This is a genomic window from Burkholderia sp. JP2-270 (assembly GCF_003233675.1).
GTDB lineage: Bacteria > Pseudomonadota > Gammaproteobacteria > Burkholderiales > Burkholderiaceae > Burkholderia > Burkholderia pyrrocinia_C.
Map to the genome: position 1 here is coordinate 692,844 of NZ_CP029826.1, position 114,545 is coordinate 807,388.

At 60.1% G+C, this 114,545-nt stretch carries 106 protein-coding genes and 11 pseudogenes (2 of these 117 cut by a window edge); 77 read left to right on the plus strand and 40 right to left on the minus strand.

The features are described 5' to 3' along the window. Window positions 1-841, minus strand: partial view of a chaperonin GroEL gene (groL, locus tag DM992_RS35840; protein WP_111020950.1) — the 5' portion only. 794 nt of this gene lie to the left of the window's left edge; the window shows 841 of its 1,635 coding nt (coding positions 1-841); its start codon is at window positions 839-841; the stop codon falls past the left edge of the window. 242 nt (window positions 842-1,083) lie between these two features. Between groL and DM992_RS35845 the strand changes: the two genes are divergently transcribed. Together DM992_RS35845 and DM992_RS35850 are read left to right on the plus strand one after the other, a co-directional pair. Then, a complete protein-coding gene (locus tag DM992_RS35845) occupies window positions 1,084-1,626 on the plus strand; it encodes an Hsp20/alpha crystallin family protein (protein ID WP_111020951.1) in 543 nt (180 codons plus the stop codon). A gap of 58 nt (window positions 1,627-1,684) precedes the next feature. After that, window positions 1,685-2,200 (plus strand): NAD(P)H-dependent oxidoreductase, encoded by a 516-nt coding sequence (locus DM992_RS35850; RefSeq protein ID WP_111020952.1) that lies wholly within the window; start codon window positions 1,685-1,687, stop codon window positions 2,198-2,200. Between the two features lie 45 nt (window positions 2,201-2,245). On the opposite strand, the gene DM992_RS35855 is transcribed toward DM992_RS35850, so the two are convergent. From DM992_RS35855 to DM992_RS35865, 3 genes and pseudogenes are all read right to left on the minus strand, one after another. Continuing rightward, window positions 2,246-2,506, minus strand: coding sequence for a phosphopantetheine-binding protein (locus DM992_RS35855; protein ID WP_111020953.1), 261 nt, complete (start codon window positions 2,504-2,506; stop codon window positions 2,246-2,248). Continuing rightward, entirely contained in the window at window positions 2,503-2,982 is a 480-nt protein-coding gene (locus DM992_RS35860; RefSeq protein ID WP_343212490.1) for a 2-oxo acid dehydrogenase subunit E2, read from the minus strand. Before DM992_RS35860 ends, DM992_RS35855 begins: the two co-directional genes overlap by 4 nt. 98 nt (window positions 2,983-3,080) lie before the next feature. Further along, window positions 3,081-3,236, minus strand: a pseudogene (locus DM992_RS35865) (IS3 family transposase); the annotation flags it as partial. Here DM992_RS35865 and DM992_RS35870 point away from each other — a divergent pair. The 9 genes and pseudogenes from DM992_RS35870 to DM992_RS35910 form a co-directional block, all read left to right on the plus strand. Next, window positions 3,236-3,463 (plus strand): annotated as a pseudogene (locus tag DM992_RS35870) (transposase); the annotation flags it as partial. The pseudogenes DM992_RS35865 and DM992_RS35870 overlap by 1 nt on opposite strands. A 21-nt stretch (window positions 3,464-3,484) precedes the next feature. Further along, window positions 3,485-3,607: pseudogene (locus DM992_RS35875) on the plus strand (IS3 family transposase); the annotation flags it as partial. Window position 3,608: 1 nt separating this feature from the next. Then, window positions 3,609-4,088 (plus strand): Mu transposase C-terminal domain-containing protein, encoded by a 480-nt coding sequence (locus DM992_RS35880; protein ID WP_239511533.1) that lies wholly within the window; start codon window positions 3,609-3,611, stop codon window positions 4,086-4,088. Window positions 4,089-4,098: 10 nt separating this feature from the next. Beyond that, the gene (locus DM992_RS35885) at window positions 4,099-4,968 is read left to right on the plus strand and encodes a TniB family NTP-binding protein (protein ID WP_111020954.1); all 870 of its coding nucleotides are present in this window, start codon (window positions 4,099-4,101) and stop codon (window positions 4,966-4,968) included. Further along, on the plus strand, window positions 4,961-5,473 hold the full coding sequence (locus DM992_RS43140) for a TniQ family protein (RefSeq protein ID WP_057929677.1): 513 nt from the start codon (window positions 4,961-4,963) through the stop codon (window positions 5,471-5,473). The genes DM992_RS35885 and DM992_RS43140 overlap by 8 nt, the downstream gene beginning before the upstream one ends. Window positions 5,474-5,556: 83 nt before the next feature. After that, window positions 5,557-7,272, plus strand: coding sequence for a sensor histidine kinase (locus DM992_RS35895; protein WP_111020955.1), 1,716 nt, complete (start codon window positions 5,557-5,559; stop codon window positions 7,270-7,272). Between the two features lie 166 nt (window positions 7,273-7,438). Then, window positions 7,439-8,137, plus strand: a pseudogene (locus tag DM992_RS35900) (transposase); the annotation flags it as partial. A gap of 582 nt (window positions 8,138-8,719) precedes the next feature. Then, window positions 8,720-9,610 carry a transporter substrate-binding domain-containing protein gene (locus tag DM992_RS35905; RefSeq protein ID WP_105393597.1) on the plus strand — a complete coding sequence of 297 codons (891 nt, stop codon included), beginning with the start codon at window positions 8,720-8,722 and terminating at the stop codon, window positions 9,608-9,610. A gap of 740 nt (window positions 9,611-10,350) precedes the next feature. Next, window positions 10,351-11,016, plus strand: a complete 666-nt coding sequence (locus DM992_RS35910; RefSeq protein WP_111020956.1) for a response regulator transcription factor — start codon at window positions 10,351-10,353, stop codon at window positions 11,014-11,016. Window positions 11,017-11,181: 165 nt separating this feature from the next. On the opposite strand, the gene DM992_RS35915 is transcribed toward DM992_RS35910, so the two are convergent. After that, window positions 11,182-12,249, minus strand: coding sequence for a hypothetical protein (locus tag DM992_RS35915; RefSeq protein WP_162631815.1), 1,068 nt, complete (start codon window positions 12,247-12,249; stop codon window positions 11,182-11,184). Between the two features lie 467 nt (window positions 12,250-12,716). Here DM992_RS35915 and DM992_RS35920 point away from each other — a divergent pair, with 467 nt between their 5' ends. From DM992_RS35920 to DM992_RS35930, 4 genes are all read left to right on the plus strand, one after another. After that, window positions 12,717-15,224, plus strand: coding sequence for a type VI secretion system Vgr family protein (locus tag DM992_RS35920; protein WP_111020958.1), 2,508 nt, complete (start codon window positions 12,717-12,719; stop codon window positions 15,222-15,224). Between the two features lie 53 nt (window positions 15,225-15,277). Further along, on the plus strand, window positions 15,278-18,580 hold the full coding sequence (locus DM992_RS35925) for a lytic transglycosylase domain-containing protein (RefSeq protein WP_204356211.1): 3,303 nt from the start codon (window positions 15,278-15,280) through the stop codon (window positions 18,578-18,580). After that, on the plus strand, window positions 18,577-19,623 hold the full coding sequence (locus DM992_RS42050; protein WP_162631816.1) for a hypothetical protein: 1,047 nt from the start codon (window positions 18,577-18,579) through the stop codon (window positions 19,621-19,623). Before DM992_RS35925 ends, DM992_RS42050 begins: the two co-directional genes overlap by 4 nt. 159 nt (window positions 19,624-19,782) lie before the next feature. After that, a complete protein-coding gene (locus DM992_RS35930) occupies window positions 19,783-20,034 on the plus strand; it encodes a PAAR domain-containing protein (protein ID WP_111020959.1) in 252 nt (83 codons plus the stop codon). Between the two features lie 87 nt (window positions 20,035-20,121). Here DM992_RS35930 and DM992_RS35935 read toward each other — a convergent pair whose 3' ends face one another. The 5 genes from DM992_RS35935 to DM992_RS35955 all read right to left on the minus strand — a co-directional run bounded on the left by DM992_RS35935 (window position 20,122) and on the right by DM992_RS35955 (window position 23,512). Next, window positions 20,122-20,325, minus strand: a complete 204-nt coding sequence (locus DM992_RS35935; RefSeq protein ID WP_111020960.1) for a hypothetical protein — start codon at window positions 20,323-20,325, stop codon at window positions 20,122-20,124. A gap of 12 nt (window positions 20,326-20,337) precedes the next feature. Then, window positions 20,338-20,547, minus strand: coding sequence for a hypothetical protein (locus DM992_RS43145; RefSeq protein ID WP_111020961.1), 210 nt, complete (start codon window positions 20,545-20,547; stop codon window positions 20,338-20,340). A 22-nt stretch (window positions 20,548-20,569) separates the two neighbouring features. Beyond that, window positions 20,570-20,866 (minus strand): H-NS histone family protein, encoded by a 297-nt coding sequence (locus DM992_RS35945; RefSeq protein ID WP_111020962.1) that lies wholly within the window; start codon window positions 20,864-20,866, stop codon window positions 20,570-20,572. 299 nt (window positions 20,867-21,165) lie between these two features. After that, window positions 21,166-22,638, minus strand: coding sequence for an ISNCY family transposase (locus DM992_RS35950; protein WP_111020963.1), 1,473 nt, complete (start codon window positions 22,636-22,638; stop codon window positions 21,166-21,168). 580 nt (window positions 22,639-23,218) lie between these two features. After that, window positions 23,219-23,512, minus strand: a complete 294-nt coding sequence (locus tag DM992_RS35955) for an H-NS histone family protein (RefSeq protein WP_111020964.1) — start codon at window positions 23,510-23,512, stop codon at window positions 23,219-23,221. 693 nt (window positions 23,513-24,205) lie between these two features. On the opposite strand from DM992_RS35955, the gene DM992_RS35960 reads away from it, so the two are divergent. Next, window positions 24,206-24,772 carry a hypothetical protein gene (locus DM992_RS35960; protein ID WP_200059252.1) on the plus strand — a complete coding sequence of 189 codons (567 nt, stop codon included), beginning with the start codon at window positions 24,206-24,208 and terminating at the stop codon, window positions 24,770-24,772. A 24-nt stretch (window positions 24,773-24,796) separates the two neighbouring features. Here DM992_RS35960 and DM992_RS35965 read toward each other — a convergent pair whose 3' ends face one another. From DM992_RS35965 to DM992_RS36020, 12 genes are all read right to left on the minus strand, one after another. Beyond that, window positions 24,797-25,495, minus strand: coding sequence for an acyl-homoserine-lactone synthase (locus DM992_RS35965; protein WP_111020966.1), 699 nt, complete (start codon window positions 25,493-25,495; stop codon window positions 24,797-24,799). Window positions 25,496-25,733: 238 nt separating this feature from the next. Continuing rightward, entirely contained in the window at window positions 25,734-26,516 is a 783-nt protein-coding gene (locus DM992_RS35970) for an autoinducer binding domain-containing protein (RefSeq protein WP_081070016.1), read from the minus strand. 342 nt (window positions 26,517-26,858) lie between these two features. After that, window positions 26,859-27,785, minus strand: a complete 927-nt coding sequence (locus tag DM992_RS35975; protein ID WP_111020967.1) for a 3-oxoacyl-ACP synthase — start codon at window positions 27,783-27,785, stop codon at window positions 26,859-26,861. Then, window positions 27,782-28,822, minus strand: coding sequence for a 3-oxoacyl-ACP synthase (locus DM992_RS35980; protein ID WP_111020968.1), 1,041 nt, complete (start codon window positions 28,820-28,822; stop codon window positions 27,782-27,784). Before DM992_RS35980 ends, DM992_RS35975 begins: the two co-directional genes overlap by 4 nt. After that, window positions 28,819-29,412, minus strand: a complete 594-nt coding sequence (locus DM992_RS35985) for a GNAT family protein (RefSeq protein WP_111020969.1) — start codon at window positions 29,410-29,412, stop codon at window positions 28,819-28,821. Before DM992_RS35985 ends, DM992_RS35980 begins: the two co-directional genes overlap by 4 nt. Then, window positions 29,409-30,518: an acyl-CoA dehydrogenase family protein gene (locus tag DM992_RS35990; RefSeq protein ID WP_111020970.1), complete on the minus strand. Its 1,110-nt coding sequence runs from the start codon at window positions 30,516-30,518 to the stop codon at window positions 29,409-29,411. Before DM992_RS35990 ends, DM992_RS35985 begins: the two co-directional genes overlap by 4 nt. Before the next feature lie 28 nt (window positions 30,519-30,546). Then, window positions 30,547-31,755 carry a pyridoxal-dependent decarboxylase, exosortase A system-associated gene (locus DM992_RS35995; protein WP_111020971.1) on the minus strand — a complete coding sequence of 403 codons (1,209 nt, stop codon included), beginning with the start codon at window positions 31,753-31,755 and terminating at the stop codon, window positions 30,547-30,549. After that, a complete protein-coding gene (locus DM992_RS36000; RefSeq protein WP_111020972.1) occupies window positions 31,752-33,371 on the minus strand; it encodes an acyl-CoA ligase (AMP-forming), exosortase A system-associated in 1,620 nt (539 codons plus the stop codon). Before DM992_RS36000 ends, DM992_RS35995 begins: the two co-directional genes overlap by 4 nt. Before the next feature lie 50 nt (window positions 33,372-33,421). Further along, window positions 33,422-34,369 carry a 3-oxoacyl-[acyl-carrier-protein] synthase III C-terminal domain-containing protein gene (locus DM992_RS36005; protein ID WP_111020973.1) on the minus strand — a complete coding sequence of 316 codons (948 nt, stop codon included), beginning with the start codon at window positions 34,367-34,369 and terminating at the stop codon, window positions 33,422-33,424. Further along, window positions 34,366-35,265: a 3-oxoacyl-[acyl-carrier-protein] synthase III C-terminal domain-containing protein gene (locus DM992_RS36010; protein WP_233634236.1), complete on the minus strand. Its 900-nt coding sequence runs from the start codon at window positions 35,263-35,265 to the stop codon at window positions 34,366-34,368. The genes DM992_RS36005 and DM992_RS36010 overlap by 4 nt, the downstream gene beginning before the upstream one ends. 121 nt (window positions 35,266-35,386) lie before the next feature. Further along, on the minus strand, window positions 35,387-35,665 hold the full coding sequence (locus tag DM992_RS36015) for an acyl carrier protein (protein ID WP_111020975.1): 279 nt from the start codon (window positions 35,663-35,665) through the stop codon (window positions 35,387-35,389). A gap of 32 nt (window positions 35,666-35,697) precedes the next feature. After that, window positions 35,698-36,957 carry an acyl-CoA dehydrogenase family protein gene (locus DM992_RS36020; protein ID WP_111020976.1) on the minus strand — a complete coding sequence of 420 codons (1,260 nt, stop codon included), beginning with the start codon at window positions 36,955-36,957 and terminating at the stop codon, window positions 35,698-35,700. A gap of 231 nt (window positions 36,958-37,188) precedes the next feature. On the opposite strand from DM992_RS36020, the gene DM992_RS36025 reads away from it, so the two are divergent. Beyond that, window positions 37,189-38,025, plus strand: a complete 837-nt coding sequence (locus tag DM992_RS36025) for an FCD domain-containing protein (RefSeq protein WP_111021613.1) — start codon at window positions 37,189-37,191, stop codon at window positions 38,023-38,025. A gap of 41 nt (window positions 38,026-38,066) precedes the next feature. Here the strand turns inward: DM992_RS36025 and DM992_RS36030 are convergent, their stop codons facing one another. The 3 genes from DM992_RS36030 to DM992_RS36040 form a co-directional block, all read right to left on the minus strand. Further along, window positions 38,067-39,491, minus strand: a complete 1,425-nt coding sequence (locus DM992_RS36030; protein WP_111021614.1) for an amidase family protein — start codon at window positions 39,489-39,491, stop codon at window positions 38,067-38,069. 361 nt (window positions 39,492-39,852) lie between these two features. Further along, window positions 39,853-40,179, minus strand: a complete 327-nt coding sequence (locus DM992_RS36035; RefSeq protein ID WP_059676234.1) for a helix-turn-helix transcriptional regulator — start codon at window positions 40,177-40,179, stop codon at window positions 39,853-39,855. Window positions 40,180-40,243: 64 nt separating this feature from the next. After that, window positions 40,244-40,594 (minus strand): helix-turn-helix transcriptional regulator, encoded by a 351-nt coding sequence (locus tag DM992_RS36040; protein WP_111020977.1) that lies wholly within the window; start codon window positions 40,592-40,594, stop codon window positions 40,244-40,246. Window positions 40,595-40,775: 181 nt separating this feature from the next. On the opposite strand from DM992_RS36040, the gene DM992_RS36045 reads away from it, so the two are divergent. The 27 genes from DM992_RS36045 (at window position 40,776) to DM992_RS36190 (ending at window position 68,699) form a co-directional block, all read left to right on the plus strand. After that, a complete protein-coding gene (locus DM992_RS36045) occupies window positions 40,776-41,651 on the plus strand; it encodes a branched-chain amino acid ABC transporter permease (protein ID WP_111020978.1) in 876 nt (291 codons plus the stop codon). 3 nt (window positions 41,652-41,654) lie between these two features. After that, window positions 41,655-42,728 (plus strand): branched-chain amino acid ABC transporter permease, encoded by a 1,074-nt coding sequence (locus DM992_RS36050; protein ID WP_111020979.1) that lies wholly within the window; start codon window positions 41,655-41,657, stop codon window positions 42,726-42,728. Beyond that, window positions 42,728-43,462, plus strand: coding sequence for an ATP-binding cassette domain-containing protein (locus tag DM992_RS36055; RefSeq protein ID WP_111020980.1), 735 nt, complete (start codon window positions 42,728-42,730; stop codon window positions 43,460-43,462). The genes DM992_RS36050 and DM992_RS36055 overlap by 1 nt, the downstream gene beginning before the upstream one ends. After that, window positions 43,449-44,219 carry an ABC transporter ATP-binding protein gene (locus DM992_RS36060; RefSeq protein WP_111020981.1) on the plus strand — a complete coding sequence of 257 codons (771 nt, stop codon included), beginning with the start codon at window positions 43,449-43,451 and terminating at the stop codon, window positions 44,217-44,219. The genes DM992_RS36055 and DM992_RS36060 overlap by 14 nt, the downstream gene beginning before the upstream one ends. Window positions 44,220-44,227: 8 nt before the next feature. Then, complete coding sequence (locus tag DM992_RS36065; RefSeq protein ID WP_111021615.1) at window positions 44,228-45,406, plus strand: ABC transporter substrate-binding protein; 1,179 nt, start codon at window positions 44,228-44,230, stop codon at window positions 45,404-45,406. 52 nt (window positions 45,407-45,458) lie between these two features. Then, window positions 45,459-46,871, plus strand: coding sequence for an amidase family protein (locus DM992_RS36070; RefSeq protein WP_111021616.1), 1,413 nt, complete (start codon window positions 45,459-45,461; stop codon window positions 46,869-46,871). Continuing rightward, the gene (locus DM992_RS36075; RefSeq protein ID WP_111020982.1) at window positions 46,868-47,422 is read left to right on the plus strand and encodes an amino acid synthesis family protein; all 555 of its coding nucleotides are present in this window, start codon (window positions 46,868-46,870) and stop codon (window positions 47,420-47,422) included. The genes DM992_RS36070 and DM992_RS36075 overlap by 4 nt, the downstream gene beginning before the upstream one ends. A 61-nt stretch (window positions 47,423-47,483) precedes the next feature. Continuing rightward, window positions 47,484-48,521, plus strand: a complete 1,038-nt coding sequence (locus DM992_RS36080) for a porin (RefSeq protein ID WP_111020983.1) — start codon at window positions 47,484-47,486, stop codon at window positions 48,519-48,521. Window positions 48,522-48,675: 154 nt separating this feature from the next. Next, entirely contained in the window at window positions 48,676-49,128 is a 453-nt protein-coding gene (locus tag DM992_RS36085) for a hypothetical protein (protein ID WP_111020984.1), read from the plus strand. 280 nt (window positions 49,129-49,408) lie between these two features. Then, a complete protein-coding gene (locus DM992_RS36090; protein ID WP_111020985.1) occupies window positions 49,409-49,660 on the plus strand; it encodes an AlpA family phage regulatory protein in 252 nt (83 codons plus the stop codon). Between the two features lie 755 nt (window positions 49,661-50,415). Continuing rightward, window positions 50,416-51,258 (plus strand): ParA family protein, encoded by an 843-nt coding sequence (locus tag DM992_RS36100; protein WP_162631817.1) that lies wholly within the window; start codon window positions 50,416-50,418, stop codon window positions 51,256-51,258. Between the two features lie 76 nt (window positions 51,259-51,334). After that, window positions 51,335-51,799 (plus strand): hypothetical protein, encoded by a 465-nt coding sequence (locus DM992_RS36105; RefSeq protein ID WP_233634235.1) that lies wholly within the window; start codon window positions 51,335-51,337, stop codon window positions 51,797-51,799. After that, a complete protein-coding gene (locus DM992_RS36110; RefSeq protein ID WP_111020989.1) occupies window positions 51,796-52,467 on the plus strand; it encodes a lytic transglycosylase domain-containing protein in 672 nt (223 codons plus the stop codon). The genes DM992_RS36105 and DM992_RS36110 overlap by 4 nt, the downstream gene beginning before the upstream one ends. A gap of 48 nt (window positions 52,468-52,515) precedes the next feature. Then, complete coding sequence (locus tag DM992_RS36115; protein WP_111020990.1) at window positions 52,516-52,857, plus strand: TrbC/VirB2 family protein; 342 nt, start codon at window positions 52,516-52,518, stop codon at window positions 52,855-52,857. Window positions 52,858-52,875: 18 nt separating this feature from the next. After that, a complete protein-coding gene (locus DM992_RS36120) occupies window positions 52,876-53,196 on the plus strand; it encodes a VirB3 family type IV secretion system protein (RefSeq protein ID WP_111020991.1) in 321 nt (106 codons plus the stop codon). Between the two features lies 1 nt (window position 53,197). Further along, on the plus strand, window positions 53,198-55,663 hold the full coding sequence (locus DM992_RS36125; RefSeq protein ID WP_111020992.1) for a VirB4 family type IV secretion/conjugal transfer ATPase: 2,466 nt from the start codon (window positions 53,198-53,200) through the stop codon (window positions 55,661-55,663). Beyond that, entirely contained in the window at window positions 55,663-56,823 is a 1,161-nt protein-coding gene (locus DM992_RS36130; RefSeq protein ID WP_111020993.1) for a type IV secretion system protein, read from the plus strand. The genes DM992_RS36125 and DM992_RS36130 overlap by 1 nt, the downstream gene beginning before the upstream one ends. A 25-nt stretch (window positions 56,824-56,848) precedes the next feature. Further along, window positions 56,849-57,544: a P-type DNA transfer protein VirB5 gene (gene virB5 / locus DM992_RS36135; protein ID WP_111021617.1), complete on the plus strand. Its 696-nt coding sequence runs from the start codon at window positions 56,849-56,851 to the stop codon at window positions 57,542-57,544. Window positions 57,545-57,753: 209 nt separating this feature from the next. Then, window positions 57,754-58,452: a type IV secretion system protein gene (locus DM992_RS36145; protein ID WP_111020995.1), complete on the plus strand. Its 699-nt coding sequence runs from the start codon at window positions 57,754-57,756 to the stop codon at window positions 58,450-58,452. Continuing rightward, window positions 58,449-59,273 carry a TrbG/VirB9 family P-type conjugative transfer protein gene (locus DM992_RS36150; RefSeq protein WP_111020996.1) on the plus strand — a complete coding sequence of 275 codons (825 nt, stop codon included), beginning with the start codon at window positions 58,449-58,451 and terminating at the stop codon, window positions 59,271-59,273. The genes DM992_RS36145 and DM992_RS36150 overlap by 4 nt, the downstream gene beginning before the upstream one ends. Continuing rightward, window positions 59,266-60,501: a type IV secretion system protein VirB10 gene (gene virB10 / locus DM992_RS36155; protein WP_111020997.1), complete on the plus strand. Its 1,236-nt coding sequence runs from the start codon at window positions 59,266-59,268 to the stop codon at window positions 60,499-60,501. The genes DM992_RS36150 and virB10 overlap by 8 nt, the downstream gene beginning before the upstream one ends. Next, on the plus strand, window positions 60,498-61,616 hold the full coding sequence (gene virB11, locus DM992_RS36160) for a P-type DNA transfer ATPase VirB11 (protein ID WP_111020998.1): 1,119 nt from the start codon (window positions 60,498-60,500) through the stop codon (window positions 61,614-61,616). Before virB10 ends, virB11 begins: the two co-directional genes overlap by 4 nt. A gap of 8 nt (window positions 61,617-61,624) precedes the next feature. Further along, window positions 61,625-61,999 carry a hypothetical protein gene (locus tag DM992_RS36165; protein WP_111021618.1) on the plus strand — a complete coding sequence of 125 codons (375 nt, stop codon included), beginning with the start codon at window positions 61,625-61,627 and terminating at the stop codon, window positions 61,997-61,999. Beyond that, window positions 61,996-63,711: a type IV secretory system conjugative DNA transfer family protein gene (locus DM992_RS36170; protein WP_111020999.1), complete on the plus strand. Its 1,716-nt coding sequence runs from the start codon at window positions 61,996-61,998 to the stop codon at window positions 63,709-63,711. Before DM992_RS36165 ends, DM992_RS36170 begins: the two co-directional genes overlap by 4 nt. Next, on the plus strand, window positions 63,708-65,561 hold the full coding sequence (locus tag DM992_RS36175; protein ID WP_111021000.1) for a PriCT-2 domain-containing protein: 1,854 nt from the start codon (window positions 63,708-63,710) through the stop codon (window positions 65,559-65,561). Before DM992_RS36170 ends, DM992_RS36175 begins: the two co-directional genes overlap by 4 nt. 57 nt (window positions 65,562-65,618) lie before the next feature. Further along, window positions 65,619-67,142, plus strand: coding sequence for an LPD7 domain-containing protein (locus DM992_RS36180; protein WP_111021619.1), 1,524 nt, complete (start codon window positions 65,619-65,621; stop codon window positions 67,140-67,142). Between the two features lie 546 nt (window positions 67,143-67,688). Then, window positions 67,689-68,699, plus strand: a complete 1,011-nt coding sequence (locus DM992_RS36190; RefSeq protein WP_111021002.1) for a relaxase/mobilization nuclease domain-containing protein — start codon at window positions 67,689-67,691, stop codon at window positions 68,697-68,699. Window positions 68,700-68,929: 230 nt separating this feature from the next. Here the strand turns inward: DM992_RS36190 and DM992_RS36195 are convergent, their stop codons facing one another. Then, complete coding sequence (locus DM992_RS36195) at window positions 68,930-69,361, minus strand: hypothetical protein (RefSeq protein WP_111021620.1); 432 nt, start codon at window positions 69,359-69,361, stop codon at window positions 68,930-68,932. 911 nt (window positions 69,362-70,272) lie between these two features. On the opposite strand from DM992_RS36195, the gene DM992_RS36200 reads away from it, so the two are divergent. Genes DM992_RS36200 through DM992_RS36210 form a run of 3 tightly spaced genes read left to right on the plus strand, consistent with a single transcriptional unit; the run spans window position 70,273 to window position 72,174 of the window. Then, window positions 70,273-70,737, plus strand: coding sequence for a hypothetical protein (locus DM992_RS36200; protein WP_111021621.1), 465 nt, complete (start codon window positions 70,273-70,275; stop codon window positions 70,735-70,737). Window positions 70,738-70,745: 8 nt separating this feature from the next. Then, window positions 70,746-71,453 carry a P-loop NTPase gene (locus DM992_RS36205; RefSeq protein WP_111021622.1) on the plus strand — a complete coding sequence of 236 codons (708 nt, stop codon included), beginning with the start codon at window positions 70,746-70,748 and terminating at the stop codon, window positions 71,451-71,453. Continuing rightward, on the plus strand, window positions 71,443-72,174 hold the full coding sequence (locus tag DM992_RS36210; RefSeq protein ID WP_204356191.1) for a hypothetical protein: 732 nt from the start codon (window positions 71,443-71,445) through the stop codon (window positions 72,172-72,174). Before DM992_RS36205 ends, DM992_RS36210 begins: the two co-directional genes overlap by 11 nt. 47 nt (window positions 72,175-72,221) lie before the next feature. Here the strand turns inward: DM992_RS36210 and DM992_RS36215 are convergent, their stop codons facing one another. Together DM992_RS36215 and DM992_RS36220 are read right to left on the minus strand one after the other, a co-directional pair. After that, window positions 72,222-74,423, minus strand: coding sequence for a ParB/Srx family N-terminal domain-containing protein (locus DM992_RS36215; RefSeq protein WP_111021003.1), 2,202 nt, complete (start codon window positions 74,421-74,423; stop codon window positions 72,222-72,224). Window positions 74,424-74,548: 125 nt separating this feature from the next. Further along, window positions 74,549-75,382, minus strand: coding sequence for a DUF932 domain-containing protein (locus DM992_RS36220; protein ID WP_111021004.1), 834 nt, complete (start codon window positions 75,380-75,382; stop codon window positions 74,549-74,551). An 853-nt stretch (window positions 75,383-76,235) separates the two neighbouring features. Here DM992_RS36220 and DM992_RS36225 point away from each other — a divergent pair. From DM992_RS36225 to DM992_RS36270, 8 genes and pseudogenes are all read left to right on the plus strand, one after another. Then, window positions 76,236-77,213, plus strand: a complete 978-nt coding sequence (locus tag DM992_RS36225; RefSeq protein ID WP_239511467.1) for an ATP synthase subunit J — start codon at window positions 76,236-76,238, stop codon at window positions 77,211-77,213. 205 nt (window positions 77,214-77,418) lie between these two features. Beyond that, window positions 77,419-80,397: a TrlF family AAA-like ATPase gene (locus DM992_RS36230; RefSeq protein ID WP_111021006.1), complete on the plus strand. Its 2,979-nt coding sequence runs from the start codon at window positions 77,419-77,421 to the stop codon at window positions 80,395-80,397. Window positions 80,398-80,733: 336 nt separating this feature from the next. Further along, a complete protein-coding gene (locus tag DM992_RS36235; RefSeq protein ID WP_111021007.1) occupies window positions 80,734-81,651 on the plus strand; it encodes a hypothetical protein in 918 nt (305 codons plus the stop codon). Beyond that, window positions 81,648-82,682, plus strand: a complete 1,035-nt coding sequence (locus tag DM992_RS36240; protein WP_111021008.1) for a hypothetical protein — start codon at window positions 81,648-81,650, stop codon at window positions 82,680-82,682. The genes DM992_RS36235 and DM992_RS36240 overlap by 4 nt, the downstream gene beginning before the upstream one ends. Beyond that, window positions 82,679-83,032, plus strand: a complete 354-nt coding sequence (locus DM992_RS36245) for a hypothetical protein (protein ID WP_162631818.1) — start codon at window positions 82,679-82,681, stop codon at window positions 83,030-83,032. Before DM992_RS36240 ends, DM992_RS36245 begins: the two co-directional genes overlap by 4 nt. A gap of 546 nt (window positions 83,033-83,578) precedes the next feature. Next, window positions 83,579-83,965, plus strand: a complete 387-nt coding sequence (locus tag DM992_RS36260) for a transposase (RefSeq protein WP_162631819.1) — start codon at window positions 83,579-83,581, stop codon at window positions 83,963-83,965. Next, the gene (gene tnpB, locus DM992_RS36265) at window positions 83,962-84,309 is read left to right on the plus strand and encodes an IS66 family insertion sequence element accessory protein TnpB (RefSeq protein ID WP_059671215.1); all 348 of its coding nucleotides are present in this window, start codon (window positions 83,962-83,964) and stop codon (window positions 84,307-84,309) included. The genes DM992_RS36260 and tnpB (DM992_RS36265) overlap by 4 nt, the downstream gene beginning before the upstream one ends. Before the next feature lie 51 nt (window positions 84,310-84,360). Next, window positions 84,361-84,609: pseudogene (locus DM992_RS36270) on the plus strand (transposase); the annotation flags it as partial. Window positions 84,610-84,650: 41 nt separating this feature from the next. Here DM992_RS36270 and DM992_RS36275 read toward each other — a convergent pair. Next, on the minus strand, window positions 84,651-85,910 hold the full coding sequence (locus tag DM992_RS36275; RefSeq protein ID WP_111015445.1) for an IS256 family transposase: 1,260 nt from the start codon (window positions 85,908-85,910) through the stop codon (window positions 84,651-84,653). A 44-nt stretch (window positions 85,911-85,954) separates the two neighbouring features. Between DM992_RS36275 and DM992_RS43155 the strand changes: the two are divergent. From DM992_RS43155 to DM992_RS36285, 3 genes and pseudogenes are all read left to right on the plus strand, one after another. Further along, window positions 85,955-86,184, plus strand: a pseudogene (locus DM992_RS43155) (IS66 family transposase); the annotation flags it as partial. Window position 86,185: 1 nt separating this feature from the next. Continuing rightward, entirely contained in the window at window positions 86,186-86,839 is a 654-nt protein-coding gene (locus tag DM992_RS36280; protein WP_239511469.1) for a tyrosine-type recombinase/integrase, read from the plus strand. A gap of 110 nt (window positions 86,840-86,949) precedes the next feature. Then, window positions 86,950-87,174: pseudogene (locus DM992_RS36285) on the plus strand (transposase domain-containing protein); the annotation flags it as partial. Between the two features lie 84 nt (window positions 87,175-87,258). Here the strand turns inward: DM992_RS36285 and DM992_RS36290 are convergent. Then, a complete protein-coding gene (locus tag DM992_RS36290) occupies window positions 87,259-90,663 on the minus strand; it encodes a DEAD/DEAH box helicase (RefSeq protein WP_111021013.1) in 3,405 nt (1,134 codons plus the stop codon). Further along, on the minus strand, window positions 90,650-91,426 hold the full coding sequence (locus DM992_RS36295) for a Hachiman antiphage defense system protein HamA (protein WP_111021014.1): 777 nt from the start codon (window positions 91,424-91,426) through the stop codon (window positions 90,650-90,652). The genes DM992_RS36290 and DM992_RS36295 overlap by 14 nt, the downstream gene beginning before the upstream one ends. A 709-nt stretch (window positions 91,427-92,135) precedes the next feature. Between DM992_RS36295 and DM992_RS36305 the strand changes: the two genes are divergently transcribed. The 7 genes from DM992_RS36305 (at window position 92,136) to DM992_RS36335 (ending at window position 99,140) form a co-directional block, all read left to right on the plus strand. Continuing rightward, window positions 92,136-92,600, plus strand: coding sequence for a calcium-dependent protein kinase (locus DM992_RS36305; RefSeq protein ID WP_111021016.1), 465 nt, complete (start codon window positions 92,136-92,138; stop codon window positions 92,598-92,600). A 58-nt stretch (window positions 92,601-92,658) separates the two neighbouring features. Further along, window positions 92,659-93,681, plus strand: a complete 1,023-nt coding sequence (locus tag DM992_RS36310; protein ID WP_162631820.1) for an S-adenosylmethionine:tRNA ribosyltransferase-isomerase — start codon at window positions 92,659-92,661, stop codon at window positions 93,679-93,681. Window positions 93,682-93,731: 50 nt separating this feature from the next. Next, window positions 93,732-93,953 carry a hypothetical protein gene (locus DM992_RS36315; protein ID WP_162631821.1) on the plus strand — a complete coding sequence of 74 codons (222 nt, stop codon included), beginning with the start codon at window positions 93,732-93,734 and terminating at the stop codon, window positions 93,951-93,953. Beyond that, complete coding sequence (locus DM992_RS36320) at window positions 93,950-95,245, plus strand: radical SAM protein (protein ID WP_111021019.1); 1,296 nt, start codon at window positions 93,950-93,952, stop codon at window positions 95,243-95,245. The genes DM992_RS36315 and DM992_RS36320 overlap by 4 nt, the downstream gene beginning before the upstream one ends. Window positions 95,246-95,322: 77 nt before the next feature. Continuing rightward, window positions 95,323-97,299 carry a radical SAM protein gene (locus tag DM992_RS36325; protein WP_162631822.1) on the plus strand — a complete coding sequence of 659 codons (1,977 nt, stop codon included), beginning with the start codon at window positions 95,323-95,325 and terminating at the stop codon, window positions 97,297-97,299. 9 nt (window positions 97,300-97,308) lie between these two features. Next, window positions 97,309-98,457, plus strand: coding sequence for a diaminopimelate decarboxylase (locus DM992_RS36330; RefSeq protein ID WP_162631823.1), 1,149 nt, complete (start codon window positions 97,309-97,311; stop codon window positions 98,455-98,457). Between the two features lie 173 nt (window positions 98,458-98,630). Continuing rightward, complete coding sequence (locus tag DM992_RS36335; protein ID WP_111021022.1) at window positions 98,631-99,140, plus strand: CPBP family intramembrane glutamic endopeptidase; 510 nt, start codon at window positions 98,631-98,633, stop codon at window positions 99,138-99,140. 292 nt (window positions 99,141-99,432) lie between these two features. On the opposite strand, the pseudogene DM992_RS36340 reads toward DM992_RS36335, so the two are convergent. Further along, window positions 99,433-99,648: pseudogene (locus DM992_RS36340) on the minus strand (transposase); the annotation flags it as partial. An 80-nt stretch (window positions 99,649-99,728) separates the two neighbouring features. Between DM992_RS36340 and DM992_RS36345 the strand changes: the two are divergent. From DM992_RS36345 to DM992_RS36355, 3 genes are all read left to right on the plus strand, one after another. Beyond that, window positions 99,729-100,112, plus strand: coding sequence for a transposase (locus DM992_RS36345; RefSeq protein WP_152778060.1), 384 nt, complete (start codon window positions 99,729-99,731; stop codon window positions 100,110-100,112). Then, the gene (gene tnpB, locus DM992_RS36350) at window positions 100,100-100,447 is read left to right on the plus strand and encodes an IS66 family insertion sequence element accessory protein TnpB (protein ID WP_080938779.1); all 348 of its coding nucleotides are present in this window, start codon (window positions 100,100-100,102) and stop codon (window positions 100,445-100,447) included. Before DM992_RS36345 ends, tnpB (DM992_RS36350) begins: the two co-directional genes overlap by 13 nt. Before the next feature lie 63 nt (window positions 100,448-100,510). Beyond that, window positions 100,511-102,085 (plus strand): IS66 family transposase, encoded by a 1,575-nt coding sequence (locus DM992_RS36355; RefSeq protein ID WP_111021023.1) that lies wholly within the window; start codon window positions 100,511-100,513, stop codon window positions 102,083-102,085. Between the two features lie 36 nt (window positions 102,086-102,121). On the opposite strand, the pseudogene DM992_RS36360 reads toward DM992_RS36355, so the two are convergent. Beyond that, window positions 102,122-103,032, minus strand: a pseudogene (locus DM992_RS36360) (IS3-like element IS407 family transposase); the annotation flags it as partial. Between the two features lie 1,051 nt (window positions 103,033-104,083). Between DM992_RS36360 and DM992_RS36370 the strand changes: the two are divergent. The 3 genes from DM992_RS36370 (at window position 104,084) to DM992_RS36380 (ending at window position 105,972) form a co-directional block, all read left to right on the plus strand. Further along, window positions 104,084-105,171 (plus strand): IS3 family transposase gene (locus tag DM992_RS36370; RefSeq protein WP_111021024.1). Its coding sequence is split into 2 segments (ribosomal slippage): window positions 104,084-104,345 and window positions 104,345-105,171, totalling 1,089 coding nucleotides; the frame shifts between segments, so codons are not numbered across the junction. A gap of 205 nt (window positions 105,172-105,376) precedes the next feature. After that, complete coding sequence (locus tag DM992_RS36375) at window positions 105,377-105,571, plus strand: type II toxin-antitoxin system VapB family antitoxin (RefSeq protein ID WP_095400851.1); 195 nt, start codon at window positions 105,377-105,379, stop codon at window positions 105,569-105,571. Continuing rightward, window positions 105,568-105,972 (plus strand): PIN domain nuclease, encoded by a 405-nt coding sequence (locus tag DM992_RS36380; protein ID WP_105393471.1) that lies wholly within the window; start codon window positions 105,568-105,570, stop codon window positions 105,970-105,972. Before DM992_RS36375 ends, DM992_RS36380 begins: the two co-directional genes overlap by 4 nt. Before the next feature lie 232 nt (window positions 105,973-106,204). Here the strand turns inward: DM992_RS36380 and DM992_RS36385 are convergent, their stop codons facing one another. Next, a complete protein-coding gene (locus tag DM992_RS36385; RefSeq protein ID WP_111021025.1) occupies window positions 106,205-108,649 on the minus strand; it encodes an AsmA family protein in 2,445 nt (814 codons plus the stop codon). A gap of 404 nt (window positions 108,650-109,053) precedes the next feature. Between DM992_RS36385 and DM992_RS36390 the strand changes: the two genes are divergently transcribed. Both DM992_RS36390 and DM992_RS36395 read left to right on the plus strand, forming a co-directional pair. Beyond that, window positions 109,054-109,614: a hypothetical protein gene (locus DM992_RS36390; RefSeq protein WP_111021026.1), complete on the plus strand. Its 561-nt coding sequence runs from the start codon at window positions 109,054-109,056 to the stop codon at window positions 109,612-109,614. A gap of 359 nt (window positions 109,615-109,973) precedes the next feature. Further along, a complete protein-coding gene (locus DM992_RS36395; RefSeq protein WP_034185045.1) occupies window positions 109,974-110,171 on the plus strand; it encodes a hypothetical protein in 198 nt (65 codons plus the stop codon). A gap of 178 nt (window positions 110,172-110,349) precedes the next feature. Here DM992_RS36395 and DM992_RS42055 read toward each other — a convergent pair whose 3' ends face one another. From DM992_RS42055 to DM992_RS36420, 5 genes are all read right to left on the minus strand, one after another. Next, window positions 110,350-110,517: a hypothetical protein gene (locus tag DM992_RS42055; RefSeq protein ID WP_162631824.1), complete on the minus strand. Its 168-nt coding sequence runs from the start codon at window positions 110,515-110,517 to the stop codon at window positions 110,350-110,352. A 174-nt stretch (window positions 110,518-110,691) separates the two neighbouring features. Then, the gene (locus DM992_RS36405; protein ID WP_111021027.1) at window positions 110,692-110,934 is read right to left on the minus strand and encodes a hypothetical protein; all 243 of its coding nucleotides are present in this window, start codon (window positions 110,932-110,934) and stop codon (window positions 110,692-110,694) included. A 158-nt stretch (window positions 110,935-111,092) separates the two neighbouring features. Then, entirely contained in the window at window positions 111,093-111,656 is a 564-nt protein-coding gene (locus tag DM992_RS36410; protein WP_105393476.1) for an Hsp20/alpha crystallin family protein, read from the minus strand. 207 nt (window positions 111,657-111,863) lie between these two features. Next, window positions 111,864-112,271 (minus strand): Hsp20/alpha crystallin family protein, encoded by a 408-nt coding sequence (locus DM992_RS36415; protein WP_034185006.1) that lies wholly within the window; start codon window positions 112,269-112,271, stop codon window positions 111,864-111,866. A 15-nt stretch (window positions 112,272-112,286) separates the two neighbouring features. Further along, the gene (locus tag DM992_RS36420; RefSeq protein ID WP_034185046.1) at window positions 112,287-112,727 is read right to left on the minus strand and encodes an Hsp20/alpha crystallin family protein; all 441 of its coding nucleotides are present in this window, start codon (window positions 112,725-112,727) and stop codon (window positions 112,287-112,289) included. A 249-nt stretch (window positions 112,728-112,976) separates the two neighbouring features. Between DM992_RS36420 and DM992_RS36425 the strand changes: the two genes are divergently transcribed. The 3 genes and pseudogenes from DM992_RS36425 to DM992_RS36435 form a co-directional block, all read left to right on the plus strand. After that, window positions 112,977-113,360 carry a hypothetical protein gene (locus tag DM992_RS36425; RefSeq protein WP_034185047.1) on the plus strand — a complete coding sequence of 128 codons (384 nt, stop codon included), beginning with the start codon at window positions 112,977-112,979 and terminating at the stop codon, window positions 113,358-113,360. Window positions 113,361-113,572: 212 nt separating this feature from the next. Further along, window positions 113,573-113,695 (plus strand): annotated as a pseudogene (locus DM992_RS36430) (transketolase family protein); the annotation flags it as partial. After that, window positions 113,691-113,895: pseudogene (locus tag DM992_RS36435) on the plus strand (integrase core domain-containing protein); the annotation flags it as partial. The pseudogenes DM992_RS36430 and DM992_RS36435, both read left to right, overlap by 5 nt. Window positions 113,896-114,071: 176 nt before the next feature. Here the strand turns inward: DM992_RS36435 and DM992_RS43450 are convergent. After that, entirely contained in the window at window positions 114,072-114,200 is a 129-nt protein-coding gene (locus DM992_RS43450; protein ID WP_258170546.1) for a hypothetical protein, read from the minus strand. A 217-nt stretch (window positions 114,201-114,417) separates the two neighbouring features. Between DM992_RS43450 and DM992_RS36440 the strand changes: the two genes are divergently transcribed. Beyond that, a protein-coding gene (locus tag DM992_RS36440; protein WP_343212478.1) for a hypothetical protein crosses the window boundary here: on the plus strand, window positions 114,418-114,545 show its start. It continues 844 nt past the right edge of the window; 128 of the gene's 972 nt are visible here — the first part of the coding sequence; its start codon is at window positions 114,418-114,420; the stop codon falls past the right edge of the window.

Sequence of the window (114,545 nt, forward strand, 5' to 3'; positions counted from 1 at the left end):
CGAATCCGGGCGAGCGGATCGCGCACGATTTCAGCGTGCCGCGCAGGTGGTTGACGACGAGGGTCGCCAGCGCTTCGCCTTCCACTTCGTTCGCGACGACGAGGAGCGGCTTGCCGGTGCTGCTGAGCGCGTCGAGCACCGGCAGCAGCTGTGCGATCGCGCCGATGTTCATGTCGCAGAGAAGGATGCGAGGCTCGTCAAGGACGATGCGACGATCGTCCGAATCGATGAACAGCGGCGACAGATAGCCGCGATCGATCAGCGAGCCGTCCACCGTCTCGAGTTCGTCGTCGAGCTTCGTGCCGTCCTCGATGCTGATCGCGCCGTCCCTGCCAACACGCTCGACGGCCTGTGCGACGAGCGAGCCGATCGTGCTGTCGCCGCTTGCGGAAATCGTCGCGATCTGGCGCATCTCTTCGGCGCTCGCGCATGGTTTCGACACACGGTGCAGTTCGGCGACGACGTCGCGGCCGGCCGCTTCGATCGCGCGCTTGAGCGCCATCGGATCGTGCCCGGCCGTGACGCACTTGATGCCTTCGGCAACGATTGCCTGCGCCAGGGTGGTGGCAGTGGTCGTACCGTCACCGGCGACTTCGCTCGTGCGGGTCGCCACTTCGCGCAGCAACCGGGCGCCCATCTCCTCGAACGGATCGGGCAGGTCGACGGAACCGGCGACGACGACGCCCGAGTTCGCGACCAGCGGCGCGGCGCCGGCCCGCTCGACGATCACGTTGCGCCCGCCCGGACCGAGCGTGATCTTGACTGCCTCGGCCATCGCATTGACGCCTTTGAGCAGCCGTTGGCGAGCATCCTGATGAAAGACCAGCGATTTTGCGGGCACGATACGCCTCCTGTGCGACGAAGCCGGGCACGACATGTCACGGGACCGGCTACCGATACCGATATTCCACCTGCCTGCGCGTCGCGCCGATTGACCTGGGTCAACGAGCGCAATGCGTTGCGCACAGCCGTATCCGCCGACAAAACCCTTCGGTCTTTCGAACCTCGGCGTTGATCTCCATCAATTGCCGCGGTCATCGCCAATCGAGAATGAATGCATCACTGACGCGAAGGAGGCACGACATGAAAGAGTCGTCTACCAAACTGCCGGTCAAGAAACCGCAGGAGAGTGCGGAGCATGCGGCGATGACGTCGTACTGGCATCCGATCGAAACGCTGCGGCACGAGATGGACCGTCTCTTCGACGAATTCAATCGCAGCGCGGGCATGCCGTCGGTGCGGCAACCGATTTTCAACCTCCAGCCGTTCTGGCGCCGTGACCACGAATCGAGCGCCGAGCCCGCGGTCGACTTCACCGAAACCGACAAGTCATACGAAATCACCGCCGAACTGCCCGGGCTGGACGAGAAGGACATCGAGGTCAAGCTCGCGAACGGCGGCTTGTCGATTCGCGGCGAAAAGCAGGAAGAGAAGGAGGAGCAGCACAAGGACTATTACGTCCACGAGCGCCGCTTCGGCTCGTTCGAGCGCTACTTCCGCATGCCCGACGGGGTCGACCGAAACAAGATCGAGGCGTCGTTCCAGAAAGGCGTTCTGACGGTCACGCTGCCGAAGACGCCGGAAGCGCGCAAGGCCGAGAAAAAGATCGAGGTCAAGGCGAGCTGAACAGGTTGCCGCCCATCCGCCGGCGCATGCCGGCGGATGCCGATGCAGGGAGGTCGTCATGTATGCCGGCAAGGTACTCGTCGTGTTCTATTCGCGCACCGGCACGACCCGCCGGGCCGCGTCCGCGCTGGCCGAGATGCTCGACGCCGACGTCGAGGAAATCGTCGTGACGCGCGGTCGCGCCGGCCCGTTCGGATATCTGCGCTCGCTCGTCGAGGCAATCAACCAGAAACCGGCGGAGATCGTTGCAGCGAAGCGGGATCCGTCCGAGTACGATCTCGTGGTGATCGGCTCCCCGGTCTGGGCAGGCAGCGTATCGTCGCCGGTGCGGGCTTATCTCGTCGCGAATCAAGGGCGCTTGCCGCGCGTCGCATTTTTCTGCAGCCTCGCGCAACGTGGTGCGGACTCCGCACTCACGCAAATGCGGATGCTCGCGCGCAAGTCGCCGCTGGCCGAATGTCGCGTGACGCCGCGAGAAACATTGCATGGCGATGCCAGCCCGATTCTGGCGGCATTTGCCGAACAGGTGACACGCAGGCTCGCGGAAGCGGTTGCGGCGACTGCTGCACGCTGATGCATGCCCGGGCCCGCAAACGCCCGCTTGCGCGATGGACAGGCCTCAAGGCACCGGTCGGCGTGCGTCTGCGGCCGCGAGATAGCCGATGATATCGTCGAGCGTCACCAGACGACCGTAGTCGCGCTCTGGGATCTCGACCTTCAGTCGCGCATGCAGGCCCGTCAGAAAATTGAGCCAGTCCATCGAGTCGAGATCGACCTGACTGCGCAGCGGACGATCCGCACGCAGCGTCGACGGGTCGATTTCCGGCGCGATGGATGCGAGCGTTTCCAGCACGATGGAAAGGATGTTGACGTCGTTCATCGGTTCAACTCCTCGGGGTGCTGCAGCAATTCGCTCAGTTCGACCAGGAACAGCGCGCCGCGATGGCCGTCGGATACACGGTGGTCGGCCGAGAGGCTGGCGGTCGTCACCGGCATGATCTTCAGCCCGCCGTCTTCAGCCCACGGCCGTTCGGTGATTCGCCCGAACCCGACGAGCGCGACCTGGGGGGGATAGATGATGCCGAATACCGCCGCGGCACCTCGATCGCCGAGATTCGTCACGGTAATCGTCGATTCCGACAACTCCGAACTCCGCAGCGAGCCTGCGCGGCATCGCTGCGTCAGGTCGAGCAGTTCGCGCATCAGTTGGGTCAGGGGCTTGGTATCCGCATCGAGCAGCGCCGGCGCGACCAGTCCCCCCTGGCGCAGCGAGATGGCCACGCCGGGATGCACGGCGCCGGCAGGCTGGAAGACGCCCGCCCGATGGAACCCGTTCAGTTCAGGGAATCGACGCAGCGTGAGTGCAACTGTAGGCGTTCATTATTAGCGCTAGCCGTGTTCAGAAACGTTGCTAGCGGAAATGAGGTCGGACGGAATTCGTGGAGGCCAACGGGTTAAGCAGCGATCTGATTCAAATAGAAGCGCTGCGTGAACGTGACAGGCGATTGGTAGTTCAGACGCGCCTGCGTGCGCTGCCGGTCGTAGAAGATTTCGATGTATTCGCTGATCGCCAGGCGCGCCTGCTCGCGCGTGGCGAAGCGTTGATGATAGTCCGTGGCAAAACGGGTTCGTCGAGAGCTTCAACGGCAAGTTGCGTGACGAATTGTTGAACCGGGAATGGTTCCGCAGCCGCGCCGAAGCCAAGGTGCTCATTGAACGCTGGCGGCAGTTCTACAACGAGCGCCGGCCCCATAGCGCGCACCGCTATCAACCTCCCGCCACGGTCCGTCGAGCCTGGCTGGATTCCGATAATATCGACACGAGACTCACTGCCTGATTGGCTACAAAATTCCGTCTCAGGTCACACGCCCGCTTGGATATCGTCGATTGGATCGAGGGCTATTACAATCGGCAACGTCTGCATACCTCGATCGACTTCCTTACCCCCGTCGACTACGAGGCTGGCTTGATCGCCGCATAAGATGCTGTACGTGAAAACGAGGCAGGGTCAGGACGGCCTCAAGCTCTTCCTGATCCGCTATTGGCATCCCTTGTTCGCGGCATGGCGGGAAACACGCCGGTCCGTGACGATCCGCTATCACCCAGAAGATCTCTCGCGCATCTTCGTAAGCGCTGGCAGAGGCAGTTTCGTTGAAGTGCGATACGCGGACTTGCGTCGGCCTCCCATCTCGCTGTTCGAACAGCGGGCAGCTTTGCGAGCTATCCGGGCTAGGGGACAACGGGCAGTATCGGAGAGGGAGATATTCGAGACTGTTGAGCAGCAGCGACAACTGGTCGTCACTTCCCAGCGGGCTACTCGAGCGCGACGCCGCATGGCACGTCAAGCTGGCGGTTTGGTTCCGAAGAGCAGCATCGAAGATCTTTCACTCACTGAACAGCGGCAGGTCGAGCAGGTGAACTACGACGCACCAGTTACCGCGTATGACGTTGAACAGTGGTAGGGGGGCCAGCATGAAGCAAGATGATTTCGCGCATCTGCTACCCGCAGCAAGAGATCAGGTCCTACTCGGAAAAGAGGATCGCATAAAGAGTCTGCTACGTGACCGGTGGATCGACTATCCCCGAGCGACTGAAGCCTTGCAGCTACTGCAGCGGCTCTATGACACGCCGAGACGTGAGCGCATGCCGTGTCTTCTGCTGCACGGCGACTCGAACATCGGGAAAACCAAGATAACTGCCAAGTTCAGGCGAGCGCACCCCAGCGAGTTCGACGAGAGAACCGGGGTAGAGCGGTGTCCGGTCGTGAGCGTACAGATGCCTCCCACCCCCGATCAGCACCGCTTTTACGCCGCCTTACTCTTTGAGCTCGGTGCGCCACATAACCCCGCCGCGGGGCTTGCCACACTCGAGCGGCTCGCTCGCGACATCTTGCGGCGGATATCGCCGCAGATGCTAATCGTAGACGAGGTTCATCACCTGCTCGCCGGAACGTACCGTGAGCAACGCGCCTCTTTGAACCTTCTAAAATACCTGGCCAACGACCTGCAGATTAGCATGGTCCTTGTCGGTACGCGCGATGCCGTTCTAGGGCTTCAGACCGATTCACAGATGATCAGCCGCTACAGACCATTCGAGATCCCAAGGTGGAGGGAAAGTGAAAGTCTTCGCAGGCTCATGGCTGCGTTCGAGAAAGTCTTGCCGCTACGAAAACCATCGAATCTGTCGCGACGTGAGATTGTCCAGCTCGTTCTCGAGATAAGCGGAGGGCTAACTGGCGCCATATCTACGATCCTCAACGAAGCAGCAGAGTTGGCGATCAGGAACGATGACGAGTGCATCGATATCGCTCACCTTGAACGAGTTGCCCGCGCGCATGTCTGACACCCACAGGCCGTGGCCTATCGCACCTCGCCCCTTCCTGGAAGAGGCGTTTGGTAGCTGGTTGGGTCGAATCGCGGCGCGGTATCAGACGAGCGTAGACTTGATCTGGGAATCGGGCACAGGCGTAGCGATGCCTAGCCTGACCAAGGCCGGCTGGATCCTATTTCCCCCAGTTCCATCCCCAACCTTGAGCCGTCTATCTCGCGTAGCGCGGCTCAACGACGGCATTCTGAGCATGATCCAGACGCCGCATGAGTGGGTCTTCGACCAGAAGTACTTGGTGTATTGCTTCAGATGTCTTGTTCTGAACGACGCCGATGTCACTGCATCACGGTGGAAGAGGGAGTGGCTCGATCCGTCAGCCGACTACTGCCGGGTGCACCACAGCCTGCTCGAGACTGTTCCGCAATCGATTTTTGCAAGAGCTCCGAATTTCGACGCCGCGCTGCGGGCCATATCACGTTATCGATGCCCACCGCTTAGGCTGAGCAAAACACTACGCTAGCAGTATTAGTGAACATTGCTAGCACTACTTTGGGCACGGCTAGCATTGATTGTGAACTTCTACAGTTGCTGCGAAACGAAGCAATGGCGCGCTACGAGACCGGCGCGGCGGGCGAGCCGCTGTCGCTGCGAATCTGGCGGACGTTCGCACAATCGCCCGATCCGCACGCCCCGGCGCGGCGACGGGCGATCGTTGGCCACGAGATTGCGCTCGCGGGGGCGGGCGACGGCGCGGAAGACATGCATCTGCTCGTCAACATCGCGCGCGTCCGATATCGCGGCGCGGATGCGCTGCTCGCGACCGTCAACGACATCACCGCGCGCAAGCAGGCCGAGCAGTCCCTTGTCGCGGCCCGGCATGCGGCGGATCAGGCGAACCGCGCGAAGTCGGTGTTCCTCGCGACGATGAGCCACGAAATCCGCACGCCACTCAACGCCGTGATGGGCAATCTCGAGCTGATGAAGCGCGGGCCGCTCGCTGATATGCAGCGCAGGCGGCTGGAGATCGTCGGTTCGTCGTCGTCTGCGCTGCTGCATATCCTCAACGACGTGCTCGACCTGTCGAAGGTCGAGGCCGGGCAATTGCGGATCGACGCGGTGCCGTTCGACTGTGCGGCATTGCTGCGCGAAGTCGCGCAGTCGTTCCGGCCGCTCGCCATCGCGAAAGGGCTGGACCTGAAATGCGACATCGCGCCGGACATGGCGCCGTTCCGCGTCGGCGATCCGATCCGGATCCGCCAGATCGTCGGGAACCTGCTTGGTAACGCGATCAAGTTCACGGAGCGCGGCAGCGTGGCGCTGTACGCGGGCGGGCGCGACGTGGTCGAGATACGCGTCGTCGACACGGGCATCGGCATTTCGCAGTCGGCGCAGTCGACGATCTTCGAGCTGTACCAGCAGGCCGACGAATCGATCCATCGCCAGTATGGCGGCACGGGGCTCGGTCTCGCGCTGTGCCGGCGCCTCGTCGACGCGCTAGGCGGCGAGATCGAGGTGCGCAGCAAGCCGGGCGAGGGCAGCGAGTTTCGCGTTCGCGTTCCACTGGCGATTGCTGCCGATGCGCCCGCAGCCGACACGACGCATGACTTGCTCGACACGGCCCCGCTGACGGGAGGCAACGCCATGCCGCTGCGCGTGCTCGCCGTCGAGGATCACCCCGCGAGCAGGCTGCTGCTGGCCGATCAATTCCGCGAACTGGGCGTCGACGCGACGATCGTCGAAAGCGGCGAGCAGGCGCTGGCCGCACTTGCACGCGGCGGCTTCGATGTCGTGCTGACCGATCTCGGCCTGCCCGACATGGACGGCTGGACGCTGGCGGCCGAGATGTATGAGCGCGATGCGCAACTGCCCGTCGTCGCAATGACGGCGCACGCCGGGCCACAAGAGGAAAAGCGCTGTGCGGACGCCGCGATTCGCGCGCTTTTGCAGAAGCCGGTATCGTTGCGTGCGCTGGAGCGGGCGTTCCGCGCGCATGTCCGCGGCGGATATGCGGGCGTGCAGACGCGCGCCGCGCACGATAATCCGCGATTGCCGAAAACCGTGATGGCCGCGATGCACCAGGTGACGCTCGCGTCGCTCGATTCGATCGACTGCGCGCTGGCCGGGCAGGATACGCAGACGGTCGTGCGCGAGTTACATGGGCTGAGCGGTGGTTTCCTGTCGGTCGGGCATGGCGTGCTCGCGGAGCTGTGCGGCGGGTTGGAACAGGTCGTGCACGACGAGGGCCTCGGCGTGTTCGTGGAACTTTGGCCTGCGCTGCGCGACGAATTGACCAACGCGCTCGGCTCCCTGGGCGCGTGAGAACGTTCGGGCACCGAACCCATCTCGACGATCGCCTGGATCACCTTGAGTCGGTCGAGTTCTCGTATAGTTACTGTCACCAGTCCCGCTGGATTCATGGCCGGCTCCCGCATATCCGCAAAAGCAGGCAGCGTGCCAGCTCAAAGACGCGACATCTCTTATAAGGTCGCTGGACGCTAAGTATCATCTCGTTGTGGCCCATGAGGTAACGAATGCTGGACACGATCGTGCCCAGCTCCGTCCGATGGCAAAAGCTGCCCGTGATGCAATGGACAGACCTCGGCTCAAGGCTATAGCAGACCGAGGGTATTACAGCGGGCCACAGATCAAATAATGTGCGGCTGTCGGTATCGCAGTCATCCTGCCCAAGCCAACAACGTCCGGCGCGAAGGCACATGGCCGCTTTGACGGGGCGGACTTCATCTACATTGCCCGCGATGACGAATATTAGTGCCCAGCTGGCGAGCGTGCCATTTACCGCTTTACGCGAGAGGAGCACGGCTTGCAGTTGCGCCGCTACTGGAGCAGCGCCTGCCCTTGTTGCGCGTTGAAGTCGCGCTGTACGCCGAGCGATTATCGGCGTATCAGCCGACGGGAGCACGAAGAGACGCTAGAAGCCGTCCAGCGACGTCTCGACAGGATGCCGGATGCGATGACTGTACGGAGGCGCACCGTCGAGCACGTGTTCGGAACATTCAAGCACTGGATGGGATACACGCACTTCCTCACCCGAACCCTGAAAAACGTCGGTACCGAAATGAGTCTGCATGTTCTGGCTTATAACCTGAGGCGTGTCCTCGCGATACTGGGATTCGCGAAAACGATGAAGGCTATATGCCTGGCGAGCGCTTGTAGGCGCTGGTAGCCCCGGCAGCAAGGCAGAACGCATGCACTGTTGCATCGCTCTGTCTTGGCCCAGTGTCTCATGACGAAACAAGGCGTCATGAGCCGCGGGACACCGGCGCCACGTGGATTCCGTCGCGGTCACTGCACCGACGGTTTCCACACTGCCTCGGTCGGCAGCGGCCGGTCCTGAAAAGATTGAGCGTAGTTCTCGGCGTAGGTTTGTACGCGGAGCCTTGTTAGATAAGACGCAGGTACTGCTGCATCATTGGGGGGGACAGTTGCAGGTGCTGCGGCGGGTTGCGTGCTCATGTGACCGGGAAAAGTTGCTTTGGCTGCCCGAGTGTACCAGCGGCCCAGACACGGAGGGGCCAAGTTTGCCCTTAGGTCAGCCCCTCCAGATGTGCCGAAGCTCTCTCCCGGCATTCGCTCCATGGCGACTGCGCCGTTGACCTGAGTCAATCGGCGGCGATCGACTCCGCTTAAAGTAAATTCACGTCGGAGTTGATGGACGCGCGGGAAGGGATACCACGGGTCTGCCACTGACGGAAACGGCTCGGGAAATCGAGCTTATGCGCGGGTAAACGTCGTGAACAGAGGCATCATGAGATATCAATCCATTGCCATGCTCGCCGCACTTTTTGCGGGGTATGCTACGTCGACGACTGCCTGTGCGCAGACGTTAGACAAAATCTCCCGGTCCAATCAAATCGTTGTGTCGTACAGGGAAGCCGCCGTGCCGTTCAGCTATCTGCTGACGCCGCATAAAGCCGTGGGCTTTTCGATGGACGTAACCGAAGCAATCGTCGACGACGTTCGCAAGGCACTTCGCAGGCCGGATCTGAGGGTCGCCTATGTTCCGGTTACCGGACAAAATCGAATTCCGCTGCTCGTCAATGGCACCTACGACCTAGAGTGTGGGTCGACGACAAACACATCGGCGCGCGGCAAGGACGTCGCGTTTTCGACCAATTACTTTTATGCCGGTACGCGGCTGATGGCGAAACGGGCGGCGCACATTGGCGACTATGCTGACCTCGCGCATAAGGCTGTCGTGACAGTCGGCGGAAGTACGAATGAAAAAACGCTGCGACGCCAACTCGAGGCGCAGCACATCGATGCCGAAGTCGTGCTGACAAAAGACTACGCGGAGGCCCTGAAGATCGTCGCGGACGACAAAGCAGCAGCACTCGCGCTCGATGACGTTCTGCTGTATGGGTTGAGGGCGAACGCTGACGACCCGAGTACGTGGGTCGTCACCGGGGGCGCACTGCAGGTGGAGCCGTACGCATGTATGGTGCGCAAAGACGATCCGGTGTTCAAGCGACTCGTCGATGGCACGCTCACTCGGCTCATGAAAAGTGGCGAATTCACTCGCATGTACGCAAAGTGGTTCGAATCACCGATTCCGCCGCGCGGCGCGAATCTCAACATGCCGATGAGCGCGGCGCTAAAGGGAAATCTCGTCACGCGCAGTGATCGGCCTGCGCAATGACTAGCCATGGTGCGGACATAGCTAAGCGCCGCGCTTGAATCGCGGCCGTTGCGTTGCGCTTACTGGCCCCTCAATGCGGTCAACTGAAGCGGGCGTTTGGCGGCGTAAGCGGCATTGCCGTGTTCTCGATGGCTGCTTCTCCGGAGTGCCCGGATGCAACCTCGCTGATACCTGGCTGTGCCATCGAGGCGGGGGCGAGAATGTTCGATGCCTCATTGAGACAGAGCCACTCAGTGGTACCGGGTTGCAGCGGATCGGACTCCGACAGCCAGTTCGTACCACACTGACGGCAGTGATACTGTCGGACGACTATTGCGGGCCGTCCTAGTGGTCGCAACCTTTTGGGCTTGTGCAATTCCACCAATTCGTCATGTGCGACTTGATCCGGGATCGTGCACATTCGCGTGCAAGCTTGGCAATACATGTGCCTCAGCCTCTGAAGAATTTGTCCGCTCGCTGAAGCGCCTCTTGGCACATGACTCAAATAGTCTGCGGATTGCAACGCGATCGCTAATGCACCGGTTCCACACTCAATTAAAGCACGCTCGCTATCGTGGTGGGCGCAGATTTTCGCTGGAAAAGGGGGCCGTCGGCGTAGGTTTGGGTGTAGGGATCGCGACAGTCCGGGCGGCGGCCGCTAGCAGGCAAGCCGAACACATCAAGCATAAAGAATTCTTGCTAATATCTGAACAGGGTTCGGTATCTTTCACCACGCACGGCGAATTCCGGAGACGTTCCGTATGATCAAAGTGGCGATCTCCGATGCGCACTCAGTGATACGCTCGGGAGTGCGGGGCACGCTTGAGGCGACTGATGAATTCACGGTCGTGGGCGAAGCTTACGATCGCGACAGCACTCTCGCGCTAGTGCACTCGATTGATGCGGATGTGCTGACGCTTGGTCTCATAATGCCCGGCGTGAGCGGTGTTGAACTCATCGAGTTAATTCGGAAGGATTGCCCTTCGCTTCGCGTACTCGTTCTGACGAGGCGATCGGAGGAGGAGTGGGCCGTCCGAGCGTTCAAGAGCGGCGCATCGGGGTTCGTTAGCAAATTTAGCCCGGCTGCAGATCTGGTTGCCGCAGTTCGAAAAGTTGCGCGTGGTGGTATCTATGTCAGTCTCGCATTTGCGGATCAATTGGCATGTAGCCTCGACAATAGGGTCGATGCATCTCCCCACCACGGTTTGTCGGGCCGGGAACTAGATGTACTCGTGCGTATTGCTTCCGGAGAATCGCTTGATGCAATAGCACATTCCCTTGGCGTGAGTAAAAAAACTATCGGTACGCACAAAGCGCACGTTCTCGAAAAACTTGGGCTACAGAGCGACGCGGCGCTCGTACGCTACGTATACAGCCACAAAGTTATTCCCGACGACAGTAGCGAAGAAGTAGATGCTCGAGAATAGCGCTCTCATCATATGGCCATTTGAAGCTCGATACGTGAGATGAATCGCTCACAACGTACTGAGGCTACGGCGACAGCGGGAGATCGGTGCTGACGATCGCAGCCATCGGTGCACTCGCCGCGAAGGCAGGGTGAGTCACCGCGGCATTCCATCGAGTGCTATCGGTCAGAAATTTTCGGCCATTCGATCTGCGCGTACCCAAGTCGGCGCGACAAAGATCACTTTTCGCATCGAAAATTGCGGCCCATGTGGCTGCAATCGAAAGTGTCCGCGCCGCAAGTGGGGTGAGACTTCGCCGCCATGTGGATGCACCATCAGCTGCGCCGGACCCAGAACGATCTTGTCGTACAGTTGCGGGATTTTCCGGACCAGTTTCGCCATCTTCTTCACGCCAAGGCGCTGTAGCTGCAACTCCGCATCCGAGTAATCGCGGACGCGGCGCTGAACGTTCTGAGCCTGTGCGATGTACAGGATGACTTTGGTTACGATCTCGGTCACCGACCGAAAGTGTTTTTCCAACAAAGGATCGGAACAGACAGCCGCGATCTCCTCGTTGATCGTTCGACTCTCGTCGTTGATGATCAATTCGATGACGCTTGCGCCGTATCGACCGAGGTTACGCATTTCAAAGACCGGAATCAATGTCAGCGCTCGGTTTTCATCTCGTGGGGAATCGAAGACATACACACCTTGTACCGCCGCATGGTTGCTCGTCTCGCTCGGCAGCATCGAGACGTGCTTCTGGAAGGTTTTGCCAAAGCGTATATAGCATGCGCCGGCTGGCGCGCGCACTAGATCGCACGGTAGGTCGTCGCCGACGTCCGAGTGCACCAGCCATTCCTCCAACGCCGCGGTCGACTCGATCAGCAAGCGCTGTTCGCGCGACCAGTACATTAGCGACGCCGTCGGCAATACCATCGCTGGACCTCGGGAGTTAACCATGCGATCCGGATCAATAGCCCGTGCGCGCCAAGCAGGATCCTGCTGAATGGAGTCGCATAAGAGCCGAATGTTCTGCTCGAACCGACATCGTGTCGTTGTCAGCATGTCGTCGACGAACGCAGCTGAACGTTCGCCTTCGTGGCGCCGAACGAACCGTCTCCAAATCGTCAGAAGCTCAGCGTTTCGTGCTTCGATCGGATGTGGAATCGAGCCGATTCCAACGCAGGTATTCAGTGCGCGAAAGAGCGCAACTGTTTCGGGTGACGGCGCAATCACTGGGCGATTCAACATGGTTCAGCAGCCCCATGGTTATTTTTCGAGCGAGTGAATCTCATAACGATCCAGGAAGATGGCTCAGCGCGGTGGTTGCCCCGTAGATTCGGTCGCTAGTATGTCAAACATTGAGAAGACCTTTCACGCCCGGGAGCGGCTCGTGAAATGCGCAACTGGGTAGCATACTTTGCACTGGTACTAGAGGGGCCGGGCGGCACTCGAACGAGATTTAACAATCGCTGATATTCCCCCCTGACGGAACACTCTACGATGAATACACGTACTATCATATGATCCCAGTTTGACTTCGCTGCGGATTGATTGAAATCGAGATTCATACGCGACACAATTAATTGGTGCCCGAGGTGTATGGTGATTGAAAGAAATGGCGATCACATTACAACGGCGTCGAATTTAAAATCTGCAGGTGCGGCTCTGAGAGGGCAGTAACAGCCGAACTTGTAAACATGGGACGGGGTATCCTCATGAGTGGGGAAGTTTTGCTGAAGGCCCTGCGCGGCGGGCACGCGCAGTTCGATCGCATTATCAAGCTCGACACGCCGCTAGGTGAAGATTGGCTCGTTCCGTTGTACGTCAAGCTCCATGCTCGACTCGGGCGCAATTTCGAAGTGATAGTCGACGCCTCGTCTGTCATGGGTGACAAGATCAAGCTTAATGCGCTGATCCTGAAGCCCGTCACGCTCTGGATTCGACAGACGGACGGCGGTTACCTGCCGATTCATGGCTACGTGCAGCGGGCTCGCCGGTTGGGATACGACGGAACAGTCTCCTATTTCCAGCTCCAGTTCTCTTCCTGGTTGAGCTTTTTGAAGCTCAGCAGCGACCGGCGTGACTGGCAGGAAGCCAGTGGCTGGCAGATTCTCACCGACGTATTTGACAAGCATCCGCAGGCTTCCGGCAACTATGCGCAGGAGCTGCGCGCGGCGATGCGCTCGTATTCGCACCGCGTGCAGTGGGAAACCGACTGGAACTTCGTGCACCGAAGCCTGGAAGAGATCGGTGTGTTTCCGCGCTTCGATTTCGCGAAGGACGGCAAGTCGCATAAGGTCGTCATGATGGACGACCTCTATTTCGGGCCGTCGCTGCCGGGCCCGGAGATGAGGTTCAGCCATGCGGGCACCGACGAAGATTTCGATGGGCTCACCCAGCTGAGTGAGCAGCAAGACGCACAAAGCGCGTCGCTGATGCTCGGCACAGCCGACTACAAGCGGCCGGATCTCGACAAACAGGTCGGCATGCCGGCGGCCGACCTCGAGGATTTGCCAGGTCAAGGTGAGGACTATCTCTATACCGGCTCGCAGACTTGGGAAGCATCCGACGTCGGCGAGCGTCAGGCTCGCATTCGCACCGAGGAATGGGCGTCCCGGTCGAAGCGCTATTTCGCAATCGGTAGCCCGCGGTACGCGCTACCCGGCTACTGGTTCAAGCTGTCGGGGCATCCCGTTCTCGACACGCAGCCGGAGGACGAGCGCGAGCTGTCGATCATCGCGAGCGACTGGTTGATCCAAAACAACCTGCCCGGCATGGACGCGCTCACGCGGTTTCCGCGCAGCCTGCGCAGCGAGATCGAACAGGTCCAGGCGGCCGGCACCGGTGCGACCGTGAGCCATCGAGATGGCGGCGTTGGATTTTTCCATGTCGAGATCGAGGCACAACGCCGCAAGACACCGTTCCGCAGCCCGTTCGAACACGAGAAGCCAGAGATGCACCTGCAGACGGCGATTGTGGTGACGGACAGTGACGAGGAAATTCTCACCGACGATGGCAACCGGGTACGGGTCCGCACATCGAACAGTCGGAACGATCGCAATCAGAAGTCGACGACGTGGATTCGCGCGGCAATGCCGGACGCCGGCGCGAGGCGCGGCGGCTACTTCCCGCTGCGCAAGGATGACCAGGTGCTCCTGGGATTCGTGAACGGCGATTGCGACCGGCCGGTGATCATCTCGAGGCTGCATGGGGGCGCGACGATGCCCGTATGGCATACGCACGGCCTGTTGTCCGGCTTCAGGTCTCGCGAATACGGTGGCGACGGTTTCAACCAGCTCGTCATGGACGACTCGAGCGGTCAGAATCGGGCTCACCTTTACTCGTCAAGCTACAGCTCTCACCTTCATTTGGGCTACCTGATCGAGCAGTCCGACAACACGCGCGGCGCGTTCGTCGGCAGCGGCTTCGATCTCAAGTCGGAGGCGCATGGTGCGATTCGGGCGGTGCAAGGCCTGTCGATCTCGACCCACCCGGCTTCTGTACAACCGATGAACGTGTCGGCCGCAACTGATCAGCTTGCGGCCGCGGAAGCTGTGTTCGAGACAGTCTCGCAGGCGAGTGAGACGAACCGGGCCGAGAGCCTGCAGGCCGGCAGCGATGCGCTGAAGGCCTTTACCGAGATGACGCAGGGCAGCGTTCCGGGCGTCACCAAAGGGGGGCGAACTGCCGGCGGTGGTACGGGAAATGCCAACGGCTTTGCGAAGCCGGCCATGCTGCTGTCGAGTCCGGCAGGTGTCGGGATCTCCAGCCAGCAATCGCTTCACGCCTCAGCGAATCAACAGGTCAACGTGGTGTCGGGAAAGAACGTCAACGTCGCGGCCGGGAAGTCGCTTCTCGCAAGCGTCATGGACAAGATCAGCCTGTACGCTCAAAACCTCGGGATCAAGATTTTCGCGACCAAAGGTCCTGTCGAGATCCAAGCTCAGAACGATGCACTGACGATGCTCGCGCAACAGGACATCATGATCGAGAGCGCGTCCGGACGGGTGGTTCTACGCGCGGAAAAGGAACTGATTCTCAACGTCGGCGGCTCGTATATCAAGATCACGCCGAGCCTGATCGAGAACGGAACGTCTGGCCAGATTCTCGAAAAATGCGCGTCATGGGACAAGCCGGGTGCATCGACCATGACGTTACGCGACCCGCTGAACGGCACGCCGGTGTCGAAGCACGGTGGTTATGCGGACGATTTTTCAGGCTGACCGGGATTCAACCTGTTCCCTAAACGCGATCACGAATTCCTATTCCAACTGCGATGACGAACAAGCACGCCCCCCATCATCCCCCTAAGAAATCCGCGCCAGAAGCGAAGCCCGCGTCCGATTCCTCCAAGCCTGCATCTGGACCGCTAGCGTGGAGCTACCCGTTCTCGCCGACCGCTAAGGCCGATGCCGCGACGGATGCGACGAGTCCGGCGAACGCGACAGATGCGACGGACCCGATGACCTATATGAAGGCGCTTGCAACCGCCGAGGATGGGTTCTATCCGCTTGGAGCGAGCGGCATCTGGCACGGCGGTATTCACTTCGGGCAGAAAACTGCCGAGAGCCTGAAACAGGACGAGGGCGTACACGCGATTGCAACCGGTGAGGTTGTTGCGTATCGACTCGACAAGAAATATCCCGAACTGAATTACCAGGACAAGCGCCGCGCACTCTACTCGACGGGCTTCGTGCTGGTCCGGCACACCCTTACTCTTCCTCCCGCGCCGAAAAAGCAGGATCCTGCGCCTACGCCTTCGAACGGAACACCCGCATCGCCGGCGTCGACTTCACCGAACGGTGCGTCAGCGCCAGCCGGGGCATCGGGGGCCAACGGCACTCCTCCTGCATCAGCGGCACCCACTCCAGCGCCGGCTCCAGCACCATCGAGCCCTCCCCCCGATGAAACGCTGACGTTTTTCAGCTTGTACATGCACACGCTTGATTGGGAAAGCTATAGGGCGGCCCTCGATCAGGTCAAAGCACCGGGCGCAGACCCCAAGGCGCCCAAGCTTACGCCGCCAGCGTATTGGCAAGCTGACCGCACGTACAAGGCGCTGAAGCCGAACCAGCAAGACCTACCTAAACCGAAGTCGGACGATCTGGACCGGCTCGGTGGGCAAGGTTCCGCGGAGCAATGTGACGCAAATACGCCGCTACCGGGGCCGGTATCGGGCGTTCGAGTGCGCATTACGCCGGGCAAGGGGAAGCTCATCGGTTTGTTGCCGGAGGGTACCGAACTCACCGTGAACGAATCCGACAATGGGGGCGTGCACGGTTGGGTTAAGGTCACAAAGATCATAGCCGGTACGCCGGTTGGTTCGACTATGGGGCATCCACCTGACAAGCAAATGCCCTGGGGTTACGTATTTAAGTCGGAACTTGAGGCCATTCCCCAGCCAGGACCGCTCGATCAGGTGGTCGTGTTGAAGAAGCCATTCCACGTCAATGCGGGCGACGTCATTGCCCATATCGGTCAATATCAGCGCTACAGAGAGGCGAAGCTGAGCCCCCCGCAGCCGAGTCGACCGCTGTTGCATTTAGAAGTATTTGCGGGGCCAGAATTGCCGGCGTTCATTGCAAAGAGTCAGGCGCGCGCGAAGGAGTTGCCGGATACGGATTCGGATAAGCCGTTTCTGGAAATCCTCACGGGCGCGAAGCTTGTCACGAAGATTCCCGATCCTGACTACACGCTTGAGCAGGCGAACTTGAAATTGGTGCCGGTCAGCGATCCGAAATCACGATGGGTCAAGGTACAGCCCAAGACCGTCACCATTCCTGCTGCCCAGCCGGCGCCGGCTACTCCTGCTGGCAAGGGGAAGAAGTCCAAGGCGAAGCCGCCGTCAAAGCAGGATCCGACCGAGACGCCGACCGGTGATCCGTTCTGGGTCGAAAGCAGTCTGGTCAATAAGACTACGACGGCGCCAGTCAAGGGCTGGAAAAACTTTCCGCTGAAGGTCGGCCTGGCGGACGGTCCCGGAACAGACTTCCGTGACGTCTTCCGGGTCGCCGATCTCAATAGAAAGGCGCCGCAAGATGTCGCGCGCGAAGACAAGGATGCGAGCGGAAAAGTAAAACGCTGGTGGAACGTGATCGTTGGTACGAAGGATGGAAAGTCACTTCAAGGGTGGGTGCGTGAGAAGGATCATCCCAAGGTAAATTTGTGTAGCCCTTGGGATTGGCCGGGGTTCGAACTCGTCGACAACAGCTCGGTAACAATGGCCGATATGTCGAAGCGATATCTGTTTGTCGCAGGGCTAGCAATGGAGGAAGACCAGGCCGACTTCAAACCGAGCGCTGACAAACTGGCTGCCACGGACCTCATTCAGAAACTCGAAAAAGCCATTGATGCGAATCACGATGGTACTGTGACCGCGGCCGAACTGGCTAAGGCACAGGAGACGACCTGGTTGGCTGAAGCGATCTCGCACATGGTCGTCAAATGTGAGAGCGAATGGGGCGGCAACATGGGACAGTGGGAAGAAATCACCCCACTCATGAAGGCCGTGCCTTGGAAGTGGCAGAACGAAATGGAGCGAATCAAGAAGCTGCAATGGTGGGAGGACGTTCAATGTACTGACGTAAAAATCCTTCCGAAGGACCCGAAGCCATGGCATTTCCATCCGATCGGCTTGATCGGGAATTTCGTTCAGAGTGGGGGTGAGTGCGATTGCGGTTGCTGCATGACCGTTACCGGAACGCGCTTTATGCATACCAAGACTGATCCGTGGTACGGGCCACAGCATTCGGGAAAAATCTCGCTAGGCAATTGCCCAGCGCTAGCAACAATGCGTGCCAAAGGAACCTTGGGCGAGGTGGAAGAGAAGATTCTTCGCGCCATGGCTCAGAATGAAGGTTGTGTGGATACCGTTCAAGCAATTGATATTGCGATCATTAGCGCTGGGGCGATGCAGAAGATCATTCGCGGTTCGGCGAGCAAGGGGGAGTTAGCTGTTCAGATCGCGACATTCCGAGATACGCAGCCAGATGCGTACCAACAGTACTTTGCCAACTGTGGCTGGACTGTGAATGGGTCGGGTGACAGTTCGGAATTAGGCTACGCACATCCGACGTTCACGAATGGCGTTCGGCTTATCGGTGACGACCTCTATCGCGCGCTACGTCGCGATTGTTCGAAAGATACAATGGGCAAGGTGATCAAGTGTCCGCCAGTCGCATCGATGGCCCACGCGGTATCGTCGCCGCTATACCAAGAACTGCAAATCAAGGACTTTGTTGATCGCCTCAATCAGGCGATCAACAAGTCTCCAAGCGGCTATCCATATCGGATCAAGGATTATTTGCAATCACCCCTCGGTCGTGCTACCGCCTTGGACCAGGACGTCAACTATCCTGGTGCGACGGCAGGAAGTATGCAGGCTTCTTTGGATCGGTTCTTCAAGAACCATCCGCAAGCATCGCGCAATCCGGCAGAATGGGGGGCAAACAGGGCTACGTACGAAACCAGTATCCTGCAGGACTATGGGCCAACGCGCAGTATGGCGGTGGTCAATGGTGTGTCGGTCGCGGGAACGCGATATCAACATTTAGTAAGTGCTCTCGGACTGCCGTCTTGAGAAAGGTAACGTTAAAATCTATGAAACCTGGGGCTTCCCATCTTCGGCTCGGCTTCGCCTCCATGCATGCTATTTGTATCGGCGTGGCAACTGCCGTCGTTTCACTTGCCACTGTGACACCCGTACTTGCCAAGACATCATCGTCGACATTCCGGTTTTCTTTACCGGCTGGTGGCGCGATCATCTACAGCAATCCATCAAACCCTAAGGCACCTTTGTCCAATCGATCTTGGAAGCGTGCGGTATTTGCGTTGCCGGACGGAACGACGTTCGGTCTGCTGCCGCGCTCAGGCGAAAAGAACACGGAAGGCACAGAGGTTGAGCCGCCGAATACCGCTAACATTTCGCCGTCTGGCCAGTATGTTGTCATCGGGCGAGTGGAAACCGGAACAGTATGGCAAGGGCAAGGGAAACCGGAGTCTGTCCTGAGTCGGGAATTTTGCCCAGTTATCGAGGTACGCACGGGTTGCATTACCTCAAGTCAAACGGGTGAAATATGCGGACAAGGCTGGAAAGCCGGTCATCCCGCCCAATGGGGGACAGACGAGCAAACTACCACAATGCTGAAGAGCGATCGTCCGTCGGCAAGCAATGTCTTAAGTTCTATTGAGGCAGGGCAGTCAGCCGACGGGATTATTCGCGACGATTCTGGTGCCGACAATTTACTTCGTTGTGACCCATTATCGTCGAGTAACCGGGAATCTTATCGAAAAATTGAAGCCGCTTTGCGCATGAAAGGTGCAACAAACGACGCGCGTTTGATCGAAGCGGCACTTTCGAAAGACTCCGGCGCCTCTGCTGTTAAACCAGTGGTGCAAGAAGCGAACGCAGAAGGCCGGACCGCCACTGTATCGGTAGCTAAAGCGACTCTGTTTACCGCTCCCGACGACGCGACCGCAAGTCGAGCCTATCTCGTCCAGAATGATGTCGTAACCGTACTGAAGCAGTCTCCGACGGGGTGGGCCTACGTGGACTACGTTAACGCATCAGGTAAACATTTGCTTCGTTGGATCAAAGCCGATCAGATTTCGATCAAGCAATGATGCAAGTTGCAAAGCCCCAATCGAGAATATGAGTTTCATTCAGGATTGTCGAAGTGAAATTTAGAACGAGGTGGGGCATTGAGCAGTTTCTGGGTATGACGTTGATGATGGATAACGCGCGAGCAGCGCCTCTGGAGATCAAAAACTTAAGGAACCTGAGTGATTAATCTGATTCGAGTTGGGGATGCCACTGACCACGGCGGCAAGGTCGAAACCGGGTCAACGAAGATGCGCTTCGATGGTCGCTTTGTAGCTCGCAAAGGTGACCTTGTCTCTTGTCCGCAGCACCCCAGCGTCTCACCGAATGTCATCGAGGAGGGTGATGCTTCGATGACGGATGACGGCATCCCGATTGCGCGGCACGGGCATCGGGCGACGTGTGGGTGTCACCTGATCTCAAGCCTAGTTTGATTCTGTTGACGGAAGTTGTTTCAGGTGCCCGGACAGTGCGCAGCCAGACGTCCCCACACGTTAGTTCTGTCGGGCCTGAATCGCTCCCTACAACAACGACATCTGGTCCGGCATGCTCGAGGGAGCCGCAGGGTTGCTTTCCGGGGCAGTTCGGCTCGACTGGTGTCCGGGTTCCGGATTCTCACTCGAACTCACATGCGCGTTGGTCTGCCGATACTTGCGCGCCCATTCGGCACCAAGGACATCGACGGAGAACACGACGCCCGGCGCAATCCGAACAAGCTGGCTCATCGGCAGATCCTCCTAAGCGGACTGAACGTCGAAGTGCGCAGCAGCGTAGCGCGCGCTGCAGTTCCACACTTCGACGCCGTCACGGGTGAACGTAGCCCATCCATCTTTTACGATCATCTCTGCGCGCGGAAATACGTCGCCATGCCCGTTTGCCACGGCAGCAAAGACTGTCCGCTCACGACACGTCGCCCAGTACTTCCCATCGGGCAACGAGGACGACATCGTGCTCAACCGTCTATCGGGCTTACTGTTCGATCAAAAACCGATCGCGATTCTTCGCGCTTGCAATCCATTGGGGAGCCTTGCCACGCCCGCTCCAGGTCGCGCCGGTCTTCGGGTCTTGATACTTCGGCGCGATCGGCGCCCGCGTGTTCGTCGCAACCACACGGCGCCGCCCGAAAAGCTGCTCCGGAGTGATGCCATATTCGGCGATCTGCTCACGCATCGTCGTGATGATGCTGTCCAGCTCGGCGAGCCGCGCTTCTTCTGCTTGCTGTGCCAGCGCGTCTGCCTGCGCTTTAAGTTCGCGATAGGTAGCCATGAGTGTGAAGAGATCTCCTCTTGGAAAATTGGTCAGTGGGCGATCAGCCTCTCGGTAAAGCGAAAGGCTGTCGACTACGATGCGCACACATTATATTCCCGCGAGCGGTGCAACTGACATCGCCATCGATGTGCTGCCCGTCCACGGGGCGGGTGGAACCAGGGCGACAGTTCCGGCTTCCGAGCGACATATCCGTCACGCCAAAGCGGAGAAAAAATGTGGACTCCTGATTAACTTGACATAATTAACACTCTCGTCGGACCGCATGTCCCCGCTAAGTTCAATTGTCGTGTTTCCAGCTAAATTGAAATGTCGCGGTGTTTGGGCTTTTTCTTGTCCTTATTCAAGGTATTGGGGTGGGGCGGCGAAGCCGCCCCCCGTTCCCTGATTCCTTCAACGCTGACTTCAAGAATGGCTTGATTCAGGTCGGCAAGCTCAATGGCACGCTGCTTCTTCAGCCCGATGAGCGCCTTCTTTGCCTGAACCTCGGCACCGCAGTGGGTGCGCGACGGTGAGCCCGAAGCGCGACGATCGTCACGCATATCCTGAATGCGCCGTGCGACTTCCAGTGCGCTGGACAGCCGCTTGTTCTCGACCTCGGCGCCCTGGTCGATGCGCGTAATACGATCGTATTGCCGGCACGACAGCGCCACACCGTTGGCCTGGACCTCAATCACGCCAACGGGATACTCAACGACTTCGACGTATTCGTGCACGAGGCTCCGATTGGCCGCCGAATCGTCTAGCAGGTACATCACGCGGTCGTACTGCACCGTCAACGCATTGGATACCTTGCGCGGCACGCGATATGACAGTATCTGTCGCAGATCCTCATCGGCACGCAGTGGCCGGCGTGCGTCGTGATCGCTTTTCGGCGGTTTGCCGAAACGGCGGTTGAAATCAGCGATGAAGGAGGGCGCATACGCGTTGGCGGCCTCCCGTGTACTGATTCCGCGCAGTCTAAGCTCTTTGACGAGCCGGTCCTGCAACGTCAGGTTGGCCCGTTCCACACGCCCCTTGGCCTGACTTGAGTTTGCACAGAACGCGTCGACATTGAGCTCGTACAGCGCCCGGCCAAACTGCGTGACGCCTTTGCCCGCGGTCTCCGAGCGCTTCTTCACGTAGAAAATGCTGGCCTTGTCGCTATAGAACGCCACCGGCTTGCCATGCGAATCCAGGTACTTCGACAGCGCCTCAAAATAGCTGAAGGTCGATTCGTTCGCCGTGAAGTGCAGCGCCATAAGCCGTCCGGTTGCATCATCGAGGAATACCAGCAGCGTGCAGGCTGGCGCACGGTCCTCGAACCAACGGTGATCGCTGCCGTCGATCTGAATCAGTTCGCCGAAGCAAGCACGGCGGTTGCGCGGTTGGTAGACCTTCGGCGGGCGTTGCTTGCGTGGAATCCAGAGCCCGGAAGCCCTCATCAGCGTACGAACCGTTTCGACAGCCAGGTCAATGCCATGACATTCGCGCAGTTTCTCGCAGGCCAGCGTCGGCCCGAAATCGGCGTAGCGCTCGCGGATCAATGCCAGCGCCCGCTGCGCCTTTCCAGCCGGCAACTGATGATTGCTCGGGCGCCCACGCTTGCCTGACACCAATCCGGCCACGCCGGCCGCGCGATAGCGCAATACCAGACGCTCAATCTGCCGCACGCTCAACTTCAGCCGTTCGGCCGCCTGGCCAGGCTTGAGCCGACACTCGGCTACAGCCTCGATGACCTTCAGCCGATCCACTTCACGCATCGTCATGGTGATCGTCCCAGTCGCGTTCATCGCCGGCGCTCCCAAGGGTGCAGGCGATCAACCTACAGGCCAAAACACGACATTTTTATTTAGCGGAAACGCGACATCTGAACTTGGGACCTACACAGCATGCCAGCATCGTGGCGGCTTGTCGGGAGCGTCCCGGACGTAACAGAGTCCGCGAGGGCCCCTTGGGGTCGGCACTTGTCGAGAATCTGCTCGGGGCCCCTTCTGCCGTCAAGGCATTGTGGCCGATGTTGGATTGCGGCTGGCCCAAATATGGGTAGGGCCGTGGGTGGCGAGCGATCTGCGACTGCGGGAGTGTTACCTAAAGGGTCTGTGCGAGCGGTGATTGGAGGCTGCCACCTAATGCGAGGTCGACCGAATTTGCCGATATTTGATCGTATCGCTGCCATGCGTGAAATAGAGTCGCAGCGGAGACGAACGGCATGGATTCCAAAGGACCACGGGGTATCTTAAACGTTGGGCAGCTTAGGCGGATCTGAATCGCTTGGGCCGGCACGGCTTGATACAGATTCAATGGGCCTGTAGCATGAAGCTGCAGGCCCAGAGAGTGTCCGTAGGGCGACCGATCGCTACGCTGCGGTGATCATTCGGCGATCAAGAAGCGATCACGTTTCTTACCCTTGATCCATGACGGTTCGCGGCCACGCCCGCTCCACGTCTTGCCCGTTTTCGGATCCTGATACTTTGGCGTCGCGGGTTGGCTGCCATTCGCGCTGCGTACGCGCTTACGGCCGAAGACCTGTTCCGGCGTGAGACCATACTCTTGAATACGCGCGCGAACTTCCTCGAGCACGGTCGCTAGTTCGGCCTGCCGAGCTTCTTCCGCTTGCACGAGCAGTGCATCAGCCTTGGCTTTCAACTCTTGATAGGTGGCCATTCTTCACTCCACGTGGTTAAAAGAAACAGTATTGAAATGGTCGCTTCGAAGAGTCCAATTCGGGGCGACGCATCATGTCTGCGACATGCCATTGTCGACAGCGCAATCGGAACGATTGCGCGATTTTCTCATCGTTTGGACCGGGAGTCGATTATTTGTCGCTTCCGAGGCCGCGGACCTGGTGGAACAATCGAAGTCGTCCATTGGGCGATCGAGGTTGGGTACGCAAATTGCCGACGATCATCAGCGGCTTGTTGGACGGTCGCCCGCTGGGCGCCGATGTGCAGTCAACCGCTCTGATCCGCCAGGGCGGGTTGGAGCTGTCTCCATTGGATTGCGTTGAGGACACAATGAGGATACCTATTTTGTATTGGCCAAGTCGTGCCAAAGCGTAAAACGTCTGACAAGCCGCGTTTTTTTCGTACGTGCGTGATGTCTTGCCATTGACAGACTCACTCTTCCACAATGTTGTAATTTGATGTTTCGTTTGTCCAGATAGCTCAAATTCGGCAGACGTGCTGATTGCTGGTTGGTGTCCCCCTAATCTTCACAGTTGACACTGCAGCGTGAAGGAACGAAAAAAGACGCACTCATCTGGGCCGGCGCGATGAGTCCGGTCAGTTCGGTGCATCAGAGATCCGATTTCTCGCGGTGTGTGGAGTACATATCGCCACGTTCGAGGCGAGGCCTGCTATGGAGCAACGCGATAATGTTTGGCGATCGAGTGATACAAACGCATGCTCGGCACTGGCCTGCGAATGCGCGACCTTACAGTTCCGTTTGCGAAGGGCCGAAACGCAGATTCGTCGTCTCACAAGATGCGTTCAACTGAAAGACGAGAAGCTGTGCGAGCTCGGCAAGGTCCTGGCGAACTCGGCGACCGCGCACTATTGCGTTGAAGAGCGATTGCAGCGTGAACTCGATGCGCTACGGATTGATATGCCGGCCGACGTGCCGAGCGAGCACTACGGTCCTGTTGATGGCGATTCAATGGGCGGCGGTGTAACCGTCCGGCTGCCTTACCTGACCGCGATCCTCGCAGTATTGTTCGACGCGATGCACATGTTCTGGGCCGACTGCGATGACGGCCGTCTGCCAAAATCTTCGACTGTCGCTCATGCAATTGACGAACGTCTCGGACTGAGGGCACAGGCAAGCGGCGAAGGTTCACGCACCGGTCAGGCCTACGCGTCCGCCATTCGGCCGGATTGGGTAAAGGATGCGGATAACCGGCATCATCGGCGGCGATCCACATCCTAGCTGTGGTCTTGGAAGTCGAGCGCATCAATTCCGGCGGAGCGCGACGGTTCCCGCCGGGACGGGATCTATTACACGTCTGCCGCGCAACGCGCAATGAGCAACCCGTGGCGCGGTCCCCAGCGAGCCAGGAACATTCGGCGTGAGCGGACGATGCCACGTGATTGAAGAGCGGAGACTATCGAGATCGGATCCAAGTTTGGCGAACGCGGCGGGCGTCAGATCAATGGCACAGACGACGAACGGGGAGCTAGCGGTCTCCGGATGAGGTCCCACATACTGAAGATCGAGGCCAAAGCGGCGATACAGTCGTGCGATGGCCTGGGTGACGACACCAATGATGCGGGTCGCGCCGAGGGATGCCGCGACGGCCATAACATAGGGAAAGAGTTGCATGCCCGAGCCGGCAAACCGCGATAGCTCCCATACGGTGGGTGACGAGGGAAAGTCGAGGTCCGACGATCGAGGAAGTAGTTCTCGGAGCAGGTATGGGGCGGTAGTAGGCATCAGGCGTGCGCAACCACATATCTGCCGTTCGGGAGCAAGTTCGACAATCTGAATGGTGTTTTCGCCATCGAAGTGGTCCCATTCTATGGTTTCATTTTCCTTAACATCGGGTAGCGGCCAGCCGAGACGGCGCACGAACACGTCGTACCGGAACGCGCCGAGTCCATCACGAAGTTCAAGCGGTAAGTCGCTCAACCTACCCGCGATAATGAGTGGCATTTGCGTTCTCCATCATTTATTGATGGCCGCCACCGTATCAAGTCGAAACAACAACAGGAACTAGTTAGGTAGGGAGGAGGCGAAAATGAATATTGGCCGTGCATAATCCGTGCGAGATTGAAGATCTCTGGTTGGTCCGGAATTATTCAATATATGGGATTCGAGAGGCCCGGGGGCATGGTTAAATCATCCCGGCGACGCGCTCGCACACGGGAAAATTTGACTGAAAATAAGGTGGCTAATCAAGTAGGCCGTAATTGGAGGCAATGACGGCGGCTGCTATCCTGCTATTCACGTTCAGGACCTTCATTGCTTCAGTGATATGATATTCGACGGTATGGCGGGATATTTCGAGAATCATGCAGATATCCGTCGATGTTTTTCCTTGTGCGACCCATGAAAGACATTGGCGCTGACGCGGGGAAAGCTGAATGAACGCCCTCGGATGGGGAGGAGCGAACCGATCCAGCTCCAAACGGAATAGATTGCTGATTACGCTCGCGAGTTGCCGACTCGTCCCCGCATTGATACGGGATGACGGCCCTGACAGATTGATGAGCAAAATACTGCCCCCGATCTCACGAATTGGAATGCTCAGCCCGTTTTTGAGTCCGGCGTCGCATGCTTCCACGAGCACATGTCGCTCAGCATGGTTCAAGTCGGTAATATCGCCCCAGCGATAAGGTCCTGAGGAAGTAAAAGCCGCTCGATGTACGGGATCAACGGGGCCATAGTTGTGCTGTAGATAGTGCTGCACCCAGTTATTGGGATAATGCGAGCAGATTGCCTCCATAGACATGCTAGGTCTAGAGCGAATGCAAGTCAGGGAGATCCGTGTGACGGCGTAACATGGAAAACCCAATGGAAGCACCGCATTGCCAAGCAAGTCAGAAAGAGAAGAAATATCCTTTGCATCGGTAAAGAGAGACAGGATTGGTGCCATTCGGGTGGCTAATGTGACATTCCACGGTGGTGGCTTGGACGCTTTTTTGCTTGTGCGATGGCGAAATCGCGTTCTCATGACTTCTGCCTCACTTATTGCCTAGTGGCATTCAAGAGAAATGCTGGAGCAGGGCGCCATCACTGTGGCAGCGACTCCGGCAAACGGTATGGTAGTGGGGTGCTGAATACCTGCGCACTCGCTATGCGATGGCCGACGTCGGAGGTTGCGTCGAGATGGACGTTGGGTGCGTAGCTAATGTGGAGTCTAATGGTTTGAACCGGAACGTCATCCAATAGATTGTAATAATAGAATACGCGATTTTATTTTGAATATCATCGTCCGGAACTGGGGCGATATTGCGACGTATTTAGCGATCGTGTGGCGCACCGTCGGCGAAATTTCCTGAATTCAACGATCCTGTTAGCGAATGAAGAGCGCCGCCGCGGAAAATCCTCCCACTCCGCGGGCGCATAGCAGGAAAGGCTTACCGGGAACCAGATCATCGCAGTCGACGAGATTGATGAATGGATCGCTGACCGTCACATGCGCGACGCGAGCAAAGTTGTCAGTAAACAGGCAGCGTGCTGGAAGACCGAGCGATGCCGTAGTTCGGCGCCAGGTTGGCAGATCAAGATGGGAAGGCAAGATGCGCTGAATTTCAGCTAGGGGCACATTCGCCTCAGCGCTCGTTTGCGTCGCGAGTCGACGCGCCGCAAAGAAGTACTGAGCTGCGAAACGCGATTCATCTTCTCCCAGTGTGCCTCGCCAACCTTCTCCACTCGCGTGAAAGGCCAGCGAGACCAATCGATTGATCGAGGTATCGCGTTCGACGAGTACAGCACATGCGCCGTCGCTGAGTAATCCCGCCCCGGCTATTGACCGGTCGTTTGCGAGGGGCATGACGTCCGCGCCGACCAGCAGGCCGCGGTTGATGGCCGGACGGGCGGCAAACATCGCGCGAATGATCCGTAGCGCGCCCAGTGATGAGGCGCAATGCTGTTGTGCAAACGAGAATGCCTCAGCCTGCTCGAAACCAAAGTGTTCGCATAGCAGGCGTGGCAAGGATAGCGGTGGTGGGGCGACGCTGCCCTGAAGCGTATGAACGTAGACGAGAAAGTCGATCGTGTCGGGAGCAAGATGGGTCGCACGAACGAGCGATTGGATGGCATTCGAGGCGAGCGAAAGCGCAGTCTGTCCCCGAGCGTCATAGAACAAGCGCACCCCCGCTTTTTCGAGGCGTTTGACGGTCTCGGCGGACTGCTTGGTTCGTTGGGCCCAGCTGTGGACGTCTTCGACCGGCTCAGGCACATAGTAAGCGGTATGGACGATCCCGATAGAGGTGCTCATGGCGGATTGAGATATAAGAGCGGCCTGCCATGCGATTCGAACAGTGCGCAACCGACGAAACCGCCCATGCCGATGCTCCACGTCAGGATTCGATCGCACACTGACAGGTCGTGAGATTCGAGTGCGTTGGCGAGCCGCACGATAGGTTCGGCGGCGCCTAGATGGGCGCGGTGGCGGTCAGAAAATTCAACGACACGGCGACTGAGATGTCGGCTAATAGCTTCATCAAGCTGCGGATCTATTCCTGCTCCTACGACGGTGTCGAGGTCGTTGGGCTGAAGCGCGTGTCGGAGCAGTATCGCATCGATCGTCGATTGCAGCGCCGGAACCCAATCGGTGCGGATGTCTAGGCTTGAGAGCGGGGCGGGTGGCGCGAACCGGTGGAGGCGGCTGGCGCGTGCGTCGATCACCACCAGTCCGCAAGCCGTGGGTCTGGAGCGTTCCACCAGGATGGCACCGGCTGCGTCGCCTTGCACGATTCCCTGATCCGTCCATCGCGAGAACGGCGGGCACCACTTTTCTGCAGCGACGATCAAAATGGTGTGGATTGCGGGCTCCGCAATCAGCAGATCACTTGCCAGCTGGAGGGCCGTGAACGTGGAGGCCCCCTGCTGTTGGGAGATGGAGAACGGGAAGCACGGCGTGCCGATTACTGCACGCAAGCGTCCAGCGGTCGTTGTGGACACATGCTCGTTGAGGCTACTGTGGCAGAACATTGCAATATTGATCGGCGCTGCACTGGCTGGCCGCGCAGCACATATTGTCTGCGCCACTTTGGCGGCCAGGCCGGACAGATCGGTATCGCGCTCAACCGGCACACAGCGAGATTCGTCCGGCGCTCTGTCGGCTGCAGCGCGTCTGGTTGCAGCCGCATTCTTGGTGGTGTTGGGGGCGTAATCTGCTTGCCACGACGCGACCCATGCGTGCCAACCGGACCGTATCGGAGCACCGTGCGTCGGCTCGATTCCGCACTCGCGATGTACAGCGACAGTGCGCGGCACATAGCTGGCAAGTGCCGTGATCACGGGTGCATTCATGGTGTGCGTGGTCGCGCAAGGTCCTCGGGCAGCAGGTCATAAAGGAGCCGCCCGACGCGCGTGCTATCGATGAGATGACAGTCTCGTTGCAGTCCGATCAGACGAAAACCCAGGCGCGCGAGCAGACGTTGCGACGGAACATTGCAGTCGACAGCCCATGCAGTGATGCACCGCAGCCGATCACGGACGAACGCTTCATGAAGAAGGTATGTCGCTGCGTTGAAAGCCATATTGACGCAGGTTGGCCGTAACCGGTCGCGAAGGATCCAAAATGAGCCCGTCGCGAAGCAATGCGTGACATCACTGACGGCGACCACACCGCTCGGCACTGTATAGCCAACCGAACCGAATACGCGTATTCGATGCTGTCTGCTATGGACCATTGCTTGCACCGCCAATGCGGGTAGGGTTTGGCGGCCGAGCCCGAAGTCGAACCACCGGCTGATGGTCGGCTGGGTGAGCCAGGTGACGATGTCGTCGATGTCATCCGGCCTTGGTTCGCGTAGCCAGAAAGTAGAGGACGTTGCATGCGATGCAGCGTTGTCTATTGAGGGCTGAGGCGTGCCATCCGTAGGGGCGCAGCCATTCATCCGTCGACCTCCCCATTCGCCATCCGCGGCTCCGCGAGCCAGCCGAGCGCTGTGTCGATGCGCTGCAGCAGGAAGGCAAACCAGTGGCCCGTCTGGAACCGGGCTGCCGGCGGGAGCCCCTCAACATAACCATGGCCGCCGCAAAGCTGCACGAATTCGCGACTGACGCTGACAGACTCGGCCGCGACGTGTCGCAGTAACTGACGGACTAACGGGACCGGCGCCGACGGGCGAGCCGTCCTTACTGCCTGCAAAAACAGGTGAGTGCCATGGGTGACGATCAGTATGTCGGATAATCGCGCCGCGACGAGCTGGTGGCTTGCTAGCGGCTTTCGGAACGCTTGCCGAGTCGTCGCGTAATCGAACGCAAACCGGACGCTATGTTGCATGGCGCCCGTCAAGAGCGCAGCGAGATAGAGGCCGATTTCCGTCATGTACGTTTGCGCGGGAGGAACGCTATCGCTGTCGGCTCGCGCAATCACGGCGAGGGGCGTTTCGGCCGCGGCTTCGTCCGAATGCAATTGCTCCAAAACGAGGGTGCTGAGCGTCGCGATGCCTGTCGATCTCGACGGTCGCTGATCACGTGGGCGCTCGGTGAGGAGGAGGCGCCGCTTGTCATCTATCCGCATGGCGAGGGTCACAGCGTCGCCCAGTGGACCGAGTTGCCATATTGTTGCGTTGTCGATGTCGGGCACGGACAACGCGATCGCTGTTGTGCCGTCAAAATACGCCTGAACTGGCCGAGCCAGAACTGGACCGAGTGCATTGTGCGTCCGGAGCACAATGAGCGCGGGTGCTGTCAGCGTCAACTCCAACGCACGCTCAAGCGGTCCAGCGGCGAGCGCTTCGACAACAAGTGCCAGGCCGTGACGGTCGATTCCCAGGCCGCCGAATTCCTCGGGTAAAACCATTGCTCCAAGATCAAGTGTTGCGGCCGCGAGTCTGACGGTTTCTTGCCACGCTGCTACGCTGGGTGAACCGGCAAGCAGGGGCTCCAGTCGGTTGCGCGCGAAGCGTTGGCTCGCGATATAGAGGTTGCGTTGATCATCGGTCAGTGCCCACGGCGCCGGAGCGGGCCCTGGCGGGAAGGAGTCGGGGGAGAACATCACAATCCTCCACAAAGGACGAGGGTGGTCAGACGAGCATCTCGATCGCATCAGGGTGGCCGAGAAAGTCCCTAGGGCTGGCCGAGCGGCCATACGCACCTGATTGGAATACGACCACAAAGTCCCCAATGCGAGCCTCGGGAAGCAGCACGTCGTCGGCGATCCGGTCGAGGGGCGTGCACAGGCATCCGACGATGTGGCAACGCTCCGTCGGGGCTTGTGTTTGGCGATTCCCGATGGTGACCGGAAAATTGCGGCGCAGGATCTGCCCGAAGTTTCCCGATGCAGCCAGATGGTGGTGCAGGCCGCCATCGGTAATCAGGAACGTTCGGTCTCGGGATACCTTGCGATCGATCACTCGGCAGACATAGATGCCGGCTTCCCCGACCAAATATCGCCCAAATTCCAGGACCGTGCGTGTGCCCGGTAAACGACCGCGGAATACGTCGAGCCAATCATGCATGGCATCGGTGACCGCAGCGAGGTCGAGTGGTGTTTCCCCCGCGAAATAGGGGATGCCGAAACCGCCTCCGAAGTTCACGTATTGCGGCGCGACTGGCAGGCCGCCGGCCAATCTCACGGCGAGATCCGCGCTCTTGCGTTGAGCTTCGACGACGGTCGGGGCGTGCAAACACTGGGACCCCCAGAAAATATGAAAGCCGGCCAGTGCCACTTCCCTTGCATCGAGCTCGCGCAGTAGCTCGGGCACCTGCTCCGCATCGAGCCCAAAAGGGGTGGCCCCGCCACCCATGCGCATGCCGCTGTGATCGACGTGAAAGTCTGGGTTGACTCGGATGGCGACCTTGGGCTGCACGCCGAGCTCCCAGCCGAGCGCAGTCACGAGGTGCAACTGCGTGGTCGATTCGAGGTGAATGTTGACCCCGCTTGCGACGGCGCGACGCAAGTCGTCGCGGCTCTTTCCGGGGCCGGCGAAGCCGATCTGTTCTGCGGGCATGCCCGCGTTCAGCGCAAGTGCCATCTCGTTGGCCGATGCCACGTCAAACCCGTCCATCTGTGTCGCGAGGTGATGGACGACCGCGGGCATTGGGTTGGCCTTGATCGAGTATTGCAGGTCGATACCGGCTGGCAGCGTATCGCGCAGCGTGCATACACGCTCGTCGAGCGTTGCGCGATCATAGGCGAAGAACGGCGTGCGCCCTGCGCGATCGGCCAGGCGATTGATCTCGACGCCGCCGACGGTGAGGACGCCTTCGCGCTCGCCAAACAGCCCGTTCATGATTGCCTCACTTCGGCGGCGGCGTTCGGACTGGAGAAGGCGGCGCGCAATGCGGCTCGATCGAATTTCCCGTTAGGGTTGCGCGGAACTGTCTCGCGGACCACGATGCGATGCGGCACCATGTAGCGTGGCAAATGCTCCACGCACCAGGCCTGAAGCATTTGAGCATCGAAGCCATTGGCGACCGGCACGACCAACAGGACGATCGCTTCGCCAAGTTCATCGTCAGGAATGCCCAGGGCAAGCGCTTCCGTGACAAGACCGCTGTCGTAAACGACTTCTTCGATCTCTTCCGGGCTGATGCGATAACCGGAACTCTTGATTTGGGCGTCGTTGCGTGCGACGAAGTACAGAAATCCTTCTGCATCTCGCCGTACCAGATCACCTGACCAGACAGCGCGATCTCGCGGCGCGCCACCGGGTTTCATCTCGGGCGAAGGTCGATAGCGCTGGGCTGTGCGCGTCGCGTCATTCCAATAACCGAGCGTGACGCAGGCTCCGACATGGACGAGTTCTCCGGTTTCGTCCGGTCCACAAGGCGAGCCATCAACGCGAACGACCAGAATTCGGGCGTTAGGTACGGCTTTCCCGATGGAATCGGGGCGACGATCGACCTCTGAGGGGTCGAGAAACGTGGAGCGAAATGCCTCGGTCAGGCCATACATTAGATAGGGTTTGGCCTGCGGAAACAATGCCCGGAGTTGCTGCAAGACGGGCGCCGGCAGCTTGCCGCCGGTATTCGCGAAGTAGCGTAGCGTCCGGCGTGCCGTTTCGGGCCAAGCCGCACGGGCCAGTTGCATCCACAATGGCGGTACGCCCGTGATCGCTGTAATGCGTTCGCTCACGCAGGCATCAATGACGTCTTGCGGTGCCAGATAGTTGATGAGCACGGCGGTGGCTCCCGCCGCCCAGGCCGATGTGAGCTGACTCAGGCCAGCATCGAAACTGAGCGGCAGGGCGGCGAGGATTCGATCGGATGAGACGTTGTTCAGATAGTGAGCAACGCTCCAGGCACCTTCGAGCAGGTTGCGGTGGCTCAGCATCACGCCTTTCGGCAATCCAGTCGAGCCTGATGTGTAGAGAATGGCGGCCAGATCCGTGTCGACATTGGCCGACGCCGGTGATTGTGGTGGATTTTCACTATCGCGTTTCGTGCGATTTCCTCTTGCGGACTCGGGCCAGCTTTGAACGTGTGTTGTTGTTCGGAGATGTCGGCTGGCGGAGCCGGCATCGTCCACGATGATTGTGTTGGAAACGCCGGTAAGACCATGTTCGTCAAGGACCCGCGCGCGCAGCGCGCTGGTAATCAGGCAATCGGCACCGGAGTCGAGCAGGATATGATCGACCTGCTGGGGTTTGAGGAGCGGATTGATGGGAACGAACACGCATTGCGCCGCGGCGGCACCCAGCATCGACACGACCGTCTCGACACGTTTGTCCAGATAAATCGCAATGCGCGCGCCGGCCGTGAACCCAAGTGCGTGGAGCGCGTCACCCATACCGCGCGCGCGGAGAGCCAGATCCTGGTAGCTTACTCGGGCGGAACCGCAGACGAGCGCTTCCGCATCAGGTGTGCGGCTTGCAGCGGCTTGCACGAGGTCCAGTATGTTTCTCATGATGGTATCCGGATCGAATGTCGAGTGTTGAAAGGAAATCGATGGGCTGATCAGTGGCGGACCACCATCGCACCAAAGCACCCTGCTAGGCCACATGAGAACAGCAGCGAGTAACCGCCCGGTTCCCGGTTCGAACATGTCTGGAAGTTAATGAAGGGATCGGCGCCAAAGACGTGGCCGATCGGCGCGAAGTTCGCCGTGAAGAGCCGCTCGCGAGGGATGGCTAGCATTGCCATCAGCCTGGACCAGCCCGGAAGATTGGCGTGGTGAGGCAGTACGTGCGTAATCTCGCGTGTCGTAATGCCCGCTTGCTGAATGGCGGCACGCATGGTCGTGAACGCTGACCAGTAGTATCGATCGTCGGGAACCGGCTGCAGATCCTCGTCCGTACCGCGGAAGGATCGTCCGTCTGTATACAAGTGCAAGCCCGCGATCGCGTTTCGGTGACCGCCTCGTTCTAGCAGCAGCGCACAGGCACCGTCGCTATGGAGCGCAAGATCCTGGATTGCTCGCAGCCGATCGCAGTGGGAACCGATCACGTCGGCGCAGACCACAATCGCGCGCCGGATGGTGAGTTGTCGCGAGGCGAGTGCCTGCAACACACGAATCGCGGCCATTGGTGAGACGCAGTGCTGTTGCATGATTGAAAATGCCAGCGCACGGTTCAGATTCATTTGGGACTGGATCTGTTGCGTAGTACTCGCGGGTGGTGCGATAACGCTGGTCTGAATCGTGTGCGTGTACACGAATGCATCGATCGTTTCGGGTGCTGTTCTGGTGTTGCGCAGCAGGGACGATATAGCGTCGACGGCAAGTGTCACGGGTGATTCGCCAGCTGCGTCGTGGAACTGCGTTACGCCGTTTTCGATCAGTGCACGCGCACGAGTCGACGGCTGACCACAGCGCTCCGCCCAGCGATGCGCATCCACAGTCCGATCTGGCAGGTTGAACGCGATGCCAGACAGAGCAAGGGAGCTGGCTTGTTGCGACGCAATCATGATCCACCTCGACGAAATTCAAGGAGCGCGCAACCGGCTTGCCCTTGGAAACCGGCAGACCAAACGAGGGCATGTTGCCCCTCGTTAGGGTTGATCGATTGCAGCAGCGCGTCGAGTCGCGCGGGCGTGTCGGCTGCGCAGAAATGGCCGGGCGCGTCCATGCATATGTGGCAGGCACGTTCGGGCCGCAATTCACAGCGCGTGTGGATTTCGTGAGCCAGATGAGTGTCGATTGGCGCCGGAAGTACCCAGTCGACATTGCCAGGTTGAAAACCCGCGCTTGCGCACGTCTCGCCAATGACATCCGTGAGGGTCGATGTGTAGATGGGTTCGCGCTCGCTTGCCAGGGGTGGGATTCCTGGCGTCCGTACCGTGAGCCCGCGTACCCGCCATCCGGGGCTGGGGTGTCTCGCGATCAGGACGGCAGCGGCCCCGTCGCCCATGTCGACCAGTGCACCCATCCGACGTGAGAATGGCCGGCGCCAGCGCTCCGCGGCGACAATCACGACGGTATTCAGCCGGATGTCAGCGGCCATCATCGCCACGGCAATTTCCAACGCCATCAGAAACGACACGCCTTGAAGCTGGCCGACCGCCAGCGGTGCTCGGCTTGATCCAAGTTCGCTGTGGAGACGGCAGGCGCACGACAATGCCAGATCATGCTCGAAGCTCGTTGTGCATACGATGATTTGATCGAGTGTGAGCGCCTCGACCTGAGCTGACGAGTCAAGCAGCGTTCGCGCAGTGGCAAGTGCCATGTCGGACAATGTCTGGTCGGATTCCGCAGCGACCCGGTTTTCAGTAGCCCGTGATGCTTGCGGCAACGGAATACCGGCCACGCCGAATGGGGCACCACTGTCGCGCCACCGCAGCGTATCGGCATACACTGCTTGCATCACGTCCTCTCGTGCGGACCCACCGGAAACCATGAATGGTTCGGAATGTGCATCGGCCGGGACATCGTGCTGTGGGATATATCGCGCCGTGGCGACAATGCGCGGTTCGGCGCCAGTGAAGTTAGTCGAAGGACGCATGGGATTCGACGAAAGAGACGAGATTGCCGAAGCGCAGGAACAGATCGGCGGATAGATCCTCGGGGGCCAGCGTGAAACCGAAGCGCTGTTCGAGTTGCAGCAGCAAGTCCGTCATATTCATCGAATCCACACCGACATCGAAGAGGTTGGTGTCGTCTACGATGAGTTCGGTGCTCAGGGTGCTGCCAAGTACCGATAGCAAGCAAGCTTTCACTGTCTCGGACACGCTGGCGGAGCTGGGGGAAACGGGATGGGTTGCCATGAACGATCTCCAGTGCGAAGTTTCGGATGGGTTCAGGATGGGTGCGCTTCTGTAGAGCGGTGCGGCGCGGGAGAGATGACCTCCCAGGGAAGAGAAGCCGAGCGGAGTGTGGAGCGAGCAATCATGAGTCGCTGCAGGTCCCCGGTACCTTCCATGATGTCGAAGGCCTTTGCATCGCGATAGCTTTGCTCAAGCGACGGAAAGGCAGCGATACCATCAAGGCCGGCGAGATCGATTGCAGCTCGGGTGATGCGGGCGGCTACTTGTGACGCGTACGCCTTGGCCATTGACGCGTCCTCCGAAGTGGCCATTCCTTGATCTGTTTTCCACGCCGCGTGTCGGCAGAGCAACTGGGCTGTAGTGATTTGCCGATCGATATCGAGCAGAGCGTCGTTCACGTCGGCAGTGCGATGGCGTTGATTCACAGGATTTCCGCCTGCGTCGAAGTAGGCCGCGAGATCGTCGCGTACTCGTCGACATGCGCCCACCATGACTGCGGAAAGCAGGGGACGGAAGTAGTCCCATGCGTGTTGTGCGCCCGAGAATGCGTCGTTGAGGGGCTTTTCGTCACCGCGTCTGAGAAGCGCGTTGTCAGGTACTTCGCAGTCGTTGTAGGAGAGAACCGCGAGTTGACTGGCGCGCAGCCCCACCATTTGCTCGACGCGATCGACGGAGAAGCCCGGGGTATTGCGATCGACATGGAACGCTCGAACACCGAAGCGACCAGCGTGCCGATTGATGGTGGCGAACGTGATGACATCGTCCGCGCGTGCGCCATTGGTGATGAAGCACTTGGTGCCGTTCAGCACCCAGCCGCGAGCCGTCTTGCGAGCGGTGGTCCGCATCGCGGTCGCATCCGAGCCGCAGTCGGGTTCCGTAATGGCAAACGCACCCCAGCGCGGGGTGTCGCTGCGAAATCGTTCGAAGAAGCGGGTCTGTTGCCCGCCGCTGCCGAGTGCGAGGACGGGCGGCATTGCGAGGCCGGGGCCGGGCAGCGCGAGCGCGAGTGCCGCGTCGGCGTACCCGAGATATTCCATCAGTGTGGTGCGCGACATCAGGGATTGCACGTCCACGCAACCTCCATACGCGGCGGGAACGAGATTCAAGTTCAGCACAGGAACGTCCGAGGGTGCACAAACTGCATCTGGAATCTGCCGTGTCCGGTCGGCTTCCGGGCCGTGCAAACGCAAGCGTGCAGCAAGTTGATCCAGATCTAGCCCGTCGGCCGAGAGGGTGGCCCGGATGGTCGCAAGCGCGGATTGCATCTGAGATGACTTCACCGACTGTGACATGAGGGATTTCTCCTGATGGCAACCGACATCGAGTGACAGACATGCAGGGAAGTGATGGGTACTCGGCGTATGGTGTTCGGATTGCAGCGTAGGCCCTGGTCACTATCCCGGCTACTCCCAACCTTGGGAGGGAGGCTTGCATGGAACCGGAAATTTGTCCGTATCGGGCGCGGATGCCCGATAATGGCGCCGGAATACAGCAGTGAATGGCCAACGACGGACGTGACCGATATGGCAGGGCGAAAACCGACAACCGAAAAGAAGATGTCGCCGGCGCAGCCGGATAAACGAGGCTCGCGCGCAGTCAAGCGCGGCGACCAAGTGGCCGAGCAGATCAAGCGTTGGATTAACGACGGGCAGGCACGGCCAGGAAAGCGCTTGAACAAGGAGGCCGAGCTACAGCAAATGTTCAACGTCAGCCGCGGCTCGATGCGCGATGCGCTCAAGGCACTGGAGATACAAGGACTCGTGAGCCTGAGTACCGGGCCGGATGGCGGGGCGACGATTACGCGCGTGCCACTGGCCCGAGCATTCCAGTCGCTGCAGAACTATCTGTTTTTCGAGAGCGTCACGCTCGAGGACATTTATGCGGTACGCCGCACGCTGGAACCCATGGTGGCAGCGGGTGCGGTTCCCCATCTGAGCGACGCGGACTTCGATGCGCTCGAGCGCAGTGTGTCCGTCTGCGAGCCGTTCGAGGCACGTCACGCCGAGGCGCTCGACCAGCGACACGAGGATATCCATTTCCACGATGTACTGGCTGCCGCGCATCCGAATGCGTTTCTGCGCAGCCTGTGCCAGATCATCAATCAGATGCTGCACACGCTCGTGATCGTGGCGGGAAACGTGACACAGCAGGACTATCAGGCATTCGGGCGGCACACGGTTGCCGCGCACCGCGCGATACTGGACGCCGCGCGACGCCGGGATGCCGACGCGGTCGCGCAGCTCATGACCGAGCACATGGACGAAGCGTATGCGCAGCTGCGCACAGTGCACGCTGCGCTGCAGCAGAAGCTGGTGCTGGATTCGGAGTTGGACCTGAGCTCCGATCGTGACGCCGGCTAAAGCATCCAGGTGAGTTCCAGTCCACTTCTGCTCCTAGCTCGTTAGGCAGGCGTTGCTCCGGCCGCAGCGGCGGAGAGCTCGCGTGTCAGCTCACCGAACGGGGGGCGCCCAAACGTGCGTTCGAGCATATGGCTCGCCCACAACACCAATGCATCGGCATGGCGACTGCCTACTATCTGGATGCCGACGGGCAAGCGCGTGGCGGTCATACCGGCATAGAGGCTTGCCGCCGGCAGTCCCAGCTGATTGCACCAAGCCGTGAAATGCGGAAACGACGCTTCGTTCAAACTCACTTCGGTAAGTGAGGGGGCCACGTCGGGATACACCGGGCAGATGAGGAGATCGTGCCGCTCGAAAAACGCATTGACGGCGGCGCCCAGCTCTCCCCGTTCGATCAGCGCGCCCAATAGCTCACCCCGCGAGATACCGTTGCCGGCTTGCGCGTATGCCTGCAGCGACGGGTCGAGTTCGGCCCACCTGTCGGTCATGCCATCCGTGAGCTGACGGCAGCATGCACGCCAAAGTGTTGTGTGGACCGCATTGCATTGCGCGACGCCAGGCGGATCGGCGACGTGAACGAGTGCTCCAAGTTCGCGAAACATCGCTGCAGTTCGTACCACGGCATCGTGGATTGCAGCCTCGGCGATGATAGGCAATCCGAGCGTGGGACTGCACGCAATACGAATACCGCGCGGAACGGGAAGGCATGACAGCCCGCGCGCATAGTCTGCTCCCTCGAACGGTAATGCGTACCAGTCGCGGCTGTCCGGGCGACTGATGATCGTTAGGATCTGCGCGGCATCCTCAACGCAACGTGTGATCGGTCCGACATGACTGAGCAGACCGAAGGGACCGCGAGGTGCGTGGGGCACTCGCCCAAAACTGGGCTTGAATCCGAAGACGCCGGTGAAGGAAGCTGGGATACGAATGGATCCGCCGCCGTCCGTGCCGATGGCCACCGGGCCCATTCCGAGCGCAACGGCGACGGCCGCACCTCCGCTGCTGCCACCCGGCGTACGCGAGCGGTCCCATGGATTGCGCGTGGTGCCGGTGAGGGGACTGTCGGTGACGATCTTGTGTGCGAAATCCGGCATGGTCGTTTTGCCAAAGCAGATTGCCCCCGCCTCACGCAGGCGCGCGACGCTAGGACTGTCCGATGCGGCGGCTTCAGGCATTGTTGCCCGCGATCCGTATTGCGTGGGGAGTCCGGCAACGGCGATGTTGTCCTTGATACTGACCGGGACGCCGTCGAGTTGGCTGAGGGGCGCGGCACGTTGCCAGCGCGCCTCGGACGCCCGCGCCAATTCGAGAGCCTCATCGGCGACTTTGCAGAATGCGTTGACCGTCGGATCCAATGACTGGATCCGTTCCAAGGTGGTCTTCATCACATCGACGGGCGACGTCCGTCCGTTCGCATACAGTCCGCTAAGTTCCCACGCAGTCAGTTCACACAGGTCGCTTCTCATGTCATCCTCCAATTAATTATAATAAATTAACGGTAGTCGTGATCGGCCGTGCTTGTCAAGCTGCGGAGTATCCTGCCAGAAGGAGGATTACCGGGTAAACGCTTGGATGGGGCGCATTGACGACTGGCCGCGGCGAGCGTAGATTTAATGATAATAAATAGGTGATGCGCCAAGCGTGATCCGCAGCGGAGACGCAGAATTCGTGACATGTCGCGTATTTCGGGGCGCAAGGTGTCCAGTCACCGAAATCGGCGACGCGTCGTTTGCTCGAGAGAACAAGGGGGCGTATTGGGAGGGGATGTGGTGTCGTTGCCGGCACAGAGGGTGCTGCGATGCGCCCGATGAGGAGCGACTTTGAGGGCTATTCCTGCGCGAGTGCTTCCGCACTCGCAAGGAGTGCTCTTTTCTTCTCTTTGCTTAGTCGGCCGGCGATGGCAAGAAGGTTTGCGAGCAGGTCGTCGTCCTCATAGAGGAAGCTGGTCGGGACGAGCATCGCGCGCGCCAGGCGTTGGCTGGTTTGAAGCGTGGGCGTATGTTTGCCCTTTTCGTATTGGTTGACGCGGGCGCTGGCGGAAAATTCGTCGATGCCAGCCTGAATGCCGAGCTGTTCCTGTGTTAGGCCCGAGCGCAATCGAGCCTGTTTCAGGCGCTTGGGAAACACGGAGGGAGAGGTGGCATCGCTGGACATTCCCGGAGTGTCCGGGACAGGAGCGCAGTTTTTGCTAAGTAACTCTTAGTCTGTGAGCTACAAATTACTTGGTCTGAGAGGTCAGGGCGGCAGTTTGCGCCAACGCTTCAGCGCTCTTGAGGAGGGTCTTTTTCTTTTCGCGAGGCAACTTTGCGGCAGTCGCGAGAAGACTTGCGAGAAGATCATCTTCTTCGTAAAGGAAACTGGTCGGAACCTGCAGTGCACTGGCGAGCCGTTGCCCCATCTGCAGCTTGGGGGTGTGCTTTCCGCTTTCATATTGGTTCACGCGCGCGCTTGCGGAGAATTCGTCGATTCCCGCTGCGATCCCAAGTTGCTCCTGGGTGAGGCGCGAGCGCAGACGAGCCTGTTTCAGGCGCTTGGGGAAAACAGAGGATGTCGATGAGGATCGAGGCATCCTAAGAGTTTCATTAGTTAGTGCGGGATTTTTACTAAGTATCTCTTAGCCTGAAGGCTAAGAGATACTTAGATTGATGGCGACGAAGTGGCGACTTCTTTGTTTGGTGCAACCAAGACTCCCCAGCCTTTCGAGTTGGACAGGATTGGCGTGGCGGACATGAAATGACGGACTTTTGACGATGGCGACAATCTTGAACATTTTCAGCTATGTGAGCATCCTCGCGCTGGTCGCGCTAGGTCTCGCGATCATCTTCGGCCTGATGGACATTGTGAACCTCGCACACGCGGAATGGGTGACGATCGGGGCCTACACGTTGGCAGTGGCGCAATCGTTGGGCGGGCCGCATGCGTTCTGGCTCGCGTTGTTTGTCGCGCCGGCGGTTGGCGCGATGCTCGGGTGGTTCCTTGAGCGCCTCGTGATCCGACTGCTCTACGATCGTCCGCTCGACACATTGCTCGCGACGTACGCGATCAGCTTGATCGTCCAGAAAGCCCTCGAACTGATTTTCGGCACACATCCGATGTTGGTGTACGCGCCCGTAGATGGGGCGATTCCCGTGCCGGGGGGCAGCTATCCAGCGTATCGACTCTTCGTGATTGGCGTTGCAGCGGTGGTGACGACCGGTTGCTGGCTGCTATTCGCCTATACGCGCTTCGGGATTCAACTGCGTGCTGTAATCCAACACCCCGCGATGGCGGAGGCCGTCGGTATCGACACGCGACGGCTGAACCGGCTGGCGTTCTGTGGCGGTGCCGCACTCGCATCGCTGGCCGGTGTACTTGTCGCGCCGATGATATCGGTTGAGTCCCATCTTGGCGTCGCCTATCTGGCCAAGGCGTTCTTCGTGATCGTGTTGGGCGGTATCGGTTCGATCGCCGGCAGTCTGCTGGGCAGCGCCTTCGTCGGCACGGCTGAAACGCTGCTCAGCTATCGCGTGGATCCGTCGCTCGCCTCGGCGATCGTGCTGATTCTGTCCATCGTTCTGATCCGTTTTCGGCCACGAGGGCTGTTGCCCGGTTTCAGCGCCGCCCATCAGCTCCACGGTAAAGGTTGAATCATGCTCCGACAACTTCTTTCGAGTACGCACCGCTGGCTGTTTCAGCCAGCGCTCGGTATCGAAGACATCTCTCCGATGACAATCGGCGCCGCGATTGTTGCTGCCGCATTGATCTTGCCATATTGCCTGGGGAGCTACCAGCTTTCGACCGTGCGGGATGCGCTGATCATGGGACTGCTCGCGCTGAGCTACGACGTGTTGTGGGGCAGGGCTGGTGTGCTCACGCTCGGACACACGACCTTCTTCGGACTCGGCGCGTACGGTTTCGCAATCGCCACCGTGCAATATGGACAGACGTCCGCCGTTGGAGTGATCGTGGGGCTGATCTGTGCCATGGTCGTCGCGGCCGTGTTGGGCTATTTCCTGTTGTTCGCAGGTGTGCGGTTGCACTTTTTCGCCATTATCAGCATGGCCGTGCTGATTGTCGTCCAGCAACTGGCGACAAGCTGGCAGTCGGTCACGGGCGGTGACACGGGCCTCCTCGGCATTCCGGGATTGTCCTTCTCACCGGTCGGGCAGACGTTCGATTTGAGCGGGGCGCGCGGGTCCTGGTACACGGTCGTGATCGTGCTTGCCGTGCTGCTCGTCGCGACCTGGTTCGTATGCCGCAGCCGGTACGGCAAAGTGCTGACCGCGATCGCGACGAACGAATGGCGCGCAAAGGCGTGCGGCTATCACACGTCGGGGCACCTTTTGCTGGTGTTCGTCGCATCGGCCGGACTTGCCGCTATTGCAGGAACGTTAATGGCCGCCTGTTCGGGGGTAGTGGCGCCCGATGTGTTCTCGCCGGTGCTGGCTACCGAAGTCATTCTATGGGTGGCGATCGGCGGTAAAGGCACGCTCGGTGGTCCGGTACTCGCCGCCGTTGGGTTGACGCTGCTTAAGCAAACGGTATCGAGCGTAACTACTGACGGATGGCCGCTGCTGCTCGGCGCATTGTTCCTCTGCTGCGTGCTGTTCCTGCCCAACGGCGTACGACTCGATGGCTTGAATGCCGGGACACGTCGGATCGATCGAATTCGACGGGGACGTAGCCCCTTACGTCGTGCCGAACGCGTGGAAGGAGGCCGGTAATGGATACGCCGCTGATAAAGGGTGAAGGGTTGCAGCGCGCGTTCGGTGGCATTCACGCGGTCGACAACGTCGATGTGTCGATTGGCTCACACGACCTGCTGTGCGTGATTGGCCCGAACGGCGCTGGCAAGAGCACTTTGGTCGGGCTGTTGTCCGGTGCGATCGCGCCAGGGGCCGGAGAGTTGTATCTCGCAGGTGAGCGCATGACGGGGCGGCCGATGCACCGATTCTGCCGACGCGGCGTGGTTCGCAAGTTCCAAGGCACGAACACATTTCTTTCAATGAGCGTGCGCGAGAACCTCGTCGTCGCGGGCCTTGGTGTTACCGCGTACCGGGACACGCCGATGCCGAACCCGGACGCCATTCTGGACGAGATAGGACTGTCGGACCAGGCCAACTTATGTGCGATGACCCTGCCGCATGGTGAACGCCAGTGGCTGGAGATCGGTATGGCGATGATGTGCCAACCCGCGTTGCTCTTGCTCGATGAACCGGCCGCTGGTCTCTCGGTCGCCGATGCGCAGCGGCTCGTATGCCTGATTCACCGTCTGCGCGAGCGCTGCGCGGTACTCGCGATCGAGCACGACCTGAGCTTTGTCGAAGCGCTACGGTGCGAGACCTGGGTCATGCACCGCGGCCGGATCGTTCGACGGGGCTCCTATGCGGACATCGCGCGCGATGAAGAGATCCGGCGCATCTATCTCGGTCAGGGAGCGGGTCATGCTACACATTGAGAATCTCTCTGCCGGATATGGCGACGTAGCAGTGCTGCATCAACTCGACCTCGACGTCGGGCCAAACGAAGTTGTCGGAGTACTCGGCTGCAATGGCGTGGGCAAGACGACCCTGGTCAAAGCGATCATGGGTTTGCTGCCACGCGTGACAGGTGACGTGCGGTTTCAGGGGCAATCCATCAACGGCTTGCGCACCCATGCGATCGCCCGACGCGGCATCGGACTGGTTCCTCAGGGGCGCTGGATTTTCCCCAAACTGACCGTGCGCGAAAACCTCATGGTGGCCACGCAGGCTGTGGGTGGTGGGGCGATTCTCGACGAGGTGTTCGAGTATTTCCCCATTCTCAAGTCCCGACTCTCGCAGCACGGCGGCACGCTGTCCGGCGGTGAGCAACAGGTCCTCGCGATTGCCCGCGCGCTGTGCGGTCGGCCGAAACTGCTGTTGCTGGACGAACCGTCCGACGGTGTGCAGCCGAATCTGGTCGAGCTGATCGGCGAGGTCATCCCAACGTTGTGCCGCCGATCGCAGCTCGCGGTGCTGCTCGTCGAGCAGAACCTCGATCTCGTGCTGCGCAGCGCGCAGCGCTGCATCGTGCTCAAGAATGGACGAGTTGCCCATGCCGGCCGCATCGAGCCACGAAGCGGTTCGGCGGGGGCTCATCCGTTGGCGCAATACCTGTCGCCGGCTGCCGAGTCTGACACGTCTTCAATTTCTTCACCGCATTCGACGCATTCCCACCTGGACCTCACCCGATGAAGACTACGATGAATCGTCGCGCCTTTACCCGAACCGCCTTATTCAGTGCCGTCGGCGCACTCACCACTTCTGCTATGCCGTCGTTGGTACGGGCCACCACGCCGCTCAAGATCGGCTTGCTCGCGCCATTGAGCGGTCCGCTCACCCGCGTGGGCGAGACCAACCGCAACTGTGCGCAGTTGGCTGTCGACGAAATCAACGCCGCCGGTGGATTGCTGGGACGCCCGTTGCAACTGAGCGTCGAGGATACGCAGATGTCCACCGCCGTGACGCTGCAGAAGGCCCGGCAACTGTTGATGCGCGATGAGGTCGCTGTCCTGACCGGCATGGTGCTACCGTCCGAGCGCGAAGCTGCGTTGCAGGCCGCCAAGTCCGCTGGGCGGCTCGTGATCTACCCGAACTTCGACGAGGGGCGCTGCGATCCGAATCTGTTCACTACGGGCCTGACTGTCAACCAGCGCGTCGATCCACTGATCGATTGGCTGATGCGCAAGGGTGGTCGCACGGTCTGCGCGGTGGTCTCGGACATCGGCAGCAACCGCAAGGTGCTGGTGCCCGCGCTGCAGGCAGCGGTGAAGCGTTACAGCGGGCAGTTTCTCAACGTGTATTGGTTGCCGTTCGGCACACGCGATTATGGTGCGGTGTTGCAGCAGATCGCAAGCCAGCGCCCACAGATCGTCTGGCACAGCATCGGCGACGACCCGGTCACCTTCGTCAAGCAGTACCGCTCGTTCGGCATGAAACCGCAACTGGTGACTGACATTGCGCACGAGTCGCTGTCGATCGCGACCACGGGCGCGTCGACCGGGATCGTTGGCGTTTCCTCGTATTTCATGAGCGTCGACAACCTGGAGAACCGGGACTTTCTCGCGCGTTACACGGCGCATGAAGCTGGCCCAAACGACCCTCGGTTAGGGCAGTTGGCCGTGGTGCTACCGCACGGCGAGTGCACGTATGCCGGACTTCGCCTGTTTGCAGCGGCTGTCAAGGTGGCCGGCAGCGTCGACGTTACCCGCGTGAAAGCCGCGCTGTCGGGGGTTTCGTTGAATTTGCCGCGTGGCAAGGCGGGCGTGAGCCAGGACGGCGACCATGTGTTGTGCCAAACCCGTATCGGCAGGGCGCTGTCGGACAACGGTTTCGCGGTGTTGGACTCGGCCGGACCGATTCCACCGCAGTGCGAGGGATAGGCATGAGGTAATCAAACACGTTTTAATTTCTATAGATTATTAAGGAATGCATATGAATGACGTACTGGGAATGAACGTCGAGCAGCTCATGGTCGGCTACCGGCGCCGCTCGTTCTCGCCTGTCGAGGTTATTTGCGCGGTTCTGGACCAGGTCGCGCTCGTCAATCCCTTTGTCAACGGCGTGTGCAACCTCGACGAGGACAGCGCGCTGGCCGCCGCACGCGAGTCGGAGCAACGCTGGATGCGCGGGGAGCCATGCGGATTGCTGGATGGCGTGCCGGTCTCGGTCAAGGACCTCGTCGCCGTGCGCGGACTGCCTACCCGATATGGATCGCTCACGTCACCCAGCGCGCCGGAGGCCGATGACGCACCCGCGGTCGCACGACTGCGACAGGCCGGCGCGCTGCTGTTCGGCAAAACCACGACCTCAGAGTTTGGCAACAAGATCGTCACGGACAGTCCACTCACGGGCATTACCCGCAACCCATGGGATCGGCGTCTCACGTCCGGCGGGAGCAGCGGCGGATCAGCTGTAGCGGTTGCACTCGGCATGGGACCGTTGTCGCTGGCCACCGATGGCGGTGGGTCGATCCGCGTCCCAGCATGCTGGAGCGGGGTGGTCGGAATGAAACCGTCGTTCAACCGGGTGCCAGCTGGCGCGGCGGTGAGTTGGACTCACCTGTCGACGCTTGGTCCGATCGCGCGTTGCGTAAGCGACGCGGCGCTGATGCTGACCGTGATGTCCCGCCAGAGCGATGCTCGAAGACCGGTTTCTGCTGGTTCCGATCTGCGCATCGGTCTGGATGATGGCATCGCCGGATTGCGCATTGCCTATTGCCCGGCGCCTGCGGGTGTGCAGGTTGAGCCTGACATCACCGTGAGTGTCCGTCAGGCGGTGGGCCTGTTCGAAGCGCTCGGGGCACAGGTCGAGGAAACGGATGTGAAGCCGCTGGACGGCTATCTGGAGAGTCGCATGCACGCAATCCAATGGGCGGTCTTCTTTGCACAAAGGGCCCGGCAGCTTCCTCCCTCTGCGCGGCCGCGGCTCGATCCGGACGTGTCTGCGTTGGCTGAGGCCGGCGGTAGCGTCCTCACTTCGACATTCGTCGATGCGCTTCAGGCGCGCCACGCGCTCACGGTCGCGATGGCCGCGTTCTTTGAAGACTACGACTTACTGCTCACGCCGACATTCCATTGTGCCCCACCGCTCGCGGAGGGGCGCCCCGAGCACTCGCGCATGGCGCCGCCGTTGACATCGTGGTGCAACCAGACTGGGTTGCCGGCGGCGAGCGTGCCGTGTGGTTTGCCTGGCGGGTTGCCGACGGGCCTACAGATCATCGGGCCGTCGGGCGGCGATGCCCTGGTGCTGCGCGCGGCACGGGCGTACGAGTGCGCACGTGGCCCGTTTCCGGCTCCACCAGAAGCAATGCAAGGCCAGACTGAGGGCGTGGAGGTGCTGACATGAATCCGCCCATCACCAAATTCGTCGTCCACCTCCTCGAGCGGCGCACCGAGTTGCACGTACCGGTTGACCCGCCACATCGGCAGGTCGTGGCGGCAGCAGTTCTCCGATTCGACGACTGGCACGCGGACGCGCCGCTCGCGGCGCTCGAGCCGCTCTATGAACTGGGCGCTGAACTCGGCACGTTGCTCACAGGCCGCGCGCGGTGGGCGCTGGATGTCGCGCCGTCGGCAATTCAGGCCTACGGCAAGGCCGCGCTCGTGGGCAGCGCGGTACCGCTCGAATGTGCGGCGGCGCTCTTGCATCCCCGTATGGGAAGGGCCATGCGCGAGAGCTTGCCAGGCGCCACGTCGTTGATTCCGTCGGTGACCAAACGTGCCGCGCCAGGCGCATGTGTGGACATTCCGCTCCACGGCAGCACCGACATGTGGAGCTTTGACCACTTTGACACGGTCTCGCTGACGCTCGCCGATGCGCCAGCGCCGAACGAGATCGTGGTGGCGATCGCGCTGGCCGACAGGGGTAGACCGCTCGCGCGTGTTCGACCGGACTGAACAGTGTCGATGCCAAGACGGCACGACACGAACAAACAATCACAAAGACGAAGGAGACATCATGCAGATAAGAACATTTCGGGGAAGCGTGGCTAAGTTGGCTGTAACGTTGGGCGTGTGCACCGGTGCTGGGATCGCACATGCGCAATCATCGGTCTCGCTGTATGGGCTAGCGGACGCATTCATTGGCGAAGTGCATCCTGCTGGTGCAGCCGGCAACGCGTGGCAAGTCGGCTCTGGCGGGATGACGACTTCGTATTGGGGGATGTCCGGTACGGAGGATCTGGGCGGGGGGATGAAGGCCGTCTTCACGCTCGAGAGCTTTTATCGTATCAACGGCGGTCAGGTCGGTTCGTTTCCCGGACAGTCATTTTTTGGGCGAAATGCCTTCGTTGGTCTGAGCGGTCATTTCGGAGAGTTGACGCTGGGGCGCAATACCGCGCCACTATTCGTGTCGACGCTGCTGTTCAATCCGTTCGGCAATTCGTTCGTCTTCTCGCCGATTGTCGTCCATAGTTTCCTTGGCTCGGCCATGGGTGCTGCGTCGCTCCAGAGCGACACGGCGATCGACAATTCGCTCCTTTATCAGACTCCCGAGGTTGCCGGTCTGTCCGGAAGCCTGCTGTACAGCAACGCTGGCGTTGCCGGCCATGCCGGGCAGGCCAACTACAGCGCGAACGTGTTGTACTTTGCCGGTCCCTTTTCCGCGACGGCCGCCGTGCAGAGTCTGCACACGGCATCGCTGTTTCTCAACGGCGCCACTACGCAGACTGCATGGATGGTCGGCGGCGCGTATCGGTTGCGTGTGGTCAAGCTGTTCGCCCAGTACGAGCGCGTGGACAACAACAATCACGTCACGGACGATACGGTGCAGTTTGGCGCAAGCGTTCGGATAGGGTTAGGAAGCGTACTGATGTCGTGGGCGGGAACGCGGCGGCGACCGTCGGTCGGAGATCATCTCCGTTGGTCGACGCTCGCGCTCGGCTACGACTACCCGTTGTCGAAGCGGACGGATGTGTATGCGGCTTGGCGTTATGACACGATCACAGGTGTGTCGACTGGCAATAGTGTAGGCGCCGGGATGCGGGTCAAGTTCTAAGTTGCGCCGCTTCGTTGCAGCAGAACGCGGCCGGGCGGGTATCCGACTTCGGCTGCGTTGCGCACGCATCGATTCGACAGAGCACGGTGCGCTCTGCCTCGACGTGAGGCTCGCGGTATCATGTCCCAACATCATCACGAACACTTCATGGCTCATGGTTTTGCCGAAAGTCCGACGCGCGGGGCGCAAGCCGCTTACCAAAGGCGACCTTCTGCCGTTGCCGACCGCGAAGGTCCGAGCGCTGTCCCTCGAAAATCATATGGCACTGGCCGCTGTAAGGGCTGGTCACGGGGGAGAAGAGCAAATTAGTTGTCTGCTACGGGTCGTCTATCTCGCATTCTATATGCGCAACGAGACCGGAGCGGATTTGAACCTGTACCGGCAAGCCGAGGCCGCTTTGGAGGCCTGCATTGCACGTGCGGAGCAGGGCGCTGCCTGGTTGTTGCTCGATCGCGAGCAGTCCACGATCGAGCAGATGTTAGTCGTCCATGACGAGCAGTTGGCGGCGGTATCGATGCACAGGTACCGCACCGCATGGGAATACCTTCAACGATTCATGACCGGACAGATCCGGTCACCCATTCCGACGTCGGGCGCGGCGCCGTGAAGCCAAACAGGTTACCGTAAGCGCATCCTGAGATCATCCTTTCAGCCTCCGCGTGACCAATACCACATCGGTCACTGTGGAAAGGTCGTATCGAAACGCGATGGCGTTGCCAGGCTTCGATGCGACGGATCACGAGCGTGTCGCGTGCAATCTCTGGAGAGACACCATTTTTAACCGACGGAATGTCCCGTCGGTACGACGGGTTTGGTATCTGATCATCCTTGCTGCTTGAATGCCTTTCAGTTCCGGCCATGTTCGTGCCGGATATGGAGGGTCAATCATGTCTTGGAATGATGATGGAACGCGGACGATCTTGCGCCGCCGACAAGTCGAGCGGTGCACGGGCCTATCGAGGTCGACAATCTATAAGCGCATGCGAGACGGAACGTTTCCACCCACCATTCCGCTTGGTGGGCGAATGGTAGGGTGGCGTGCGACCGATATCGAACAATTCTTGGCCGACCCGTCGCGATATCGAGCATCCCAGGCGCACGAGGCGGACGGCAGGGGAGATGGCGGTGAAGCACGATGAGCAACCGCCGTCACTCGATGAGCGTCTTCGCAATTGGGGGCGGTCGAATCGCGGCGCGTACGATCCCAGCGATGCCGAACGTGTAACCCGGGCGTGGCGAACGCTGCAGCCACGACATCGAGAGGTTCTGCGGATGGTCTACCTTTGGCATGCGAGTCGGGAGGTCGTGTGTCGACGGCTGAAGATCGTTCGCCATCCACGTCATCTGTTCGATCTCGAACTCTGTGTTGCGCGGTCCGCGCTCGCCCGCGCCCTTGAGGAAGGCAAGTTCACACAGTAGCGTTCCGAGGACGAATGTTCGGCAAGTTCAGTTGAATAGGCGCTCATGCAGCGCGAAGCGCAGGCGCATCGTGATGGTGAGCCGTGGACAAGATCGCGTTCTTACCAAACGCAAAATAAATTTAGGAACATCAAGGAATATTGCGGCGCGACTGGGAGCGAGATGCGTTCTGTTGACGAGCGTCGGCGCTTGAATCGCCGTGACGGCTGACCTACAGTGAAGCCAACAATCTGATCCGGTCAACGTGCGTAGCACGACCGAGTACGCGTTAGCGGCCCCGATGCATCGATGTCTGTGAAAGGTGTGCCGTAGCGCACATGAGAAGGCCTGCGATTGGTTCGCAATCGCAGGCTTTTTGTTTGCTGGTTGGGTTTCAAGATTCCCCGTTGAACCCGCGGTGGTCTTTGTAACGCCGCGGGTTCTCTTTTTCTCGGACGGCCGTCGACGCTCGGAGCTCATCCGAGGAAAGACGGTCATGAAATCGCTTCTGGTGGCTTCGGCCCATGGTGGTACAGGCAGAACGACGTTCGTGTGTCAGTTCGCCCATTATCTTCGTCTGGTACGTGGATGCCGGGTGTTGGTGCTTGATCTGGCCGAGCCGGCATGCAGTGCCATTTCGCTCACACGCGGCACCTGCGCGCGCATGACGAAGTGCCCGTCATCCAATGTTCGGCGCGATCGACTGTCTGACACGGCCAGACCGCACATTGGGGTGCTCGCCGCAGCCACCATCGCCGGCATTGCGTATCGGGACGATCCGGTCGGCGCGCGTTGTTACGCCAACTTGCGACACTTGTTGTCCCAGGTCGACGCATTGTTCGACATCTGCCTGATCGATAGTTCACCGTGGCCTGATTTGCGTGCCGTATGCGCGGCGGCACTCGCGGATGCGCTGATCAGTCCAGTTACGTTGTCGCCAGACGCGCTGGAGCCGATCGTTGATTTTGTCAACGGCGAAAAGGGCGTGCGCGATGTACGCGCGCGCCTCAATCCGTCGCTCTGCTTTATCGGCATCGTGCCCAACTGCATCGAGCCGACCTCGCAGCAGACTCGGCGTGGTTGGTTCGAGGTGCCCATGGGCGCATGGCTGGTTCCGCATGACCAAAGTCCAACAGGCCATCTGTTGCTGCCTCGGTTCGACGTCATTCCGCGGGCGCAGGCATGTGGGATATCGGTAGCGGAACTTGTCCAGGGCGATGTGAATGTTCATCGCGAATGGATGGCCATGAGCGCGTGTTTCGATGTGATCGCTCGACGACTCGATTCCATACGCGAGGCCCCGTTGCAGTCGGAATGGAGCGAGGCGTGTCATGTGTAAGTTCACGTCGATTCCGAATATACGTCGAACTGTGCGGTTCGGTGTGGTTTCGATTGCCGTCGTGCTTGGCACGTTCATGGCGTGGCCCGATGTGACGCATGCGGACGATTGGGGCTGTCAGGTGATGTTGTGTCTGTCTAATCCGGGTGGCCCGGAGCAGTACGCGGAATGTGAACCGCCAATCGAAAGATTATGGGACGCGCTGCGACACGGTGATCCGTTTCCAACTTGCGATTTCGCTACAGGTGGCGCGCGAGGCGGATCGGCGACCAACACGTTCGCCGACGCCAGCTATTGCCGAAAACCCATGTTGTACTGGGCCGGGTCGGAGCAGAGCGAACGTATGTGCCGGGCAATTGGTGCGATCAACGCCAAGGTCGACTATCAACTCGATGATCGTGTCTGGCGGCGTGTCGGAAACCAGAGACCGACGGTCACGAAATTCTATGGCGCTGGCAGCGCACCGTCGACCTATGACATTGGAAATTCGACAGCGGATCACCTTCAGCAGGTCAATCGACTTGGTTGGAGGAATCGATGATGCCGCTCGATTTCTTGTCCATCGCGCAACGCTGTGCGCCGCAGATCGACCCGACCACGATGGCGGCGATCGTGCGGACCGAATCTGGATTCAATCCCTACGCGATTGGCGTCGTACACGGTCGGTTGCGTCGACAGCCATTGAGTGCCGCCGAAGCGGTCGCGACAGCACGTGCGTTGGAGGAGACCGGCTGGAACTTCAGCGTCGGACTCGCGCAGGTGAATCGGGAGAATTGGCCGGCCTACGGCATGACCCCCGAGAACGCGTTTGAGCCGTGCCGCAACTTGGCGGCCGGTGCGGCGATCCTCCACCGTTGTTTTAGCGCGGCGGCGAAGGCCAGCGAGTTCCGTGTACTGACCGATCATCAATCTGATGTCCAAGCCGCGCTACGCGCGGGCCTGTCCTGCTATGCGAGCGGTAATTTCTCGACCGGCTACCGGACGGGCTACGTACAGCATGTCGTCGAGAACGCCGCGACGCTGAAGTCTTCCGTACCGGAGATCGTGCCTATTCTGGTCTTACCGATCGGTTCTGTTCCGCCTATCCGTTCATCACGCTCTCGATCTTTGATTCAGCAGCCATCGCGACGGGATTACGACGGAGTGAACGCGGTGTCGCCCGCTGCGGATCCGGAGCGCGAACCGGACGCGAGTGCAGTGGTGTTCTAGCTCTTCATTTTAGGAATCAGGTGGTGATCAATCGACGCGGAGTCGGACATGTACTTAGGAATGCGATGCAATAAATGGGCGGTCGATGTGTGGATGGTGAGACTGCTATCCGGGCGAAGAACGGCTCGCGCAATCGCTCTGGCCGCTTCGTCCCTGATGTTCGTTGTTCCGGCATGGGCGCAACTCTCTCAGGTCAATGCGCTGCTGAACATGATCCAGACAACACTGTTGAGCGTCGGCGGCGTGATCTGTTCGATTTCTATTATCTGGGCGGGATTTCGAATGATGTTCCAGCACGCCCGGTTCGGTGATATCGCGAATGTGTTTATCGGCGGCCTGTTCGTCGGTTGCGCGACGGTCATCGCCGGCATGTTGATCCCGACGAGTTGATCCGGGCGGCGCCGAACCATGCACTCACTCAAAGATCCCGTCTTCAAAGGCTGCACCCGTCCCGCGATGCTGTGGGGGGTGCCGCTGGTTCCGTTCCTGATGATCGGCGGCGGCATGCTGATTCCGGCCATCTGGGCCCTACTGGCCAGTCCGCCGCTGGGCGTCGCGATCCTCTTTCTGATGATTCCCGTGTTCGTCGCGATGCGGTGGATCACGCGCCATGACGACCAGCGGCTCGCGCAGCACGGGCGACGCGTTCGTATGGCGCTATGCCAGCGCAATCGCCGCTTCTGGGGCGTGCATGCCTATGTGCCGGTGCGCCTGAAGAGGAGGGCGTGAGATGGCGGGAAAGATGCCGATCGTGTCCGTCGCGAACCGGGAAGTACCGCTTGCCGGCTATATCCCGTACTCGACACATGTGACCGACCACGTTATCAAGACGCGCGAAGGCGACTACGTGCAAATCTGGAAGATCGCCGGCATCGCCTTTGAGGCGGCCGATCCCGCCGACATCCTCGCGCGGCATGACGGGTTCAACCAGTTCGTGCGTGGACTCGCGGGCGGCCATGTGTCGCTGTGGTCGCATCGTTTGCGTCGGCGGGTGTCGGACCAGTTTTCGACCCAGTACCGCAATCGCTTTTGCGAGGAGCTGGCGACACGCTACTACGCGAGCTTTTCGGGCTACCGGATGATGGCCAACGAGTTGTATCTGACGGTGGTCTACCGGCCAAACCGCACGCGACTGGGACGTGTCTTCAGCCGTGCGGCACGCCGCACGCGCGACGATATCCGACGCGATCAGATCGACGCATTGAAGGTCATGACGGAGCTCGCCGCCCAGGTTGAATCCAGCCTCAAACCGTACGAGCCGATTGCGCTTGGCGTTTATCGCCGACCCAGCCCCGTCGGGCGGACTTCGCGCCGCTATTCGTCGGCGCTGGAACTGCTCGGCTATCTGATCAATGGGGTCTGGGAGCGTGAGCCTGTGCCCACCGGCTCGATTCGCGAGGCGCTGCCGATTTCGCGGCTTTTCGTCGGTGCCGAGAAAGTCGAGATTCGTATGCCGACGAAAACGCGCTTCGCGGCGATGCTCGACCTCAAGGATTATCCGGAAGACACCGAACCAGGCATGCTCAATGGCTTGCTGTACGGCGACTTCGAGTATATCGAGACGCAGAGCTTCACGATCCTGGACAAACCCACAGGGAAGGAAGCGCTGGAGCGGCAGCGCAGTCAGCTCATCGCCGGTGAAGATGTCGCTGTGTCCCAGGTCGAAGCGATCGACCAGGCGCTCGATGAGCTGATCAACGGGAATTTCGTTCTCGGCGAGTACCACTATTCGCTGGCGGTGCTCGGTGACACGCTGGACGAAGTGTCACGAAGCATCGCCAAAGCCCGTACGCAACTGGCCGATGCCGGATTCCAGACGGCACTGATCGATCTGGTGGCTGATGCGGCGTGGTTCGCGCAACTGCCGGCCAACTGGCGCTACCGGCCGCGCGAGGCAAAGCTCACGTCGCGCAATTTTTGTGGCCTGGCGAGTCTGCACAACTTCGCGACCGGCAAACGTGACGGTAATCCGTGGGGCGAGGCAATCACGATCGTCAAGACGCCGAGCGGCCAGCCACTCTATCTGAACTTCCACGCGACACCGGACAAGCAGGACTCGTTCGACGAGAAGGCGCTTGCCAACACCCAGATCATCGGCCGAGCCGGCGCGGGCAAGACGGTGCTCGAGCTATTCCTGCTGGCCATGGCGACCAAATATGGCATCACAGCCGTGCTGTTTGACAAGGACCGCGGCACGGAGATCGCGATTCGTGCGATGGGTGGGACCTACACGGTATTCCGCCGCGGTGAACCAACTGGGCTGAATCCGTTCCAGATGGCGCCGGATGAACTGGTGATGGACTTTTGGGAGCGCCTTGTGCGCAAACTCGTCGACATCGGTGCGCCGCTGTCGGCGAAGGACGAACTCGACATCTCGCGTGCTGTTCGCGAGGTCGCGCGTATGGATAAACCGCTGCGCCGCCTGTCGATGGTACGGCAGCTTTTGCCGAACGTCGGTGAAAACAGCTTGCACGCGCGACTGTCGAAATGGTGTGCGGGCGGGCGTCTGGGTTGGGTGTTGGACAATCCGGCCGATCGCATCGATCTGGCGCACGCGGACCTGTTTGGTTTCGACGATACCGAGCTGCTGGACGACGCCGAGGTGTCGACGCCCGTCACGATGTACCTGCTGCATCGGACCGAGCACTTGATTGACGGTCGACGCTTCATTTACGTGATGACCGAATTCTGGAAGCGGCTCAGCGATCCTGTCTTTACGGATTTCGCCAAAAACAAGCAGAAGACGATCCGCAAACAGAACGGGCTGGGGATTTTCGACACTCAGTCACCGGCCGATGTGTTGCGCAGCGACATCGCGAGTGCGCTGATCGAGCAGAGCGCGACATTCTTTTTCCTGCCGAATCCGCGTGCTGACTACGACGATTACGTGCATGGCTTCAAGCTGACCGAAGCGGAATTCAATATCGTGCGCAACCTGGGCGAGAGCAGCCGCCTTTTCCTCGTCAAGCAAGGCCATCGTTCCGCGATCGGCCGGCTCGATCTCGCCCGGCTTGGCGATGTGCTCGATGTGCTCTCTGGCACGACCGACAACGTGGAATTGCTCGACACGATTCGCGCTCATGTTGGCGACGCACCGCAGGATTGGCTACCCGTATTCCATGACGGGCTCGCGAAGCGCCGCGCGGCGCAGGTCGGAGCGCGACCGTCTTCAAAGCCAGGTCCGGGAGGTGCGTGATGAGCGGCCTCTTTACCGCCGTGGGTGGCACCCTTGAAAACGGCATGTCGAGCTACGTGACGAATGTGTCGTCGGCGCTTTCCGGGGCACTCGTGCCCGTTGCGACCACGGCCGTGACGATCTGGGTGCTGGCCTATGGTCTCGCGGTGGTACGCGGCGAGGCCCACGAGGCCGTGCCGGCATTTGCCTGGCGAGGGTTGAAAGTGGCGATCACGCTGGCGTTCGCGTTGAGCGCCGGGATCTACCAGCAGCACGTCGTCGGTGCGGTCAACGGTGCAACGGCGGGGCTGGCCCAGACAATCCAGAATGCGGCGAACACGACGGGTGGGGGTAATCCGGGATGCGGCTCGACCAATGGCAGTAGCGTAACAGGACAGGCTGCTGCGACCAGCATTTATGAGACGCTCGACTGCTACGACCAGCAGGTCGACCTCGTGATGGACGCCTACTTCAACAAGGCGACGCACGAGGGAATCAGCCCGAGCGGCCTGGCCGCCGCGATGGGGGATTTCCTCTGCGGCCTGATTGCCGCGCTCGGTGGCTCGATCTTTTTGATTGTCCTGGCCTTCGAGGTGGTGATGGCGAGGATGCTGCTCGAACTCGTGCTCGGACTGGGCCCGATCTTCATCGCGTGCGGGGCATTTGCGCCGACCGCGCGGTTTTTCGAAGCGTGGACCGCGAAGCTTGCCAATTACGCGTTGCTGCAGGTGCTTGTCGCAGCGTTCCTCGGTATGGCGCTCACAGCGTTCTCGGCCGAGCTCACCTCACTCCATGCGACGAGCAGTTCACCCGGTGCCGACTCGTCAGCCCTGATGCAAGCCATTTCCGCCTCCCTTGACGATGCCGCTCCGGCCGCCGCCGCGATTGGCATGTTTGCGACCGGCTTGTTCCTCGCGATGGTCGGTTGGCAGTTGCCATCTGTTGCGGCCGGCCTGTCTGGCGGCGCAACCCTATCGGGTTTTGGGGCGTTTGCGGCTGGCATGGCATCACGAAGTCTCGTCACGGCGATTGGACGGGCGTTCAGCCGTAACGGACAAGGACCGCGCTCCGGAGGTGAGATTCGCGACCGGACCAGTTCGGGTGGCGGATCGAGTGGTGGATCGGGCGGCGGCGCAGCGCCGGCTTACCAGCGCGTTGCGCGCGCGAATCTGGGCCAGTAGAGCATCTGAAAGGGAGGTGACGACCATGAACGGACGAAGCAGATGGTTGCGTGCCGTATGCATGTGGGCGGCGTGGTGCGCCGGCGCTCACGCGCAAGGGATCCCAGTCTATGACGCGCAGAACGTGGTGCAGGCCATTGCGACTGTCGGTCAGCTCAAGCAGCAGGTGCAGCAGGAAATCCAGATCTACCAGTCGACGGTCGGTACACGCGGCTTCGGTGCGCTGCTGAGTAATCCGGTCGTCGCGAACTCGTTGCCATCGAACTGGCAGAGCATCTATACCGCCATCCAGAACGGTGGTTACGCGGGCCTGACCGGCAGCGCGCAGGCGTTGCGCTCGGCCAGCCAAATTTACAACTGCGAGGATCAGACCGGAATCGATCGACAGCTGTGCCAGCGCGCGCTCAACAAGCCCTACCAGGATAAGGCGTTTGGCCTGCAGGCATACCAGACCGAGTTGCAGGAGCTGAACCAGATTCAGAGCTTGGCGCAACAGATCAATGCGACGCAGGACCCGAAGGGCGTGGCCGAGTTGCAGGCGCGCATTCAGACGGAATCGACAGCGGTCGGCAACGAGATGACGAAGCTGCAGCTCTTCCGGATGCTGGCCGAGACCGAGGACAAGCTCGTGGCCGAACAGCGGAGCGAACTGGTATTGAGCCGAGCGGGCAAGACCAACCGGCCACAGGACCGAATGGTGCCTGTGTCATTCGGAAACTGAGGTGACGCCATGTGCAAGCTGAGCTCACTGACGTTGGCCGGGTGCCTCGCCTGGAGTCTGGCCGCTTGCAGCAGCGGGCCACCGAAACCCGTGTTGCCGGACGGTTTGCATCGCGTGCCGATCAATCGCGTGCCGCCCGTCCCGGACTGGCCAATGGCGGTGCCCACCGCTCCGAACCAGCCGGCATCGTCGGATGTCGGAGACCGATCATGAACGCGTCACACGACTATGGCCGCGTGCTCGACATCGAGGCGTCGCTGACTGACCTCCAGGAGCGCTCTGAACGACGTGCGTGGTACGTCGCGTATGCGGCGGTCGGTGTCGCGGTGTTTTGTGCCATTGCGCTTGCGGTGATGGTGCCGTTCTATCGCGTGGTCCCCTTGCCGATCGAGGTCGATCGTCTCACGGGCGAATCCCAGGTGATCGACGTGCTCGACGCGCGCCATGTGCACACAAAGGAAATCCAGGACAAGCACTGGGTCGAGAACTATGTGCGAGCCCGCGAGCGCTACGACTGGGGACTGCTGCAGATGGACTATGACAGCGTGCTCGCGATGAGCGATGACGCCGTCGCCCGCGATTATCGCGGTATTTACAGCGGTCCGGACGCACTGGACCAGCAGTTAGGAGCGGGCATCGAACGGCGCGTCCGGATTCTTTCGATCACGCTGCAGCCTGACGAACCGGGTCATGCGGTCGTGCATCTCGAGCGGACGTCGTTCAAGAACGGCGAGGCTCACGCCGAGCGTGCGCAGCGATTCGTGATCACGCTGGCTTATACCTACCGACCGCCGGTGTTCACTCGCGAGAGCGTGGCGATCGCCAATCCGTTCGGCTTCAAGGTCACCGCCTATAGTCGCGATGTGGAATACACGCCGCCAGCGTCATCAGCAGGAGGCACACCATGAAGGCGCTTCCGTTGGCAACCGTGCTGGCAATCTTGTTGTTCGCAGGTGCAGTGCAGGCAGTCGATCTCCCTGGATGGAATGAAGACTCGCGTGTCCGCCAGGTGATCTATCGAGCAGATGACGTGGTGCGCGTCGAGGCCCAGCGTGGCTTCGCGACGCACATTGCTCTGGGTCCACGCGAGCATATTCAGGTCGTCGCACCCGGAGATCGAGACGGCTGGCAGGTCGTGGCAAATAAGGGCGATCACGACGTGTACCTGAAGCCGCAGCTCGCCGCGCATGACTCGAATCTCGAAATCCGCACCGATCGGCACAGCTACAGCTTCGATCTGATGGTGCTTCCGCTCAAGTCGAAGTTCGGCAATGGCCGTGTGATGTATCGCGTGACGCTCGTCTATCTGGATGAGTTGGCCAAGCAGGCACAGGGGAATTCGGATGTCGAGCTGGTCGCGAAACGTCTTGCGCAGCCAGCAGCCGTGCGTAACGCACGATATTCGATGCAGGTCATGCCGAACTCCGACGATATCGCACCGACCGCGGCATGGGACGACGGACGCTTTACTTATTTGCGCATTCCGAACAATCGACGTATGCCAGCGATCTTTCGGGTGGCAGACGACGGCACGGAGAGCGTCGTCGACAAGCACGTCGACGGCGACACGATCGTTGTGCACGAGGTGGCGAAGCGTTTCGTGTTGCGGCTGGGAGCAGAGGTCGTTGGAATCTGGAATGACGCTTACGACATGGACGGCGTACCGGCCCGTGACGGCACGACGGTCAATGGGGTGAAGCGCGTGCTGCGGAGCCATCGCGATGAATGACGATACACCGCGCAATGCGATCGAGCCCGACGATGCAGCTGGCTCGCAGTCTGGACACGACCAGGACGAGGGGACATCAAGTATTTCCGCAGATCGCGGTATGCCGGAACTGGGGCAATACCGCGGTGCTCGTCCACGCGCCTGGTGGCTGACGCCGATCGGAATCGTGTTGGTCGTCGGCTTCGGCGCGGTGTGGACCGTGCACGGTTTCCTCGCGCGGCACGATGCCGAAGCGAAGGCGCGACGCGATGCGATGGTTGGCACATCTTCTCAGGGACGCCTGTTCAAGGAGCTGCCCGCGTCGTCGGCCGGTGGCCCAGCTTCGGCGCCGGTACCCGCAAGCCCGATTACCGTCCTTCCCGCGTCCACGGCGGGGGCACTCGCGCCTGCTCGTACCGTACGCGCTGCAGTTCCTCGCAGCTACTACGACGCGCCGTTGCTCGAAACGGTCGGTAGACAGGATTCCGCGGGTGGTGAGCCCGGCGTGCTGGAGTCGGATGGGGTGACGGACGCAACTTCCTCAGCTGCAGCAGGTGTCACGAGGGCCGCAGGCGCGTTAGCGCCAGGATCGGGGCAAGCTGGCGGCTCACTCGGTCAGGCGCTGACGCCGAGCGCTACGCCGCGTGTTCAGGCCGTGACGCTCGGCAATCGGAGTCTGGTGCTCGCGCAAGGCGCCAAGATCGACTGCGTGGGCGACACGGCGTTCGACTCGACCGAGGCAGGCCTGTCGACCTGTACCGTGAGCAAGAACGTGTATTCCGACGATGGCAGCGTCGTGCTGATCGAACGGGGTTCGCAGATCAATAGCCAGTACCGCTCGAACCTGTCCCCGGGCCAGAAGCGGGTGTTCGTGCTGTCGGCCCGCATCAAGACGCCCTACGGCGTCACGGTCGAAATCGACTCGCCGGCGGCCGATGCGCTCGGCCGCATGGGTATTGACGGTTATGTGGATAACCACTGGCGCCAGCGCTTCGGCGCGGCGATCCTGCTTGGATCAGTTCAGGACGCAGTCGGCTATCTGTCTACACGCGGCGGCAATACCAATGGCTCGATGGTGTTCCAGAGCACGCAACAGCAGGGTAACGACATGGCCACGCGCGTGCTTGATAGCACGATCAATATTCCGCCGACGCTCACCCAGAACCAGGGTGCGGAGTTCACGATTGTGATTGCACGCGATCTGGACTTCGGATCGGTGTATGCCCTGCAGCCGGAGGGGATGCGATGACGATTCGCACACACGGGCAGGATTCGTCACGTGACCCCGAACTGGTTCGGCTGCCGGAGGACGCATCGGTTCGTGAACTGATGCGTCCATTTGCGCTGCTGCTCGACGATCCCGACGTGACAGAGCTGGTGATCAATCGGCCACAGCGTGCTTTGACCGAGGACTCGCTCGGCTGGCATGGCCATGATTGCGAGGATCTTGACTTTGACCGGTTGATGTCGTTCGCCGTAGCAGTGGCCACGCTGACCCATCAGGAAATATCGTCTCAGTATCCGGTCCTTTCAGCGCTGCTGCCGAATGACGCACGTATCCAGATCGTGGTGCCACCGGTCGTGCCGCAGCGAACGGTGTCGGTCACGATCCGTCGTCCGTCCTCCGACGAAAAGACGCTCGATGCGTGTCGTGACGAGGGGTTGTTCGACGAGACGGTATGGCGCCGGCCAGACAGACTCGATTCAGCGTTGTCGGCATTGCGAGCCGACGATCGCGAGCTTATCGAAACCCTGGACGCGCACGACTGGAGCGCCTTCTTCGATCACGCTGTCAGGGGCCGACTCAATATCGCTGTGGTCGGCAATACAGGGTCTGGGAAGACCAGTTTCATGAAGACCTTGTGCCGTTCGATTCCGGCCACCGAGCGGATCGTGACGATCGAGGACGTTCGCGAGTTGTTCATCCGGCATATCGAGAACTGCGTGCATTTGCAGTACAGCAAGGGTGGGCACGGACACGCACGCGTAACACCCGCAGATCTGATCGCGAGTGCAATGCGCATGCGTCCGGACCGTGTGCTGCTGGCTGAGCTACGCGGTGCCGAAGCCTACGACTTCCTGAAGCTCCTGACGACTGGGCATGCGGGTTCGATTACGAGCTATCACGCCCCCAATGCGGCCGTCGCAATCGAGCGTTTCGCGCTGATGGCGAAGGAACACCCGGAGGCTGTCGCCTGGGACGATGCCGCGCTCAAGAGGCTGCTGTTCCTGACCGTCGATGTTGTTGCGCACATGAAGTCACGCCCGATATTCAATGCGGTGGGTGAACAGATCGGCAGGCGCTGGGGCATGACCGAAGTCTGGTTCGATCCGGTGCGCAAGGCGCGCACCGCCTTCGTGTAGTGGCGGTTATGGACCCGATCGCTTCCCCTTTGCTCAAGCATACGCGGACGGCAGCAGTGACGGCGGCGGTGCTGGCTTGCCTGATCGGGGGAATCGCCGCGTCGCTCTGGCTCGCATCGTTCTTCCTGTATGTCAGTCTGCGAATCAATCCGTTGCACGCAGGGCTTTGGGGCTGGCTCGATGCGGCGCTGGCGTGGCGAGACGGGATGATGATGAATATCGGCCGCCAGCTCACGGGCGCTGCGCTGTTGGCCGTACTCCTGTCGTTCGGTGCCCCGCTCCTGGGCCTGCATGTGCTAGGGGCGGGAGCAAGTCGACGTCGTCTGTACGGCAGCGCGCGCTTTGCGAGCGAGGCGGAAATTCGCCGGGCGGGGCTGCTATGACGACGCGCCCCCACCTGAATACTCCTCCGGCGATTGTCGTGGGGAGCTGGCGCGGGCGCTACCTGCGGTTTGCCGGCCAGCAGTTCGTGCTGCTCGCGGCGCCGGCCCGCTCGGGCAAGGGTGTTGGTGTAGTGATCCCGAATCTGCTCACCTTTCCCGATTCGGTGGTCGCGCTCGATATCAAGCTGGAAAACTATGCAGCCACAGCGGGCTTTCGCCGAGCACATGGGCAGGATGTGTACTTGTTTAACCCGTTTGCCGAGGACGGCCGCACGCATCGCTACAACCCGCTGTCGGCGATCTCCGATGGATTGTTTCGGGTGGGCGACATCCTCGCGATCGGCTATGCGTTGTATCCCGCAGGCGGCCACGACGACTTCTGGAAAGACCAGGCGAGAAATCTGTTCCTCGGCATCGTGCTTCTGCTGTGCGAATGGCGCGACGCGCGCCGAGTCGGCAGGGGAGCGTCGATCCCCGACTTTCCCGTCACGATGGGGGAGGTGCTACGGCAATCGTCGGGCAATGGCATGCCGGTCAAGGGCTACTTGCAACGTGCGCTGGTCCGGCACCGTGGGCTGCTCTCGGGACAATGCATCGATGCGTTGAATCGCTTCCTGTCCAACGACGACAAGGTACTGGCGAGCGTGCTGGCGACGTTCAATGCGCCACTGACGATCTGGGCCAATCCGCTCGTCGACGCGGCAACCAGCGCGAACGATTTCGATTTGCGCGACGTGCGCCGTCGCCGCATGTCGATTTATATCGGCATTACGCCCGACCATCTGTCCGAAGCGGCTTTGCTCGTCAATCTTGTGTTCTCGCAGCTCGTCAACCTGAACACGAAGCAACTACCTGAAGCCGATCCCACGCTGAAATTTCAGTGTCTTCTGCTGCTCGACGAGATGACCTCGATCGGGAAGATCCAGATCATTGCGCGCGCGGTCGCTTATATGGCGGGCTACAACTTGCGCTTGTTGTCGATTGTCCAGTCGATCGCGCAACTCGAATCGGTGTACGGGCGAGCTGACGCGCGCACGTTTATCACGAATCACGCGATGCAGATTATCTATGCACCGCGCGAGCAGAAGGACGCGAACGACTACTCGGAAATGCTCGGTACGTTCACCGACCAGTCGCGCAGTGTGAGCCGCTCCAATGCGATCTTTGGCCGCGGTGGATCAAGCGAAAGTGTATCGGAACAACGCCGGCCGTTGCTGTTGCCGCAGGAACTGAAGGAACTGGGGCGTGACAAGGAAATCATCTTGCTCGAAAACACCAAGCCGATCCTGGCCGACAAGATCTGCTACTGGCGCGATCCCGAGTTTGCGTCGCGCGTCCTGACTGCGCCGTCCGTGCCGGCCCTGAACATGGCCTATTTCAGTGCGGTTGTCGAGCGCCGATTGCGCGATCTGCATCCCGCTGAGATCGATCCGGACGGTGCGGGGCTCATCAGTCTGCCGCCCGAATACCTCGAAGTATTACAGGCATGGGATCCACGTGACCTGCCGCCGAACCTAAACGACATCAGTGAGGAGGACGCCGTGGCTTACGTGGAACGGCATTTCACGCTGCTGGGCGTCCCGGCCAGCAAGGTTGTCCAGGCAAGTCGTCACCTGAGCGTGGCCGATCTGGACGTGGCTGAACTCGATTTTGTTGAGTCGGCGCGGCATGCAGCCGCGAGCGGCCCGCTCAGTATGGGAGCCCGGCAATGACGACATCTGAAGTGCATGATGCAGACCGTGCGCGTGCTGCACTTGCGGTGATTCCGGCCGACGACTACGAGACATGGGTCGATATGGCGTTCGCGCTCAAGCAGGGCTTCGGCGAAGAAGGTTTTGAAATGTGGGATGCGTGGAGCCGGACGGCCGCCAACTATAACGAGCGTGCGGCTCGGGCCACGTGGCGCTCGGTCAGCGCATCGGGTGGCAAGACGCTTGCCACGTTGTTCTGGCAGGCACGCCAGCATGGCTTTGACCTGAAGCGAACGCATTATCCCGACCGCGTGACAGCCATACTCGCAGCCTCGCCCGAGGTGCTGGCGCAGCGCGCAAAGCAGGAGGAGCAGCGAGAGGCGCGTCATGCAGCAGTAGCTCGCGAGGCAGCATCAATCTGGGCGTGGGCGAGACCAGTCGGTCCGGAGCATCCCTACCTTGTGCGCAAGCATCTTGATCCGACCGTCACGCTGCGTGAGCTGGATGCGCTTGAACTGCGTGCGCTGCTTGGCTATACGCCGGCCAGCGAGGAGGAACCGCTGACGGGGCGCGTGCTGATCCTGCCAGTCTGGAACGGGCCCATCTCGACACTGGAGCTGATCGACGAGCACGGGCGGAAATCGTCGCTGGCCGGCGGTGTGAAAAAGGGTGGCTACTGGATGACGGCGCCGACGCTCGTTCTCGGACACGAATCTTCGCAGATTCTGATCGCAGAGGGCATGGCGACGGCATTGTCCGCTTCGCGTGCGACGGACTGGTTCGCAGTGGCGGCGTTGTCGAGCGGGAACCTGAGGCTGGTGGCGCAGAGCCTGCGTGAAAGATTTCCCGATGCGAACCTGATCGTGCTGGGTGAACTAGGCCGCGGTGAGACGCAGGCGCGACAGGCCGCGGCGGCAGCGCAGGCGCGTGTGGTCTGGCCGAAGTTTGCTCCTGAGGCCATCGACGGCAACGTGCCGAACGACTTCAGCGACATGGCGGTGTTGTCGGGTTTTGATGCCGTCGAGGCATACCTGCACGCCGCGGTCCGTTTTGTTGAGAAGGCGCATGGTCAACCGGATATCTCCACCGTATCCGGTACGACAGTGTTTGAGGTGGACCAGCATGAGGAGGGCGAAAAGATGGGCAACGTCAAGGAAAAGCTATTACCCGACGACGAAGGGACGCCGCGTCGCCGGTCCTCGAAGCGCAGTACGCGAAAACAGGATGCACCAGATGTGCCGGCAACGGATGGCGCGTCCGGTTCGGCACCACCATCGACGGATTCTTCCGCTGCTGTATCGCCGGCTGTTGCCCCTCCGGTTGCCGATCCGCCGAGGTTTGCATCGTCGCGACCGCCGGTAGGCGAGCCGCTGTTCGAGGTGGGCGACGTTCCGAGCGAGGTCAGGGCGTTGGCTGAACACCGGTTCGGTTCGCCGCTCAGGATGGCAACGCCGCGCGAGAACGGCGGACTCTATCGCGGCGAAGTATTCAACACGGAACACTATCTGGTACAGGAGGTCGCGACGCGTAGTGTCGTGTTCCACCGCAAGGATCAGATGACATTTGTGTCCGAGCGTCTGAAATGGATGGACGAACACGCGCGGCTCAACGGGGCCGAGTTACAAGTAGGTTACGACGGCGGCCAGCCGAAGGTCTATCCATGGGACCGGGCCCGCGACCTGCTCGAACGCATGGTCGGTTCGCTGAAGAAATCCGCCCGCGAGCTGAATTACAGCCCCAATCTGGAGGGGATGCTCGATCAGTTGCAGGCGAGATCGTGGGCACGCATCCGGGAGGCGCGGGCCGCCGCGCTCGAAAAGTCGCGGGAACAGGAGGCGTCTCGCGATACTGGGTCGAGGCCCGACCGATAAGGCTCATCAGCATAGCGCGCACGTGCAATGTCGATCTTGAAAATGCGAGGTGGTGACATGGCCCAGAGAGTTTCCGCCGATGAAGCCGATCCAGTTGTCAACATGATTGAACAGGATTCGACAGGCGATAGTGTCGGTCCGGTTGCGTTGGACGAACGTCAGTACAGGCTGAATCTGGCCGCTGAAGAGGCAGTATCGGCTCGACGCCGACGTGACTTCGATGCTGCCCGGGCTAGATTGCGAGAGAAAGCGATCTGCGACGATGCCACCGTTCCGCAGTATGCCGAGACTCCATCGCCGCACGGGATACCGGACGAGACGAATCGAGTCCGTGCGCCGCTCGACCAACCGCCTGAACGAATACGCAAGCGCTACCTGCGCGCCGGCAACCAGTATTTCCTAAAGGACGCGCCGTATCAGCTCGCATTTGAAGATCTGGGGCCGTATCTCGTTACCGAGCACAACCACCCAGACGTAGTCGAGTCCATGATCGACATGGCGCATGCGAAGTCGTGGCGGCGCATTCGAGTGTCCGGGCACGAGGTGTTTCGCGGCGAGGCGTGGCTGCAAGGCACACTGCTCGGGATCGAGGTGAGCGGCTACGAGCCACAAGCGGCTGATCTGGCGCGTCTGGCGGATGCGCGGCAGGCGCGGTTGGACAATCGCATCGAGGTGGCGGCGCACGTCGGGTCACCGCCTGTCGCGAACGCACTGGGTCGCCTAGATGATCGAACGATGGTTTCATCCGCGCCTCGCGTCGACGCAAGGATGGCCGTCAACCCATCTCCTTCATTTGCACCACGCCGTCCGGCCGGTTCTGGATCGGCCATTCCCGAGGGAAACCAGAACGCCGCAAACGACGAGATCGATGGTCCACGGCGCTACGTCGGGGAACTGCGTGAGCATGGTGGCGCGCCATACCAACACAATTCGGCGCGCAGCGGCTCGTATTACGTCGTGTTTCGCGACGAGACTGGAATCGATCAGGTGGTGTGGGGTGTCGATCTCGAGCGCGCGGTGCGTGAAACGAATGCTCAAATCGGGCAGCAGGTGATGCTCGAGAATCTCGGCAAACGCCTCGTCACGGTTCGAGTGCCGATTTTTAATGACGAAGGACTGGTGATTGGCGAGGACGAGAAAGACGTTTACCGCAATACGTGGCAGGTGGAAGTCGCGCAGCGGGAGCGTGATGTTTCTGTCGCGCGGCAATCAGAAAATCCGCCGGGCGAAGAAGCCCGAGCTGCGAATTCGCACGTTGCCCCGGTCGGGGAGCCAGAGCTTCAAGGCCGTTACGACGCGCCCTATTCAGGAGATGAAGTGGCACTGCATCTGGCCGTGCTGACGGCAGCTATGCGCGAGCAGGGTTTCAGTCAGCGTTCCGTTGCTCGGGTACAGAAGCGTGCGGAGCGCATGTTGGTCGCGTTCCAGCGCGAGGGCATCCCGGTACCGACGCCGAAGGTGTTTGATCCGAACGCGCCATCGGACCGGAATCGTCGCAAGCATCGGACCTCCGAACGCACGCCTACCCGAGAGATCGAGCGAATGCCTGGCGAACCGTCACCGCCATCACCATCTCGCTGAGGTGAATCGTGGTCGGCCGCGAGCGTCTGTGCGTCGAGCTCGGTGCACTCAGGTCACACTGGGAAGACTGGTGTGCGCGCCGCGGTTTGACCGCAGGCCAGGGCGTGCGCCAGTTGGTTGTAATCGCTATCCGTGAAGATGCGGCCGGGGAACCTGGCACGACCACGTGTGGCTTACCTCGGCCGGTGGTCGGGGAGCCGCGCACGCGTATCGAAATCCGGCTGACTATTGCAGAACGGAGAGCGGTCGAACGACATGCGATGGCAATGGGCCTGCGCGGTAATCGCTGGATCGTGTCGCTAATTCGTGCGCAATTGACCCGAGAGCCGCAGTTGGGCGAGCCCGAATTGCATGCCCTATCCGTATCAAATCGGCAGCTTGCCGAGATCGGCCGTCTGTTGGGCCAACTTGCACGGGCCGACGAGGCAGAGCCGGCCCGTCGGGAGTTGAGGTCCGAATGGGTAGGGTTGCGAAGGCGCGTTGATGAACACCTGCGTACGGCGGCTGTCATCATTCGCGCGAATCTTGACCGATGGAGCCGCTGACATGCCATATCCGAGGATCTATATCGATGCGATGCTCGTGAACTGGGGTGACCGCCTGTTTCAGGAGCCACTACGACATGCGCGTGCCGCACGGCTCTCACATGTGGATATTCGCAACGCCGCCGCCCTCATGCGCGCTCGGGTCGCCCGCACGCTCAGGCGTACCCCGGAGGTCATGGTCAAGATCACCAACAAGGCGGGGAGTGCGCAAGGGTTGGGAGCAGTACGTCGGCATTTGCGCTATATCTCCCGTAACGGCCGGATCGAACTGGAAGATCAGAACGGCAACCGTATTGAAGGCAAGGAAGCGCTGAGCGATCTCGTAAAGACATGGCAACTGGGCGGCTGGGGCATCCCGGAGGCCAGTACGCGGCGTGAAACTTTCAACATCCTGCTGTCGATGCCGCCCGGAACGGATCGAAAAGCCGTGCGCGATGCGGCGCGCGATTTCTCGGCGCGTGAGTTCGGCGACGGGCGCGCATACGTTTTCGCCGCGCACGAAGACGAAGCGCATCCGCATGTTCATCTGAGCGTCCAGGTCCGTGGCCCTAACGGGCGCCGCCTGAATCCGCGGCACAAGGATTTGCAGCGATGGCGCGAGCGCTTTGCGGAGGAACTGAGGGAGTATGGAGTCGAGGCGAATGCGACGCCTCGGCGTGCGCGCGGCGTAACGCAACGCTATCCGAAGCAGGCTGTCATTCATATGGTCGCACGCGGCGAAACGCCGAGGTACTGGAAACCGTTGCCGACTGATGCTCAGTGCGATGCCCGATGGGGCGCGCATGGTGGCGTATTTACCGCGTGGCGTGAGATGGCCTACGCGATGGCAAGATCGCGCATGCGCGAGGATCGCTTGATGGCCGTTGAAATGGCGTACTTCGTGGGGGCCATGCCGGTGCAACGAGAGCGACCAGTGGTAGGGCGCAATCCGGATAATGGACGTGAGCAGCCGAGCAGGCAGGGACCGGACGTCGATCGGTTAGACGACGCGACTCGGGATATGGAGCGTTGATGTCCGATGCGTGGGGTGACAGCAGTTCATGCTGCGATACCCGATCCTAAGTGTAGGAAAATCCAAAACACGATCAGTTGCGTGGCGTCTTTTGTTCAACCTGGGCCACGCTCTTCTGGAGTTGTGGAACTAAGGGATGATCGTTGAGCCTGTTCTGACGGTGATTCGACCGGTTGTGATGATATTGCTCATGGTCAGATGCATCGGCACTGCTGTCCTTTGGCACCTGCTTATTCTCGATCAGCGAACCATACCGGTCCGGCCTTGAATGTCGCAAAGAGTAGAAACAGCAACGCGATCGCTAGAAGCGGTACGCCGTAGAGTGCCACCGGGAAAAACAACATGAACTGCAGTACTGATCCGCAGAAGCCGTGTACCGCGCCCGTACCCCGAACGTTTTCGTAGATCAACCGGATCACTGCCGCAAGCCCCATTGCCATGAGTACGAGGCCGCTCCACGTCGGTCCATGCCGAAGCAGTGCGGCTCCCCATCCGAAATATCCCCACCACACGAGATTGATGCCGATCGCAGCGAGCCAAAAGCCACGTGCCGTGAAAAAACTGTAGCCGTACTGGCGTCGAGCGTGATGGCCGAAGAGCTGAATGCTCTTCGCAATCGCAATGATTGTGCCAAATGCGATCGCAAGTTTAAGAAATGCCACGGAATGTTCCTCCAGAGCTGGGCCCGGTGGTGCCTCGTTGGTCGACATGAGGGTGCAGCGAAATGCGACGTGCTGACTGCCGCTCCTTCAAATATAGACGTCCGTTCCGTGAACGCAACAATATCGTTATCCAGAATATTGAAAATTTTCGTTCATGGTGATGACATTCAAAATTTCCCAGTTCATGGTGCTGCGTGCTCACGCTGCAGGTGCTGAATTCGAAAGTGACGTGGTTGGTGGAAAGAGAATGTCTTGTCGCGGTGAAGTGCAATGGCGCCCAAAACCGGCGCAAGCCTATCCTGCAGTATCTTGTCTTTTGTCTTTTCATCCCGTCGTTCGTCAATTGCCACGCACGATGCAGTGTGGTCGCGCAGAAAGACGGGGCCGTTGCTGCAAAAAGACGCGTTCATAGCAAGTAGGAAGGGTGTACGTCTCGCGCAACAAGACGGTGCGCACGTAATCAAAGATAGCGAACGACACATGTTGCGTCGTGTCAATCCTGTGGCCAGGTGATGTAGGAAAACGAAGCGTTGTGAGCGATCGGCATCGTCACACGTGGCGCAACAAAAGCGACTGGTTGAACATGCAACCGCATTAGTGCGAGCGAGCAATCAACCAGTAGGTGACGACCTGGATGCGGAGTAAGTCGCGTCGGTCGAATACAGAGGTTCGTTCTACGAGCATCGCTCGCATGATCAGATTCATCCAGCTCCAATCGTCGTTTGCACCTTAAGGCATGGTCGATGCGAGTTGGCGTTGCCTCAACGCGACGACAAAAAATATTTTGCGATACCGTGCAATTCCGGTCCGTTCCCATTCGATCCGATGCACGAAGTTCGGCTTGTTTCAGGCATTGACGACCATCTTTTCCATCAGCAAGATGGTCTCTAGGCAGTGTGTCGAGGCGGATCATGCCGATCGTAAAACGCTTTACCCAAGCGCAATGGGACGCGGTAGCTCGCCGTCTCGACGCGTTGCCACCCAAGCCTGCACACGAGCATCACGTCACTGTGCGTGAGGCGGTGAATGCAATGCGGCCGCAGATCGACGCGGCGCAACAGAAGGGTTACACATTCGAAGAAATCGTTCAGCAACTTTCGAACGAGGGTGTGGACATCAGCGCCAGCACGTTGCGCTACGCGATGCAACGCGTAGCGAAATATCACAAGGCCGGGCGTGTGGAAAGAGCCGACTCACCGGGGCCGGGTACCGCGTCGCCGCGAATCAAGAAGCCGAAGCAAACGAGACCGCCGACTGTCGATCAAACAGAGAATCGAGACCGGAAGGGTAGTCGAAGGGCGATGACCAAACCGGGGGGCATGGTGATTCAGGACGCGTTCTCGTTCGAGATAGCGCCGGACACCGAGGACCTGTAGAGGTGCATATGGCGACGACTTACCCAATCTATCTGGTGGGCGGCAGCAAGGGCGGTGTGGGCAAGAGCTTTGTCTCGCTCGCGCTGGCCGACTACCTCCAGCGTCGTGATCTTCCTGTCGCACTGGTCGAAACTGATACGTCCAATCCCGACGTGATGAAAGCGATTCAGGACGAGGTGCCGTGCATTGCCTACAGCCTGGACGAAGCCGAAGGCTGGATCGGTCTGGTCAACTTCTGTGACGAACGCCGGGACGCGGCCATTGTTGTCAACACGGCGGCGCGCAGCCAACCGGGCATTGCCCGTTTTGGCGCGACACTTGCCAGTACGCTCGGCGAACTGCGGCGCGAGCTCGTCGTACTGTGGGTGATCAACCGGCAGCGCGACAGTTTGGAATTGCTGCGTGCGTTCAGTCCGACATTTCCCGAGGCGACGATCCATGTCGTGCGCAACGGTCATTTCGGTACGCCGGACAAGTTTACGCTGTATCAGGCGTCGCAATTGCGCAAAACGATCGAGGCACGAGGACGCACACTCGACTTCCCGGATCTAGCGGATCGCGTCGCGGACGAACTGCGTAGTCAGCGGATGTCGATTCGCGTTGCGTCGGAGACGATGCACATCGGTGAACGGGCGGAGCTGCTGCGCTGGCGTTCGCTGTGCGACACAATCTTCTCGACCATGATCGATCACGCGGGGACCGACGATGAGCCGTAGGCGGCCGGTCGAGCCACTGGTCCGCCTGTTTCAGGAGGTATCCGGTGAGGTCCCGGACGACACAAGTTTGGCCCGGATGCGCCGGATATCGGGCGCCCTGAATCTGCAGGATAACGACGCACTCTGGTCCATCATCGCGGCGCTCGAGTACTACGCGCGCCTGTATGAGGCAATGCCGGAGCGTATTCGATGGGCGAGCGAGGGCAGTCTCGAAGCGGCTCGGCGGGAAATCGGTGGCGCGAACGATGCGTTGATGCAACAACACCGCAGCGCGCTTGAACGGTGCAAGGCAACGATCACGGTGGCGGAGAACCTGATTCAGGAACATGAGGCGCGGTACCGGGAAGCGTTGGCGAATCTGAACGAGACCTCACTGACTGCGCTCAGTGCACAGCTGACCAGTCACCTCGTGCGCACAACCGGCAATCGGATGATCGGTGCGGTGGCAATTTCGGGGCGCGAACAGCGCGAGCGGCTGGATGAGATTGTCGGCCGGTTCGAGAAAGCGGTGGACGCGGCGGCGGCGCGGGTGGACGCAACGACGACGGCGATAGAACGACGTTTTGTACGTACGATGCGGTGTCTATGGCTGGCGAGCGCAACGGTCCTCTGCTTGATGCTGCTGGTTGCGAGTGCTTGGGTGGACGGGCGGTCAGGGCACGACCCGTCGGGTACGGTTAGCCAAGCGGCGCAGGCCGGGTCAGCAGACGGCAGGCCCTGAAGTGGGCTGCCGTCTGCTGTGTTGCGTCATTGGATGAGGATCGACAGTTACGCGACGTCCGGGTCAGTTTGTGCAGTGGTGACCGATTCAGTGGTCGGGAAAGGCCACGGCGGCTGTTCGGCGGTTCCGGTGGACGACTCGACATCGTGAGGCGTGTGGTTGAGGGGGCCGTCCTCATTTCCGCTGTTCTCATCTGCATCGACTTCCTCGCCATCGTTGTCGTCCTCGTCGTCGGCGTGGATAGTCCATGACGGCGATGTCAGAATCTCGCGATCGGTGAGAACTTTCGGCAGCCATGCGACCTTCGCGAGGCGCAGTTCCGCCGCTGCTGCCGCGTCGCCCTTTTTCATCTTGGCGAGGTCCGCCGCGACCTTGGGAGAAATCGCACCGGTCACGACTTCCACGATACGTGCCTTGCTGACATGGTCGAAGTACGCGGTGCGCGTTGGTGTCCAGTACCGGGTCATATCGAGACTCAGTGCATCGGCCAGCGCGTTGATCGCGTGTGGCGCTTCGGAGGCAGCAATACCGTCGAGCACGGTTCCAGTGCAAAACGCGAGTAGGTCGAGCAAGGTCGTGTACACATCCTGCCTGAGCAACCACGGCAGCAGATCCGCTTGGCTTGCGGGCAGTTCCGCGATCCAACGTGTGCGCTGCATCTCGACCGTGTTCCACGCCGGATTGACCGGTAAATCATCCGCCGCGCGCAGCAGACTATCGCGATTATTGTTGCCCGAAAGTGCCAGATAGTGCGGCGTGAAGCCGTGGCCGTAGTGCTCCGGAAACGCCTGCGGAACCAGATGCCGCAACAGGGCCGCGAGTGCCACGGCGGGCTGCTCGACCAGTTCCGCATGGACGGCGGCAGTGCGATGTGCGGTCAGCCGCTGACAGAGCGTCGCGCTGTGGATTGGCTTGATCTTGGCCGGTGCGTCTGCCGTGTCCGGCACATCTGCCTCGGCTGTGCTGGTCACGGCCGCGCCTGCTGCATCGAGCGCTGCGCTATCCTCGCGCCGTACGAGACCGCGCTCGATGACCAGTTCTCCCTGCGGGCCGACGATCACGAACGCCCCGGCCTCGGCCATCTGTGATGCCACCCACACGACAGTGCTGGTTTCCAGCGCGCGGATCGCGGCGTCGACCTGTCCGATCTCAGCATCGAGGCGTTCGGCTTCGTCGTAAGCGTCCTCGTCGTCCTCTGCCAGTGCATCGAGCTTGTGGCTCAGTTCCGTCTGCTGCGCGGTGAGTGCGTCGAGTCCGCGTTGCTCCTCATCGGTGTAGGGGCGCTGGACAGGGCGCAGTCTGCCGTAACGGTTCAGTTCCAGCATGTCGCGTTCGACACGCGTTTCCGTCCAGCCCCAACCTTCGGCACGCAGCGTTTCGGCCGCTGCGTCGAGCTTCTGTGCGGCGAGGCGCTGCAGCAGGTCGGCGTCGGCAATGAAGCCCGCATGCTCGTCGTCGCTGAACAGGTCCCGACGCACGTAGCCGCCTGCCGCCTCATAGGCGGCAAGGCCGACGAAGCGCACGAGGCGGCTGCGGCTCGCATCGATCTCGGCACGGGTGATCGCTTGCCGCAGATAGTGCGGTTGACGTTGCCACTCGTTGGTCTCAAACCACAGACGCTCCTGCGTGTCATGATCGTCCGCGATCGCGAGTGCGGCAAGCTGGTCGAGCGTGATTGCATCTTCGCGCAACAGCGCCAGTAGTTTGGGCGACACGTTGGCGAGCTTCATGCGCCGTTTGACGGTGATGGGCGACGCTGAAAACAGCGTGGCGATGTAATCGACGCTGCGGCCTTCATCGGCCAGCATCCGATACGCGCGCAGCACGTCGAACGGGTCGAGTCCTTCCCGCTCACTGTTCTCAATCAGCGAAATGGCGAGCGCTTCGCCTTCGCTAACGATGCGCACCGGTACGGGATAGTCGGCGGCGATGTGCTTCTGCTCGAACAGCAGATCGAGCGCGGCTTCGCGTCGCTGGCCTGCGCAGACGCCATATTTGCGGTGCTTGCCGCGTGTCCCCTTGATCTCGTGGACCACGAGGTTTTGCAACAACCCTTTGGCGCGAACGTTGGCGGCCAGTCCGGCGATGCCGGATGGCGGTTTCGTGCGCACGTTCAAGGGTGAGCGTTGCAGGCTGGAATACGGCACCGTCACGACCGGCTGCTCGTTGCCGAAGTTGGTTTCGAGCATGGTGGAGGGTGCGGTGGCGTCAACGGCGCCGGTGACGGTTTCGACAGATTGGGTTTGCATGATCGACTCCCGATAGTAGGAAGATGCCGGGCCAGTAAGGTGCGATTGCGTCAGGACGTGACCCGACGGGCGTCATGGCGCAAAGCCGAACGGTAGGGCGACGCAGATGCGCCGCCCGTCAGTCGTTACACCTTCATCTGGCGCATGGCGTCCGCGAGCATCCACAGCGCGCGGTTGAGCTTCACGTTCTGGTCGATACCGGTAATGGGGCGAGTGGATATCGCGCGTCCCGAGCGGGAGCGGCCATGCAGGCCACCCTTGGTCAGGTTCTCCTGCACGCGGTTAAAGACGGTCCAGAGGTCGTCGCGGCGATCCTCGAAGCGGCGCGGAGCTAGCAACTGGCTTTCGCTGACGGGAGCCGGCGCTTCGGCGTCGGTCGGGTCGTACCGCAGCGCGAGCGCGGAGCGTGCGAACGCCTGTTGTTCTTCGCGGTCGAGCGTTACCGAGCGCATGCCGTCTTTCTGTTCTCGGACCAGTTCGAATCCGTCGAGCACATCGAACGCGCCGTTGATCACGTTCCGCACCACGTTGCCTTTGTGCGGCACGCGGATATCGGCGATGTTCTCGCCCGAGACCATGCCGTTCTGGCAGACAAAGCGGAATGTGCCGGCGAGCATCTGGTAACTACTGGTGCCGTCGTGCGAGTTCAGCAGCACGATTTCATCGGCTTCCTCGCCGGTGATCTGGCCGGCATGGCGCAGCCGGAGCATATGTTTCGTGAATTCGCGCTTACCGGAATCGCGCACGCGCGTTTGGCAGATCATGAATGGTTGGAAGCCTTCATTGCGCAGGCCGCGCAGTACGTCGATGGTGGGAATGTAGGTGTAGCGTTCGGAACGGCTTTCATGCTTGCCGTCCGCGAAGATGGACGGGGCGACGCGGCGAATCTGATCGTCAGAAAGGGGCGCATCCGCGCGCAGCATCGGCGCGCTGTAATGGAATGAGGAAGCGAGTCGCATGGCAATCTCCACAGTCAAGGTTGAGGACCAGAACTGGGCGAGGAGGTGTGCCTTGCCGTTGCGGCTGGACACCTCCCGGTGGAACTCGGGGTTGGCTTTGCTGCCGCCTGACTCCCGGGTTCCCGCCCGTGCGACTGAAGGAGCCGATAGCGGACAGGCGTCAAGGAAACAGGCGAGGGAGGGGGGGCGGGCAACACGGTCCCTCGCCCCTTGACGCCTGTCCGCTATCGGCTACAGTCGCGGGTCATGGGCGGGAAGCTGGGAGCTGGGTGCATGCCATGCCTCGGGTTGACCGGGCAGCGGTGCCGCGGACGCGGCATCTTCCTCGAAGGCGACGGGGTCAACTGCTGCGCCAGGGATTGATGCCCGTCAGGGGGCGAGACGCGGAACGGGGCTCGACGCTCAGCGCGAAAGCCCGGTCACGACGCGTAAGCGGCGAGGGGGCGCCCGACGTTGAGCCAGGTCGCACCCTTGCGGCACCCGCCGGGGTGCCTTCGAATGCAGGATGAACAAGCGCGGAGACGGTCAAAGGCGAGCCCTGCATCAGCGGCGCGGAGGATGCCCGGCTCGCGGATCCGCTTTCCCGCAAGCAATCGGTGTCCATTGCACAAATCCAGCCCGCAATTCGGGCATGCCGATGGATCTCGCATTCGTCTTTCAGAGAGGTTTGCGCGGGTCGTGCCCGGCGCGATTTACCACCGGCGCTGTCGCCGGCCAGGCTCGCGGGTCCCCGCGGTACCTTCGCCATAGGTCGTATTTCAACGTTGCTGTTGCGCGCACATCGGCGTCTTGATGGGATAACATGCCTATTCCTGACAGTAAAAGACTCAGAACGATGGGAAAAGGAATCAGGATGCGGTCCGCACTGGACCGACGGGGAAAGGCGTGGACCGTTGAGGCGTTACAGGCGCTTCATGACGGGCAGCGGGAGATACCGGATCTTGTCTGCGATCATCCGCCATGCGGATGTGCGGTGCGATTCGTGCATCGTTACCAGCAGAACCGCTCCAACCGGATCGAGCCAATCGATGTGCCCGCCTACATCGGCCTGACGAGTGATTCCGAGCATGTCGCCGGATGCCGCTATGACCCACCGGGACGGTTGACGGCTATCGTCGCGCAGTCCGATCCGGATTTCGTGAAGGCACTCGATACCGGCAAACGCGAACTGCGACTGCTTGTGCTTCACAATGGCCTGCGCGGCAAGGGGCTTTCCGGCACGACACCGGTCCGTCCCGGCACGGGTGCCGGGACGCCGGGCGGGAATGCCACCATCGATGTTGTCCAGTCAGAGAAGAAGCTCTCGGGTTACGTGCGAACGACGGCCGATCTCGTCGCCCTTCGCGCGTTATGCGAATCGGATACGTTCCTGGCGTCGGAACTGATCCTGCGTTTCGGTACGCGACGCATCGCATGGAAGGACTTCTTTTTCGAGCGTGAGCGGTACGATGAAGCGTGGGAGTTGGTGAGGCAGGGCGGGACGAACGCTTTTCCGATCGCACTGGCGGCGACCGTGCGCTCGCACTACGTTCCGTCACCGGGAGACAAGTTCAAGAATGCTTTTCTGAACTGCGATGCGCTCTACCGGAAAACCGGTGCTTCAGACCGTGTCGAGACGTTCGAAGTCAGCATTGCTCATGAGGACGCGAACTGGCTTTTGAACTTTCCCGTGGGTGCCGTCATCGTCATGTTCGGCATCTGGCGGGCGCAGGACAGGGTGGAGAAGACGGCTAAGGACCCGCGAAATCCATCCGGGGCCGTCACCTATGTGACGCACAAGTTGATGCTTGAGCCGAAATTCCGGCGCCAGGTTACAGGAGCCGAAGATTGACAGGCAAACGCCATAGCGTTCGTTCATGTCGTAGGCGAGCCGAGGCATGGAGCAGACCATGGTGGTTTGTTGGCGCGTGTGCGTTGTTCCAAAGCGTCCAGGAAGGAGCGGCGCAAGCATTGAAACGTGCTATCCCTGCAGTGTTGTGCGCGCGAACACGTAGCGAGATTGCCAAAAATTTTTCGGAAATAGGGGCTTGGTGACAATGATGAGTCGGGGGTCAGAATGGCGCAGGTGGGAGCCACATATTCACGCGCCCGGTACCGTCATGAACAATCAGTTCAACGGACCGACAGCATGGGAGGACTACCTCGCCGCCCTGGAAAATGCGACGCCCGCTATCGAGGCGATTGCAGTCACTGACTATTACGTTACCGATACGTATGAGGCAGTGTGCCAGCACAAGGTTGCAGGCCGCTTGCCAGGGGTGAAGCTCGTCTTCCCGAATGTCGAGCTTCGACTCGACGTTGCCACTGCCAAGGGGGGCTTCGTCAATCTTCACCTGTTTGTGAGTCCCGACGACCCGAAGCATCTGGAGGAACTTCAGCGGCTGCTGTCCCGTCTTCAGTTCAATGTGATGCAGGATCGTTTCGACTGTACGCGATCGGAGCTGATCCGCCTTGGGAAGAAGGCAGATCCGAATATCACTGATGATCGGGCGGCGCTCGCCTACGGAGCTAACCAGTTCAAGGTGAATTTCCAGCAGTTGCGTGAGGTCTTCAGCGAAAGCGGATGGGCAAAGAAGAACATTCTGATTGCCGTTGCGGGCGGAGCAACCGACGGCACATCCGGCGTTCGTGAGGCGGCTGATCAGACGATCCGGCGCGAGATCGAGCGTTTTGCTCATGTGATCTTCGCCAGCAGCGCGTCACAGCGAGAATTTTGGCTCGGCCAGCGTGGCCTCGGACCCGCAGAAATCCACGCGCTGTATGGCGGCCTTAAACCGTGTCTGCACGGAAGTGACGCGCACAAGCTCGAAGACGTCGCCACCCCATTCGGCGATCGCTTTTCCTGGGTCAAGGGTGGACTGGAGTTTGACTCGCTCCGGCAGGCATGCATCGATCCCGGCGGACGCGCCTATGTCGGCTCGGAGCCGCCTGCCACCGCGACGCCATCGCAGGTCATCGCTCAGATCGAAATACAGGACGCGCCTTGGGTCAACACGCCGATCATTCCGCTCAATCCAGGACTGGTGGCCATCATCGGCGCGCGCGGGTCCGGCAAGACCGCGCTCGCGGACATGATTGCGGCCGGCTGCGATTCGATTTCCAGCGAAGCGTGGCATGCGAATGAATGGGCGAATCCTTCTTTTCTCGTCCGCGCTCGCGAACTGGTGGGAAACGGGAAGGTGAAGGTCAGTTGGGCGGCGGGTGAGCCAAGTGTCCGTAGGCTCGATGGGACCGATGCAGATGGTCCCGCTGTTTACGAGCGCGTGCGCTATCTCTCACAGCAATTCGTGGAAGAGCTGTGCTCGTCAAACGGATTGACCGACGGGCTCCTGCGGGAAATCGAGCGGGTCATTTTCAACGCGCACCCCGACGAGTCGCGCGATGGGGCATTGGATTTCGAGGAACTACTCGAACGGCGCGCATCACGGCATCGTTTTGCGCGTGAACGCGAGGCCGAGGCCGTATCTCAGCTTTCCGATCTGATCAATAATGAGCTGGAAAAGGAGAAGCTCCTGCCCGGCTTCGAGAGCCAGGCGGCACAGAAGAAAAAGCTGGTTGACGCCTATACGGCAGACCGGGCGAAGCTTGTGTCGGCGGGCAGTGAACGGCGCGCCCAGCGCCACACGGAACTCGGAACAGCCGCAAACGAGTTGCGATCAAAACTACGTAACCTTTCCAGCCAGCGGCAGACATTCCTCGCCATGCAGGACGAGGTGAAGGATCTCCGCGTTAACCAGGCCCCTGACGCTTTGCGCCAGGCTCAGGTGCGGCATCCTCACAGTGGAATGTCGGACGAGCAGTGGGCCTCGTTCCTGCTCGATTACAAAGGTCCGGTGGACGACAATCTTGCCGGTTACGTGAAATGGGTCGATGGCGAGATCGCCTTAGTCAAGGGAGTCGCTCCGGCACCGGGCGATCCCAACAAGCCCTTCTTCCCGGATGACGCCGATCTCAGCAAGCTGTCGCTCGCGATGCTCGAGGCGGAAATGGCGCGCCTGGAGAAACTGGTCAGCGCCGACAAGGAGACACAGCGGAAATATGCGGCGCTATCCGGTCGCATCACGAAGGAGACGGCGGCCTTGCAGGCCCTCAACAACAAGATCAGGGACGCTCAGGGTGCGAAGGATCGTGCGCGCGAACTCCAGAAGGAGCGCGAGCAGGCCTATGGCCGGGCATTCGACGCACTGATCGCCGAACAGACGGTGCTGGGAGAGTTGTACGCGCCGCTTATGGCCCGGCTGGCCGCTGCGTCCGGTACGCTGAAGAAGCTGTCGTTTTCTGTCGCACGGGTGGCGAACGTGGATGAGTGGGCGGCTGAGGCGGAGGACAACCTCATCGATCTCCGGATGGCCGGTGCGTTTCGTGGGAAAGGCACGTTACTCCAGAAGGCGAATGACGTGCTTAAGGGCGCGTGGGAGACGGGTGATTCCGCAGCGGTGCGCGCCGCGATGGCCGAGTTCCGCCATCTGTATCAGAAGGATCTCCTTGAGCATTCACCCGTGGCGCAAAGCGAGCAGGCAGACTTTCGTGCCTGGTCCAAGCGCTTCGCGCAGTGGCTGTTCGGCACCGATCATATCGCGGTGCGCTACGGAATCGACTATGACGGCGTCGATATCCGCAAATTGTCTCCCGGCACCCGCGGTATCGTGCTGCTTCTTCTTTATCTGGCGCTTGACGACAGCGATAACCGACCACTGGTGATTGATCAACCTGAAGAAAATCTCGATCCGAAATCTGTTTTCGAGGAGCTGGTTCATCTCTTCGTCGAAGCGAAGGCGTATCGCCAGGTCATCATGGTGACGCACAACGCTAACCTCGTGATCAACACGGATGCAGATCAGATCATCATTGCGGAGTCGGGACCCCATCCGCCAGGAGCGCTTCCGCCCATTACCTACAAATCCGGCGGGCTTGAAAACGCAGAGATCCGGAAAGCGGTGTGCGATATCCTGGAAGGTGGAGAGGGTGCGTTCCAGGAGCGGGCCCGCCGCCTGAGAGTGCGCCTTGAACGATGAGATTTGCAGGCCGCACCGACATCTGGCTACCCACGTCGCCTCAGCGCTGTGAGGAGATGGTCCAGGCCTGTAGGCCGTCTGGCCGGACCGGCCTGGCGAGTGGCCGTCCGGGGCTGGTATGCGTTACTTGTCTCGTACTCTGGCTGGGAGCGCGGCTTCTATCGATATACCTCAAGTCGCCTCGCTTTCGCCCGTTGAGTCGCGAACTTCGTTTGGTTCCCCCGTAGCCTGACCTTGAACGATGATGAGGAATGGTGGCCGTGGGGCACCGCCAGGGCTCCTGCTCTCGAAAGCGAACGCGGCGTTCCCGCCGCAAGATTCAGTGTATTCCGATAAATGGATAAACAAATTCTCATGGTGACGGGCAGTCATGATCGAACCTGTGACTACCTGATTCAGCGTTACCCGAACGTCCGGTTTTTCCGCTTGAACCTTGACCGTATCTCGACCTATCAGATCGTCATCTGTGAACATGGCTTCGAGATCATCGGTGACGATTCAACGATCACGACTTCAACATGCCATTCGATCCTGTACCGCAAACCCATCCCGGAGGATCTTGGTGGGATCTTTGAACCCCAGTATCACACCTTCGCTCATACCGAGATGTTTTCAACGATCGAAGGTATCGTCGAGGGTTTTGAAGGCGTCTGCCTGTCAAAGCCATCAATCATGCGAAGAGCCAACAACAAGATTGTGCAACTGCAGTTGGCCGAAAGAATGGGGCTTAAGCTACCACGAGGGTTGATCACCAATACGGCATCCGCCCTGACCCGACTTGGTAATGGTGAACTCATCGTCAAGCCACTGGCAACCGGGGTCGTTGAATACGACGGACGTAAGGAGTTTGTACAGACCAATCTTCTGGATCCCTCAATCGATACTTCGGGTCTCAGATATGTATCCGCGTACTTTCAGGAATATATCGAAAAAGATTACGAATTTCGAGTGACTATTGTTGGAAACGATTGCCACGCTATCAGGATCGACTCACCCGACAAGGTCGATTGGCGAAAACCGGGTAACAACCCCACGTACTCGCTCGAACCGTTACCACACTTACTCGAGTCGAGAGCAAAGGACTTCATGCGCGCGCTCGGGATGCACTTCGGCTGTTTCGATTTCATGCTGAAAGACGGGGTGCCGTACTTTCTGGAAATGAATGCCAACGGGCAGTGGGCCTGGCTGGACAAGATGGCGCAAGGTCAGATATCGCGTTCTATTATCCATTTTCTGACGGGAACACACGGGTGAACTTTCTGCTCTACCTCTTCAACCGGATACCCGTATTTCACATATCGTGCGACGACGCATACGGTGCGTACAGGTCTGGTTTGCCACGCCGTTTCTCACTGCTCGTGCTGGTTTTTGGCAGGGCGAAGCTTTACCTGCTAACCCTCCATAAGGGACGTCCTGGTCTGGTCAAGCTTCTCAGATTCAGCGAAATGTGCCTGCTTGATTCGCAGCAGACCATAGACACATTGACGGCGAACTACAGGACCAACACTAACGCGCTCACGAACGAACAGCTTGAGATTCAGTATGAATTCCTGAAGGAACGATTCAACAATAACGAAGATGCCAAATCTTCATTGGAAGCACGGATTGCGGCACACATCACGAGCTATTTCGCACTGGTCGGCTTTTACGGTTACATACTGACCATGATTTTTCCGATCTCGTCGCGAAGCGCGTGCGTCGCTGGGTTCGTCTTTGGAATCGGGTGTCTGTTTATGTTCGCGTGCGGCGCTTTCATATGGTCCAGCATGCAGGTCAAGGGCATTGTTCGATCCACGTTCAAGGATCTTGCCGCAGACACCTCGCCTCGCACCCAGGCCGTACTTGCTTATACAAACTGGTATGCGTCAAATCAGGAAGTTCGCGCGCTGGCAAGCGAGGTGAAGAATATTGAGTCGAATATGATTCTTGCCTTGTGCGTGGCGGTCCCGTTATGGATCGCTGCGCAATTCATCATGTCACACCCCGAGCGAGAACAGCCAGCCACAGACGGCGGATCCGGGATGGACGCAAAAGTGATAAGCGCCAACGGATCATTGGCCACCAAAGAGGTCGCCGCCCTTCTTGCGGAGCTTGGCAAACATTTGTCCGACGGAGGTGAAAAATTTGTGATCGTTAGTGGGCAACATGCCAATCGCAACAGAGACAGGATCGTTGGCATACTCAAGCTTGCCAGCGGCGACGAGAACATTCGTGACATCAGACTGCCACAGTCTGTTTGGGGCGATGCGAGCGTAGTAGTGAAATTGGACGAAGGCACCCGATGAAACCATACATATTTAACTATAGTGACTCAGTCAGGACGATCATCCCGGAATCGCCTGGTCGCCGTCTGCAACAACATCGCCCGGACGCGGATTCCGTATTGGACAGTACCGTGCTCACGGCCACCGTGGAGCCAGTCGATCCGGATAGCGCCGTTTTGTCTACAGTCATCACCCGCAGTGTCGAGCCACACGACACGGATCAATTCATGTCGGCCTCGACTTACGTGACGGAGTCGACTGAACCGGCTGATCCCGATATGATCCGGCTCGATTCAACCTTCTTTACGAAGTCGCTTGAACCAGCCGATGAAGATGGCATCTATCCGATAGTCGGCGCTACAGACCATTAACTGATTCTGTCGGAATCGAGCCGCGCGCAGTCTGCTGATCGTGCGCGGCATTCCGACTTCGTTGTTTTCGTTGCACAAGCGGTCAGTGGGACATTGGACCGTGACGGGACAGGTCCGTTTTCGTCTGCCAGCAGGGCAACGTAGAGGGCAAACTCCGCCGCCGGTTTTGCCATCCCGACAAGGGGGGTGTCCTGCCAGAGCAGGTTCCTCGCACGATGGCGACCCAACGAACAAGTCCTCTATTGCTGTTTCTGCAAAGCGTGTGGGCGTTCCACAAGCGAGCCGACGATGAGCTCCACCTATCGCAGGCAGTCGAACACCAGCGATCACAAGATCGGTTTGGTGCCGTGACCTTCAATCACCGGCTGATCACGCGGTTCTACGCACTATGGGAAGGGCGAGCGCGGTACGCCGAAAATCCCGAGCCTGCAGTCAAGTTGTAAGCACAAGACCAGTACCGTCTGTGAACGCTCGGTGACGAGTGCCATGATGTCCTGTGAAGGACACGAATGACCGGTCGTGTCCACGATAGGAGTTGTGGGCAGAGTGACTCAGACAGTCGAGATCCCGCCGAAACGGCAAACTCGCCGACATCCGACGGAATGGACGCGGACCATCGTCGCGCTGACATTCGAGCCTGGCGCGTCGGTCGCCCGTGTTGCTCGCGAGAACGGCATCAATGCCAATCAGGTGTGGGCATGGCGCCGCCTCCATGCGCAAGGTCTGCTAACGGACGATGCGATTCCAGACGCAATGCTGCCGGTTGTCGTCAACGAACCGTCTCAGCCGTCGATGGCGCTCGAGGTGCCGACTGCGACCAACAACATACCGTCCGGCTCGATCCGGATCCAGCATGGCAAGACGTCGATTCGCATCGAAGGCGCGCCGGACCCGGACGTGCTGCGTTCTGTTCTCGATCGCATTTTACGATGATCGGTCTGCCTCAAAACACGCGGATCTGGATCGCGGCGGGCGTCACCGATATGCGATGCGGCTTCAATTCGTTGGCCGCAAAGGTACAGACGGTGCTGGAGAAAGATCCGTTCTCTGGACACGTGTTCGTGTTCCGGGGCAAGCGCGGTGACCTGCTGAAGTGCTTGTATTGGAGCGACGGCGGGCTATGTTTATTGGCGAAGCGGCTCGAAAAAGGACGCTTTGCTTGGCCCCGTGCCGACTCTGGTGTGGTCGCGCTGACAACCGCTCAGCTGTCGTTGTTGCTCGAGGGCTTCGATTGGCGACAGCCGGTCGAAGCCGCGCGCCCACGTAGCGCGCTATAAACCATTGTTAACTGGCGTTCACGTGATCGTGGGCAGTCGTAAACTGTCCTCATGGAATCGACCTCGACCGCGCTGCCCGACGACATCAACGCTCTGAAAGCGTTGCTGCTTGAGCGTGATGCTCAGGTTGCTGAGCTGCGAAAGCAGCTCTCGTCGCGGGCACTCGAAATCGAGCATCTGAAGCTCACGATCGCGAAACTGCGCCGAATGCAGTTCGGCCGGAAATCGGAGAAACTAGATCGCCAGATCGAACAGCTCGAATTGCGGCTGGAGGATCTGCAGGCCGACGAAGGCGCCGCCGAGGAGGTATCCGGAATTCCGTGTGTGAGGCGGGTTGAGATTCAGACTCCAATGTTGAATCGTTCCGGGTAAAGCAGTGCGAACTGCGTCATCGCGCTCTTCCAATCGTGCCGGGAGCCGGTCCACTTGGCCACGACGTTGCGCAGCGCCAGCCAGATCAGTTTGAGCGCGGCCTCGTCCGACGGGAAGTGGCCGCGCGCCTTGATGATCTTCCGAAGCTGCATGTGCAGCGACTCGATCGCGTTGGTCGTATATACAATTTTCCGGATGTCAGGCGCGAAGGCGTAGAACGGAATCACCTGATCCCAGGCTCGGCGCCAGAGCGCGGCAATCGGAGGGTATTTCGTACCCCACGGGCTCGTATCGAACGCGTCCAGCGCCACGGCGGCCGCTTCGGCCGACGCTGCCCGATAGACCTCCTTGAGCGCCGCCGCGACCGATTTCCTGTCTTTCCAGCTGGCGAAGTCCAGCGAGTTCCGGATCAGATGCACGATGCAGGTCTGGACCGTCGTTTCCGGGAACACCGTGTTGATCGCTTCCGGGAAGCCCTTCAGGCCGTCGACCACGGCAATCAGAATATCCTGCACGCCGCGCAGCTTAAGGTCGTTCACTACCCGCAGCCAGAACTTGGCCCCCTCGGTCTGCTCGATCCAAAGGCCCAACACGTCGCGTGTGCCGTCGCGGCGCACGCCCAGCGCCAGGTAGATCGCCTTGTTACGCACCACGCCTTCGTCGCGGATCTTGACTCGCAAGGCGTCGAAGAACACGACCGGGTACATCGGCTCGAGCGGCCGCTGTTGCCACTCGCGCACTTCATCGATCACCGCGTCGGTGACCGTGCTGATGAAGTCTGGTGACACCTCGATGCCGTACATCTCTTGCAGGAAGCCCTGAATCTCCCGCACGCTCATGCCGCGTGCGTACATCGCGATGATCTTGTCGTCGAAGCCGGTGAAGCGTCGCTCGCCCTTGGCGATCAGCACCGGATCGAAAGTGCCTTCGCGGTCGCGCGGAATCTCGACGTCGAGCAGGTCGTCGTCGGTCGTGATGCGCTTGCGGCTGGTGCCGTTGCGATGGTTCGTGCGGCCTGCCGGCTTGGCATCGCCCTTCTCGTAGCCGAGGTGGTGGGTCAGTTCGCCGCCCAGCGCGCGTTCGAAGATTGCCTTCTTGAGCGCCGCAAGCTGCTCGTTGATCGTCGCCCGATCCAGCGTGCCGGGTACCAGTTGCTTGATCAGTTCCGGGTCCAGGTTCAAACCCTTGCCCGGTTCAATCGTCACTTCTTCCTTGCGTTTGCGTGGCATAACGTGGCTCCTTGGCCATCAGTTTATGCCTCACACACAAACATTCGGATAGGCTCGCCGCCGATGTGGCAGCCGCTCCCGAGGCAAAGCGGCCGCGCCGCGAAGGTCCGCGCCGCAAGCCGCTACCCGAACATCTTGAACGCGAAGAGCGCGTCCATCTGCCTGCCGGTGACGACTGCAATGCACGGCTCGCAGCGGTACGAGCCTTCACTCGATATGTGGCCGTCCAGTGTCCGCCGGCGCTGCATCTCGTCCAACGAATTCTGGCCATCCCGATGAAGCGCTTCGACAAGCCCCTTCTTGGCTTCCTCGCTCGGGACGAGGTGCGGGCGCTGTTGATCGCACCCGATGCCTCCACGTGGTATGGCCGTCGCGATCGGGTGTTGCTGAAGCTCCTCTATAACACCTGTGCCCGTGTTTCTGAACTGATCAGCATCCGCGTTCGAGATCTCACGCTCGACGTGACGCCGTCGGTGCGGCTCCACGGCAAGGGGCGCAAGCAGCGCACTGTGCCTCTATGGAAGGAAACCGTTGCGGAGATTCGTCAGTGGCTCGAATTCACTGGGCTGCAGCCCGATCAGCCCTTGCTGCCCAATCACTGGAAACAGGCAATGACCCGTTCAAACGTTGCCGAACGGATTGCGCGGACTGTGCGCACGGCAGAGCATCACTGTCCATCCCTGCATGGGCGGGCCATCTCTCCGCATACGTTACGTCACACAACCGCCATGCACCTGCTTCAGGCTGGCGTTGATCTCTCGGTCATCGCCCTATGGCTCGGGCACGAGAGTCCAGTGACGACGCACGGCTATGTGGAGGCCGATCTCACCATGAAGGAACATGCACTGGCCGCGATCTCGCCGCCCGACATTCGGCGTACACGCTACCGTCCAGCAGACGCGCTACTGAAGTTCCTTCAGGCCCTGTGATTATGTACAGCCGACAACACTGGGCCGCTCCACAAGGGGCGGTCCCGTGTCGGGGACCGTACATAATTGCAGGCTTGCCATAACGACGCTTATGCCGAGCTTTGCATAACAGGCGCAACTACTTGTTCGTCGGTGCCGACTCCGGCGGCGAACGTGCCGCCGCGATGTACAGCCTGACCGGCACGGCACGTCTGAACGGCTTAGATCCCGAGGCGTATCTCGCCTACGTGCTCGACCACATCGCTGACCACCCGGCCAACCGCGTCGACGAACTGCTTCCATGGAACGTGGCGCCGTCGCTGTCGCCTACTGCTCGCGTCGAGCCCATCCGATAGCTTCGCGAATCTCCGTCGTCAACTACCCGCACTACGGTGTCGCTCGGGTGCTTACCGTGGAGCGAGGCCGTTTCGCCAGAAAGCCTATTGAGGCTCTCGCCAAGCCGCGAGGCCGCGTCCTTGCCGGAATATCCGAGATTCCTGGCGGTCCCCGGCGAACGTCACCTCCATCAGCGATGGCTGTAGGTGCTCCAGCCTCTGCCGGATTCCGGTGACGAGCCGGTAGTCCGGCGTCGTGACCGATACTGCGCCAGTCGCGGTGTCAAGATGGATGCGGCCAGGGAACCTCGGATCGACGAAATCGGGCACTGGACCTCTCAAAGGCCATTCCTGCGTGTTCCACTTGTGACTGGCCGTGACCAAAGCGTCATTGCGAAATTTGTTCCAGATCGCTGATGTCTCCGGTGTCGGCCATTCAGGCTGGCTTGAGAGCGCTGTGATCTGCGGGCTCGATAGCCATCGATTCATTTCAGCGTTGTTTGTGAACGTAGGGTTCGTCGCGTGGACCGCCGTTATGGCGGCTACGCGTGACGGCAGGCCGTTACGAATAAGCATTGCCATCATCGCGGATGGTACGCCTGTTTCCAGTGTCGCCGCAGCGCCTCCCTCAAGGACTTCCGAATCGCCACCGTAGGCGCGCCGCCGCATGCGGATGGCTTCCATCGCCCAGACGAGCCGGTAGATAAACGCATCCTCGATGATGCGCATGTTCTCCAGACCGATCTCGGAAACTTCGGTGCCATGAACCCAGGAACTGAGTAGTACCTCCCAGTTGGCAGGTAGAGGATCGTCCGGAACAAACGGGCGTATCGCGAATAGATGTCGGCCGATTGCGATGAGTGCTGCGCTGAGCGCGTCGGGGTCTTCCCGCAGGGCCGCGATATCAGCCTGATCGAGCGTCGCCGTAAGTTCATTGCCGATCGCATCGATGGCCAGGCCGGATCGCAGGCTAACACCCATCGCGAATATTGCTTTGCGCTGGATGAAGGTTGACCCGTTCCAGATGAGCCGCGCGCGGGCCTGCAGGACCCATCGTTGATCATTGTGCGACTGCTGGCCTAGTCGGGCGATCTGACGAGCCCAAAGAGATCCTGCAAGCGCTTCATCAATGAGACGGGGAAGATCGGCAATGTCTGCGTCTAACGCCTCGACCAGCCCGAGCACGGTCGCATCGAGCTTTTCGATCAGATTCTCGATCGGTTCGGTATCGCCCGGCTCATCGTTCGGAAACCATGCCTCTTGAGCGTTGGCCAGGTATTCCATTGCGTCGTCGCGCGCGAATACGTTGGCGCGTCGGAGGCGCTCGAGCACCTGTGCGACGATGATCACGATACCGCTGGTAAGTGATCGAGCCTTGGCGGAGTTCACGAGTGTTCGCCACGCACGAATCCTCCATGGCACTGGTTCATACATCACATGCAGTACGAGACCTTCAAGATCGACGAATGCGCGTCCTGCTCGACCCGAGACGTTCGCAAACTCCTCGCCTGAGAGCGGAACGCCGGCCCTGTAGAGGGTAGGGATCAGCAGGACAGCTGCATTAAGATTTAACCCCTGCGCCAATGTGGGGGAAGCGATCGTGACCCGAAGAACATTGGCCGAGAGTAGCGCCTCGACCTCGCGAAGAAAGGGTCCAGGAAGGCGGCCGTGATGAATGGCGACGCCGAGGCCAAGACAGTGAACGACCGGATGATTCTGTCCCAGCCACTCCCTGCCGACCGCCATCGCCTGCGCAACCAGGTTGGCATCTTCGATGAGGGGCGCGAGGTAGCCACGTCGATGCAGATCGACGATCGCCTCGGCGTATCCCTCGACGTGATCCCGCTGGGTACAAAAAACAAGGGTACGCTTTCCTTGGGCGGAAAATTTCCAGGCGGCGGCGAGCGTCAATTCTTTGGTGTCGCGTGGAAATGGCGTCCTGCGGCGACCGCGTCCGGGTTGCTGGTCAATAAAGTGGCGAATGAAGGGGCCATCGGCTTCCAGGTCGAAGCCTAGTCGAGCCGACCGCCCCAGCCACGCCAGCGTCCCGAAACGCTGCCGCGTTGGACGCCACCCGGACTGGATCGGAGCGCCGGGAGAATCATTGCGTATCCATGCGGTAAGGTCGTTGAGCTGGTCGCCTTCGGGCAGTATCGCCGAAAGGCAAACGATGCGACGACGGTTGCTGTCTGGCCGACGAAGCAGCCGTTGCACCAGGTTTTCGTAGCGTATCTCCCGCTCGTTGGGGCCGATCAGATGGCCTTCGTCGAGCACGACGAGTCCGATGTCGTCAATGATCGTGTGGTCATTGCGGAGCGCAAAATCTAGTTTTTCCGGAGTCGCGATAACGATGTTCCTTGACCGCAGCGCGTCCTCATCGCCAAGCGCGGCGCCGCTTGCGCCATAAAGCGATGACACGGAAAAGCCAAGGCTCGAAAAAGTTTTCCGGAAGGAGCGCTCGGTCTGGGCCGAGAGAGCGCGAAGGGGCGTGACAATGAGCACACGGGCACCTGAAGTCAGTGCCATGAGGGATGCAATTTCCGCGATTCTCGTTTTACCGGCGCTTGTCGGCAAAGCAACAACAAGGTCGTCCGCGGTATCCGCAGCACGGCGAGCCGCCTCGGTTTGCGACGGCCATAGCTCAATTTCGGCAACGCGCCTGGAGAAGAGTTCGCCGATGAAGAGTCTTCGAAGCGCTTCATAGTTCTCTGCGCCGGTCGGGCCAATGCGCGGGAGAGTGACGTGAAGGCTGCTTTGCCACAGGTCGTCGATCAGGTTAAGCGAAATGCGCGCAATCCACCACATGGTCACCGCGTTGGCTCTTTTCGCCAGCGCGGTCGCGCGCTCCAGTAGCGATCTTGCCTCGTCGATCAGTGTTGATACTCCAGTCTGGAGGCCAAATTCGAAGAATGCCAGAGCGCGGAACACGGTCGAGGACAGAACAATCTGAATGACATCGTCGACCTCGAGTTCGTCCGCACGCACCAGTTCAGTGATCCGGTCATCATTGTGAGCGGCGTCGAGCAACCAGCCACGCGTACGTACGCGCAGCGTATCAAGATCCCGGAGAATGAGCAGTGCAACAGCGTCTTCGGCGGGCGACGTATTACGGTTGCCGGAGGGTTGCGCGATAAGGGAGAAGGCCAGTGCGGAATAACTGCCGAGATGGAAAGCGGCTGCGCCGGCAATGCGGTATAGCCCTCGTGCCGGATCATCCGGGGAACCGTTTTGCACGAGCGCTTCAAAGGCATTGCCCGCCCGCGTAAATCCGTGACGCCAGAGATCCGGGGCACCATTCGCTTCGCGAAGTGCTAAGGACGCTCGTAGAAGGGAGAAGGCGTATTCGGCCAGGTCGCTATCGATCGAGTCACCAAATGCCGGTGCGTCTTCGGCGAGCAATCCGTCCCGGCGGACCAGGGCGCGGGCCTCCCCCCTTGCCTGGAGGCGCCCACGCGCGCCGTCTGCCGTGACCTGCGTGAGAAACGCTGTGAGTTCGTCAATTGTCTCCAAGGACGAGCGCTCCTTCGTATGCCATGCGAATGAATTCCTGGTGATCCGCTATGTGCAGGTGAACTACTACGTGATTCCTGTCCAGACTCGCAGCGGCAAGATCTGTTGCGAGTGCCCTCGGCGGCCCGTTCCCGGACATCGTAAATAGCGCGTGGTTGATACGGGCCGCCGGGACCGATCGAAGCGCGACTTCGTTCCGGATCTTCCTGCCGAGCGCGCCGGGCGCTCCCTCCCGATCCATGAGACGATCGGCGATGAACAGCAGTGACGTTGCTGTTGGCCGCCCGTCATCGCGCGATAATGCGGCTCTTGCTTCGGTAATCGTAGCTGCGGTCAGGTTGGCCCGACTCTTGGCTTCACCTTTAAGCAGGTGCAGCTCTTCGTCGGCGTCGGTCCTCACTCCTATGAAATCATCGCCGCGCAAGGCCATTTCGCGACCGTCTTTATAGCGAAGCCGCCTGACAGGGACCTCGAAACCCAACTGCTCTTCGACCAGCTCGGTCGCAAGGATTTCGCCAAGCTCCCCCGAGCGGGCGCGCGCCGAGCGCGGCATCCGCTCAGCGAGAACAGCGGCGGCTCCGACGTACCCTAAGGCTTGAATGTCTTCTGCGATGCGAGCAGTTTCGTCGTAGTGTGAGCGCACCAGTCCCGGTAATCGAGCAGCGACTTCAGCTCTCCCGCCGTCCCGCTCAGTAAATTTGAACAGGCACTTGCGGCCATCCCGATCGACCTCGCATGTGCACCATTCCTGGAAGAGTGGCACGTTGTTGTCCCCTGCGTGCAGTTTTGTGGGAAATGCGGTGATTGTACCGTCACTGTGGGGAGCACTCGGATTCAGGGCGCTTCCATTGACGGCCAAACGACCTCACGGAACGGTCGACTAGCTAGTGCTGGTGAAGCTTGGCATGCCATCTGAGAAGTTGGGGGCAAGCGAAGCACTATGCTAAGTGGATAACGTTCCGCGGCACGCTAGTCGGACGCGTGGCAACATCATGCACCACGACTCCTAGTGCAACGTCAGTCGTATGCGCCAACGACGTCCTCGCAACTGCCAACACGAGCGGCGGGCTGGGCCGAGCGTTGCGTTGCGTGTTGGCTTTGGAAGGGCCGATTGGGCACCCGGGGGCGGAGCGGGGAGGGGGCATCAATCTCTGCGAGCGCGACAAAGCATTGCGCGAAGTAGTCGAACACTGGAGCGTCACCAAAGACGAGGAACAAAGCCGCGGCGATCCCGAAGCCAACAATCACCGCTGCAGCAACGAAACCAGAGACGACAGCGGGAGAGATGACGAGTGGCTTACTGTGTGCGGGTACTTATCCTGTTTGATTCTGTTCAGCTTGAGTTGCGGCCCTTGACCGCTTGGATTTGGGGGCGTAATCTGCTTTGGCTTCCAGAAGTTCACGGTCGCCAGAGCGCTGTGCCGTATCCAGTCCCCTCTGACGGTGAGTCGATCTTTTGATGGAGGGCACAAATGGCTACTCAACGTCCCCAAAGCCTTGACTCGGTGATGGCTGCTTCTCTAAAGCAGTACGACCGCGGAGACCCGAAGTGGTTCGCGCACCTTGCTAGCGACGCGACTGTATATGCGATTGGAACGACAACCCCATTCGTCGGTCGCGCGGCCTATGAGGCGCACTTCTCTCCGAACCTCACCGCTGCAAAGAGAAAAACCCAAGTCCTTGATCAAAAGGTCAAGTACCTAAACGACGCAACTGCCGTAGTTACTCAGACGCTGCAAATCACGCAGGCGGGCGTGGTTTCAGTCGTGCGGCAGAGCATTGTTTGGAGTCTCAATAAAGTTTGGCAGATTAGCCACTTACATTCCGCCTTGGTTGGAAACCCTACCGGCGCGAAATCACCGGCAACGGTGAAGGGCATTCGCGTACTCAATGAGCGGATTGCCACAGTCGCCGCCGTTCTGGGTGTAGCACAGTAACTCCTCGCACAGAGTTGTTCCCGTGGCCCTTGTTGTCGGCGTAAGCCGAGGAGGAGCCGTGCTTTTATCTGATTTGGCGTACGACCTCGATCCATCGTGCGTCGCGCGTGAGCCGTCGGAAGTGCGACTCGGTAGGCGAGGGCTCAACCGGATGCTTTGCGTCGATCGCAAGCGGAAGCATTTTGAAGATGATTATGTGAGTTCACTTCCGGCGATACTTGATCCCGGCGATGTTCTTATCCTAAACGACAGCCGACGATCTGCAGGAGTCCTCTTCGGTTATTCCAAAGAAGGCGGACAAGTCGAGCTGCGGCTTGTGAGGCAAATCTCCGAGCATTGCTTTACGGCCCGGTTGTTTCCGAATCATTTTGCGAAAACGTGCGCCATCCTGCAAGTGGGGGATTTCAATCTTCGAATTGACGACGGCCCAGGTGGCCCTCATGGCCTCTATTGCCTTACATCGGAAAGGCCGCTCGCCGACTTGCTTCGCGCGCACGGCTTGCCGATTACTTCGTTCTTTTACGACGGCTATTTCGAGCTCGCGAACTACAACCCGATCTATGCTTCCGAGGAAGGTTCGTTTGAAAGCCCTATGGCTGGACTTCACCTATCGCAGGAGATTCTCTTTGGGCTTCAGAGTCGAGAAATCGAGATAGCCTATCTAACCCACCATGTAGTGGGTAGCTGGCTATCGCCGACCACAGACCAAATCGACGACCTTTCGCTGGCCGAAGAGAGCTACAGCGTCCCTGACGCCACCAGCGCTGCTGTACGACGCGCCAAGCGTTCGGGCAATCGGGTTGTAGCAGTTGGAAGCACGAGCGTTCGCGCTCTGGAAAGCGCCTGCGACGATAATGGAGTGCCATGCTCGGAAAAAGGAACCACCAAACTTTGCATCCGACCAGGGTTTAAGTTCAGATGCGTCGACGCCTATCTAACTAGCTTCCATCCGGCCCGCTCAAGTCTTATGGTTCTTGATGTTGCATTTTGCGAGCTATCACTCCTACGAGACGCGTACAAGCACGCGAATGCTGAGCGGTACATGTTTCTTGAGTTCGGTGACGCGGTGCTTTACCTATGACTTCGAGAAGGGATCAGCCAAGGTATCAGAAAGACCGCCGCGTTCTTTGGGTGATGGTCAAAGACGACATCTTGCTGCGTAACTACTCGACGAACATGGCGATTCAACTCGACCCACAGAGGAGACGCGTCTGGGAGCTCTTGGACGGGGCGCACACCCAAACGCAGATCGCCGAGAAATTGCGTTTGGATGAGGAATTCGGGCTAGGTGCTGCCGAGATAGCAGACCTGATCGCAACGCTAGAGATCAACGGTTTTCTCATTCGAGCATGACGTCAGCGCTTCCACTTCGAGTCAACAAGGAGTACTTCGGCTACATCGCTGGCTTCAGCGATGGCACTGTTGCCTTATTAAAGCCGTCGGCAGGTTCCTCGCTGGCTTCAGGGGCAAGCTACGAACAGTTGCTCGAACTTGGATTGCTTCTTGAGGACCTCGAAGTTCGAGAGGGTTTCTATCTTCATACTCCGCTGCTGGTATGGATCGAGTTGACTCGGCGCTGCAATCTGACGTGCAAGCATTGCTACATAAGCGGCGGCGATGCACGGGCTAGTGAAATGGATACGGGTCAGTTTCGTTCACTCTTGGATGAGCTGGCAGACATGGGCGTGTGGGCAGTCGCCTTCACCGGCGGCGAACCGACGCTACACCCGTCATTCGTTGAGCTTGTCTGGCATGCGCGCCAACGCGGCCTGTTGGTCGGAATCGCCACGAACGGATTAACTCTTTCGCGTGAGTTGCTTGGTGCACTTCCTACTGATGATGTCATTATTAGCGTAAGCCTTGACAACCTGCACTTCGCAGGAAAGCAAGAAGGAAGAGAGTTCAAGCATATAACTGAAGCGATCGACCGGTGTCATGAGTTCGGCTTTAAAACGAACATTATGACCAATACCAATCGAAAGAATTTCGGCGAACTCGGCCGACTGATAGATTGGGCTGAGCAGAAAAACGTTTCGATTAGGAGCGTACCCTTTTCGCCCCTCGGCAGAGGAAAGCAATACCGCAAGGAGCTGGAGTTGTCCGTCGCGGAGGCAGACGCAGCCGCCGCATTTTGGATTCGAGAGTGCGAGCTTGAGCACCGCTACCACAAAGATGTGGGTCTCTGCGTGGGCTCGATTTTCAACTATGGGCTAAGCCTTGGCTACATGACCAGGCGATGTTCTAGCGGGCGTTACCTCGCCTACATCGCTGCGGACGGAACTGTGTATCCGTGCACGATGACAGCGGGTGAGTCGATCCTGTCACCTGGGAGTATTCTCGCTGGAGGCTTTGCGAAGCTGTGGCGCTCTGACTGGCAAATAAGACAGTATTCTTGGGACAACTTTGCCGAGACATGCGCTCGGTGTCCAATCAACGCAGAAGAGTTCTACTGCGCTGCACGATGTCCGGCGATGTCTTTCGCGCGACACGGTGAGTACTTTAGCTGTGGCGCTTCGGAGTTCGAGATCGCTAGTACCGTTGTGAGGACAGCTAGGCTCGGCGTCACGGAGACAGGTCAGTCTAGTGGGCGACGTATCATCGATATCGTTCCCGAGGGCAAACGTGCAAGGGAGACGGATATATGAGGACTGTATTGTGCACGAGTCCGCATGTTCGACACCCCGCCGTTCTTCAGGCAGATTTTGAAGACAGGCGAGGGCTGATGTATAGCTTTGTGCCGATCGGGTTGCTTTCGCTCGCGGCGGTGATAAGGCAAAGTGGGCTGTGCGAAGCGCTCCTGTTCGATATCAATGACGCTATCAATGACCGGCGAGTAGACCCGGCCGGGGAATTCTATTGTGCGGCGGCTGAACTGATTTGCTCTTTGGAGCCAGATGTGGTGGGTTTCATGACTGAATGTGACTCATATCACCATGTGCTTCAGATTTGCGCCGAAATTCGGAGGTTCCGCCCCAGTGCAGTGATCATACTTGGAGGGCCGCATGCGTCGACCACTGCGGCGGTGACTCTTGCGCGATGGAACTGCATCGACGCCATATGCGTTGGTGAGGGGGAGCGGACTGTTCTACCGCTCGTAGAATCGCTGCTAAGTGTCGAAAGACGGAATGTACCGGGGGCAGTTCTCCGTAGCCGGAACGGCGAAATTCTGAATGGAGGCCCTGCTCATCTGGTTGACGATCTCGATTCACTACCGGTGCCGGCCTTCGAGATGTACGAGCCGAAGGAGGACGAAGAGATATTTCTCGAAGTCGGGAGGGGGTGCCCATTTGCATGCACCTTCTGCTCAACCGCGCCGTACTGGGAGCGCCGCCACAGAGTAAAATCTCCGCAGCGTATCGTCGCCGAGCTCAGTCGCGTGGAGAACCTCTACGGGCCTCGTCGCTTCCACTTTACGCACGATCTTTTCACGACCGACCGGCGCTGGGCTTTGGCCGTTTCAGAGGCAATCGCCTTGCTCGATGCGGTACCGGCGTGGACCTGTAGTGCACGGGCTGATCGTGTGGATCCTGAACTCCTGCAACAGATGGCAAAAGGCGGCTGTAATGCCATCTACTACGGGGTTGAGAGCGGCTCAAGCCGGATCCTGACGACCATCAAGAAGGAGATTCCTTGGGATGTAACGCTGCGTGCTATAGACAACAGCATCTCCGTCGGCATCCAGGCAAACGCTGGTCTCGTCGTCGGTTTCCCGGAGGACGACGAGGACTCAGTTCGCGAGACGTTTGATGCATATACACAGCTTTTAGCGCGCGGGGCAAAGCCAGTGCATATCTTCGGATTCTGTCCGTTCAACGGCGCTGCTTCCTTCGACGCAAAAGATCTACGCGGTACGCAGAAGCATTTCCTAGACATTCCACTTCCGTCTTCGGTCGACACGGCTAACCGACAATTGATTGTTGACGACCCCGTCCTTTTTTCCGTGTACCGAAGGTTGGCCACCAGTACCTTGAGAAGTATTGCACCAGGATTCATAGAAGGTATTGACGAGTTCACGCCGCTCGTTGAGTCGTGTCTGCTGCCCTCTCTCATCTTTGTCGGACTAGGCGTTTCGATGCTTGACCTCTACAAGGGATGGCTCAGTTGGATATCGGCTCGGAATGAAAAGCTCGATCGACCCGAACATCGGCGTTTCTATGGGGGAGCGCTCCAGTATGCGACCTATTTATTCGATCGGGCGCAACAACTGGAAGATATTCGACCCGATCTCGTGCCCTATCTGGACCTTCTTCAACGCTCGTTCGCGAGTGCTGCCTCAACAGACCTCTCTCCGCTTTCGATGGCAACGTATCGTTCAGGCGTGATGCCACCTGACGTACTTCGCTCGCGCATCGAGGAGGGTTGCCTCGTCGCAGCGGAGCAAGTCGTGGGCTCATTTGATTGCGAATGGGACTTGAGTGAGTTGCTGGCGTGGACATGCAAGCAAAGTATTCCCGCTCCGCGCCTCTGCCGCTGTGGCTACGTGTTGCAGCGGACGGGTGATCAATCCGGCGTTCGCCTGCTTCAGGTTGCTCCAGCAGTTCTGGAGTTGCTCGAGTCATTGCGGCACAAGCCACTTGATGCGGCATCGTTGTGGGCCGAGCGGGTCCACGAACCCTGCTTACTGACGGCAGCCGGCATAGACGGGGTGGTTCAAACCATGGTTGAAGCCGGTGGCGCAGGCCTTGTCCGTATCCAATAGGAGGTGTGAGTGCACCATGCAATCCCCGCCAACGTTGTTGAACGTTGCAAGTTGGTCACCGAACCGACCTACGTGTACGATCTATCACAGTTGAGACGAACCGCTTCCTACATCAAGGATGCATTCAAGCATCAGGAAGCAATGGTACTCTTCGCCACGATGGCGAATCCACGCCCTGAAATTCTCGAAACGCTCAGTGAACTCGGCATCGGCGCATGCGTGAACTCAGTGGCACACCTTAGGGCCGCCATTCGGGCGGGCATGCAGCGGGACAGAATTCAGTTTACATCTTCAGGCTTGTCTACCGAGGATCTCGAAGAGATTGCTTCCTTTAAAGTCCAATGCAACGTCGACTCTGCTTGGCAAGCAGCGATGCTGATGGATATTTCGAAAGGAGCAGCTTGTGGCGTACGAGTTAACACCCGACTCCTTCTCGCAGAAAGCGTTTCGGCGTATGATCGCCTTGGCTTAGATCCGGGTGACGTGCCCGCTTTGAGTTCCATGGTTGAATCACGAAGCGGACGTTTGAACGGCGCGCACATCTATGTAGGAACAAACTTCCGAAGCCACATTGAAATGCTCCCGGCTCTTGACCGCTTTTTCAGTGTGGCAGCCACTGTCTCGGCTCTCGATTATGTCAATGTAGGCGGGGGCATTGGGGTCGATTACACTAGACTCAACCACGAGTTCGAAGTCAACGACTATGCTCGAGCAATCGGACAGAGGCTTGATGCCCTTCGAGAAAAGCTTGCTCGTCAGGTGCAACTCGTTGTGGAGCCCGGAAGAGCAATCGTTGCTTCGTCCGGCTACTTCACGTGTCGCGTAACGGACGTCAAGAAGCTAGGCGACCGGATTTTCGTCGGCGTGAACGCTAGTGTGGCTCAGTTCCCTCGGCCGTGGCATCATCCAGAAACACCTCACCAAGTCTACGCGGCGAAGCTGATCAACGACTGCGTAGCGAACGACGTTGGGGAAACGATGGATGCCGTGATCGCGGGACGTACGACGTATTCAAAAGACGTGCTTTCCACCGCCCGACTTCCTACGAATCTGAAAGTGGGCGATGCCCTGATTTTTGCCGACGCAGGCGCATATTGTGACTCCATGGCATCAAGGTTCTTAGGGCAACCGGATACCGAGTCAATATTTCTAAACTGAAAGACATACTCGTGTTGTCTACACGCGGTCTCGTTTTATGTATTGTCATAGTTGCCCTTAGTCCCTTCCCATTCGGCCTCCTGCTGAGGATCATCTTTACTCGAGGATATACAAAGACCTTTTTGATTCGTGGAGCGCTGCTCGCCGCAGCTTCCAGTCTCCTTGTTTGCGATATGGAACGCGACGCTTACGGGGAGACATTAGCGACGGTCGGCGTCGGCGCGGTGACCGTTGGGGTTGCTGCCATGTTGCTAGTGGACGGTGTTTCGCTCCGATACCTGATGCGAGTGGACGCGACGCGGCTTAGCGAGTACGTGGTTGCCCTTCCGCGTTTGCATACTGTCAAGTCTTGGCTGACTTTCCTGTTGGCGAACATTTCAGGTTCAATCTGGGAGGAACTCGTATTCCGCTATCTGCCATACGTGCAATTCAAAAGTCAACCTTGGCTGCTCGTGGTTGCCATCATTTTCTCATCGGCAATCTTTGGCATGCAGCACATCAGCTCGGGCTGGCGGCAGGTCACCTATTCTTGTGCGCTTGGTTGTTTTTTCAGTGCCTTGGTCTGGGTAACAGGGAGTATTTGGTCATCGCTAGCCGCGCACTTTGTGGGAAACACCTTCACGTTGGCGATCGCAAGGCCACTGCTTCTGCGAAAACTTCGTGGATACAGCGCACCCTTCTAGAAGTTTTGGTTTCCAAAATGCGACATTAGCCGAGGAGATGCGAGGGGTACATCACCCACTCTGTCCTATCAACCGAAGGCAAGCGTCTGCACCGGCGCCAACGCCACGACTTTCTAGGATTTGATCACGGGTTGGCTGCGGCACTTCGGTGCTATCGTCTGGAGCAGCCCTTTGGCACCGGTCGGCTTTGCACGGAGCGCGTGGGAAACATTGTGACGGTACGTATGACGGTATTGCCGTCAAGCTGACCTGCCCCCATCAATAGGGCCAATGGGCTTCTAGCAAAGTCCCTTTAAACCAACTCCTGGAAAGCGGCAGGAGTATCCGCGGTTGCCCGATGTTTCGCCGCAAACTCTGACGGCGCAAGGTAGTTCAGTGCGCTGTGCGGCCTTTGCTCGTTGTAGTCCTGACGCCATGCCGCGATGACTGCCCGAGCATGCGCGAGCGTCGTGAACCAGTGCTCGTTAAGGCATTCGTCGCGGAACTTGCCGTTGAACGATTCGATGTACGTAAGCGGCCGGGCAACCCGTCTTGAGTTGGGGTAAAGCTCTTGGGAGTATCGTGTCCACCTAACGAATAAGCGGACACGTGAACACTATCGAATCGGAAGCACTCCCCGAGCGTCGTCGCCGGCAACGGTACAGCGAGGAGTTCAAGGCGCAGGTGGTAGCTGCGTGCCAGGGAATCGGCGTATCGGTTGCTGCGGTCGCGCTGGAACACCGGCTCAACGCGAATCTGCTGCGGCGCTGGATCGATCAGGCGGAGGGGCGACTTCCCAAGAGACCGCTGGGTCGTCCACCGGCCACGCCACCGTCGCTGCCAGCCTTTGTGTCGGTGCCATTGGGAGCGCCGAGTCCGCACTCGGCAGAGATCCGCATCGAGGTGCGCCGGGGCGATCAGTCGATCACGGTCAGTTGGCCCGTGTCCGAAGCCGCCCAGTGTGCCGCCTGGCTGCGCGAGTGGATGCGGTGATCCGCGTCGACGAGATCTGGCTGGCGACCGATCCGCTGGACATGCGTGCCGGTTTCGACACGGCCTTGGCGCGCGTGGTCAAGGTATTCGGTGCCGCGCACCCGCACCATGCTTATCTGTTCGCCAATCGCCGCGCCAACCGCATGAAGGTCCTGATCCACGACGGGATCGGCATTTGGTTGGCAGCACGACGTCTGAATCAGGGGCAATTTGCCTGGCCGCACGCCGGCAGCGAACCGAAGCAGCATGAACTGACGCACGAACAACTGGCCGGCCTGGTGCTGGGCCTGCCGTGGCAACGCATTGGCGAGAGTGGCGTGATCCGTGTCGTCTGAGTACGACGGAGGCGTAAACAGTTCAGCTTCCACCGCCTACAGCGTTCTGGCAGACTGGCCTGCATGAATCCCGCTGACCTCGACGCACTTACCCCGGAACAGTTGCGCGCCCTGACTGCGCAACTGATTGCAGAGGTCCAGTCGAAGGACCAGGCGATCCACGAGAAGGAGCGGGAAGCCAGTGAACGAGATCGGGAACTCCGCTACAAGCAGACCCGCATCGACCAGCTTACCCATGAGATCTCGATCCTCAAGCGCCAGCAGTTCGGCCGGCGTAGCGAACAGCTCAACAGCGAGCAGATGAACCTGCTCGACGAGGCGATCGATGGCGACTTGGTTGCCATCGAGATGGAGCTTGAGCAACTCGAGCCTACGCGAGCTGAACGGCAACGCGAGCAGCCGAAACGGGCACCACTGCCGCCGCAACTGCCACGCACCGACGTCCATCACGAACCGGACAGCACAACATGCCAGTGCGGTTGCGAACGCATACGGATCGGCGAGGACGTGAGCGAGAAGCTGGACTACACGCCGGGCGTGTTTACGGTGGAACGGCACATCCGCGGCAAGTGGGTGTGCAAAGCGTGCGAGACGCTGATCCAAGCGCCGGTTCCACCGCATGTGATCGACAAGGGCATGCCCACCGCCGGGTTGCTCGCGCAGGTGCTGGTCGCCAAGTACGGCGACCACCTGCCCCTGTATCGCCAGGAACAGATCTTTGGTCGTGCGGGACTGGCCATCCCGAGATCCACGCTGGGTGCCTGGGTGGGCCGGTGTGGCGTGCAGTTGCAGCCGTTGGTCGACGCACTCGGCCAGGCCATTCGGCAACAGGCGGTGTTGCACGCCGACGAGACGCCGGTGCAAATGCTCAGTCCCGGCAAGGGCAAAACGCACCGGGCATACCTGTGGGCGTATACGTCGACTCAGTTCAGCGAACTGCGCGCGGTGGTCTACGACTTCGCCGAGAGCCGCGCCGGTGCGCACGCTCGCACGTTCCTGACGGGCTGGCACGGCAAACTGGTATGCGACGACTACAGCGGGTACAAGGCCTCGTTCCAGCACGGCATCACCGAGATCGGATGCGCGGCCCATGCTCGACGCAAGTTCTTTGAATTGCATGCCAACCACAGCAGCCATGTTGCGGGGCAGGCCCTGCCGTTCTTTACCGCGCTCTACGACATCGAACGCGAGGCTGCAGCACTGGATGTCGACGAACGGCAGCGGCTTCGACAGCGTCGGGCCAAGCCGGTGTGCGACGCCCTCTATGAATGGTTGATGGCGCAGCGCAAACTCGTTGCGGACGGCTCGGCGATTGCGAAGGCGCTGGACTACAGCCTGAAACGATGGGACGCACTCACGCGCTATCTCGATGACGGCAATGTGCCGATCGACAACAACTGGGTCGAAAACCAGATCCGACCGTGGGCAGTCGGTCGGTCCAATTGGTTGTTCGCCGGATCACTGCGTGCGGGTCAGCGCGCGGCCGCCATCATGAGCTTGATTCGATCGGCGCAACTGAACGGGCTCGATCCGCTCGCCTATCTGAAGGACGTCCTCACACGCTTGCCGACCCACAAGGCCAACGACATCGACGCGCTACTGCCGCATCGTTGGCAACCTCTCTCGACTGCCGCCTAAACTCGCTCGTCAAGACGGGTTGGCTGGTCGCTTACCGATGTACGCATTCTGCGTTGGCTTGCCCGCCTGAATCAACTTCAGAGCGACGCCGTTCGCATACGCCCACTGGTCAAGCGCGCGGCTCGTAAATTCGGGGCCCTGGTCTGTTCGCACCGCCTTGGGATAGCCACGGAAGCGAGCTGCGCGGTCCAATGCCCGAGCGACATACAAACCTGAGATGCCATGGTCGACGACGATGTCGACAGCCTCTTTCGTGAAGTCGTCGACGACGGTCAGGCACTTCACGCGCCGGCCGTTGGAAAGCGCGTCTATCACGAAATCGATTGACCACACCTCGTTGGGGGCGCCCGGCAATGCCAGTTGCTCGCGCTCAATCATTACGCCGCGGCGCTTGCGACGGCGCCGCACAGCCAGCCCTGCCTCACGGTACAGGCGATAGATGCGCTTGTGATTGGCGTGCGTGCCTTCGCGTTCCACTAGGGCGTGCAATCGGCGGTAGCCGAATCGACGACGTTCGTGTGCCAACTCCACCAGACGCGCCGCTAGCACCTCATTCTCGTGGTCTGGCTTCGCGTCGTAATGCAGCACGCTGCGAGAAAGCCCGACAAGCCGGCAGGCGCGGCGCTCGGAGATGTTGACCTTCTCCCGAATCGCCGATACTGCTTCGCGTTTGGCTTGCGGGCTCAGGGCTTTCCCTTGACGACGACCTTCAACGCTTCCATATCGAGCATTGCTTCGGCCAGCAGCTTCTTCAGCCGGGCATTCTCCACCTCGAGGTCCTTGAGCCGGCGGGCTTCCGAGACTTCCATGCCACCGAACTTCGCACGCCAAGTGTAGAACGACGCATCACTGAACCCGTGCTTCCTGCACAGTTCCTTGACCGGCATGCCGGCCTCGGCTTCCTTCAGAAACCCGATGATTTGCTGTTCCGTAAAGCGCTTCTTCATGTTCGTCTTCTTCTCCGAAAACGAACTTTACTAGACTCCGGCTGGCCCTGTTTGCAGGGGGCAGGTCAATGTTACCCTTCGTTTCGTGCCATCTTGCGAAAGCCTTACGCTCGCCGCTCACGCAACTAAATTTGTTACTAGTTTTCAACTAATTTTGTGTCTACCAGCGGCCGGCAGGGTTCGTTGGCGGCATCCCGCCACTCCGGGGCTCCTCGCGGAGCAGCTTCAGGCGATCTTCGAGCGGAGCTTCGCGGCCGAACCGAGTCAGCACGATCAAAGCCTCTATCCAGCTGGCACCGGCTCGTCAGCCATGTCGATCGACGATTGCCACACAACTTTGGTTGAAATCGCCCATCGCGTTACAACTTTAGTTGACGCGATCGCGCAGCTAGACTCATCTTTAGTTGAAACGGAATTTCCCGCTTAGCCTTTCCTGGCATGGGTTGGCTGGAATTCCTTGGCTCTCGCGGATGGTTACAACGTTAGTTGTGTGAGCGGCGGCACTCGCCCTTAGGGAGTTGAGCGCTCCTACCGCGGCGATCGAAAAGCGGTGCCATCACCGTTCCGGCGCCCCTGGATTTCTGGCGCGGGCGACGACGTGCCGTGGGCGGGTTCTTTGGCCATTGCGCCACACGCGGGCCGGGGTGTTCTTCGATCCGGACGGGGCTGTTGGCGAGGCGACTTCGTCTCAGGCGGTGCTGAGGCTCAATTGCGAGCGACCACATTTAGTGTGGTGAAAGGGAAGGGCCTCGGCGGGCCGGCGGCTGAATTCTCTCCGCGGTGCGGAGAGAATTGGGGGAGCGCCCAGCAGGGTTCCGCCGTGGCTGAGATTCCGGTAACGTGGCCCCTATTGGCGTGCGCCGGCCCGCCGAGCCCTCCATTCCTGACAAGATGACCGAACTCGTCCCCGCATCCCTATTGACCGACATCCGCCACATGATTGATTCGGCGCGCGCCCGAGCGGCGGCGGCCGTCAATGCTGAACTGGTAAACCCCCCGAAAAACCGGTGTAATCGGAAGTAGAATTTTCTCGTTGAGGGAGTTCTACAGCATGAAGAAGTCGAGATTCACGGACAGCCAGATCATGGACGCGCTCAAGCGCGTGGAATCGGGGCTGTCGGTGCCGGACCTGTGCCGGGAGCTGGGCATCAGCACGGCGACGTTTTACAAATGGCGCTCGAAGTACGGCGGCATGGACGTCTCGCTGATCGCACGGATGAAGGAGTTGGAGGCGGAGAATGCCCGGCTGCGCAAGATGTACGTCGAGGAAAAGATCAAGGCCGAGATCGTGGCGGAGGCGCTCGCAAAAAAAGATTGAGGCCATCTTGCCGGCGTGAGATGGCCATGCATGCGGTGTCCATCCGGGGCATATCGATCCGGCTGGCATGTGAGGCATTTGGGATCAGCCAGGCCTGTTATCGGTACGTCGGTCGGCGCAGCGCCGAGAACGACGAGATTGCGAACTGGCTGCTGCGGCTGACCGACAACCATCGGAACTGGGGCTTCGGGCTGTGCTTCCTGTACCTGCGCAACGTGAAGGGCTTCGGGTGGAATCACAAGCGCGTGTACCGGATCTATCGCGAACTGGAGCTGAACCTGCGGATCAAGCCGCGCAAGCGGCTGGTCAGGCAGGTACCGGAGCCGCTGGCGGTGCCGTGCGCCGTCAACCAGGTCTGGTCGATGGACTTCATGCACGACCAACTGGCCGACGGACGCAGCATCCGGTTGTTCAACGTGATCGACGACTTCAACCGCGAGGCACTCGGCATCGAGATCGACTTCTCATTGCCGTCCGAACGCGTGATCCGGGCGCTGCAGCAGATCATCGGTTGGCGCGGCAGGCCAGAAGCGATTCGGTGCGATAACGGGCCCGAGTACCTGAGCGCAGCGATCATCGAATGGGCCCGACAGTACGGCATCAGGCTCGACTACATCCAGCCGGGCAAGCCGCAGCAGAATGCGTATGTCGAACGATTCAACCGGACCGTGCGGTATGAATGGCTGTCGCAGTACCACTGGGAAGACTTGGACCACGTGCAGCGCTTCGCGACCGATTGGATGTGGACTTACAATCATGACCGCCCGAACATGGCCCTGGGCGGATTTACGCCAAAGCAGCGGTTGGCCATGGCCGCTTAGTTTCTACTTCTGAACCCCGTGGAAAACGGGGGGATTACCGTTCAAGCGCCGGCAGACAGGGGGCTCTCGGGGGGAGCCGCAGATATTTGCTGAAATCCGTGGGGTTGCTCTGCCTGAGGGGTGGTAGGTTGATTGCGCCCGGGCCGGATGCAGCCATCTGCAATGTGTGTAATCGAATTGATTTATACACACAGCGAGGCATGCCATGCGTACCAACATTGAAATCGACGACAAGCTGATGGCCGAGGCACTTGCCGCAACCGGTGTCAAAACCAAGCGGGAAGCCGTCGAGCTCGGTTTGAAGACGATCATCAGGCTCAAACAGCAAGAGCAGATTCGCCAGTTTCGCGGAAAACTCCACTGGGAAGGCGATCTCGACGCGATGAGGACGGATCGATGACGCTCGTGGATTCGAGCGTCTGGATTGACTATTTTCGTGGCAAGGTTTCGCCGGAAACCGACAAGCTGGACGGTTTGCTCGGCAACGAGGCGCTGTTGTCGGGCGACCTGATCGTGGCAGAGGTGTTGCAAGGTTTCCCGGCTGAATCCGAATTCAATGTGGCCCGCCAGTTGATGACGACGCGCTTGAATGTCGTGTCGCTGGTCGGTACCGATAACGCCGTCCAGGCCGCACGAAATTATCGCGACTTGAGGGCGCGAGGCGTGACGGTCCGCAAGACTATCGACACGCTGATCGCGACTTACTGTATCGAGAACGGCGTTTCGCTGCTGTACAGCGGTCGGGACTTTGATCCATTCGTTCAATATCTGGGTCTTCGATCAGCCCTTTTAGATGATTGAGCAAAGCCAGGCCAGCCTCGCGGGCATGTAAGGATTCGGTAGTGGGCCTGTGCTGAGTGTGCCGTCGCTGGCTAATCAGATCGGCGGCGCGCCGGCAAGCGTTGTGGTGGTGCTCGGCGCTGGAAGCCGACCTGCGCGACGCGTTCGAGTGCGGCCGGGCACTTATGCTCCCATGCCGCCGTTGCTCGACACAGCAGGCCGACGCCTCCGTCCGAACTCGAATACCGCGGCCTTACCGGCCAGGAGCGCCGGTACGGCCTGCGCGCGTCGCTTGCTCGGGTTCGACAGCCGCCGGCGCGTGAGCCTGTGAAGCCGGCGGCGCCGCACTCATATACGCCGGCGCAGCCTTTTTCTCCTTTCGTACTCCCGGTGGCGGCGCGGTCGGGCGCTGCTCCATGTCGGTCAGCATCTGCTTGCACGGCAGCGGCTGATTGCGGCCCGGCTGGAGCAATGCGAGCAAACTCGCGAGCGGATTCAGCAGGCCCAGCGCCACCGCTGCCCCGCCGCGCGCGATGAGCGCCCCCGGCTTCACGCCCACGTGAGGCTGCTTGAAGGTACCGGTGACGTACAGCGGCGAGCGCAGCGATACCACGCGGAACCCCTTGGTATGCGGATGGATTGTCAGGTTCATGGTCTCGTCCCGCAGGTTCACGTTCCCGTTCATGCCGATCACCGCATCTGCGGTGTCGAGCGCGAATACGCGCGAGTCGAGCACGCCATTGGTGACCACGAAATCGGCCACCGCGCAGTTGATCTTCACGTCGCGATCGCCGAACAGCTTCTCGTACACCACGTTCGCCACGTTCAACCCGGCCGCTTCCATCAGCAACAGGCTTACGGTGCCGTCCGTGACCAGCGTCTTCACTTCTCCGTTGGACGTGGCGGCGAGCGCCGCCGGCGAGTTGCCGGTGGCCGACAGCGCGGCATCGCCGTTGACTTCGCCGAGCGCCGTCTGCATGACCTCGAACGTCGGGAATAGCCGCTTCAGCTTCAGGTGCCGCGCCTGCAGCGTGAACCGCCCCTTGAGCGGCGTGCCGCTGCCGTCCAGGTGGATGTTCGACGCCAGCGTGCCGCCCGCGACGCCGAAGTTCAGCGGGTTGAGCGTCAGCACGCCGTCCTGCATGACGACGTGGGTCTTCAGATCGGTGATCGGCAAGCTCGGGGACTTGATGATGCGCTGCCCGGTGAACCGGACGTCGGCGTCGATCTTCTTCCAGCGCTCGGTGCGGAACGCCTCGACCGGCAGTGCCTTGTTCGCGGGCTGCGCGACCGCGGCGCCGCGGCGCGCCTTGCTGGCATTCGTGTCGGCGCCGATGAGCGGCGCAAGGTCGGCGAACCGCAGCACCTTCGACACCAGCGTGCCCGACAGGAGCGGCCTCGGTTCGCGCGAAACGTACACCAGCGTGCCGGTGAGATCGCTGCCGCCGACACGCCCCGTGAAGTCCTCGTACTTGAAGACATTGCCGGACGCGCGGAATTGCCCGATCAGCCGTCCGTCGGTCGCATAGGGCGGGGTCTCGGGCAGCGTGATGCCGGTGACGTCGTACAGGTGCGCCATGCTGGTGCCCGCGAGCCACAGTCGCAGGTCGACCGCCGCCAGGTGCGCCGGATCGGTCAGCGTGCCGACCAGCGCCAGCTTCGTATCGCCGAAGCGCAAATTGGCCTGGACCGGAAACGGGCGCTGAACGCTTTGCAGCCCCAGCACGTTTCCGATCTTGCCAGTGCCGGCGACGTGCCCTTTCTTGTAGGTTCCGTCGACGGTCCACCCGATCGTGTAATCGCCCGTGCTTGCGGACGCCGCGGGCGCGGCGCCTGCCGGCGCGCCCGACGCCGCCGTCGCGGACGTGCTCGACGCAGCCGATGCCGCCGGGGCGATCGCGGTAGTGGATATCGCGGCCGACGCTTGCGACGCCGCGGCCACCGCTTGCGCCGCCGCTGCCGATGCGCGGGATGCCGCTTCGATACCCGACACGGGCGCCGGGGATCGTGCCGCACCTTGGTGTACCTGTGCCGCGAGTTTCTTTTGGCCCTCCTGGCCGACGGCCTGCGCCGATTCGCTGCGCGCCAGCGCCGCCTGCTGCTTCAACGCGTCGCCGAACGCAATCGGCTTGCCGAGCGTGTCGATCACACCGCTCAGGTCGAATTGCTTCTGTTGGTCATAGTAGCGGAGCTTGCCGGTGGCGAACGCGATATCGTGCAGGTCGAGCGTCCACTTGCCCGGATGATCGGCATTCTTGAGCTGGAACGTCCAGTTGACGCGCCCGTCCGCGAGGCGTTCGAGGTCGACGGACGGATTGACGAGGTCGATGGCCGGAATCACGATGCGGCGCGCGAGCAGCGGCAGCGCCTCGACTTCGAAGCTGATCGCGTCGAGCGTGGCGAAATGCTTCGTGCGCGCCCAGTCCGGGTTGGCGATCGTGACATTGCCGGCGCTGAATCGCGGCCACGGCACCCAGGCGCGCCAGCCGTGCTCGCTCACGGGCCGGTGCCACCCGACACGCAGGTCGCCGTTGATGGCGAACTGCCGTCCGATCGCGTCCGATACCTTGTTGTCGACCCAAGGGCGCGCGCGGTTCCAGTCGAACGTCACGATGAAGACGAACAGCGCGGCACTCGTCAGGGCAACGACAACGGCGAGCCACGCAGCCACCTTGCCGACGGTATGGCCGTTGCGCATCTTTCACTCCCGGGTTGGGCTGCACCGAAACGATGGCGCAATTCGTGTTCCCGAATGCGCTTCGACCGGCCAACCGGTCTGTTTCAGCGTTGCAACCAGGCAGGCGAGTCGGGAAATGGCGAGCCCAATGGGATCGGGAAGGGGAACCTTCCGCATCGACCCCGAAGGTTTCGACAAGGGCGAGCGACGTGTGCAGGCGCTTGAGCCGTGCGAAACGTATCAACGCTGAAACATTTTCATCCGTTCACGGCGACTTTCCGTGTATTCCGGCGGTTCGTATCGCCGTGCGAATCGAGTGCATTGCGATGGCATATCGCTTGCTACGGAGATTGACCCGCAGACGAGTGATCCGGGAAATAGCGTCCAGGTGCGATCGTCTTCATGAGGATCAAGAGGAAATCGTAATGAGCATACTTGCGACTTACACGTTCGCATTGCGGCACGGCAGCCATGTGACGTTCCTTATTCCTCAGAACGGCTGCCCATCCGGCGCGGCCCAGTTTTTCCTTGCCGCGCATCTGTCCGATGGCGCCGGATCGCTCGCCGACAGATTTCATCGAGCGAACAGGTTTGCCGAGCTGACTTCACCCGACGCGCACGAGAATTTGTCCTATCGCTACCTGGTCGATCTCGGCGGGCATATCGTCGCGTTTCGGCACGACTCGGAGGGGAACGAGTGGGAGCGGTTTTTCTCGGGACACTACGCGGAATTCATCAATGGGCACGCGCCGCTCAAGGTGCTCGGCGACGGCGTGCTGAAGCACATCAAGTCCTGCACCGGCGGAAATGACGAATGGGTGACGCGCGGGCAGCTTGTCAGGCGTCATGCCGCAGCCGTGGAGACACTGTCGTTGCAACGCGAACGATTTCCGGAGCGGGCGGATGTGATTTCAAGCTATCAAAGCGATGTCGACGCACTGGCCGTTTCTCTCCGGCGATACAGCGAATGTGAGGATTTCGAATGAATGCAGGAGAATGTTTCTTGAAGATATCGATCGACCTGCATTATCTGACAGCTTCAAAAATGAATGATTTGGTGATTATATGAAATACGGTGGTATTTATATATTCATACCATTTCGCATGTTTTCTTAATTTAGATCAATGATAACGTTTCCGAATCAGGGCATCCACCTATGAGGTAGCGGACCGAAATGGATGCGAGCGCGTTAGAATGTGCCCACTAAATTTCGCATTGAATCGTCGCAGGAAATGGTGAGGGCGTTACAAACTCTCGAGCACCTCGTTACGTTGAAAGCGGGAGGCATGCGTTCGCGCATGTATACACAATCCAATTGTCCGATACGAACATTCCATGCAGACCATGCTAAGTCCGCACGAAATTACTACTTTAATGATCGTTCGGGATGCGCCAGATCAGATCGAACTGGATCGCGACGAACTCGTCACGCTCATCGAGCATCGCCTGATCGCCCTTGATCAGCCGGCATCGGGTTGTCGGCGTGTCCAGGTTACCGCAGAGGGCCGCGCTGTCCTGAGAGCGGTGTCGCGAATGCGTTGAGTGATCCGAGTTGGCCGAAAATGACGGAGGCTGCTATGAGCGGAGCATGGGTCGGGTTCGTGGTCGGCGCGTTCGTGCTGGCGTTTGCGGCAATTGCCGCAATGAACCGCTATCGCCGCGAACATCGTCGCGCGGAACTGCTTAGAAATCTGGACCACCATGAATGGTGGCACTGGACTCATACCTCCACTGCGGGTTCGCGAACCGCGAAAAGATGAACCACGCACATCGCAGGCCAGGCATCCGGCAGCAGGTCGCGCGCGACACGTTGCAATGACGCGTCGCGCGTGGCCGTCTCTACCGGCTTGATGAAGTGATCACCGAGTCGGGCGTGCGCGGTGCGCATCGTATATGCGAGCCGGCTCGCAACTCGGAGACTCTGCGGCCGGCGCCTCCCGGTCGACGGCCGCCTGGAATGCCGATTGCGTCGCGGTCGGGAACGAATGCACATTCAGCGCGCAGTGAAGTGTCCGATATCCGGACCCACCATGCGTCCGGCCCGCAGTTTCATACCGGCGCGCTAGATCCGTCGGACATACCGCTCCGAAACGACCGAGCGTTGCTGGATCCATGCGACGGCAAGCTCCAGCGCTTCATCGAGGGCCTCCCGGGCGTGGGCGAAGTCCCCATCGACGCCGAGCGTGCGTGTTTCGCCGGCCCGGTCGGTGACGATGGCCGCAGCTGCGTAGCGCCCCTTTCCGGTGGCGGTTACCACCGGCCGGACCTCACAGCCGTGATACTCCATGACATTGTCTGTTTGCATGTGACACCTCCTACAGAGCGTTGCGCCCGGAGCGAGCCCGGCGATACCGGCTGGCGTTCGAGCAGCGCGTCGAACTCGGCGCGATTCATGTCGAGCTGGTCCGGGGCGAACCAGCAGCCAGGTCGCAAATTCGTGCGGACCGACTTTGCGGACTTGCCCTAGCCGATATCGATCGTGCGCTTCGTGGACTGCGCCGGCTCCGATTTCGGCACGGTCAACGTGAGTACACCATTGTCAAACTTGGCCAGGGTGTGATCGGGGTCGGCGTTTTCCGGCATCGGGATCGTGCGCACGAAGCTTCCATGGGCGCGCTCCAGCCGGTAGCAGCCGTTTTCCTCGCTGCGGACATCCTGCTTTTTCTCTCCGCGCAGCACGATTGCCCCATCCTCGACGCTCACCTTCAGATCTTCGCGCTCCATTCCGGGCAGTTCGGCGGTCACGCGCAGCACCTGTCCTTCATCGACGACGTCGATGCGCGGCTGGAAGCGCGATGAGCTGAAGTCGCCAAACCATCGTTCGAGCGCGCCACGGCCTGCAAACGGGTCGTGAAAGAACTCCTCCATTGCACGCCACGGCTCGCGTGAGAACAGTCGCGGAATGTCAGGCCATGAGGCCCGCCACGGTTCGCTTGGCGGCGGGTTTTCCGGGCCTTCCGCATCGGACTTGCGGGCAGCCCCGCGAAGAAACTTGAAGGGGTTCCACTTTTTCAGATCGGTATTCATAGCGTCCTCCGATTCAGCATCAACCTGTTTCGAGCGTGGCGGATGCGTGGCACGATCTGTCGCACGGGAATCGTGCGGATGCGGATCGCATGCCCTGGCCAGGACTCCTGAGTGACCTCAGGCACCGGGGCCTCTTGCTCCTGGTTCTCGCGGCGGCGGCAGCGCGATCGCTGCCGCCCATGCACCTGACCTGCCCTTGCTGGCGGGTCAGGTGGTCTTGACTTCAATGCGTCGTGGGCGCGCCTCGTCGCGGCGTGGGATCGTCAGTTTCAGCACTCCGTCCTGAAGGTTCGCCTCGATCTTTGACGTGTCGAAGTCCGGTGACAGCGTGAACGTCCGGGCGAAGTGCGGTTCGCGGACCTCGGCATGCTGCAGCCGCAGGTTCGCCGGCGTCGTCACCGCTGCCTCGGCTTCGATCGAGAGGCTGCTGTCGTGAACTTTGACGTCCAGCTTGTCCTTCGTCACGCCGGGCAGGTCGGCCCACAGCGTGACGCCCTGGCTGTCCTCGTATATGTCGACTGCCGGGGTGAGCGTGATCCGGCGCGTGGGCTGTTCGGTGTCGCGACGCGCTACGGAGGATGGGCCGCGTTCAGCCAGTTGGGTCGTGTCAGTCATGATCGGCTCCTTGGATTACTGGACAGTGATGGCGCGCGGCTTGGACGATTCGCGCCTGCCGATGCTGATCGACAGGCAGCCGTTTTCGTAGCGCGCCTGGACCTTATCGGGATCGGCGTTTTCCGGCAGCTCGATGACGCGCCGGAAGGTGCCGGCAAAGCGCTCCTGCGCATAGGTGCGCGTCTCGCTGCCAGTGTCGGGTTGTGTCGATTTGCGTTCGCCGCTGATGGTCAGCAGGCCCTTGTCGACCGATACGTCGAGTTCGGTTGCGTTGATTCCCGGGGCGAAGGCGACAATCTCGATCGACTCGTCGGTCGCGCCGATGTTGATCTGAGGAAACGCACCGAAACGGCTGGCGCGGATGCTGGACGGGAAACCGCCGAAAAGTTGCGCCATCTGCTGCTGCAGACGGTCAAACTCACTGAAGAGGTCGGTTCCGAAGTAAAGATCGCTCATGATCATATCCTCCTTGAGTGCAGCCGGGAGGCGAACGGGCCTACGCGCTCCAGTTCGCCTGCCGGGCTGCCGGCAAACAAATCGAAACACGCAGCGCGCGGAATGAGAGGGCCCGCGCGTCTGCCTGAGCGAAACTCAAGATAGGAACTCTGCGGAAAATTTCAAGGGGCGGCGGCAGTTTTTTGCACTTGAAATTTCGGCGTTGGCACCTATCATCGCAGCGGCTTGGAATTGCATATGGAGGACGCCATGGAATTCGACACGGACTGGCTTACGCTGGGCAGGCATCGTATCCGGCTGCGCTCGACAAAGGGCTTTCCGACCGAGACGATGCGCACCGTGGTGGAGGTTGTCAGGCTCGCGATCGACAACAACATGAGCGCGCGGGCGCGACTCGTCGAGGTCGTGTGCCGGCAGGAAAAGACCTACGACGTGCTGGTCGGCACGACGATGGTGGAGGACAAGGTTTGTGCACCGCAACTCGAAGCCGCCGTCGCGGTCGTGCTGGGCCTGTTACCTGACCAGATCGACATCACGGTCACTCACGTTACGCAAAAGGAGGTCGATCTGCACTTTGGTGTGTACGAGCGAATGTTGTCAGAGAAGCTGGGCGCGGCACCGCCGATCCAGTGAGCAATCGGTGCCTCATGTCGACCGTGTTCTGCGAGATCACCGCCGAAGCAACCAGGTTGTAGCGTAGCCGCTTCCGTTGCTCCTCCGGCTCGTTCCCGGTAATCACGTAATAAGCAGGAGATTCTTTATTACCCAATGCTTATGACAGGGCTTACGCTTACCGTGTTCATACCCCGTTACCGGTGGATTGCCGCACGCAGCCGCTCGACTTCCCGTTCCGACACATCGCGCTGCCGGATGCGTACCTCGCCGCGGGCGCGTTGCCGACGTTGCACGAGCGCTACGGGATCTCGATCGGCGCGATGCAGGCGAACATCAAGTCGTGGCTCGCGTAGCAACGGCATGGCCGAGAGCTTCGTGAAGACGATGAAGCGCGACTATGTGGCCTTCATGCGGAAACCGGATGCAGCGACGGCCGTGCGGAATGTCGGCCATTGCGTTCGAGCATGACAACGAGAAGCATCCCCGGAGCGCACTGAAATATCGCTCACTACGCGAGTTTCGACGCGCGGTGGATTCATCGAGCATGGCGTGAGGCTGTGTCCGCGACTACGGGGGTAACTCCACTTTGTGTCGTGGACGCGGTCGCCATCGGCTCCGCGGCACGTGACAGGTACTGTTGCGCCGGGGGTGGCGCTGACGCGGCAAGCAGCGTGGATTCTGGTCCGGATTGTCCGGCGGGGGCGGCGAGGTGCGCCGGAACCGCTTCCGTCACAACAGGCAGACCCGACGCAGCGTGACCGTTCTCCGATAGACGGATTTATCGAGCCACGGCACGAACACATACTCGTCGTATGCGTCGCAGCCGATCAGAATCCAGTGGGACAGAACGTTGGACATGATGGTCTCCTTGACTGCGCTCGTTTCGATGTGCAGGGTGCCGACGCGCTGCGATCGTCATCCGTCGTGCTCACACACCGTATACCCGGCGAGCACCGCGCCTATTCCCGAAACCGTGCGATGCACTTCATGCGCGGGATGTCGCGCGTCGCCGGAATAAACGGGCCCGCTCCGCGGTATGCCGATCAAGCGGCGGACGCATCGAGGGGAGGCGCCAATGAACGGCAAGGAGAGGCAAACCCGGGACATTCCGGGCCGATCGCGGCGCGATCGCGACGGTGCCCCGCAGGTGAACGAGGCATGGCGGCCATCGTTGTTCCAGGATCGCATCGGCATGCGCCCGCC

Coding starts and splice junctions, on each gene's coding strand:
- DM992_RS35845 (WP_111020951.1), top strand. CDS start 1,084: ATGAAAGAGTCGTCTACCAAACTGCCGGTCAAGAAACCGCAGGAGAGT.
- DM992_RS35850 (WP_111020952.1), top strand. CDS start 1,685: ATGTATGCCGGCAAGGTACTCGTCGTGTTCTATTCGCGCACCGGCACG.
- DM992_RS35855 (WP_111020953.1), bottom strand. CDS start 2,506: ATGAACGACGTCAACATCCTTTCCATCGTGCTGGAAACGCTCGCATCC.
- DM992_RS35880 (WP_239511533.1), top strand. CDS start 3,609: ATGCTGTACGTGAAAACGAGGCAGGGTCAGGACGGCCTCAAGCTCTTC.
- DM992_RS35885 (WP_111020954.1), top strand. CDS start 4,099: ATGAAGCAAGATGATTTCGCGCATCTGCTACCCGCAGCAAGAGATCAG.
- DM992_RS43140 (WP_057929677.1), top strand. CDS start 4,961: ATGTCTGACACCCACAGGCCGTGGCCTATCGCACCTCGCCCCTTCCTG.
- DM992_RS35895 (WP_111020955.1), top strand. CDS start 5,557: ATGGCGCGCTACGAGACCGGCGCGGCGGGCGAGCCGCTGTCGCTGCGA.
- DM992_RS35905 (WP_105393597.1), top strand. CDS start 8,720: ATGAGATATCAATCCATTGCCATGCTCGCCGCACTTTTTGCGGGGTAT.
- DM992_RS35910 (WP_111020956.1), top strand. CDS start 10,351: ATGATCAAAGTGGCGATCTCCGATGCGCACTCAGTGATACGCTCGGGA.
- DM992_RS35915 (WP_162631815.1), bottom strand. CDS start 12,249: ATGTTGAATCGCCCAGTGATTGCGCCGTCACCCGAAACAGTTGCGCTC.
- DM992_RS35920 (WP_111020958.1), top strand. CDS start 12,717: ATGAGTGGGGAAGTTTTGCTGAAGGCCCTGCGCGGCGGGCACGCGCAG.
- DM992_RS35925 (WP_204356211.1), top strand. CDS start 15,278: ATGACGAACAAGCACGCCCCCCATCATCCCCCTAAGAAATCCGCGCCA.
- DM992_RS35935 (WP_111020960.1), bottom strand. CDS start 20,325: ATGAGCCAGCTTGTTCGGATTGCGCCGGGCGTCGTGTTCTCCGTCGAT.
- DM992_RS43145 (WP_111020961.1), bottom strand. CDS start 20,547: ATGTCGTCCTCGTTGCCCGATGGGAAGTACTGGGCGACGTGTCGTGAG.
- DM992_RS35945 (WP_111020962.1), bottom strand. CDS start 20,866: ATGGCTACCTATCGCGAACTTAAAGCGCAGGCAGACGCGCTGGCACAG.
- DM992_RS35950 (WP_111020963.1), bottom strand. CDS start 22,638: ATGAACGCGACTGGGACGATCACCATGACGATGCGTGAAGTGGATCGG.
- DM992_RS35955 (WP_111020964.1), bottom strand. CDS start 23,512: ATGGCCACCTATCAAGAGTTGAAAGCCAAGGCTGATGCACTGCTCGTG.
- DM992_RS35960 (WP_200059252.1), top strand. CDS start 24,206: ATGGAGCAACGCGATAATGTTTGGCGATCGAGTGATACAAACGCATGC.
- DM992_RS35965 (WP_111020966.1), bottom strand. CDS start 25,495: ATGCCACTCATTATCGCGGGTAGGTTGAGCGACTTACCGCTTGAACTT.
- DM992_RS35970 (WP_081070016.1), bottom strand. CDS start 26,516: ATGAGAACGCGATTTCGCCATCGCACAAGCAAAAAAGCGTCCAAGCCA.
- DM992_RS35975 (WP_111020967.1), bottom strand. CDS start 27,785: ATGAGCACCTCTATCGGGATCGTCCATACCGCTTACTATGTGCCTGAG.
- DM992_RS35980 (WP_111020968.1), bottom strand. CDS start 28,822: ATGAATGCACCCGTGATCACGGCACTTGCCAGCTATGTGCCGCGCACT.
- DM992_RS35985 (WP_111020969.1), bottom strand. CDS start 29,412: ATGAATGGCTGCGCCCCTACGGATGGCACGCCTCAGCCCTCAATAGAC.
- DM992_RS35990 (WP_111020970.1), bottom strand. CDS start 30,518: ATGTTCTCCCCCGACTCCTTCCCGCCAGGGCCCGCTCCGGCGCCGTGG.
- DM992_RS35995 (WP_111020971.1), bottom strand. CDS start 31,755: ATGAACGGGCTGTTTGGCGAGCGCGAAGGCGTCCTCACCGTCGGCGGC.
- DM992_RS36000 (WP_111020972.1), bottom strand. CDS start 33,371: ATGAGAAACATACTGGACCTCGTGCAAGCCGCTGCAAGCCGCACACCT.
- DM992_RS36005 (WP_111020973.1), bottom strand. CDS start 34,369: ATGATTGCGTCGCAACAAGCCAGCTCCCTTGCTCTGTCTGGCATCGCG.
- DM992_RS36010 (WP_233634236.1), bottom strand. CDS start 35,265: ATGCAAGCAGTGTATGCCGATACGCTGCGGTGGCGCGACAGTGGTGCC.
- DM992_RS36015 (WP_111020975.1), bottom strand. CDS start 35,665: ATGGCAACCCATCCCGTTTCCCCCAGCTCCGCCAGCGTGTCCGAGACA.
- DM992_RS36020 (WP_111020976.1), bottom strand. CDS start 36,957: ATGTCACAGTCGGTGAAGTCATCTCAGATGCAATCCGCGCTTGCGACC.
- DM992_RS36025 (WP_111021613.1), top strand. CDS start 37,189: ATGGCAGGGCGAAAACCGACAACCGAAAAGAAGATGTCGCCGGCGCAG.
- DM992_RS36030 (WP_111021614.1), bottom strand. CDS start 39,491: ATGAGAAGCGACCTGTGTGAACTGACTGCGTGGGAACTTAGCGGACTG.
- DM992_RS36035 (WP_059676234.1), bottom strand. CDS start 40,179: ATGTCCAGCGATGCCACCTCTCCCTCCGTGTTTCCCAAGCGCCTGAAA.
- DM992_RS36040 (WP_111020977.1), bottom strand. CDS start 40,594: ATGCCTCGATCCTCATCGACATCCTCTGTTTTCCCCAAGCGCCTGAAA.
- DM992_RS36045 (WP_111020978.1), top strand. CDS start 40,776: ATGGCGACAATCTTGAACATTTTCAGCTATGTGAGCATCCTCGCGCTG.
- DM992_RS36050 (WP_111020979.1), top strand. CDS start 41,655: ATGCTCCGACAACTTCTTTCGAGTACGCACCGCTGGCTGTTTCAGCCA.
- DM992_RS36055 (WP_111020980.1), top strand. CDS start 42,728: ATGGATACGCCGCTGATAAAGGGTGAAGGGTTGCAGCGCGCGTTCGGT.
- DM992_RS36060 (WP_111020981.1), top strand. CDS start 43,449: ATGCTACACATTGAGAATCTCTCTGCCGGATATGGCGACGTAGCAGTG.
- DM992_RS36065 (WP_111021615.1), top strand. CDS start 44,228: ATGAATCGTCGCGCCTTTACCCGAACCGCCTTATTCAGTGCCGTCGGC.
- DM992_RS36070 (WP_111021616.1), top strand. CDS start 45,459: ATGAATGACGTACTGGGAATGAACGTCGAGCAGCTCATGGTCGGCTAC.
- DM992_RS36075 (WP_111020982.1), top strand. CDS start 46,868: ATGAATCCGCCCATCACCAAATTCGTCGTCCACCTCCTCGAGCGGCGC.
- DM992_RS36080 (WP_111020983.1), top strand. CDS start 47,484: ATGCAGATAAGAACATTTCGGGGAAGCGTGGCTAAGTTGGCTGTAACG.
- DM992_RS36085 (WP_111020984.1), top strand. CDS start 48,676: ATGGTTTTGCCGAAAGTCCGACGCGCGGGGCGCAAGCCGCTTACCAAA.
- DM992_RS36090 (WP_111020985.1), top strand. CDS start 49,409: ATGTCTTGGAATGATGATGGAACGCGGACGATCTTGCGCCGCCGACAA.
- DM992_RS36100 (WP_162631817.1), top strand. CDS start 50,416: ATGAAATCGCTTCTGGTGGCTTCGGCCCATGGTGGTACAGGCAGAACG.
- DM992_RS36105 (WP_233634235.1), top strand. CDS start 51,335: ATGGCGTGGCCCGATGTGACGCATGCGGACGATTGGGGCTGTCAGGTG.
- DM992_RS36110 (WP_111020989.1), top strand. CDS start 51,796: ATGATGCCGCTCGATTTCTTGTCCATCGCGCAACGCTGTGCGCCGCAG.
- DM992_RS36115 (WP_111020990.1), top strand. CDS start 52,516: ATGTACTTAGGAATGCGATGCAATAAATGGGCGGTCGATGTGTGGATG.
- DM992_RS36120 (WP_111020991.1), top strand. CDS start 52,876: ATGCACTCACTCAAAGATCCCGTCTTCAAAGGCTGCACCCGTCCCGCG.
- DM992_RS36125 (WP_111020992.1), top strand. CDS start 53,198: ATGGCGGGAAAGATGCCGATCGTGTCCGTCGCGAACCGGGAAGTACCG.
- DM992_RS36130 (WP_111020993.1), top strand. CDS start 55,663: ATGAGCGGCCTCTTTACCGCCGTGGGTGGCACCCTTGAAAACGGCATG.
- virB5 (WP_111021617.1), top strand. CDS start 56,849: ATGAACGGACGAAGCAGATGGTTGCGTGCCGTATGCATGTGGGCGGCG.
- DM992_RS36145 (WP_111020995.1), top strand. CDS start 57,754: ATGAACGCGTCACACGACTATGGCCGCGTGCTCGACATCGAGGCGTCG.
- DM992_RS36150 (WP_111020996.1), top strand. CDS start 58,449: ATGAAGGCGCTTCCGTTGGCAACCGTGCTGGCAATCTTGTTGTTCGCA.
- virB10 (WP_111020997.1), top strand. CDS start 59,266: ATGAATGACGATACACCGCGCAATGCGATCGAGCCCGACGATGCAGCT.
- virB11 (WP_111020998.1), top strand. CDS start 60,498: ATGACGATTCGCACACACGGGCAGGATTCGTCACGTGACCCCGAACTG.
- DM992_RS36165 (WP_111021618.1), top strand. CDS start 61,625: ATGGACCCGATCGCTTCCCCTTTGCTCAAGCATACGCGGACGGCAGCA.
- DM992_RS36170 (WP_111020999.1), top strand. CDS start 61,996: ATGACGACGCGCCCCCACCTGAATACTCCTCCGGCGATTGTCGTGGGG.
- DM992_RS36175 (WP_111021000.1), top strand. CDS start 63,708: ATGACGACATCTGAAGTGCATGATGCAGACCGTGCGCGTGCTGCACTT.
- DM992_RS36180 (WP_111021619.1), top strand. CDS start 65,619: ATGGCCCAGAGAGTTTCCGCCGATGAAGCCGATCCAGTTGTCAACATG.
- DM992_RS36190 (WP_111021002.1), top strand. CDS start 67,689: ATGCCATATCCGAGGATCTATATCGATGCGATGCTCGTGAACTGGGGT.
- DM992_RS36200 (WP_111021621.1), top strand. CDS start 70,273: ATGCCGATCGTAAAACGCTTTACCCAAGCGCAATGGGACGCGGTAGCT.
- DM992_RS36205 (WP_111021622.1), top strand. CDS start 70,746: ATGGCGACGACTTACCCAATCTATCTGGTGGGCGGCAGCAAGGGCGGT.
- DM992_RS36210 (WP_204356191.1), top strand. CDS start 71,443: ATGAGCCGTAGGCGGCCGGTCGAGCCACTGGTCCGCCTGTTTCAGGAG.
- DM992_RS36215 (WP_111021003.1), bottom strand. CDS start 74,423: ATGCAAACCCAATCTGTCGAAACCGTCACCGGCGCCGTTGACGCCACC.
- DM992_RS36220 (WP_111021004.1), bottom strand. CDS start 75,382: ATGCGACTCGCTTCCTCATTCCATTACAGCGCGCCGATGCTGCGCGCG.
- DM992_RS36225 (WP_239511467.1), top strand. CDS start 76,236: ATGCGGTCCGCACTGGACCGACGGGGAAAGGCGTGGACCGTTGAGGCG.
- DM992_RS36230 (WP_111021006.1), top strand. CDS start 77,419: ATGATGAGTCGGGGGTCAGAATGGCGCAGGTGGGAGCCACATATTCAC.
- DM992_RS36235 (WP_111021007.1), top strand. CDS start 80,734: ATGGATAAACAAATTCTCATGGTGACGGGCAGTCATGATCGAACCTGT.
- DM992_RS36245 (WP_162631818.1), top strand. CDS start 82,679: ATGAAACCATACATATTTAACTATAGTGACTCAGTCAGGACGATCATC.
- tnpB (WP_059671215.1), top strand. CDS start 83,962: ATGATCGGTCTGCCTCAAAACACGCGGATCTGGATCGCGGCGGGCGTC.
- DM992_RS36275 (WP_111015445.1), bottom strand. CDS start 85,910: ATGCCACGCAAACGCAAGGAAGAAGTGACGATTGAACCGGGCAAGGGT.
- DM992_RS36280 (WP_239511469.1), top strand. CDS start 86,186: ATGAAGCGCTTCGACAAGCCCCTTCTTGGCTTCCTCGCTCGGGACGAG.
- DM992_RS36305 (WP_111021016.1), top strand. CDS start 92,136: ATGGCTACTCAACGTCCCCAAAGCCTTGACTCGGTGATGGCTGCTTCT.
- DM992_RS36320 (WP_111021019.1), top strand. CDS start 93,950: ATGACGTCAGCGCTTCCACTTCGAGTCAACAAGGAGTACTTCGGCTAC.
- DM992_RS36325 (WP_162631822.1), top strand. CDS start 95,323: ATGTATAGCTTTGTGCCGATCGGGTTGCTTTCGCTCGCGGCGGTGATA.
- DM992_RS36335 (WP_111021022.1), top strand. CDS start 98,631: ATGGAACGCGACGCTTACGGGGAGACATTAGCGACGGTCGGCGTCGGC.
- DM992_RS36355 (WP_111021023.1), top strand. CDS start 100,511: ATGAATCCCGCTGACCTCGACGCACTTACCCCGGAACAGTTGCGCGCC.
- DM992_RS36375 (WP_095400851.1), top strand. CDS start 105,377: ATGCGTACCAACATTGAAATCGACGACAAGCTGATGGCCGAGGCACTT.
- DM992_RS36380 (WP_105393471.1), top strand. CDS start 105,568: ATGACGCTCGTGGATTCGAGCGTCTGGATTGACTATTTTCGTGGCAAG.
- DM992_RS36385 (WP_111021025.1), bottom strand. CDS start 108,649: ATGCGCAACGGCCATACCGTCGGCAAGGTGGCTGCGTGGCTCGCCGTT.
- DM992_RS36390 (WP_111021026.1), top strand. CDS start 109,054: ATGAGCATACTTGCGACTTACACGTTCGCATTGCGGCACGGCAGCCAT.
- DM992_RS36395 (WP_034185045.1), top strand. CDS start 109,974: ATGCTAAGTCCGCACGAAATTACTACTTTAATGATCGTTCGGGATGCG.
- DM992_RS42055 (WP_162631824.1), bottom strand. CDS start 110,517: ATGCGCACCGCGCACGCCCGACTCGGTGATCACTTCATCAAGCCGGTA.
- DM992_RS36405 (WP_111021027.1), bottom strand. CDS start 110,934: ATGCAAACAGACAATGTCATGGAGTATCACGGCTGTGAGGTCCGGCCG.
- DM992_RS36410 (WP_105393476.1), bottom strand. CDS start 111,656: ATGAATACCGATCTGAAAAAGTGGAACCCCTTCAAGTTTCTTCGCGGG.
- DM992_RS36415 (WP_034185006.1), bottom strand. CDS start 112,271: ATGACTGACACGACCCAACTGGCTGAACGCGGCCCATCCTCCGTAGCG.
- DM992_RS36420 (WP_034185046.1), bottom strand. CDS start 112,727: ATGAGCGATCTTTACTTCGGAACCGACCTCTTCAGTGAGTTTGACCGT.
- DM992_RS36425 (WP_034185047.1), top strand. CDS start 112,977: ATGGAATTCGACACGGACTGGCTTACGCTGGGCAGGCATCGTATCCGG.
- DM992_RS43450 (WP_258170546.1), bottom strand. CDS start 114,200: ATGTCCAACGTTCTGTCCCACTGGATTCTGATCGGCTGCGACGCATAC.